General features: G+C 71.2%; 107 protein-coding genes, 1 tRNA gene, 1 pseudogene and 1 riboswitch (1 of these 110 cut by a window edge). Of the genes and pseudogenes, 69 read left to right on the top strand and 40 right to left on the bottom strand.

The window, feature by feature from the left end:
* From rimO to N865_RS01385, 6 genes and pseudogenes are all read left to right on the top strand, one after another.
* A protein-coding gene (rimO, locus tag N865_RS01410; protein ID WP_034800669.1) for a 30S ribosomal protein S12 methylthiotransferase RimO crosses the window boundary here: on the top strand, positions 1-977 show its 3' portion. The gene continues 496 nt to the left of window position 1, outside the view; 977 of the gene's 1473 nt are visible here — the last part of the coding sequence; the start codon falls outside the window, past its left edge; it ends in the stop codon at positions 975-977.
* Positions 974-1609 (top strand): annotated as a pseudogene (gene pgsA, locus N865_RS01405) (CDP-diacylglycerol--glycerol-3-phosphate 3-phosphatidyltransferase); the annotation flags it as partial. The gene rimO and the pseudogene pgsA, both read left to right, overlap by 4 nt.
* A gap of 166 nt (positions 1610-1775) precedes the next feature.
* On the top strand, positions 1776-2336 hold the full coding sequence (locus N865_RS01400; RefSeq protein ID WP_051509808.1) for a CinA family protein: 561 nt from the start codon (positions 1776-1778) through the stop codon (positions 2334-2336).
* An 11-nt stretch (positions 2337-2347) separates the two neighbouring features.
* Positions 2348-2647, top strand: coding sequence for a helix-turn-helix domain-containing protein (locus N865_RS01395; RefSeq protein ID WP_034800667.1), 300 nt, complete (start codon positions 2348-2350; stop codon positions 2645-2647).
* 16 nt (positions 2648-2663) lie between these two features.
* Complete coding sequence (locus N865_RS01390; RefSeq protein ID WP_051509806.1) at positions 2664-3554, top strand: serine hydrolase; 891 nt, start codon at positions 2664-2666, stop codon at positions 3552-3554.
* 59 nt (positions 3555-3613) lie between these two features.
* Positions 3614-4726, top strand: a complete 1113-nt coding sequence (locus N865_RS01385) for an enolase C-terminal domain-like protein (protein ID WP_034800665.1) — start codon at positions 3614-3616, stop codon at positions 4724-4726.
* 96 nt (positions 4727-4822) lie between these two features.
* Here the strand turns inward: N865_RS01385 and N865_RS01380 are convergent, their stop codons facing one another.
* Entirely contained in the window at positions 4823-6508 is a 1686-nt protein-coding gene (locus N865_RS01380; protein WP_034800663.1) for a DUF3352 domain-containing protein, read from the bottom strand.
* A gap of 169 nt (positions 6509-6677) precedes the next feature.
* On the opposite strand from N865_RS01380, the gene N865_RS01375 reads away from it, so the two are divergent.
* The 4 genes from N865_RS01375 to N865_RS01360 all read left to right on the top strand — a co-directional run bounded on the left by N865_RS01375 (position 6678) and on the right by N865_RS01360 (position 9424).
* Positions 6678-6917: a DUF3046 domain-containing protein gene (locus N865_RS01375; protein WP_084327855.1), complete on the top strand. Its 240-nt coding sequence runs from the start codon at positions 6678-6680 to the stop codon at positions 6915-6917.
* On the top strand, positions 6914-7447 hold the full coding sequence (locus N865_RS01370; protein ID WP_034800660.1) for an O-acetyl-ADP-ribose deacetylase: 534 nt from the start codon (positions 6914-6916) through the stop codon (positions 7445-7447). Before N865_RS01375 ends, N865_RS01370 begins: the two co-directional genes overlap by 4 nt.
* A gap of 244 nt (positions 7448-7691) precedes the next feature.
* Complete coding sequence (recA, locus tag N865_RS01365) at positions 7692-8735, top strand: recombinase RecA (protein WP_034800779.1); 1044 nt, start codon at positions 7692-7694, stop codon at positions 8733-8735.
* A gap of 2 nt (positions 8736-8737) precedes the next feature.
* Positions 8738-9424 (top strand): regulatory protein RecX, encoded by a 687-nt coding sequence (locus N865_RS01360; RefSeq protein WP_245603623.1) that lies wholly within the window; start codon positions 8738-8740, stop codon positions 9422-9424.
* 160 nt (positions 9425-9584) lie between these two features.
* Here N865_RS01360 and N865_RS01355 read toward each other — a convergent pair whose 3' ends face one another.
* On the bottom strand, positions 9585-10193 hold the full coding sequence (locus N865_RS01355; protein ID WP_034800658.1) for a YceI family protein: 609 nt from the start codon (positions 10191-10193) through the stop codon (positions 9585-9587).
* Positions 10194-10427: 234 nt separating this feature from the next.
* On the opposite strand from N865_RS01355, the gene miaB reads away from it, so the two are divergent.
* The 6 genes from miaB to dapF all read left to right on the top strand — a co-directional run bounded on the left by miaB (position 10428) and on the right by dapF (position 16749).
* The gene (gene miaB, locus N865_RS01350) at positions 10428-11939 is read left to right on the top strand and encodes a tRNA (N6-isopentenyl adenosine(37)-C2)-methylthiotransferase MiaB (protein WP_034800656.1); all 1512 of its coding nucleotides are present in this window, start codon (positions 10428-10430) and stop codon (positions 11937-11939) included.
* 60 nt (positions 11940-11999) lie between these two features.
* A complete protein-coding gene (def, locus tag N865_RS01345) occupies positions 12000-12605 on the top strand; it encodes a peptide deformylase (protein ID WP_034800654.1) in 606 nt (201 codons plus the stop codon).
* Positions 12602-13531 (top strand): tRNA (adenosine(37)-N6)-dimethylallyltransferase MiaA, encoded by a 930-nt coding sequence (gene miaA, locus N865_RS01340; RefSeq protein WP_034800652.1) that lies wholly within the window; start codon positions 12602-12604, stop codon positions 13529-13531. Before def ends, miaA begins: the two co-directional genes overlap by 4 nt.
* A gap of 242 nt (positions 13532-13773) precedes the next feature.
* Positions 13774-14109 carry an ArsR/SmtB family transcription factor gene (locus N865_RS01335; RefSeq protein WP_034800650.1) on the top strand — a complete coding sequence of 112 codons (336 nt, stop codon included), beginning with the start codon at positions 13774-13776 and terminating at the stop codon, positions 14107-14109.
* Between the two features lie 56 nt (positions 14110-14165).
* Positions 14166-15827, top strand: a complete 1662-nt coding sequence (locus N865_RS01330) for a SulP family inorganic anion transporter (RefSeq protein WP_245603622.1) — start codon at positions 14166-14168, stop codon at positions 15825-15827.
* 61 nt (positions 15828-15888) lie between these two features.
* Positions 15889-16749, top strand: coding sequence for a diaminopimelate epimerase (gene dapF, locus N865_RS01325; RefSeq protein ID WP_034800648.1), 861 nt, complete (start codon positions 15889-15891; stop codon positions 16747-16749).
* Positions 16750-16825: 76 nt separating this feature from the next.
* Here dapF and N865_RS01320 read toward each other — a convergent pair whose 3' ends face one another.
* A complete protein-coding gene (locus tag N865_RS01320) occupies positions 16826-17809 on the bottom strand; it encodes a YihY/virulence factor BrkB family protein (protein WP_034800647.1) in 984 nt (327 codons plus the stop codon).
* A 60-nt stretch (positions 17810-17869) separates the two neighbouring features.
* Positions 17870-18484: a class I SAM-dependent methyltransferase gene (locus N865_RS01315; RefSeq protein WP_034800646.1), complete on the bottom strand. Its 615-nt coding sequence runs from the start codon at positions 18482-18484 to the stop codon at positions 17870-17872.
* A 106-nt stretch (positions 18485-18590) separates the two neighbouring features.
* Here N865_RS01315 and hflX point away from each other — a divergent pair, with 106 nt between their 5' ends.
* Together hflX and N865_RS21450 are read left to right on the top strand one after the other, a co-directional pair.
* Positions 18591-20060, top strand: a complete 1470-nt coding sequence (gene hflX / locus N865_RS01310; protein ID WP_034800645.1) for a GTPase HflX — start codon at positions 18591-18593, stop codon at positions 20058-20060.
* Between the two features lie 85 nt (positions 20061-20145).
* Positions 20146-21237 (top strand): GNAT family N-acetyltransferase, encoded by a 1092-nt coding sequence (locus tag N865_RS21450; RefSeq protein ID WP_051509804.1) that lies wholly within the window; start codon positions 20146-20148, stop codon positions 21235-21237.
* Between the two features lie 45 nt (positions 21238-21282).
* Here the strand turns inward: N865_RS21450 and N865_RS01300 are convergent, their stop codons facing one another.
* On the bottom strand, positions 21283-22986 hold the full coding sequence (locus N865_RS01300) for a formate--tetrahydrofolate ligase (protein WP_034800644.1): 1704 nt from the start codon (positions 22984-22986) through the stop codon (positions 21283-21285).
* 157 nt (positions 22987-23143) lie between these two features.
* Here N865_RS01300 and N865_RS01295 point away from each other — a divergent pair, with 157 nt between their 5' ends.
* Positions 23144-25384 (top strand): ATP-dependent DNA helicase, encoded by a 2241-nt coding sequence (locus N865_RS01295; RefSeq protein WP_034800643.1) that lies wholly within the window; start codon positions 23144-23146, stop codon positions 25382-25384.
* 136 nt (positions 25385-25520) lie between these two features.
* Entirely contained in the window at positions 25521-25838 is a 318-nt protein-coding gene (locus N865_RS01290; RefSeq protein WP_034800641.1) for a DUF2853 family protein, read from the top strand.
* Positions 25839-25981: 143 nt separating this feature from the next.
* Here the strand turns inward: N865_RS01290 and N865_RS01285 are convergent, their stop codons facing one another.
* Positions 25982-26974, bottom strand: a complete 993-nt coding sequence (locus N865_RS01285; RefSeq protein ID WP_034800639.1) for a prohibitin family protein — start codon at positions 26972-26974, stop codon at positions 25982-25984.
* A gap of 67 nt (positions 26975-27041) precedes the next feature.
* On the opposite strand from N865_RS01285, the gene holA reads away from it, so the two are divergent.
* The gene (holA, locus tag N865_RS01280; protein ID WP_034800770.1) at positions 27042-28001 is read left to right on the top strand and encodes a DNA polymerase III subunit delta; all 960 of its coding nucleotides are present in this window, start codon (positions 27042-27044) and stop codon (positions 27999-28001) included.
* A 278-nt stretch (positions 28002-28279) separates the two neighbouring features.
* On the top strand, positions 28280-28540 hold the full coding sequence (gene rpsT / locus N865_RS01275; protein ID WP_034800637.1) for a 30S ribosomal protein S20: 261 nt from the start codon (positions 28280-28282) through the stop codon (positions 28538-28540).
* A gap of 94 nt (positions 28541-28634) precedes the next feature.
* On the opposite strand, the gene N865_RS01270 is transcribed toward rpsT, so the two are convergent.
* The gene (locus tag N865_RS01270; RefSeq protein ID WP_034800767.1) at positions 28635-29171 is read right to left on the bottom strand and encodes a type II toxin-antitoxin system PemK/MazF family toxin; all 537 of its coding nucleotides are present in this window, start codon (positions 29169-29171) and stop codon (positions 28635-28637) included.
* A gap of 91 nt (positions 29172-29262) precedes the next feature.
* Here N865_RS01270 and N865_RS01265 point away from each other — a divergent pair, with 91 nt between their 5' ends.
* A complete protein-coding gene (locus tag N865_RS01265) occupies positions 29263-30468 on the top strand; it encodes an MFS transporter (RefSeq protein ID WP_034800635.1) in 1206 nt (401 codons plus the stop codon).
* Between the two features lie 41 nt (positions 30469-30509).
* Here N865_RS01265 and N865_RS01260 read toward each other — a convergent pair whose 3' ends face one another.
* Positions 30510-31634, bottom strand: a complete 1125-nt coding sequence (locus N865_RS01260; RefSeq protein WP_245603621.1) for a M48 family metallopeptidase — start codon at positions 31632-31634, stop codon at positions 30510-30512.
* A 138-nt stretch (positions 31635-31772) separates the two neighbouring features.
* On the opposite strand from N865_RS01260, the gene lepA reads away from it, so the two are divergent.
* Positions 31773-33617 carry a translation elongation factor 4 gene (gene lepA / locus N865_RS01255; protein ID WP_034800633.1) on the top strand — a complete coding sequence of 615 codons (1845 nt, stop codon included), beginning with the start codon at positions 31773-31775 and terminating at the stop codon, positions 33615-33617.
* Between the two features lie 37 nt (positions 33618-33654).
* Here the strand turns inward: lepA and N865_RS01250 are convergent, their stop codons facing one another.
* On the bottom strand, positions 33655-34467 hold the full coding sequence (locus N865_RS01250; protein ID WP_034800631.1) for a tyrosine-protein phosphatase: 813 nt from the start codon (positions 34465-34467) through the stop codon (positions 33655-33657).
* 111 nt (positions 34468-34578) lie between these two features.
* Here N865_RS01250 and N865_RS01245 point away from each other — a divergent pair, with 111 nt between their 5' ends.
* On the top strand, positions 34579-35829 hold the full coding sequence (locus N865_RS01245) for an MFS transporter (protein WP_084327840.1): 1251 nt from the start codon (positions 34579-34581) through the stop codon (positions 35827-35829).
* Positions 35830-35883: 54 nt separating this feature from the next.
* Here the strand turns inward: N865_RS01245 and N865_RS01240 are convergent, their stop codons facing one another.
* Complete coding sequence (locus tag N865_RS01240) at positions 35884-36618, bottom strand: peptidylprolyl isomerase (RefSeq protein ID WP_084327839.1); 735 nt, start codon at positions 36616-36618, stop codon at positions 35884-35886.
* A gap of 61 nt (positions 36619-36679) precedes the next feature.
* Here N865_RS01240 and hemW point away from each other — a divergent pair, with 61 nt between their 5' ends.
* Both hemW and N865_RS01230 read left to right on the top strand, forming a co-directional pair.
* A complete protein-coding gene (gene hemW / locus N865_RS01235; RefSeq protein WP_034800627.1) occupies positions 36680-37915 on the top strand; it encodes a radical SAM family heme chaperone HemW in 1236 nt (411 codons plus the stop codon).
* A gap of 29 nt (positions 37916-37944) precedes the next feature.
* Positions 37945-39426 carry an aldehyde dehydrogenase family protein gene (locus N865_RS01230; protein ID WP_084327838.1) on the top strand — a complete coding sequence of 494 codons (1482 nt, stop codon included), beginning with the start codon at positions 37945-37947 and terminating at the stop codon, positions 39424-39426.
* A 90-nt stretch (positions 39427-39516) separates the two neighbouring features.
* Here N865_RS01230 and N865_RS01225 read toward each other — a convergent pair whose 3' ends face one another.
* Positions 39517-40407: a DUF3097 domain-containing protein gene (locus N865_RS01225; RefSeq protein WP_034800625.1), complete on the bottom strand. Its 891-nt coding sequence runs from the start codon at positions 40405-40407 to the stop codon at positions 39517-39519.
* A gap of 73 nt (positions 40408-40480) precedes the next feature.
* Positions 40481-42133: a N,N-dimethylformamidase beta subunit family domain-containing protein gene (locus N865_RS01220; RefSeq protein ID WP_051509798.1), complete on the bottom strand. Its 1653-nt coding sequence runs from the start codon at positions 42131-42133 to the stop codon at positions 40481-40483.
* A 147-nt stretch (positions 42134-42280) separates the two neighbouring features.
* Here N865_RS01220 and hrcA point away from each other — a divergent pair, with 147 nt between their 5' ends.
* The 14 genes from hrcA to N865_RS01155 all read left to right on the top strand — a co-directional run bounded on the left by hrcA (position 42281) and on the right by N865_RS01155 (position 56839).
* Complete coding sequence (hrcA, locus tag N865_RS01215) at positions 42281-43324, top strand: heat-inducible transcriptional repressor HrcA (RefSeq protein ID WP_034800623.1); 1044 nt, start codon at positions 42281-42283, stop codon at positions 43322-43324.
* A 139-nt stretch (positions 43325-43463) separates the two neighbouring features.
* Entirely contained in the window at positions 43464-44594 is a 1131-nt protein-coding gene (dnaJ, locus tag N865_RS01210) for a molecular chaperone DnaJ (protein WP_034800621.1), read from the top strand.
* A gap of 20 nt (positions 44595-44614) precedes the next feature.
* Positions 44615-45358: a 16S rRNA (uracil(1498)-N(3))-methyltransferase gene (locus N865_RS01205; RefSeq protein WP_034800619.1), complete on the top strand. Its 744-nt coding sequence runs from the start codon at positions 44615-44617 to the stop codon at positions 45356-45358.
* A 71-nt stretch (positions 45359-45429) separates the two neighbouring features.
* Entirely contained in the window at positions 45430-45780 is a 351-nt protein-coding gene (locus N865_RS01200) for a histidine triad nucleotide-binding protein (protein ID WP_034800617.1), read from the top strand.
* Entirely contained in the window at positions 45777-47318 is a 1542-nt protein-coding gene (locus tag N865_RS01195) for a S10 family peptidase (RefSeq protein WP_034800615.1), read from the top strand. The genes N865_RS01200 and N865_RS01195 overlap by 4 nt, the downstream gene beginning before the upstream one ends.
* Before the next feature lie 13 nt (positions 47319-47331).
* Entirely contained in the window at positions 47332-48396 is a 1065-nt protein-coding gene (locus N865_RS01190) for a PhoH family protein (RefSeq protein WP_034800757.1), read from the top strand.
* Positions 48393-48860: an rRNA maturation RNase YbeY gene (gene ybeY / locus N865_RS01185; protein ID WP_034800613.1), complete on the top strand. Its 468-nt coding sequence runs from the start codon at positions 48393-48395 to the stop codon at positions 48858-48860. Before N865_RS01190 ends, ybeY begins: the two co-directional genes overlap by 4 nt.
* 6 nt (positions 48861-48866) lie before the next feature.
* The gene (locus N865_RS01180) at positions 48867-50171 is read left to right on the top strand and encodes a hemolysin family protein (RefSeq protein ID WP_034800611.1); all 1305 of its coding nucleotides are present in this window, start codon (positions 48867-48869) and stop codon (positions 50169-50171) included.
* On the top strand, positions 50161-51108 hold the full coding sequence (gene era / locus N865_RS01175; RefSeq protein ID WP_034800609.1) for a GTPase Era: 948 nt from the start codon (positions 50161-50163) through the stop codon (positions 51106-51108). Before N865_RS01180 ends, era begins: the two co-directional genes overlap by 11 nt.
* Complete coding sequence (locus N865_RS01170; RefSeq protein ID WP_322786048.1) at positions 51066-51461, top strand: VOC family protein; 396 nt, start codon at positions 51066-51068, stop codon at positions 51459-51461. The genes era and N865_RS01170 overlap by 43 nt, the downstream gene beginning before the upstream one ends.
* Positions 51462-51501: 40 nt before the next feature.
* On the top strand, positions 51502-51645 hold the full coding sequence (locus tag N865_RS22560; protein ID WP_157557502.1) for a hypothetical protein: 144 nt from the start codon (positions 51502-51504) through the stop codon (positions 51643-51645).
* The gene (locus N865_RS01165; RefSeq protein WP_034800607.1) at positions 51642-53045 is read left to right on the top strand and encodes a hypothetical protein; all 1404 of its coding nucleotides are present in this window, start codon (positions 51642-51644) and stop codon (positions 53043-53045) included. The genes N865_RS22560 and N865_RS01165 overlap by 4 nt, the downstream gene beginning before the upstream one ends.
* A 445-nt stretch (positions 53046-53490) precedes the next feature.
* Positions 53491-55224: a 2-isopropylmalate synthase gene (gene leuA / locus N865_RS01160; protein ID WP_034800604.1), complete on the top strand. Its 1734-nt coding sequence runs from the start codon at positions 53491-53493 to the stop codon at positions 55222-55224.
* A gap of 16 nt (positions 55225-55240) precedes the next feature.
* Positions 55241-56839 (top strand): glycosyltransferase family protein, encoded by a 1599-nt coding sequence (locus N865_RS01155; RefSeq protein ID WP_051509794.1) that lies wholly within the window; start codon positions 55241-55243, stop codon positions 56837-56839.
* On the opposite strand, the gene N865_RS01150 is transcribed toward N865_RS01155, so the two are convergent.
* A complete protein-coding gene (locus tag N865_RS01150; RefSeq protein ID WP_034800603.1) occupies positions 56836-57663 on the bottom strand; it encodes a maleylpyruvate isomerase family mycothiol-dependent enzyme in 828 nt (275 codons plus the stop codon). The genes N865_RS01155 and N865_RS01150 overlap by 4 nt on opposite strands.
* 15 nt (positions 57664-57678) lie before the next feature.
* Positions 57679-58341: an alpha-ketoglutarate-dependent dioxygenase AlkB gene (locus N865_RS01145; RefSeq protein ID WP_034800601.1), complete on the bottom strand. Its 663-nt coding sequence runs from the start codon at positions 58339-58341 to the stop codon at positions 57679-57681.
* A gap of 135 nt (positions 58342-58476) precedes the next feature.
* Here N865_RS01145 and recO point away from each other — a divergent pair, with 135 nt between their 5' ends.
* Both recO and N865_RS01135 read left to right on the top strand, forming a co-directional pair.
* Positions 58477-59205, top strand: a complete 729-nt coding sequence (gene recO, locus N865_RS01140; protein WP_034800599.1) for a DNA repair protein RecO — start codon at positions 58477-58479, stop codon at positions 59203-59205.
* A 51-nt stretch (positions 59206-59256) separates the two neighbouring features.
* Positions 59257-60039, top strand: coding sequence for an isoprenyl transferase (locus tag N865_RS01135; RefSeq protein ID WP_034800597.1), 783 nt, complete (start codon positions 59257-59259; stop codon positions 60037-60039).
* A 132-nt stretch (positions 60040-60171) separates the two neighbouring features.
* Here the strand turns inward: N865_RS01135 and N865_RS01130 are convergent, their stop codons facing one another.
* The 5 genes from N865_RS01130 to N865_RS01110 form a co-directional block, all read right to left on the bottom strand.
* On the bottom strand, positions 60172-60576 hold the full coding sequence (locus tag N865_RS01130) for a Fur family transcriptional regulator (protein ID WP_034800595.1): 405 nt from the start codon (positions 60574-60576) through the stop codon (positions 60172-60174).
* Positions 60573-61718 (bottom strand): metal ABC transporter permease, encoded by a 1146-nt coding sequence (locus tag N865_RS01125; RefSeq protein WP_084327852.1) that lies wholly within the window; start codon positions 61716-61718, stop codon positions 60573-60575. Before N865_RS01125 ends, N865_RS01130 begins: the two co-directional genes overlap by 4 nt.
* Entirely contained in the window at positions 61718-62554 is an 837-nt protein-coding gene (locus N865_RS01120; protein WP_051509792.1) for a metal ABC transporter ATP-binding protein, read from the bottom strand. The genes N865_RS01125 and N865_RS01120 overlap by 1 nt, the downstream gene beginning before the upstream one ends.
* The gene (locus tag N865_RS01115; RefSeq protein WP_051509789.1) at positions 62551-63534 is read right to left on the bottom strand and encodes a metal ABC transporter substrate-binding protein; all 984 of its coding nucleotides are present in this window, start codon (positions 63532-63534) and stop codon (positions 62551-62553) included. Before N865_RS01115 ends, N865_RS01120 begins: the two co-directional genes overlap by 4 nt.
* A gap of 68 nt (positions 63535-63602) precedes the next feature.
* Positions 63603-63893, bottom strand: a complete 291-nt coding sequence (locus tag N865_RS01110; protein WP_034800593.1) for a DUF6703 family protein — start codon at positions 63891-63893, stop codon at positions 63603-63605.
* Positions 63894-63970: 77 nt separating this feature from the next.
* On the opposite strand from N865_RS01110, the gene N865_RS01105 reads away from it, so the two are divergent.
* The 3 genes from N865_RS01105 to N865_RS01095 all read left to right on the top strand — a co-directional run bounded on the left by N865_RS01105 (position 63971) and on the right by N865_RS01095 (position 69285).
* Positions 63971-65365, top strand: a complete 1395-nt coding sequence (locus N865_RS01105; protein WP_034800592.1) for a glycine--tRNA ligase — start codon at positions 63971-63973, stop codon at positions 65363-65365.
* A gap of 212 nt (positions 65366-65577) precedes the next feature.
* Positions 65578-68157 (top strand): WD40/YVTN/BNR-like repeat-containing protein, encoded by a 2580-nt coding sequence (locus tag N865_RS01100; RefSeq protein WP_157557501.1) that lies wholly within the window; start codon positions 65578-65580, stop codon positions 68155-68157.
* Positions 68158-68331: 174 nt separating this feature from the next.
* Positions 68332-69285, top strand: coding sequence for a type IV toxin-antitoxin system AbiEi family antitoxin domain-containing protein (locus N865_RS01095; RefSeq protein ID WP_034800590.1), 954 nt, complete (start codon positions 68332-68334; stop codon positions 69283-69285).
* A 36-nt stretch (positions 69286-69321) separates the two neighbouring features.
* On the opposite strand, the gene N865_RS01090 is transcribed toward N865_RS01095, so the two are convergent.
* Entirely contained in the window at positions 69322-70182 is an 861-nt protein-coding gene (locus N865_RS01090) for a sulfurtransferase (RefSeq protein WP_034800588.1), read from the bottom strand.
* A gap of 17 nt (positions 70183-70199) precedes the next feature.
* On the opposite strand from N865_RS01090, the gene N865_RS01085 reads away from it, so the two are divergent.
* From N865_RS01085 to N865_RS01070, 4 genes are all read left to right on the top strand, one after another.
* Positions 70200-70916: an alpha/beta fold hydrolase gene (locus N865_RS01085; RefSeq protein ID WP_034800587.1), complete on the top strand. Its 717-nt coding sequence runs from the start codon at positions 70200-70202 to the stop codon at positions 70914-70916.
* Positions 70917-71013: 97 nt separating this feature from the next.
* A complete protein-coding gene (gene dusB, locus N865_RS01080; RefSeq protein WP_034800741.1) occupies positions 71014-72192 on the top strand; it encodes a tRNA dihydrouridine synthase DusB in 1179 nt (392 codons plus the stop codon).
* Between the two features lie 54 nt (positions 72193-72246).
* Positions 72247-72885: a YdeI/OmpD-associated family protein gene (locus N865_RS01075; protein WP_034800586.1), complete on the top strand. Its 639-nt coding sequence runs from the start codon at positions 72247-72249 to the stop codon at positions 72883-72885.
* Positions 72886-73060: 175 nt separating this feature from the next.
* Entirely contained in the window at positions 73061-73699 is a 639-nt protein-coding gene (locus tag N865_RS01070) for a YdeI/OmpD-associated family protein (RefSeq protein WP_034800584.1), read from the top strand.
* Between the two features lie 30 nt (positions 73700-73729).
* Here the strand turns inward: N865_RS01070 and N865_RS23685 are convergent, their stop codons facing one another.
* A complete protein-coding gene (locus N865_RS23685; protein ID WP_281173459.1) occupies positions 73730-73861 on the bottom strand; it encodes a hypothetical protein in 132 nt (43 codons plus the stop codon).
* Between the two features lie 101 nt (positions 73862-73962).
* Positions 73963-74673 carry a hypothetical protein gene (locus N865_RS01065; protein WP_034800582.1) on the bottom strand — a complete coding sequence of 237 codons (711 nt, stop codon included), beginning with the start codon at positions 74671-74673 and terminating at the stop codon, positions 73963-73965.
* 152 nt (positions 74674-74825) lie between these two features.
* Here N865_RS01065 and N865_RS01060 point away from each other — a divergent pair, with 152 nt between their 5' ends.
* The 4 genes from N865_RS01060 to N865_RS01045 all read left to right on the top strand — a co-directional run bounded on the left by N865_RS01060 (position 74826) and on the right by N865_RS01045 (position 78704).
* The gene (locus tag N865_RS01060) at positions 74826-76058 is read left to right on the top strand and encodes a deoxyguanosinetriphosphate triphosphohydrolase (RefSeq protein ID WP_034800580.1); all 1233 of its coding nucleotides are present in this window, start codon (positions 74826-74828) and stop codon (positions 76056-76058) included.
* Between the two features lie 51 nt (positions 76059-76109).
* On the top strand, positions 76110-78041 hold the full coding sequence (gene dnaG / locus N865_RS01055; RefSeq protein ID WP_034800578.1) for a DNA primase: 1932 nt from the start codon (positions 76110-76112) through the stop codon (positions 78039-78041).
* Positions 78041-78559 carry a hypothetical protein gene (locus N865_RS01050; RefSeq protein WP_034800576.1) on the top strand — a complete coding sequence of 173 codons (519 nt, stop codon included), beginning with the start codon at positions 78041-78043 and terminating at the stop codon, positions 78557-78559. The genes dnaG and N865_RS01050 overlap by 1 nt, the downstream gene beginning before the upstream one ends.
* A gap of 72 nt (positions 78560-78631) precedes the next feature.
* A tRNA-Asn gene (locus N865_RS01045) sits at positions 78632-78704 on the top strand.
* Between the two features lie 73 nt (positions 78705-78777).
* Here N865_RS01045 and N865_RS01040 read toward each other — a convergent pair.
* From N865_RS01040 to N865_RS01015, 6 genes are all read right to left on the bottom strand, one after another.
* Entirely contained in the window at positions 78778-79695 is a 918-nt protein-coding gene (locus tag N865_RS01040; protein WP_034800574.1) for an amino acid ABC transporter permease, read from the bottom strand.
* Entirely contained in the window at positions 79692-80369 is a 678-nt protein-coding gene (locus N865_RS01035; RefSeq protein WP_034800573.1) for an amino acid ABC transporter permease, read from the bottom strand. The genes N865_RS01040 and N865_RS01035 overlap by 4 nt, the downstream gene beginning before the upstream one ends.
* 80 nt (positions 80370-80449) lie before the next feature.
* Positions 80450-81280 (bottom strand): glutamate ABC transporter substrate-binding protein, encoded by an 831-nt coding sequence (locus N865_RS01030; protein WP_034800571.1) that lies wholly within the window; start codon positions 81278-81280, stop codon positions 80450-80452.
* A 58-nt stretch (positions 81281-81338) separates the two neighbouring features.
* On the bottom strand, positions 81339-82067 hold the full coding sequence (locus N865_RS01025; RefSeq protein ID WP_034800739.1) for an amino acid ABC transporter ATP-binding protein: 729 nt from the start codon (positions 82065-82067) through the stop codon (positions 81339-81341).
* A gap of 174 nt (positions 82068-82241) precedes the next feature.
* On the bottom strand, positions 82242-83543 hold the full coding sequence (locus tag N865_RS21445) for a M23 family metallopeptidase (protein ID WP_051509785.1): 1302 nt from the start codon (positions 83541-83543) through the stop codon (positions 82242-82244).
* 310 nt (positions 83544-83853) lie between these two features.
* Positions 83854-85044: a RimK family alpha-L-glutamate ligase gene (locus N865_RS01015; RefSeq protein WP_034800569.1), complete on the bottom strand. Its 1191-nt coding sequence runs from the start codon at positions 85042-85044 to the stop codon at positions 83854-83856.
* A 25-nt stretch (positions 85045-85069) separates the two neighbouring features.
* On the opposite strand from N865_RS01015, the gene N865_RS01010 reads away from it, so the two are divergent.
* The 3 genes from N865_RS01010 to N865_RS01000 all read left to right on the top strand — a co-directional run bounded on the left by N865_RS01010 (position 85070) and on the right by N865_RS01000 (position 87621).
* Positions 85070-85546, top strand: a complete 477-nt coding sequence (locus tag N865_RS01010; protein WP_034800567.1) for an ATP-dependent zinc protease family protein — start codon at positions 85070-85072, stop codon at positions 85544-85546.
* Positions 85546-86550, top strand: a complete 1005-nt coding sequence (locus N865_RS01005) for a succinylglutamate desuccinylase/aspartoacylase family protein (protein WP_051509782.1) — start codon at positions 85546-85548, stop codon at positions 86548-86550. Before N865_RS01010 ends, N865_RS01005 begins: the two co-directional genes overlap by 1 nt.
* An 85-nt stretch (positions 86551-86635) precedes the next feature.
* Positions 86636-86809: riboswitch (cyclic di-AMP (ydaO/yuaA leader) on the top strand.
* A gap of 2 nt (positions 86810-86811) precedes the next feature.
* Positions 86812-87621, top strand: a complete 810-nt coding sequence (locus N865_RS01000) for a CHAP domain-containing protein (protein ID WP_034800732.1) — start codon at positions 86812-86814, stop codon at positions 87619-87621.
* Positions 87622-87693: 72 nt separating this feature from the next.
* Here N865_RS01000 and N865_RS00995 read toward each other — a convergent pair whose 3' ends face one another.
* Positions 87694-87963, bottom strand: coding sequence for an SHOCT domain-containing protein (locus N865_RS00995; RefSeq protein ID WP_245603620.1), 270 nt, complete (start codon positions 87961-87963; stop codon positions 87694-87696).
* Between the two features lie 131 nt (positions 87964-88094).
* Entirely contained in the window at positions 88095-88733 is a 639-nt protein-coding gene (locus tag N865_RS00990; RefSeq protein WP_084327837.1) for an ATP/GTP-binding protein, read from the bottom strand.
* 234 nt (positions 88734-88967) lie between these two features.
* Between N865_RS00990 and N865_RS00985 the strand changes: the two genes are divergently transcribed.
* Complete coding sequence (locus tag N865_RS00985) at positions 88968-89432, top strand: SRPBCC family protein (RefSeq protein ID WP_034800565.1); 465 nt, start codon at positions 88968-88970, stop codon at positions 89430-89432.
* On the top strand, positions 89429-89767 hold the full coding sequence (locus tag N865_RS00980) for an ArsR/SmtB family transcription factor (RefSeq protein WP_034800563.1): 339 nt from the start codon (positions 89429-89431) through the stop codon (positions 89765-89767). The genes N865_RS00985 and N865_RS00980 overlap by 4 nt, the downstream gene beginning before the upstream one ends.
* 36 nt (positions 89768-89803) lie before the next feature.
* Here N865_RS00980 and N865_RS00975 read toward each other — a convergent pair whose 3' ends face one another.
* From N865_RS00975 to N865_RS00965, 3 genes are all read right to left on the bottom strand, one after another.
* Positions 89804-91132: an adenylate/guanylate cyclase domain-containing protein gene (locus N865_RS00975; protein WP_157557500.1), complete on the bottom strand. Its 1329-nt coding sequence runs from the start codon at positions 91130-91132 to the stop codon at positions 89804-89806.
* A 75-nt stretch (positions 91133-91207) separates the two neighbouring features.
* Entirely contained in the window at positions 91208-92950 is a 1743-nt protein-coding gene (locus N865_RS00970) for an FAD-dependent oxidoreductase (RefSeq protein ID WP_034800559.1), read from the bottom strand.
* Positions 92951-93077: 127 nt separating this feature from the next.
* Positions 93078-93545, bottom strand: a complete 468-nt coding sequence (locus N865_RS00965) for a MarR family winged helix-turn-helix transcriptional regulator (protein WP_034800557.1) — start codon at positions 93543-93545, stop codon at positions 93078-93080.
* Positions 93546-93716: 171 nt separating this feature from the next.
* On the opposite strand from N865_RS00965, the gene N865_RS00960 reads away from it, so the two are divergent.
* Together N865_RS00960 and N865_RS00955 are read left to right on the top strand one after the other, a co-directional pair.
* On the top strand, positions 93717-94478 hold the full coding sequence (locus tag N865_RS00960; RefSeq protein WP_034800556.1) for a pirin family protein: 762 nt from the start codon (positions 93717-93719) through the stop codon (positions 94476-94478).
* A 57-nt stretch (positions 94479-94535) separates the two neighbouring features.
* Complete coding sequence (locus tag N865_RS00955) at positions 94536-94859, top strand: GNAT family N-acetyltransferase (RefSeq protein ID WP_245603619.1); 324 nt, start codon at positions 94536-94538, stop codon at positions 94857-94859.
* 45 nt (positions 94860-94904) lie between these two features.
* Here N865_RS00955 and N865_RS23680 read toward each other — a convergent pair whose 3' ends face one another.
* The gene (locus N865_RS23680; RefSeq protein WP_034800552.1) at positions 94905-96326 is read right to left on the bottom strand and encodes a glycosyltransferase; all 1422 of its coding nucleotides are present in this window, start codon (positions 96324-96326) and stop codon (positions 94905-94907) included.
* A 158-nt stretch (positions 96327-96484) separates the two neighbouring features.
* Positions 96485-96817: a histone-like nucleoid-structuring protein Lsr2 gene (locus N865_RS00945; protein WP_034800550.1), complete on the bottom strand. Its 333-nt coding sequence runs from the start codon at positions 96815-96817 to the stop codon at positions 96485-96487.
* Positions 96818-96966: 149 nt separating this feature from the next.
* On the opposite strand from N865_RS00945, the gene N865_RS00940 reads away from it, so the two are divergent.
* The 4 genes from N865_RS00940 to N865_RS00925 all read left to right on the top strand — a co-directional run bounded on the left by N865_RS00940 (position 96967) and on the right by N865_RS00925 (position 101505).
* Positions 96967-99360 carry a heavy metal translocating P-type ATPase gene (locus N865_RS00940; RefSeq protein WP_034800726.1) on the top strand — a complete coding sequence of 798 codons (2394 nt, stop codon included), beginning with the start codon at positions 96967-96969 and terminating at the stop codon, positions 99358-99360.
* A gap of 79 nt (positions 99361-99439) precedes the next feature.
* Positions 99440-100372, top strand: coding sequence for an SPFH domain-containing protein (locus tag N865_RS00935; RefSeq protein ID WP_034800548.1), 933 nt, complete (start codon positions 99440-99442; stop codon positions 100370-100372).
* Positions 100369-100569, top strand: coding sequence for a hypothetical protein (locus tag N865_RS00930; protein WP_034800546.1), 201 nt, complete (start codon positions 100369-100371; stop codon positions 100567-100569). Before N865_RS00935 ends, N865_RS00930 begins: the two co-directional genes overlap by 4 nt.
* 219 nt (positions 100570-100788) lie before the next feature.
* The gene (locus N865_RS00925) at positions 100789-101505 is read left to right on the top strand and encodes a hypothetical protein (protein WP_034800544.1); all 717 of its coding nucleotides are present in this window, start codon (positions 100789-100791) and stop codon (positions 101503-101505) included.
* Positions 101506-101522: 17 nt separating this feature from the next.
* Here N865_RS00925 and N865_RS00920 read toward each other — a convergent pair whose 3' ends face one another.
* From N865_RS00920 to N865_RS00910, 3 genes are all read right to left on the bottom strand, one after another.
* Positions 101523-102101 carry a hypothetical protein gene (locus N865_RS00920; RefSeq protein ID WP_034800541.1) on the bottom strand — a complete coding sequence of 193 codons (579 nt, stop codon included), beginning with the start codon at positions 102099-102101 and terminating at the stop codon, positions 101523-101525.
* On the bottom strand, positions 102095-104089 hold the full coding sequence (locus N865_RS00915) for a GMC family oxidoreductase N-terminal domain-containing protein (protein ID WP_051509776.1): 1995 nt from the start codon (positions 104087-104089) through the stop codon (positions 102095-102097). Before N865_RS00915 ends, N865_RS00920 begins: the two co-directional genes overlap by 7 nt.
* Positions 104090-104315: 226 nt before the next feature.
* Complete coding sequence (locus N865_RS00910; RefSeq protein WP_084327833.1) at positions 104316-105542, bottom strand: peptidoglycan-binding domain-containing protein; 1227 nt, start codon at positions 105540-105542, stop codon at positions 104316-104318.
* A 407-nt stretch (positions 105543-105949) separates the two neighbouring features.
* On the opposite strand from N865_RS00910, the gene N865_RS00905 reads away from it, so the two are divergent.
* The gene (locus N865_RS00905; RefSeq protein WP_034800539.1) at positions 105950-106258 is read left to right on the top strand and encodes a YciI family protein; all 309 of its coding nucleotides are present in this window, start codon (positions 105950-105952) and stop codon (positions 106256-106258) included.
* A 67-nt stretch (positions 106259-106325) separates the two neighbouring features.
* Positions 106326-107447, top strand: a complete 1122-nt coding sequence (locus N865_RS00900) for a DmpA family aminopeptidase (RefSeq protein WP_034800537.1) — start codon at positions 106326-106328, stop codon at positions 107445-107447.
* Between the two features lie 199 nt (positions 107448-107646).
* On the opposite strand, the gene N865_RS00895 is transcribed toward N865_RS00900, so the two are convergent.
* Positions 107647-110130, bottom strand: a complete 2484-nt coding sequence (locus N865_RS00895) for a VWA domain-containing protein (RefSeq protein ID WP_169735676.1) — start codon at positions 110128-110130, stop codon at positions 107647-107649.
* A 730-nt stretch (positions 110131-110860) separates the two neighbouring features.
* Complete coding sequence (locus N865_RS00890; protein WP_051509773.1) at positions 110861-111505, bottom strand: TetR/AcrR family transcriptional regulator; 645 nt, start codon at positions 111503-111505, stop codon at positions 110861-110863.
* Between the two features lie 87 nt (positions 111506-111592).
* Here N865_RS00890 and N865_RS00885 point away from each other — a divergent pair, with 87 nt between their 5' ends.
* The gene (locus N865_RS00885; protein ID WP_034800535.1) at positions 111593-112096 is read left to right on the top strand and encodes an SRPBCC family protein; all 504 of its coding nucleotides are present in this window, start codon (positions 111593-111595) and stop codon (positions 112094-112096) included.
* A gap of 54 nt (positions 112097-112150) precedes the next feature.
* Positions 112151-112576 (top strand): ester cyclase, encoded by a 426-nt coding sequence (locus tag N865_RS00880; protein WP_034800534.1) that lies wholly within the window; start codon positions 112151-112153, stop codon positions 112574-112576.
* Positions 112577-113188: the final 612 nt, after the last annotated feature.

Raw genomic sequence — 113188 nt, 5'->3', positions numbered from 1 at the left:
TCGCCGAGGCCGTCGATGACGGTGTGCCCGTCCCGGCGAGCGGCCCGCGTGTCATCCGCGCCAGGCTCGACGGCCGCCCGTGGGCCCCGCTCAAGATCGCATCGGGCTGCGACCGACGCTGCGCGTTCTGCGCCATCCCGATGTTCCGTGGCGCCTTCGTCTCCCGCCGCCCGGCCGACGTCATCGCCGAGGGCCGCTGGCTCGCGGAGCGCGGCGTCAAGGAGCTCTTCCTCGTCTCCGAGAACTCCACGTCCTACGGCAAGGACCTCGGCGACCTCGGCCTCCTCGAGAAACTGCTCCCCGAGCTGACCGCGATCGAGGGCGTCGAGCGCGTGCGCGTCTCCTATCTCCAGCCGGCCGAGATCCGGCCCGGGCTGCTCGCGGCGATGGCCCAGACGCCCGGCGTCGTGCCCTACTACGACATCTCCTTCCAGCACGCCTCCGAGCCGCTGCTCCGCTCGATGCGGCGCTTCGGCTCGCGCGAGGCCTTCCTCGACCTGCTCGCGCGGATCCGGGCCACGTCGCCCGAGGCCGGGGTCCGCTGCAACGTCATCGTCGGCTTCCCCGGCGAGACCGAGGCCGACCTCGACGAGCTCGAGGCCTTCCTGACCGAGGCCCGCCTCGACGTCGTCGGCGTCTTCGGGTACTCCGACGAGGACGGCACCGAGGCCGAGACGTATGCCGGCCACCTCGCCCCCGAGGTCGTGGCCGACCGCGTCGACCGCTTCACGCGGCTCGTCGAGGAGCTCACCGCGCAGCGCGCCGAGGAGCGTGTCGGCGAGCTCGTGGCGGTCCTCGTCGAGGAGATCGATGACGAGGGCACCTGCACCGGCCGCGCCGCGTTCCAGGGGCCCGACGTCGACGGCGTGACCCATCTCCATCTCGGTGACGGCGCCCCGGCGCCCGAGGTGGGTGACATCGTCACGGCGGTCGTCGTCGCCACAGAGGGCATCGACCTCATCGCGGAGCCGCGATGAGTCCCCATGCCGGAGAGGGGCCCGCGCCCCGCCCCACCGACTGGAACCTGCCCAATGCGCTGACGGTCCTGCGAATCCTGCTCGTCCCGGTCTACGGGGTGCTGCTCCTCCACGACGACGGGTCCCAGCCGTGGTGGCGCTTCTGGGCGTGGGTCGTCTTCGCCGTCGCCGCGGTCACCGACGGGGTCGACGGCAAGCTGGCTCGCAGCCGGGGCGAGATCACCAACTTCGGCAAGATCGCCGACCCGATCGCCGACAAGGCGTTGACCGGGATGGCCTTCATCGGCCTGTCGATGCTCGGCGTCATCTGGTGGTGGGTGACCGTCGTCATCCTCGTGCGCGAGTTCGGCGTCACACTCCTACGGTTCCTCGTCATCCGGCACGGCGTCATGCCCGCCGGGCGTGGCGGCAAGCTGAAGACGATGCTCCAGACCTTCTCGCTCGGGGCGCTGACGTTCCCGCTCTGGGTCCTGCCCCTGGCCGAGCTCTGGCGATGGGCGGCCTATGCCGTGCTCGGCGCAGCCCTCGTCGTCACCGTCGTGAGCGGCGTCGACTACGTCTTCAAGGCGGTGCGCCTGCGGGAGACGAGCGAGCGGACCCGGCGGCGGCGCGCGGCTCGGGCGACCGGACGGGCCGTCCCCGGCGCCACCGACACGACCGTGCGGGTCACGGAGGCCGACGCGACCGCCACGACCGCCACGACCGCCACAACCGCGGACAGCACTCCGGACGCGGGTCAGGGAGCGACCCCCGCAGCCGCTCCCGACGTCGTTCCGAAGGTCACCCCGAAGGACTGACATGAGTGCCTCGTCCCGCATCGTCGCCCACCTCACCGAGACGGGCCAGACGCTCGGGTGCGCCGAGTCGCTCACTGCTGGTCTCGTCGCGGCCGCGGTCGCGGACACCCCGGGTGCCTCGCTCGTGCTCCGCGGCGGGATCGTCGCGTATGCCGCCGACGTCAAGGTCGCGCTGCTCGGTGTTCCCCAGGAGCTCGTCCGGCGCGTCGGGACGGTCGACCCCGAGGTGGCCCGGGCCATGGCCGAGGGCGTCCGCCGGCGGCTCGACGCGACGTGGGGTCTGTCGACGACGGGTGTGGCAGGCCCGGGCCCGGCCGAGGGCAAACCGGCCGGGACGGTCCACGTCGCCGTCGCCGGCCCGTCGGGAACAGTGACGCGGTCCCTGCGGTTGAACGGGTCGCGGGCCCAGGTGCGCGCCGCCACGGTCGAGGCCCTGCTCGAGCTCGCGGCCCTGACGATGGGCGCACCGGACCAAACCGCTGCGACGCCGACGGACCCTCGGGGTACGGTAGGCACATCGGCACCGGCGCCGCCGGAGTCCCCGACGCGAACGACGACCTGAAGGAGGACGGCATGACCCTGTTGCGACGTGAGCTCGGTGACGTCCTCCGCGAGCGCCGGAGGGCCCAGGGGCTCACCCTGCGCGAGGTCTCCGCCACGGCGTCCGTCTCCCTCGGCTACCTGAGCGAGGTGGAGCGCGGCGAGAAGGAGGCCTCGTCCGAGCTGCTCGCCTCGATCTGCGGGGCGCTCGACCTCCCGCTCTCCAAGGTCCTCATCGACGTCTCCAGCCGGATGGCCGAGTCCGAGGGTCTCGCCACGACGGTGTCGCTGCCGGTCCCCGCGGCGGACGTGGTGTCCGCCTCTGCTGCGTGACCCGTACTCTTCTGCCGTGATCTCCCCGTCCTTCGACGATCTCGACGCGCGCCTCGACGCGGTCACCCGCAACGGCGGAACGGTGTCGGTGTGGCTGGGCGACCTCGACGGTCGCGCCCGCTGGACCCGCGACGCCGGCGTTCCCCACTACGCGGCCTCCACGATGAAGCTGCCTCTCGTCGTCGCCTTCGAGCGGCGGGTCGTCCGCGGCGAGCTCGACCCGGACACGCCGGTCGAGGTCCGGAACCTCTTCCACTCGGCCGCCGACAGCTCGCCCTTCACGATGGACGAGGCTGACGACCAGGACCCCGAGACGTGGGCCGCGGTCGGAGGGACCCGGACGTTGAGGCAGCTCGCCGAGCACGCGCTCACCCACTCGGGCAACCTCGCGACCAACCTGCTCCTCGACGCCGTGGGCCGCGACGAGGTCGCCGTCGTGCTCGCGGCCGCCGACTGCTCGCCGGCCACCGTCGTCGCCCGCGGGATCGAGGACGTCGCCGCCCGCGAGGCCGGGCTGACCAACACCGTGACCGCGGCCGACCTCGGAGTCCTCCTGTCCGCGGTCGCGCGTCGTGACGAACGGCTCGGGGGCGAGGCGGTCTGCGGACCCGTCGAGGAGATCCTGAGCCGCCAGGTCTGGCGCGACCAGATCCCCGCGGGCCTTCCCGAGGGGACCTGGACGGCCAACAAGACGGGCTGGGTCACCGGGGTCTCCCACGACGCCTGTCTCGTCCGGCCGGCCGACCGCGACCCGTTCGTCCTCGTCGTCTGCACCACCATCGACCTCGGCGAGGAGGACGCGGCTCGGCTCGTCGCCTCCGTCGCCCGCGACGTGTGGGCCACGGTCGCTCTCTCCGGCGAGCCGGCCGGGCCTGCCGTAGCGTCGCCCGCCGAGCGGTCGGCCTGACCTCGCCGGCAGGCCACCGAAAAGACCCACCCCACTCCCGAGAGACGAGGCACGCCACCGTGACCCGCATCGAGAGTGTCACCACGACGACGTCGTCGGTGCCGCTCCACACCCCGTTCGTCACCGCCCTGCGGCGGACCGAGACGGTCGACACCGTCGTCGTCGAGGTCACCGACAGCGACGGCCGCACCGGCTGGGGCGAGGCGCCACAGGTCTGGCAGGTGACGGGGGAGTCGCTCGCGAGCGCGACCGCCTGCATCGAGTCGATGCTCGCGCCCGTCCTCGTCGGGCACCCGCTCGACGACCGTGACGACCTCGCGGCCGCGGCGGCGCAGGTCCAGCGGGCCGTGGCCCGCAACTTCGGCGCGAAGGCCGGCATCGACGCCGCCCTGCACGACCTCGTCGCCCGTGCGGAAGGAACCTCGGTGGCGGCGCTCCTCGCAACCGCGCCCAGCGGCATACCGCATGCTCTCGAGACCGACGTCACGCTCTCTGCGGGTGCGGCCGATGCGCTTGCCGAGGCGGCGCGCGCTCGCGTCGAGGGCGGCTTCACGACCCTCAAGATGAAGGTCGGGACCGACGCGGCCACCGATGTCGCGCGCGTGGCTGCCGTGCGCGCTGCCGTCGGCGACACCGTGGCGATTCGGCTCGACGCCAACCAGGGGTGGTCCCGGGAGGACGCGGTCACCGTGATCCGCGCGATCGAGGACGCCGACCTGGGCGTCGAGTTCGTCGAGCAGCCCGTCGTCGCCGACGACGTCGAAGGACTGGCCTGGGTCCGCGAGCGCGTCGGGGTGCGGATCATGGCCGACGAGTCATGCTTCGGACGGCACGACCTCGAGCGGATCATCCGCCTGGGCGCTGCCGACCTCGTCAACGTCAAGCTTGCCAAGTGCGGTTCCCTAACGGTCGGGAGGGACCTGCTCCGCCGCGCCCACGAGGCTGGTCTCGGCACGATCGTCGGCTCGATGATGGAGAGCCACATCGGCGTCGGCGCCGCCGCGGCGCTCGTCGCCGCCGAGCCGACGTCCGAGGTCAGCGACCTCGACGCGGCCTGGTGGTCGACCGCATCGCCGGTCCGTGGCGGGATCAGCTACGACCGCAACACGATCCGTATGCCGTCGGGCCCGGGCAGCGGCATCGACGGCTGGGCGGCCTCGCCCGCCTCCTGAGCCCGGTAGCCCGTCGAGTCGCCCTGATGCGCAGACAGGAGAAGGGCCCCGCCGGAGCGGGGCCCTTCTCCGGTTCGAGCGTGGTGGGTCGTCCGGTCAGTTGGCGACGACGCGGAGCGAGAACGTCGCCTCGGTGCTGCTCGTCGCGCTGACGGTGAAGCCGACGGCCTTCATCGCCTCGACCGCGGCACGGGCGTCGCCGTCGATCCCGTCGAGGTAGCTCTTCTCGATCCGGTCGAGGTTGACGAAGAGCGCCAAGTTGTCCTTGCTCACGTCGCCGACTGCCGAGGTGAACGCGTCGCTCGCCCCGAGCTTTCCACCCTTCTCGAGCGCGGCAGCCCACTCCGGGGTGGTCGCGACGAAGAGGTGGTCACCCGTGACCTTGTGCGTCAGCACCCCGGTCCCGCCGGTGGCATCCTCGACCGTGCTGATGACGTCGTCGGCCCGGGTGGCGTCGCTCGAGACGACCTTGGCGCCCATGGTGATCTGCTCGCCGCCCAGGTCCTGAGCGGGCATGGCGAGGGTGAGGGAGTGCCCGAGCAGGGCCTTGAGGTCGTCGGGCAGCTTGAGGCCGAAGGCGTCCTCGATGTCGGCGACCGGGTCTGCGCCGCCGTCGGCGCCGGCCAGCTGCGCGATCTGCTTCTTCAGGGCCGGCCAGTTCTTCTCGATGGCTGCGTCGGCGTCCGAGATGTGCAGGGCGGCAGCCGTGTCATCGGGAAGGCTGGCCATCTCGGTCCCCTTCGACGTGGGCGCCTTGACGTCCTTGGCCCCGCGGACGATGCCGGAGAGCTCGATCGACGCGGGCTCGAAGCGGAGGGCAGCAGCGAACCGGCCCGCGGAGCCCGCGGTCTCGTCGGCCTTGAGGCCGCCCAGAGCCCCGAGGCCGCCCAGGCTCGTGACGTCGGGACCCAGGTTGGAGATCTCCTTGACGGCTACGGCGGAGTCGGCCCACATCGAGGCGATGCCCTGCTCGCCGAGCGCCGCCATGTCGCCCTGGAAGGTGGTGTTGCCGGCCAGGGTGCCCTTCTCGATCGCGGCCATGGTCGCGTCGCCGGTCCCCCCGGGCATGACGAGGGCGTAGCCGTCCTTCGTCCGGACGTCGGTGGGGGCGCTCGTGTCGCAGGCGAACAGCTTGGTGAGAGTCTCCTTGGCCGCCGCCTCGTCCGAGACCTGGACGGCGACGGCGAGGTTGGGTCGATCGGCGGTGCCGCCGGGACGCACGGCGAGCCCGGCGCGCTCGCCGAGCCAGGGCGCGATGTCCTTGTCGTAGTTGAACTTCGCCAGGCAGCCGTCGCTGGAGCTCTTGGTCGCGAGATCCCACAGCTGCTTGCGGCCGTCGCCCGCTCCGAATGCCTTGATGTCGGGCAGCTTGCTCAGGAAGCGCACCGCGGCCACCTTCTGGCCCGCGGACGGGTCGACGTCGAGGCGCAGGTAGGCGAACGCGTCGCCCGGCAGCACCTCAGCCGGCTGCGCGCCGCCGCCGCTCAGCTGCTGCGCCGCGTAGACCCCCGCGCCCCCGAGGACGAGCAGGCCGGCCAGGCCGCCCGCAACGATCGCGGTCCGCTTGCCGCCCCGGCCCGAGGCCGGAGGGGTGGTGGAGGGGTCGTCGGACAGGGCGACGCCGGCCGCGGCGTCCGTCGAGTCCTCGGGACCGGAGCTCGCAGCGGGTCCGGCCGATCCGGCTGATCCGGCGGCGTCGGGGGAGGGCTGCTGGTAGGAGGACGTCGCGTCGTCGCCGGCGCCCGGCTGCTGAGCTGCGGTGCCGTCGGTCTGTTGAGTCATGAGGTTTTCCCCTGAAGACGTGGTCGAGCTCGCGGCTGTCGCGAGCCCGAGCGAGGCTACCGGCCACCTCCGACGTCGAAGGCGTCGAGCGGTAACACTTCGACGACGATTCGCTGCCCTCCCGGGATGAGGCCGTGGCCGCGGACGGTGGCAGACTGCCGGTGTGCGCATGAGCCACTTCTGGACCCTGCTGGAGGACGAGTTCGGCCCGACGTATGCCGGGTCGCTCGCTCGCGACCACGTGCTCGGTGCCCTCGGCAACCGGACGGTTCTCCAGGCCCTCACTGACGGTGAGCCGCCACGTGCCGTATGGGACGCCCTGTGCGAGGACATGGGTGTGCCCGAGGAGCGCCGGCTCGGACGCTCGACGCGCGTCGCCCGTGGTGCCCCCGGCGGGCAGGGCCGATGACGGCCGCGAGCTGGGAGCGGATCACGCTCCGGCTGGGCGACATCACGACGGATGCCGAGGCCGACGCGATCGTCAACGCCGCCAACTCCTCGCTTCTCGGGGGTGGCGGCGTCGACGGTGCCATCCACCGGGCGGCTGGACCCGAGCTCCTCGACGAGTGCCGCCTCCTCGGCGGGTGCGACACGGGTGACGCCAAGCTGACGGGCGGCGGGCGCCTGCCCGCGCGGCACGTCATCCACACCGTCGGCCCCGTCTGGCGTGGGGGCCACTCCGGCGAGGCCGACCTGCTCGCCTCGTGCTACCGACGCAGCATCGAGCTCGCTGCGGTCGCCGAGTGCTCGGTCGTGGCCTTTCCCGCGATCTCGTGCGGGATCTACGGCTACCCGGTCGACGAGGCCGCCGGAGTGGCCGTGCGGGCGCTGGCCTCCGCCCTGGACCGGCACCCGACGGTGCTCGACGTGCGTTTCTGGCTCTTCTCGGAGGGCACGCACCGAGCCTTCGCGGCCGCCCTCGAGAACCTTGGTGCCTGACGATCCGGCACGTGCGAGGGCTGGTGCCGCGCGCGGCGTGTCGGTGCACGCGTCGAACATCTGTTCGGTAGGGTTGCCCACAGGTGGGGCGCCGCGAAGACATCGTCCACAGGCCGTCTCGTGGGTCAATCCCGATGTCGGTGCCGCCATCTAGCGTCTGACCCGACAGCACAGCTCAGGACGAGCCGTGCCTGGAGGGTCGCAGGTAGACGACCGCAGCGCAGACGGCAGATAGGTGACCGACATGGCATCGGTGCAGGACAAGGACAAGGCCCTCAGCTCGGTGATGGGCCAGATCGAGAAGAGCTTCGGCAAGGGCGCGGTCATGCGCCTCGGTGACGACATCCGTCCGCCGATCGAAGTGATCCCGACGGGGTCGATCGCGCTCGACGTCGCCCTCGGCATCGGCGGTCTGCCGCGCGGTCGCATCATCGAGGTCTACGGCCCCGAGTCCTCCGGTAAGACGACGGTCGCGCTCCACGCGGTCGCCAACGCGCAGAAGGCCGGCGGTATCGCGGCGTTCATCGACGCCGAGCACGCCCTCGACCCCGACTACGCCAAGAAGCTCGGGGTCGACACCGACGCGCTGCTCGTGTCGCAGCCCGACACGGGCGAGCAGGCCCTCGAGATCGCCGACATGCTGATCCGCTCGGGCGCACTCGACATCATCGTCATCGACTCGGTCGCCGCCCTCGTGCCGCGCGCCGAGATCGAGGGCGAGATGGGCGACAGCCATGTCGGCCTGCAGGCCCGCCTCATGTCCCAGGCGCTGCGCAAGCTGACCGGTGCGCTCAACAACACCGGCACGACGGCGATCTTCATCAACCAGCTCCGCGAGAAGATCGGGGTGATGTTCGGCTCGCCCGAAACGACCACCGGCGGCAAGGCGCTCAAGTTCTACGCATCGGTCCGGCTCGACGTGCGTCGCATCGAGACCCTCAAGGACGGCACCGAGCCGGTCGGCAACCGGACCAGGGTCAAGGTCGTCAAGAACAAGGTGTCTCCGCCGTTCAAGCAGGCCGAGTTCGACATCCTCTACGGCCACGGCATCTCCCGCGAGGGTGGGCTGCTCGACATGGGCGTCGAGCACGGCTTCGTCCGCAAGGCCGGCGCCTGGTACACCTACGAGGGCGACCAGCTCGGTCAGGGCAAGGAGAACGCCCGCAACTTCCTCAAGGACAACCCCGACCTGGCCGACGAGATCGAGAAGAAGGTCAAGGAGAAGCTCGGCGTCGGTCCCCGGGTCGACCAGCCTGCCGACGTCGCGGACGTGCCCGTCGAGTTCTGATCGTGGTGTCGGCCTTCGACGGCCTCGACCGTGAGCCTGCGGAGCCGGGGGTCGAGGACCCAGACCTGCACGAGCGGCTGGCCCGCGCCGCGGCAGCCCTGGCGAGAGCCGAGGGAGTGGTGGGGGCGCGAGCAGGCTGGCCGTCCAGTGGATCAGCCCCGGTCTGGGCCCCTCCACCTGCCGACCCCGCAGCCACCCCGACGGAGGCCGACCCAGACTCGGTGGCGCGCGCCATCGTGCTGCGGCAGCTGAGCCTGGCTCCCCGGAGCCGGGCCCAGTTGGAGAAGAAGCTGCGCGAGCGTGGGTGCGACGACGACGTTGCCAGTCGAGTGCTCGACCGTCTCACGGAGGTGGGCCTCATCGACGACGAGGCCTATGCCGAGATGCTCGTCCGCTCGAAGCAGTCAGGCAGGGGTCTCGCGCGCCGAGCCCTCGCCCACGAGCTGCGCAAGCAGGGGATCGACCAAGAGATCGCCGACGAGGCGCTCGGCCAGGTCCGGTCCGACGACGAGCGGGCGCGGGCGGAGCAGCTCGTCGCCAAGAAGATGCGGACGCTGCACGGCCTCGCGCCCGAGGTCCAGGCGCGGCGACTCGGCGGGATGCTGGCCCGGAAGGGATACTCCGGCGAGATCGCCTGGCCCGTCATCCGCGACGCCATCGACGGCGCCATCGAGCACCAGCGCGACTGACCGTGCCGTGCGACCCCGTCCACGGCGCGACCCGGCGGTGCCCCCGCGAGCAAGCCCGGCGGCATACGGCCCTTCGTGACGTCGGGGTCGTCCCGCTCCGGATGCCGCGAGGGGGTGAGGACCATGGCGGTCCTCACCCCCTCGGGTGCTCAGCTCAGGCTCAGGCCTGGGACGGGGCCTGAGCGATCGCGGAGACATCGAACTCGAGCTTGACCTTCTCGCTCACGAGGACGCCACCGGTCTCGAGGGCGGCGTTGAACTTGAGGTTCCACTCGGTGCGGTCGATCGTGGTTCCACCCTCGAAGCCGACGCGGGTGTTGCCGAACGGGTCCTTGGCCGAGCCGGTCTCCTCGAAGGGGATCGTGACGGACTTGGTCACACCGTTGATGGTGAGGTCGCCGGTGATGTTCCACTCGGTGCCATCGCGCTCGACGTCGGTCGAGACGAACGAGATCTCGGGGTAGTTCTCGACGTCGAAGAAGTCGGGGGTCTTGAGGTGGCCGTCGCGCTGCTCGTTGCCGGTCGTGACGCTGGCGGCCTGGATGAGGACCTTGACGGAGGAGTTGGCCGGGTTGGCGGTGTCGACGTGGGCCGTGCCCTCGTAGGTGCCGAAGTGGCCGCGGACCTTCGTGACCATGGCGTGCCGGGCGGTGAAGCCGATCGTCGTGTGCGCCGGGTCGAGCACGTAGTCACCGGAGATGTCGTCGATGGCGACGGAGGCGCTCTCGAGCGTGGTGTCGTCGGGCGTGGTGCGGTTGAACAGTCCCATGAGTGCGATTCCTTCGGTTGTATTTGAACTTTCAACGATCATGAGGGTAGGTCGTTGAATTGTCAAGCAGTTTGGACAACGTCGCTGGCGTCCCACGTATTCCACCGCGTCTCGGCGCACGTGACCACCCGAGGCCCAGTGGGTGACCACCCTCGTGCACGGGCCACGGCGCGATGACGGCGCGTTCCCGGCTGGCGCGGGCGCGCACGGGGAGGCCGTACCCTAGACGGTGCGATGAAGACCTATGACGTGCGCACCCACGGGTGCCAGATGAATGTCCACGACAGCGAGCGCCTCGCCGGCCTGCTCGAGACCGCCGGCTACGTCGACCTCGCCAGCCTGCCCGCGGGGGAGCGCCCCGAGGTCGCGGACGTCGTCGTCTTCAACACGTGCGCCGTGCGCGAGAACGCCGACAACAAGCTCTACGGCAACCTCGGCCAGCTGCGTCCCGCCAAGCAGAAGAACCCCGACATGCAGATCGCCGTCGGCGGCTGCATGGCCCAGAAGGACCGCGGCCTCATCGTCGAGAAGGCGCCCTGGGTCGACGTGGTCTTCGGCACCCACAACATCGGCTCGCTCCCGGCCCTGCTCGACCGCGCCGCCCACAACCGGCGGGCCGAGGTCGAGATCCTCGAGAGCCTCGAGGTCTTCCCGTCGACGCTGCCGACGCGCCGCGACTCCGCCTACAGCGGCTGGGTGTCGATCTCCGTCGGCTGCAACAACACGTGCACCTTCTGCATCGTGCCGAGCCTGCGCGGCAAGGAGCAGGACCGCCGCCCCGGCGAGATCCTCGCCGAGATCGAGGCCCTCGTGGCGCAGGGCGTCGTCGAGATCACGCTGCTCGGCCAGAACGTCAACACCTACGGCGTCGAGTTCGGCGACCGGCTCGCCTTCGGAAAGCTGCTCCGGGCGTGCGGCGAGGTCGAGGGGCTCGAGCGGGTCCGGTTCACCAGCCCGCACCCGGCCGCCTTCACCGAGGACGTCATCCTCGCCATGGCCGAGACCCCCAACGTCATGCCCAGCCTCCACATGCCGCTCCAGTCGGGCTCGGACAAGGTCCTCAAGGACATGCGCCGCTCCTACCGCAGCACCAAGTTCCTCGGGATCATCGACCGGGTTCGCGACCACATCCCCGATGCGGCGATCACGACCGACATCATCGTCGGCTTCCCGGGCGAGACCGAGGAGGACTTCCAGGGCACGCTCGACGTCGTCCGCGAGGCGCGCTTCTCGAGCGCCTTCACCTTCCAGTACTCCATCCGTCCCGGCACGCCCGCCGCGACGATGTCCGATCAGGTGCCCAAGGAGGTCGTCCAGGAGCGCTTCGACCGGCTCATCGCACTCCAGGAGGAGGTCAGCTGGGCCGAGAACCGCCTGATCGAGGGCCGCGAGGTCGAGGTGCTCGTCGCCCCTTCAGAGGGACGCAAGGACTCCGCGACGAAGCGGATGTCGGGCCGTGCCCGCGACAACCGGCTCGTCCACTTCGCCGTGCCGGAGGGCGCCGAGGTGCCGCGGCCCGGTGACGCCGTCACCGTCGGCGTGACGTACGGCGCGCCGCACCACCTCGTCGCGGACTCCGGGATCGAGGGCGGGACGTATGCCGTCCGGCGCACGCGCGGTGGCGACGCCTGGTCGGCGCTCCAGGACGTTCCCCACGGTTCGGGGAAGCCCGCGGTCAGCCTCGGGATGCCCTCGATCGGGCGCCCGGCGACAAAGCCGGTCACGCCGGCCTGTTCGGTGCTCTGAGCCCTCCTGGCCGGCTGGGGCGATTCGGGAGTGAGCACGGCTCCGTGCTTGACTTGGCCCATGTCCGTGCGTCCCATCGTCATCACCGGTGAACCTGTACTCCACCGGTCAGCAGCCCTCGTGACGGAGTTCGACGACGACCTCCGCACCCTCGTCGCCGACATGGTCGAGACCAACGACGCCGCCAACGGCGTAGGACTCGCCGCACCGCAGATCGGGGTTGGCCTGCGCGTCTTCATCTGGAAGATGGCCAACGACGACGGCGTGCCGGAGTCGGGCCACATCATCAACCCGATCGTGACGACCTCGCGCATCCCGCAGGAGCGCCCCAACCCCGACGAGGACACCGAGGGCTGCCTGTCGGTCCCGGGCGAGGCGTTCCCGCTCAAGCGGGCGGACCGGGCGCACGTCGTCGGCTTCGACCTCGACGGCAACCGGCTCGAGTTCGACGCGACGGGCTGGTTCGCCCGCTGCATGCAGCACGAGTACGACCACCTCAACGGCACGCTGTACGTCGACCGCCTCGACGAGCGCCAGTCGAAGAAGGCGCGCAAGGCCGTCAAGCGCAACGGCTGGGGCACCCCCGGTCACACGTGGCACCCCGGCGTCGACCCCGACCCGTTCGGCCACGGTGAGGACGACCACGCGGACGAGCTCGTCGGGTGACCCTGCCGGACGACCTCGGGACGGTCGTCGCCGTCGTGGGTCCGACGGCATCCGGCAAGTCCGACCTCGCGCTCGACCTCGCGGAACGTCTGGCGGGTGAGGTGGTCAACGCCGACGCGATGCAGCTGTACCGCGGCATGGACGTCGGCACGGCCAAGCTGCCGCCGAAGGAGCGGCGCGGGATCCCGCACCACCAGCTCGACGTCCTCGCCGTGACGCAGGAGGCCACGGTCGCGGCATACCAGGCTGCCTCGCGCGCCGACATTGCCGCCATCAGGGGCCGCGGTCGCACGCCGCTGCTCGTGGGCGGTTCGGGACTCTACGTCCGCGCGGCACTCGACCGCCTCGACATCCCGCCCACCGACCCGGCGGTCCGTGCAGAACTCGAGGCCGAGTCCGAGCGGGCCGGCGCGGCAGCCATGTACGAACGGCTCAGAGAGGTCGACCCGGCAGCAGCCGCGCAGATCCAGCCGGCCAACGTGCGCCGGGTCGTCCGAGCGCTGGAGGTCATCAGGCTCACCGGCCGACCGTTCAGCGCATCCATGCCGATCCGTGAGTTCGTCTCTCCCACAGTGATGCTCGGTCTGCGTGTTGCCCGCGAAGTCCTCGACGAGAGGATCGACCGCCGCACCGCGCGGATGTTCCACGACGGCCTCGTCGACGAGGTCAAGGCCCTGCTCGCGCACGGCCTGCGTGACGGTGTGACGGCCAGCCGGGCGATCGGCTACAGCCAGGCCATCGCGGTCCTCGACGGCGCGACGTCCATCGAGGAGGCGATCGAGGACACGGCGCAGGCCACGCGGCGCTATGCCCGGCGCCAGGAGTCGTGGTTCCGGCCCGACCCCCGGATCACCTGGCTGGACGCGACGGACGGCAACCGCGACCGGCTGGTGGAGCGCGCCCTCGAGGCGATCGCGGCCGCATAAGCCGCTGCGCGCGATCGGTCGCAACAACTCCACCCGGGCGGAGGTTGGTGGGCGTTTCGAGGCGGATTACCGCAGCAACTCCGCCGGGGCGGAGGTCCTGTGCGGTGCCGGTGCCGATCGGCCGCAGCAACTCCGCCGGGGCGGAGGTTGGGTGGGAGAGCCGGAGCGGAGGGGTCTTCCCGATCAACAACATGACTTGATAATGTTCGCAACTGAACAAGACGTTGTGGAAAGGTCAGCCCATGAGTGTGCCGCTCTACCAAGCCAAGGCGGAGTTCTTCAAGACGCTGGGTCATCCGGCGAGGATCCGGATCCTGGAGCTGCTCTCGGAGCGCGACCATGCCGTCCACGAGCTCCTCGAGCGCATCGACATCGAGCCGAGCAACCTCTCCCAGCAGCTCGCGGTCCTGCGACGCACGTCGCTCGTCACGTCGACCCGGCAGGGCGGAGAGGTCGTCTACTCGGTCAGCGTCCCGGAGGTGCGCGACCTGCTCATGGCGGCACGGAGCATCCTCTCCGGACTCATCACCGTCCGGGGCGAGCTCGCGCCGGAGCTGACCGCGACGACCACATCGTGACGGGGGCGCTGGGTCGGTCGCGTCCGAGCACATGGGCCCTGGAGCAATGGGCCCGGGTGAGGGCCCTCGCTCCGCGGCGGTCGGACTGGGCGTCGGTGCACCTCGGCCGGGACCTGCCGGCCGGCCTCATGGTGGGCCTCGTCGCACTACCGCTCGCCCTCGGCTTCGGGGTGAGCTCGGGCATGGGTGCCACGGCCGGGCTCATCACGGCGGTCGTCGCCGGCGCGGTCGCCGCGGTCTTCGGCGGCAGCCGCGTGCAGGTCAGCGGACCGACCGGAGCCATGACCGTCGTCCTGGTCCCGATCATCGCGGCACACGGTGCCAGCGGGGTTCTCGTCGTCGGGCTGCTCGCGGGACTCATCCTCGTCGGCCTCGGGTTCATGGGAGCGGGCCGGTTCATCCGCTACGTGCCCGTCCCCGTCGTCGAGGGGTTCACGCTGGGCATCGCCGCCATCATCCTGCTGCAACAGGTCCCGGCCACCCTCGGCGTGCACGTCGAGGCCGAGAAGGTGCTGGCCCAGGCGGTCGGCGCGGCCGCCGAGTGGGCTTCGCATCCGCAGTGGCCGCCGGTCGCCGTTGCCGTCGCGGTCACCGCGGGGGTCCTCGTCCTCGCACGGGTCCGTCCCGGGGTGCCGTGGGCGCTCGTGGTGGTCGCGCTGGCCACGGTCGCCGACTCGGTGCTCCACCTCGGCCTGCGGACGATCGGGACGATCCCCGCCGGGCTGCCGGCCCCGTCGCTGCCCGCGGTCCCGTACTCCGACCTCGGCTCCCTGCTGCTCCCGGCCGTCGCCGTCGCCGCACTCGCCGCCCTGGAGAGCCTGCTGTCTGCAACCGTCGCCGACGCCCTGAGTGTCGGACAGCGCCACGACCCCGACCGCGAGCTCGTCGGGCAGGGGCTCGCCAACCTCGCGGCCCCGCTCTTCGGAGGCATCCCGGCGACGGCGGCCATCGCCCGGACGGCCGTGAACGTGCGCTCGGGCGCGACCTCGAGGCTCGCCGCCCTCGTCCACGCCGGCCTGCTCCTCGTCGTCGTCCTGATCGCCTCGCGGTGGGTCGGGCTGATCCCCACCGCCGCGCTGGCCGGCGTTCTCGTCGCCACAGCGGTGCAGATGGTCAGGGTCTCGAGCCTGGGAGCGCTGCTGCGCTCGTCGCGCGGCGACGCGATCGTGCTCGTCGGCACGGCGGCGGCCACGGTCCTGCTCGACCTCGTGATGGCCGTGCTCCTCGGCCTGGTCATGGCCGGCTTCTTCGTCCTCCAGCAGGCCGCGCGCTCGGTCCGGCTCGAGGAGGTCCCGCTCGACGACACCGACCACTCCGACGAGGAGAAGGCCCTGCTCGACGAGCACATCGTCGCCTACCGGATCGACGGCCCGATCTTCTTCGGCGCCGCCCACGACTTCCTGCTCGAGCTCACCGAGGTGAGCGAGGTCCGGGTCGTCGTGCTGCGCATGTCGCGGGTCACCGTCATCGACGCCACGGGCGCGACCGTCCTCGCCGACACGATCGCCCGGCTCGAGGGCCGGGGGATCACCGTGCTGCTGTCGGGCGTCAGGCCGCAGCACGAGCGGATCCTGCGCGAGCTCGGGGCCTATGACGGCCTGGCCCACGAGAGGCACCTGTTCGCGACGACCCCCGACGCGATCGAGCACGCCCGGCTCCACGCGTCCAGGGTGGTGCACCAGCCCGACGACGCTCCTGCGGGCGGACGCCGGGCATGACGGCGAGGTGACGCGCGGACCGCGGGGACCAGGCGCAACGGGCCCAGCGGCATACAGGACAATGACGCGCATGACGCGTTTCACGAAGGGCCACGGCACCGAGAACGACTTCGTGCTCGTCCCCGACCTCGAGGGCACCCTCGAGCTGACCCCCGCCCAGGTGCAGCGCCTTGCCGACCGGCACGCCGGCCTCGGGGGCGACGGGGTGATCCGCGTCGTCCGAACCGAGCACGCGGTCGACGACAGCGTGCGGGCGCTCGCCCCGGCTGCCGAGTGGTTCATGGACTACCGCAACGCCGACGGCTCCCTCGCCGAGATGTGCGGAAACGGCACGCGCGTCTTCGCCGCCTACCTGCGTCGCGAGGGGCTCGTTACGGGTGACAGCTTCACCATCGCCACCCGGGCGGGCGTCAAGACGATCCGCGTCACCCCCCAGGGGTATGCCGTCAACCTCGGACCGTGGCGCCTGACCGACGAGGAGGGGGCCCGGCGCGACGGGTTCGACATCATGGTCCGGCCGCACCACGGCAAGCCGGTGCCCGCGCTCTCGCTCGACCTCGGCAACCCGCACGCCGTCGTCATGCTTCCCGAGGGCATCGCCCTCGAGAACCTCGACCTCACCGAGGCGCCGGAGATCCATCCCGCGCCGACCGGCGGTGCGAACGTCGAGTTCGTCCGGCCGGTCGGACCCGGCCACATCTCCATGCGGGTCCACGAGCGCGGCGTCGGCGAGACCCGGTCCTGCGGCACGGGGGCGGCCGCGGCCGCCCTGGCGACCCGCTTCTGGTCCGGCGTCGAGGACGACCGGCCCTGGACCGTCGACGTCCCCGGCGGCAGGCTCACGGTGACGCCGCTGCCCGGGCAGTGCGTCGAGCTGGCCGGCCCTGCCGAGCTCGTCGCCGACGGCGACGTCACCCTCTGACGTCACACGCTCTGACGTCACCCTCCGGCGTCCTCCGGGCCCGACGGGAGCCACGAGAGCGGGAGCGCGCCGGGCGTCAGGCTCCGGCGTGGGTCTCGTCCGGTCCGGTGTCCGCCTTGACCGCGCCGCGGCGTCCGAGGGCCGCCTCCGGCCCTCGGGTCGTGTCACGGATCGTCTGCTGCTCGGCCTCGGCGTTGATCTCGGCGCCGAGGAGCGTGACGAAGGCCGTGATCCAGAGCCACAGCATGAGCACGACCACCCCGGCCAGCGCCCCGTAGGTCTTGTTGTAGCTGCCGAAGGTGTTGGCGTAGAACGCGAACCCGAGCGATGCGACGACCCAGATGACGGTCGCGACCACGGCACCCACCGAGACCCAGCTGAACCGCGCCGCGTGGCGGTCCGGAGCCCACCGGTAGAGCAGGGCGAGAGCCACGGCCACGGCGACGACGAGGAGCAGCCAGCGCACGCCCTGGAGGGCCGTGCGCACGGGACCGGAGGCGCCGACGGCGTCGAACACCGCCGGCGCGACCGCGATGAGGGAGAGCGTGACGGCGAGGAACAGGATCGCGCCGAGCGTGAGGGCCAGGGCGAGCGCCTTGCGGCGGACGAAGCCGCGGGTCTCGTCCTCGTCGTAGGACACGTTGACCGCCGTGATGAGGTTGCCGACCCCGCCGGAGGCACTCCACAGTGCAAGGACGAGGGCCACCACGAGCCCGAGGCCGAGGGAATGGGTCGGACGGGACGTGATCGAGTGCATCTGCCCGATCACGAGTGAGGCGGCGTCGCGCGGCAGGACACCCGCGAGCTGCCGTGACTGGTCCGCCACGGTTTGAGGGCTCGCCACGAGGCCGTACAGCATGGCTGCGGCGATCATGGCCGGGAAGAGCGAGAGGAAGGCGAAGAAGGCCACTCCCGCGGCGAGCAGGGGCACCTGGTCGCGTTTCGCCTCCGCCCATGCGCGTCTGGACACCTGCAGCCAGCCCCGCCGCGGGATCTGCGTGGGCTCGGTCGCCCGGGCGCCCGGGTGGTCGTGCGTGAGGGTGTCGCCGTGTGCCGCCATGGGGACGTCCTACCCGCTCCGACGGCGACCGAACCGGGGCGACGCACCACCAGGGGGCCGCTACGTCGTGCGGCGCACCTCGAGGATCCGGAAGGCCTTGGCCGAGGAGAGCCGCGTGCAGGCCATGCCCCAGTCCTGGGTGTTGATCCACTTCTGGAGCGAGTCGGAGCCGAGGTGCTTCTGCACGACGAGGTGCGCGACGCCTGCGTCCGTGAGGCGGGGGAGCCAGCGCTCGAGGAGGGCGTGGAGGGCCGCCTTGCCGACGTGGATCGGCGGGTTGGACCAGATCGTGTCGAAGCGCACGTCTGCCGGCACGTCGTCCGGCTCGCTGAAGGTGACGTTGGAGACTCCGGCCTCGGCCGCGTTGGCGCGGGACAGGTCGAGCGACCGCCGGTTGACGTCGACGCCCCACACGTGGGCGCCGGGGGAGCGCAGCGCCATCGTGAGCGAGATCGGCCCCCACCCGCAGCCGATGTCGAGGAGGTTGCCCGTCGGGCTCGGGTCGGGCGCCCCGGCGAGGAGCACTGCGGTGCCGGGGTCGAGGCGGTCGGGGGAGTAGACCCCGCGGGCCGTCCAGAGCCGCAGGTCGCGGCCGTCGAGCCGGACCTCGATGCGTCTGCGCTCCTCCGGGGTCGCCGGCTCGGCGCTGAAGTAGTGGTCGGTCTGCTCAGTCATCAGGGATCACGGTAGTCGCCGCCGGCGGTGCGCCTCGGCAATGCGGGAGGCCTCGGGCACAAACGAGTGGCCTCGGGTGTTGAGGTGGTGGGACCCTAGGGAGAACATGACACGCAAGAACACCACGAACACCGATCTCTTCGCGACGCGGGCCGAGGCGCTCGCCGACGACATCCACGAGGCCGACGAGAGCGCCCTGCTCTACGACGGCGACCAGCTCGACCGTGAGGAACGTGCGGCGCTCCGTCGCGTCGGTGGGCTCTCCACCGAGCTCGAGGACATCACCGAGGTCGAGTACCGCCAGCTCCGACTCGAGCGCGTGGTCCTTGCAGCGGTCTGGACCGAGGGCAGCGCAGAGGACGCCGAGAACTCCATCCGTGAGCTGGCAGCCCTCGCCGAGACGGCCGGCTCGACCGTCCTCGAGGGCGTCATCCAGCGCCGCCAGCGCCCCGACCCGGCGACCTACCTCGGCAAGGGCAAGGCGCTCGAGCTGCGCGACATCGTCGTCGCCGAGGGCGCCGACACCGTCATCTGCGACGGCGAGCTGGCTCCCAGCCAGCGCCGCGCCCTCGAGGACGTCGTCAAGGTCAAGGTCATCGACCGGACGGCGCTTATCCTCGACATCTTCGCCCAGCACGCGAAGAGCCGAGAGGGCAAGGCCCAGGTCGAGCTGGCCCAGCTGCAGTACCTCCTCCCGCGCCTGCGTGGGTGGGGTGAGTCGATGTCCCGTCAGGCCGGTGGCCGGGTGGCCGGAGGTGAGGGCATCGGATCCCGTGGTCCCGGTGAGACGAAGATCGAGCTCGACCGCCGCCGGATCAACACCAAGATCGCCAAGCTCCGCCGCGACATCAAGGACATGAAGACGAGCCGCGACACCAAGCGTCACGGGCGGCGGGCCGGCGGCATCCCCAGCGTCGCCATCGCGGGCTACACCAACGCCGGCAAGAGCTCGCTGCTCAACCGGCTGACCGGGGCGGGTGTCCTCGTACAGAACCAGCTCTTCGCGACCCTCGACCCGACCGTGCGCCGCGCCGAGACCGAGGACGGCCGGGTCTACACGCTCGCCGACACCGTCGGTTTCGTCCGATCCCTCCCGCACCAGCTCGTCGAGGCCTTCCGCTCGACGCTCGAGGAGGTCGGCGATGCCGACCTGCTGCTCCACGTCGTCGACGGCTCGCACCCCGACCCGGAGGGCCAGATCTCGGCCGTCCGCGAGGTGCTCGCTGAGGTCGGTGGTGACCGGATCAAGGAGGTCATCGTCGTCAACAAGGCCGACATCGCCGACCCGGACGTCCTCGACCGGCTGCGCCGCCACGAGAAGCACTGCATCACCGTGTCGGCCCGCACCGGCGCGGGGATCGACGAGCTCCTCGCTCTGGTCGCGCGCGAGCTGCCCAAGCCCGACATCGAGGTCGAGGTCCTCGTGCCGTACCACCGCGGCGACCTCATCTCCCGGATCCACGAGGACGGCGAGATCCTCGAGAGCGAGCACGTCGCCGAGGGAACCCGGGTCCGCGCGAAGGTCACGCCGGCCATCGAGGCCGACCTCACGGCATACGCCGTCGTCGCGAGCTGACCGCTCCCCGCGACGGCACGACGCCCCCGGAACGCCACGGCGCCCCGGGGGCGTCGCCGTCGGCGGCGTCCGACACGATGGGGCCATGCCACTCGACGCCTCCGCACACCCGATCGAGGACACCTGGCTCACGACGCCGCGCCTGATCCTCCGGCGCCCCCGATCGACCGACCTCGACGACTACGTCCGGCTGCACACCGACCCGCGGACCTATGCCTACGCGCCCTCGTCCATGCCGACACCGGCGCAGTGCGTGGAGCGTCTCGAGGCCGACCTCCACTCGTGGGCCGACGAGGGGGTCGGGTATGCCGCCGTGCTCGACCGCGTGACGGGCGCGCTCGTCGGGTGGGCGGGTCTACGCGAGGGTGAGGTGGAGGGCGAACGCTTCTTCAACCTGTACTACAGGTTGAGTCATGACCGGCTCGGCCAGGGCCTGGGGAAGGAGATCGCTCGGGCCGTCGTCGCCTGGGGGGTCGAGCACCGGCCCGACCTCCCACTGACCGCGCTCGTCGACCAGGTCAACCGGTCGTCGCTGGCGACGGCCGAGGCGGCCGGTCTCGTCCGGACGGGTCTGCGCCGTCACGTCGACCGCGCGCCCGAGGACCCGCCGATGGTCCGCTTCGAGACGCCGGTCACCGAGGTGGTGCGCGCCCCCGAGGCGCTCGCGCCCGAGCTCCTCGACCTCTGGGTCCGCGTCAACGACGCGGGCGGTGCGGTCGGGTTTCTCGCGGGCACCCCTCGCCACGAGGTGGCGTCCGTCCTCGACACGCACCTGGCGGCTGTCGCCGCGGGGATGTCCCTGCTCGCCGTGCTCCGTGACCCCGACGAGACGCTGCGCGGGTTCGGGTTCTGGGAGCACACGTCGACGTTGCCCTACGCCCACGTCGCCGTGCTCAAGCGGCTCATGGTCGACCCCGAGGCGCAGGGGCGCAATCTCGGCCGGCTGCTCCTCGCCGGGATGGTCGGGGTCGCCCGGCGCGAGCTGCCGGCCGTCGAGATCCTCCGGCTCAGCTACCGCAGCGGCCTCGGCCTCGGCGACTTCTACGCCTCCATGGGCTGGACCGAGGTGGGCCGGGTGCCCGCGGGCCTGTGGCTCGGTGGGCACGACTACCGCGACGACGTCGAGATGGCCCGTCGGGTCGACGGTGGTCCCCTCGTCGGCGACGGCCGGACCTGACGCGTCACGCGGGGCGACGGGGGCAACCGCCCGGTCGGCAAGGCCTCAGGACAGGCCCGTGACCGACCCGTCGGCGTCGACGTCGATGCGCTCGGCGTTGGGCGAGCTCGAGAGGCCGGGCATCGTGCGCATGTCGCCGCAGATCGCGTAGACGTAGCCCGCCCCGACCGCCGCGCGGACCTCGCGGACGGGCATGCGCCAGCCGCGTGGAGCGCCCTTGAGCGTGGGGTCCGACGAGATGGACAGGTGCGTCTTGGCGATGACGACGGGCAGCCCTCCGAAGCCGAGTCGCTCGTAGTCGCGCAGGCCCCGGGCGGCCGCGGGCGACAGCTCGATGCCGTCGGCGCCGTAGATCTGCGTCGCGATGGCCTCGATCTTCTGCTCGAGCGGCAGGTCCAGGGGGTAGAGGAACTCGAACCGCGTGGGTTCGTGCGCGGCCTCCATGACGATCTCGGCGAGCTCGCGCGCGCCGGCGCCGCCGTCGGCGACATGGGTCGTGACGGCGGCGCGCACGCCGAGCCGGCTGCAGAACCGGCGGATGACCTCGTGCTCGGACGCGTGGTCGTCGGGGAAGGCGTTGATGGCGACGACCGGGGTGACGCCGAAGCGCCGCACGATCTCGATGTGCTTGCGCAGGTTGGGCAGGCCCGCCTCGACGTCGGACGGGTTCTCGGCGAGCAGGCCGTCCGGGAGGGGCTTGCCCGGGCGGATCGACCAGTGCCCCGAGTGGGACTTGAGGGCGCGCACGGTCGCGACGACCACGGCGGCGTCGGGCCGCAGACCGCTGACCCGGCACTTGACGTCGAAGAACCGCTCCGCGCCCATGTCCGCGCCGAAACCGGCCTCCGTGACGACGTAGTCGCTGCCCCGCATCCCGATGAGGTCGGCGGTGACCGACGACGTGCCGGTGGCGATGTTGCCGAAGGGGCCGCAGTGGACGATCGCCGGGCCCCCCTCGAGGGTCTGCAGGAGGTTGGGCTTGAGAGCGTCGCTGAGCAGGGCCGCCATGGCTCCCGCGGCGTGCAGGTCGTCGGCCGTCACGCCCTTGCCCGCGGTCGTGTAGCCGACGACGATGCGGCCGAGCCGCTCGCGGAGGTCCTGGAGCGAGGTCGCGAGCGTCAGCAGCACCATGACCTCGCTCGCCGCCGTGATGTCGAAGCCCGTCTCCCGGACGACGCCGTCCTCGCGCGCGCCCAATCCGACGACGACGTTGCGCAGGGCGCGGTCGTTGACGTCGAGGACCCGCCGCCACGTGATGTTGCGGAGGTCGAGGCCGAGCTCGTTGCCGTGGTGGAGGTGGTTGTCGATCATCGCGGCGAGGAGGTTGTGGGCGGCCGTGACCGCGTGGAAGTCGCCGGTGAGGTGAAGGTTGAGCCGCTCCATCGGCAGGACCTGGCTGTAGCCGCCTCCGGCCGCCCCGCCCTTGATCCCGAACGTCGGGCCCATCGACGGCTGGCGCAGGGCGACCACGGCCCGCCGGCCGAGCCGCCCGAGGCCCTGGACGAGACCGACCGCCGTCGTCGTCTTGCCCTCCCCGAGCGGGGTGGGCGTGATGGCCGTGACGACGACGTACTTCGCCGTATGCCGCTGCGTCGGCTCGCCGAGGACGGCGAGGTCGATCTTCGCGACGTCCCGGCCGTACGGCTCGAGGTGTGCCGGGGTCACGTCGAGCTCGGCGGCGACGTCCTCGAGGGGGCGCAGGGTCGCCGCGCTCGCGATCTCGAGGTCGGACGGCAGGGGAGAGGTCATGGCTCGATCCAACTCCCGGCACGGGGCCCCGGCAACAGAATCGCCGGAGTGAAGCCCATCTCACGAACAGATCTCGAGTGTCGGGGGGGCCGCGACGCCCGGGACACGGGTGGGGACGAGTTCCCGGGGAGCGAGCCCGGCGGCATACGCTGAGCCAATGTCCTCACGCCGACCGCTCGACGACCTCCTGCACGCCGCGGTCTCGGGGGTGGGCGGCGCCGAGCGGCCCGGCCAGGTCGAGATGGCGAGGGCGGTCGCACACGCCATCGACTCCGGCGAGCACCTGCTCGTCCAGGCGGGGACCGGCACCGGGAAGTCGCTCGCCTACCTCGTCCCCGCGGTGGCCCACGCCGACGAGACGGGCCGGCCGGCCGTCGTCGCCACGGCGACGCTCGCCCTGCAGGCTCAGATCGTCGACCGCGACATGCCCCGCGTCGCCGACGCGCTCGAGCCCCTCCTCGGACGACGCCCGACCTACGCCCTCGTCAAGGGCCGGCGCAACTACGTCTGCCTCAACAAGCTCGAGGGGGGTTTTCCCGACGAGGAGGAGGGGCTCTTCGGCATCGGCCAGGTCGACGCGACTGCCGGCCGTCTCGGGGCCGAGGTCGTCCGCCTGCGCGAGTGGGCCTCCGAGACCGAGTCCGGTGACCGCGACGAGCTCGTCCCCGGCGTCTCCGAACGGGCCTGGCGACAGGTGTCGGTCTCGGCCCACGAGTGCCTCGGGGGCAAGTGCCCGTTCGTCGCCGACTGCTTCGTCGAGCGGGCGCGTGAAGCCGCCCGCGAGGTCGACGTGATCGTGACCAACCACTCGTTCATGGCCATCGACTCCTTCGAGGGACGCCAGATGCTCCCTGAGCACGACGTCCTCGTCGTCGACGAGGCCCACGAGCTCGTCGACCGCGTCACGGCGACGATCACCGACGAGCTGACCGGGGCGATGGTCGCGACGGCCGCCAAGCGGGCCGGGCGGCTCTCCGACAACAGCGCCACCCTCGACGAGGCCGCCGAGATCCTCTCGGCCGCTCTCGAGCCGCTCGACGACGGGCGGATGCTCGGCCTGCCCGACTCCGTCCAGCTCGCCCTCGCACGGGTCCGCGACACTGCGCGCGCCGTCCAGAGCGACCTCAAGCCGGCTCCCGGGGAGGAGGCCGACGGGGCTCGCCAGGTCGCGCGGGCCGCCGTCGACGAGATCCACGAGAATGCTGAACGGATCCTCGAGGAGCGTGAGCTCGACGTCGTCTGGCTGAGCCACGACCCGCGTCGGGGGCCCGTCCTGCGGGTCGCCCCGATGAGCGTCGCGACGCTGGTGCGCGACAAGGTCTTCGCCGAGCGCACCGTCGTCCTCACGTCGGCGACCCTCGAGCTGGGCGGCACCTTCGACGCGGTCGCCGGGACGATCGGCCTGCGCGGCGAGGGCGCGCCCGGGTGGACCGGCCTCGACGTCGGCAGCCCCTTCGACTACCCGAGGCAGGCGATCGCCTATGTCGCCGCGCACCTGCCGCCTCCGGGTCGCGACGGTGCGAGCGACGAGAGCCTCGACGAGATCGAGGCCCTCGTCCGCGCGGCCGGGGGGCGCACCCTCGGGCTCTTCTCCTCGATGCGGGCGGCCCAGACCGCCGCCGAGATCATGCGGGCTCGGTTCGGGGACGACATCCCCGTCCTGTGCCAGGGCGAGGACCAGATCTCGACACTCGTGCGCCAGTTCGCCCGCGACCCGCGCACGTGCCTCTTCGGCACGCTCACCCTCTGGCAGGGGGTCGACGTCCCCGGGTCGTCGTGCCAGCTGATCATCATCGACCGGATCCCCTTCCCGCGGCCCGACGACCCCCTGGCGTCCGCTCGCTCGCAGGCGATCGCCCGCATGGGCGGCAACGGCTTCATGGCCGTCTCCGCGACCCATGCGGCGCTGCGTCTCGCCCAGGGCGCCGGGCGGCTCGTCCGGCGTGCCGACGACCGCGGCGTCGTCGCCTTCCTCGACTCCCGGATGATGACGGCCCGGTATGCCGGGTTCCTCCAGCGCTCGCTGCCTCCCTTCTGGCCCACGACCGACCGCGCGATGGTCCTCGGGGCCCTCGCGCGGCTCGACGAGACCGCGCCGCCGCCGCTGCCCGTCGAGGAGCCCGCCCTGCGCTCGCTCACCGGGGCCCGGGCCGACGCCGACGGGACGGAGCACCCGCGCCCGGTCGCGAGCCCGCCACCGGTGGCCGCTTCGAGCCGGAGCGCGGTCACGGGGGGCCACGCGTGGACCGACGAGGAGGACGACGAGCTGCGCGACGCTGCGGAGGCGGGCATGCAGGTCGACGAGCTCGTCGACCACTTCGACCTGCCCGAGGAGGTCATCTCGGCCCGGCTCGACCAGCTCGGCCTGCGCCTCGCGGCGACCGACCTCTTCGGCTGAGGGCACCACCACGCGCCGAGAGACGGCAGAACATCCAGCCAAACCACAGGCCGTAGACCCGACATGGTGCGCGCTGGGTCCCTAGGCTCGTCTCATCGTCCCCAACGGCGGGGACGCGACACCATGGAGGTCACACATGGCTGACTGGGCTGCAGACGTGAAGAAGTACGCTCCCGACGCCGACGACACCGTCATCGCCGGGATCGTCAAGCACTGCGGCATCGCCCTCCAGAGCGCCGACTCGTCGCTCGTCTCATTCTCCGACCCGGCCGAGCTGGCCCGGGTCCGCGAGTCGTTCCTCAAGAAGAAGCTCGGCCTGACCGAGGACGACGCGAGCCTCGACGCGGCGATCTCGTCGGTCGGAGCCAAGCTCGCCGGGACCTCCCGGCGCAACCGCGTGACCGTCTACTACCTGCTCGCCGACCACTTCGGCAAGCTGTCCCTCTTCGGCTGAGCGGTCCGCAGGGCCAGACCCGGCTTGACGCCGGAGGGGACGGCTCTCGCCGTCCCCTCCGTCGTCGTCGTCCATGCGTGTCGTGGGTCGTTCGGGCCGAGACCGCGGCCACCGGATCACGGGGTTGGGTCACGGCGCGAAGGTCACGGCGTGGAGGTCTTGGCGCCGCGCAGCGCCGGGAGCTGGATGAGGTTGGAGGTGCCCTGAGGGATGACGATGAGGGCGTCCCCGTGGTCCTTCAGCATGTCGATGTACTTGCTCATGAGCACCTGCTCGTTGAGCCGGTTCTGGCAGCGGTCGGAGGGAACGGGCACGACCTTGACGGCCGTGACCTCCTTGCCGTTGATGACCTCCTTGACCTGGGTCGAGGTGGCGCCGCAGCGGATGATCTGGTCGGCGTCGGACGTCGCCTGGGCCTCGGTCTTGGTGATCTCGGCCTTGGCGAGCGCCGTCTGAAGGTCGGCCTTGGCGGCCTCGGCGTTGGCGAGCGAGCTCTGGACCTTGTCGTAGTTGGCCTGGACGCTCTGGTCGAGGCTGATGGCCCGCGGGTCGACCTGCTCCACCGTCACGCCGACCTCGCCGAGGCGCTTCTCCAGACCCTCGGTGATGCGCAGGGCGAGCTGCGACCGGGACTGGCGCACGGTCGCAGCCGTGAACGTCGTCGGGGCGTCACGGGTCACCGAGGAGACGCCGGGCAGGACGGCCCGCGCGATGAAGGCGTCCTGGTCGGGGTACTGGCGGATGATCTCCGGGAGCTTGCCCGGGTTGATGGAGTAGCGGATCGTCACGTCGTAGGCGACGGTCGCGTTGTCGCTCGTCACCGTCGGGACCCGTCCGCCCTCGTCGTCGGCGAGGGAGATGGTCTGGTTGCGGATGTCGAAGGTGATGAGGTCCTGCCACGGCGCCTTGGCATGGATGCCCGTCGCGCTGATGACCTCGTCGCCGACGGTGCCGAACGTCTTCGTCACGGCCGCCTCACCTGCGTCGAGCCGATAGAAGGAGGCAGCGCCCACCACGACGAAGGCGAGGACGAGGGGGATGGGGGCGAGGCGGGAGAGCCGCCGCGGGTGGTCCCCGAGCCGGAGCAGGATGATGCCGGCGACGAGGAGCAGCAGGGCGAGCACGAGCGAGAACATGGACCATCGCTTTCGGACGGGTCGGGGTGGCGCCGCGGTGTCGGGCGCGCGTGGCAAGGTTGACGTCATGGCGCCCGCACCCGTTCCCTCGCTCGTCCTCGTCAGCGGACCCGAGGAGATCCTCGTCGACCGGGCGATCACGAGCACCCTTGCGGAGGCGCGGGCCGCAGGCGCCGAGGTGATCCGCCTCGACGCGGCGACCTACGAGGCGGGGGCCCTGCTCATGCACGCGAGCCCGTCGCTGTTCGGCGGGTCCAAGTGCCTGGTCGTGCGCGACCTGCACGAGGCGTCCGACGAGCTGCAGCTCGACCTGCTCGCCCTGCTCGCGGATCCGGCGCCCGACGTCAGCCTCGTCGTGACGCACGGTGGCGGGATGAAGGGCAAGAAGGTCCTCGACACGATGAAGCGGCTCGGCGCGCACACGGTCGAGTGTCCGGCGATCAAGACCGACCGCGACAAGAGCGACTTCGTCATGAAGGAGTTCTCGAGCGCCCGGCGCAAGATCACCGGCGAGGGCGTGCGGGCGCTCGTCGAGGCCGTGGGCAAGGACGTCCGCGAGCTCGCGTCCGCGTCCTCCCAGCTCATCGCCGACACCGAGGGCGTCGTCGACGACGCCGTGGTCGACGTCTACCACGGCGGCAAGGTCGAGGCGACGGGTTTCCGGGTCGCCGACGCGACGGTCGCCGGGCAGCAGGGCGAGGCGCTGCGGCTCCTCCGCCACGCCATCGCCACGGGCGTCGACCCGGTCCCGATCGTCGCGGTCCTCGCCGCGCAGCTGCGCCAGCTGATCAAGGTCGGCTCGGCCGGACGCGGCAGCTCCGCCCAGCTGGCCAGGTCCCTCGGCATGGCCCCCTGGCAGGTCGACAAGGCACGCCGCTCGATCGGTCACTGGAGCGCCGAGGGCCTCGCCGTCGCCGTCCAGGCCGTTGCCGCGGCCGACTTCGAAGTCAAGGGGGGCGGGCGCGACCCCGTGTATGCCGTCGAGCGGGCGATCCTCACCATCACCCGCGCGCGGGGCGCCCGGTGACACCGGCGCGGGGCGCGTCGCGGAGCGGGCGCTGACCGGAGCGCGGTCGCGAACCCGGCAGGACGGCATACGGGCGCGGGGGAGCGCCGGCCGGGCATCCGGGCCGGTTTGGTCCGGTGACCGCGCCGCTGGTAACTTTGACCCTTGCGTGCGCGCTCAGGTCGTGCGCGCATGCATGCACCACCCAGAGCCGCTCACGCAGGGTGCCCCACGCCCGGTCCCGAGCAGCTTTGCCGCCCTCTAACGGCAGATATCCCGACCAAGAAAGAAACCCCAACGTGGCAAACATCAAGTCGCAGCTCAAGCGCATCAAGACGAACGCCAAGCGCACCGAGCGCAACAAGGCCGTCAAGAGCGAGCTCCGCACCTGGATCCGGAAGTTCCGCGAGGCTGCTGCCTCGGGCGACAAGGAGGCGACCTCCGACGCCCTCAAGATCGCTTCGAAGAAGCTCGACAAGGCCGTTTCGAAGGGTGTCATCCACCAGAACCAGGCCGCCAACAAGAAGTCGGCCATGGCCAAGAAGGCTGCGTCCCTCTGACGCACCCCACCGGCTGCCGGAACGCCGACGGGCCCGTCACCTCACGGTGACGGGCCCGTCGGCGTTCCGGGATCCGTCGCGCCCCGCGGACCGGTCAGCGGCGACGGTGCGCCCGCGCGGCCGCGATGACCTCGTCGTAGCGGGCCCTGGGCAGGACGGCGCCCTCGCGCCGGATCGAGTCGGGAGCCACCCGGACGAGCCGGTTGACCCGCACCTCGCTCGGGCGACCCTGACGGTCCCACGGGCCGGCCCCGATGTCGACCCACTCGCGGCCTGAGGCGCGTTCCTGGCGCTCGTCACGGTCGTGGTCCTTGCTCGTCAGGGGGAGCACGACGAGCCATCCGCCCTCGCGGCCGATGACGAGGACCGGCCGGTCCTTGCCCTGGGTGTGGTCCTCCTCGTACGGGACCCACGTCCAGACGATCTCTCCAGGGTCTGCCTCGCCGTCGCGGCGGGGCGCATAGGTCGTGTCGGGCAACGACGTCGCGTCCCCGGGATACGGCGCGACCCCGGTCGGGGCGCCCCTGCCGGGAGGTGGGGCAGTGCGGGTGCTCCGAGAGGTCGTGACGGTGCCGGAGGGGCGGAGCAGGCGGCGCAGGCCGCCGAGCAGGCGCTCGAACGAGGTCGACATGGCGTCACGGTAGCGAGGCGCCGATAGAATCGGGGTCTCATCCGGGTCGACGGCGATCCGCCGCCACGCCCACGACCCGGAGTCGAGCCCCTTGATCCCCTCGAAGCACCGCGCCACCTACGCCATCCTCGCCCTCGCCATCGGGGGCTTCGCCATCGGCACGACCGAGTTCGTCACCATGGGGCTACTCCCGCAGATCGCCGCCGGGACCGGCGTCAGCATCGCCACAGCGGGTCACTACGTCTCGGCCTACGCCCTCGGCGTCGTCGTCGGTGCGCCCCTCATCGCCGTGGTCGCCGCGAGGGTGCCGCGCAAGGGCCTGCTCATGGGACTCATGGCCTTCTTCGCCGTCGCCCACCTCGCCATCCTGGCCGCCAACAGCTATGCCACCGTGATGGGCGCCCGCTTCCTCGCGGGGATCCCGCACGGTGCCTTCTTCGGGATCGGCTCGGTCGTCGCGGCCTCGCTCGTCCCGCACGAGCGGCGCACCGCCGCGGTGGCCATGATCCTCGGCGGCCTCGCCGTGTCCAACGTCGTCGGCGTTCCCGTCGCCACCGTCCTCGGCCAGCGCGTCTCGTGGCACGCGCCCTACGTCGCCGTGGGGCTCATCGCCGCACTCACGGTCCTCGCAATCGCCACGTGGATGCCGCACCAACCCGCCAACGGCGAGGAGTCCATGCGGACCGAGCTGCGGGCCCTGCGTCGCCCGCAGGTCTGGCTCGCCCTGCTCATCGGCACGGTCGGCTTCGGCGGCATGTTCGCGATGTACTCCTACATCACCCCGACGATGACCGACCTCGCCGGCCTCGACGAGAGGTACATCCCCTGGGTCCTCGCGGCCTACGGGATCGGCATGGTCGCCGGCATGGTCCTCTCGGGCCGAGTCGCCCGCTACGGCATCCTGCGCGGGATCATCGCCTCCCTCGGGCTCATCGCGGCACTCCTCGCCGTCTTCGGGCCGGCCGCGCACGTCCTCTGGCTCGCCGTCGTGATGGTCTTCCTCCTCGGGCTGGTGCCCTCGATCCTCGTGCCGCTCCTCCAGACCCGGCTCATGGACGTCGCCCACGAAGGGCAGTCCCTCGCCGCCGCGCTCAACCACTCGACGCTCAACACGGCCAACGCCCTGGGCGCGTGGCTCGGCTCGGTGGTCCTCACGCTCGGGTGGGGCTACGGCGCGCCGAGCCTCGTCGGTGCCGTCCTCGCCGTCCTCGGGGTGGGGGTCGCCGTCCTGTCGGCCGTCCTCGAGCGGCGCACGCGCACTGCGGTGCGCGGTGAGCAGGAGCTCGTCGCCGCCTGAGACTCTGCTCCCGTCACGACCTACGGTCCACCAGTGAGTCGTCAGGTGCCGTCCACGGCGGACTCGCCGGGCGGCGCGTAGCGTCCGGGGCCCGGCGCGTCCCAGTCTCGACCGGTCGCGGCCGGGGTCTCGTGCGCGCCCGCTGCGATCCCGTCCACGGCGGTCGCGTAGACGGGCGACCGCTCCGGCGCGGGGGCGTCGGGGGTCCGTCCGGGTGGGACCGCGGCGATCGACCGGGCCGTCGGGGCGAACCCGACCATGGCCGGGATCCGGTACGAGCCGGGCTCCACGGGCTCGCGCCAGAGCCACTGCTCCCGCGGCCGCCAGAGCAGGCGTCCCGGGCGGCGCCGGTCGCGCAGTGCGTGCATGCGCCAGAGCAGGGCGGGGTGTGAGGAGGTCGCGTTGGACACCCACACGAAGAAGCCCGGCTCGGTGACGGCCCGGTCGGCCATCGCGTCGGCGTCGACGGACCGGCCGAGGTACTTGCCGGCGGCGAGCGTCGTCATCGCCGAGCGTGCGCCCTCGGGGGCGAGCGCGTGGCCGTAGTTGTCGGCGGTGTACTCCTGCGCGCGGCTGAGGGTCGACCCGACGACCGGGATCCACTGCGCGGCGACCGTGCCGAGGACGCGCCAGTAGCTCGTGTGGCCGGCGGCGATGTGCCCGACCTCGTGGGCGATGACGAAGCGGAGGGCCTCGGGCTCCCGCGCGGACCCGCCGACCTCGAACAGGTCGCTGTTGATCATGACGAACCGGCGGAACCCATGACCCGAGGCCGACGCGTTGATGACCCCGTTGCCGATGACGACGTAGGCGTCGGGGACGAAGGACAGGCCCGACCTGCCGGCGGCATCGACGAGCATCTCGAACGCCTCCGGGAACTGCTCCGGCGTCACCTTGATGCCGCGGAGTCGCTCCTGGGCCCAGAGCTGGCCGCGGGCGAACCAGATGAGGACGGGCGCGCCGATGAGGGCCACGGCGTAGACGTTGGGGTCGCGGTCCTCGGTCAGCGCCGCGGAGACCTCGGAGATCGCCATGACGAGGAGCACGACCGAGGCGAGGATCGCGACGACGAGGCTGAGGATCTCGCGCGGGTGGCGGACCACGCGCCGCATGGGCAGGTGGGATCCTGCCGGCACGGGAAGGATCTGCATCGGTTGCGCGCGCATGGGGAACATTGTGGGGCAGGAGCCCGCCTGGGGCGCGGAGGGCGGTGAGCGGCATACGGAAAAAGCGTGGGAGACTGTCCTGATCGTTCGTCCTGTCACCACCCCCACACCTGCGAGGTTCGTCCCACCGTGTCGCCAATGGCCCGCACCGCGCTTGCTCCCCACGCGACGCCGCCCGAGCTGATCCGCAACTTCTGCATCATCGCGCACATCGACCACGGCAAGTCGACCCTCGCCGACCGCATGCTCCAGCTGACGGGCGTCGTCGACGCGCGCGCCATGCGCGCGCAGTACCTCGACCGGATGGACATCGAGCGCGAGCGCGGCATCACGATCAAGAGCCAGGCCGTGCGCATGCCGTGGGAGGTCGACGGCACGACCTACGCCCTCAACATGATCGACACGCCCGGCCACGTCGACTTCACGTACGAGGTCTCGCGCTCCCTCGCCGCGTGTGAGGGCGCGGTCCTGCTCGTCGACGCCGCGCAGGGCATCGAGGCGCAGACCCTCGCCAACCTCTACCTGGCGATGGAGAACGACCTCACGATCATCCCCGTCCTCAACAAGATCGACCTGCCGGCCGCACAGCCCGAGAAGTATGCCGAGGAGCTGGCCAAGCTCATCGGCGTCGAGCCGGAGGACTGCCTCAGGGTCTCCGGCAAGACGGGCGCGGGTGTCGAGCCGCTCCTCGACACGATCGTGGCCAAGCTCCCCGCGCCGGTCGGCAACCCCGACGCCCCGGCCCGCGCGATGATCTTCGACTCCGTCTACGACACCTACCGCGGCGTCGTCACCTACGTCCGCGTCGTCGACGGCAACCTCAACCCGCGCGAGCGGATCGTCATGATGTCGACGAAGGCGACGCACGAGCTCCTCGAGATCGGCGTCATCAGCCCCGAGCCCGTCCCGAGCAAGGGCCTCGGCGTCGGCGAGGTGGGCTACCTCATCACCGGCGTCAAGGACGTGCGCCAGTCCCGCGTCGGCGACACGGTCACCAACGCCAGCAAGCCGGCGACGAAGGACCTCGGCGGCTACCGCGACCCCAAGCCGATGGTGTTCTCGGGCCTCTACCCGATCGACGGGTCCGACTACCCCGACCTGCGCGAGGCGCTCGACAAGCTCAAGCTCAACGACGCCGCGCTCGTCTACGAGCCGGAGACGTCCGCCGCGCTCGGCTTCGGCTTCCGCTGCGGGTTCCTCGGCCTGCTCCACCTCGAGATCGTCCGGGAGCGGCTCGAGCGGGAGTTCGGGCTCGACCTCATCTCGACGCAGCCCAACGTCGTCTACGACGTGACGATGGACGACGGCAAGCAGGTCCACGTCACCAACCCGAGCGAGTACCCCGACGGCAAGATCCGCGAGGTGAGCGAGCCCGTCGTCCGCGCGACGATCCTCGCCCCGACCGAGTTCGTCGGAGCGATCATGGAGCTCTGCCAGCAGAAGCGCGGCAACCTGCGCGGCATGGACTACCTCTCCGAGGACCGCGTCGAGATGCGCTACACCCTGCCGCTCGCCGAGATCGTCTTCGACTTCTTCGACCAGCTGAAGTCGCGGACCCGGGGCTACGCCTCGCTCGACTACGAGCCCGACGGGGAGCAGGTCGCCGACCTCGTCAAGGTCGAGATCCTCCTCCAGGGCGAGACGGTCGACGCGTTCTCGGCCATCGTCCACAAGGACAAGGCCTACGCCTACGGCGTCATGATGGCGAGCAAGCTCAAGGACCTCATCCCGCGCCAGCAGTTCGAGGTCCCGATCCAGGCGGCCATCGGCTCGCGGATCATCGCCCGCGAGAACATCCGCGCGATCCGCAAGGACGTGCTTGCCAAGTGCTACGGCGGCGACATCAGCCGTAAGCGCAAGCTCCTCGAGAAGCAGAAGGAGGGCAAGAAGCGGATGAAGATGGTCGGCCGCGTCGAGGTCCCCCAGGAGGCGTTCATCGCCGCGCTCTCGAGCGACAGCGCGGGCGACAAGGCGAAGAAGTAGCCGGACCCGCAGCCCTTCCCGACCGAGGCGTGCGGCGCTAGTCGGCGAGGAGCTTGCGGCGCAGCCGCTCGGTGTCCGCGGGCGTCCACCCGTGGCCGCCGAGCCAGCCGTGCACGCCGCCGTAGTGGCGCTCCAACGCAGCGAGGAGCAGACGCATCGTGTCGGGCTGGGGCGACTGCTGGGCGACGGTCTTGCCGGCGAGGTTCTCGGCGTATGCCGGCCGGGCTCGGAGCCGCTCCATGATCGCGGCGACGCGTTCGGCCGAGGCGGCGAAGTCGGCCATGACGACCTCGTCGGGCGTCCCGACGACCTTGAGCGCCAGACCGACGATCGTGCCGGTGCGGTCCTTGCCCGCAGCGCAGTGGACGACGACCGCGCCCTCGCTGTGCGCGACGGCGCGCAGGGCCGCGACGACCGAGTCGGGGCGCGTGGCGAGGTAGGACAGGTAGTGCTCCGACCAGTACTCGTCGTGGCCCGGCCGGTGCTCGGCCGCCTCGGCGGCGGCGCGGCGCTCGTCGGTCTCCCACGGCAGGGCGCGCTCGGCGGCCGGGATCCCGGACTCCTCGGTGTCCTCGCGGTAGAGCGTCAGGTGGTGGTGTCGCACGGAGGCGATCCCACGAAGCGGTCCGGCGCCTTCCTTGGCCACCTCGACGTGGGTGCGCAGGTCGACGACGTCGGTGACGGCATACGTCTCGAGGAGGGTGCGTACGGACTCGGGGGTGAGGTCCTGCAGGTTGTCGGACCGGAGCAGGCGCCGGGGCCGCACGACCTCGCCGCTCTCGGTGGTGATGCCGCCGAGGTCCCGCATGTTGACGACGCCCGCGAGCTCGATCCAGTTCGGTTGGTGCACCCCTCGACCTTACGTGAGCTCACCGAAACCCGGTTGCACGATCATGGGAACCGTCGTATATCTTGACGTCGAGATAATCGGGCCGGAACGGCACGGACGACAGGGGACAGGATGAGCACACAGGTGGCCGAACCGCTGACGAGGCGGGGGATTCCGATCGACCGAGACCTGCGGATCCTCGCCCTCGGCTCCTTCGCCAACCGCTTCGGTGCCGGGGCCGTGATGACGACGAGCGCCCTCTACTTCACCCGCCAGGTCGGCTTCACGGCGACCCAGGTAGCGCTCGCGATGTCGGTGTCCGCCGTCGTCGGCATCGTCGTCCAGATGCCGGCCGGCCAGCTCGGCGACATCAGGGGCCCGCGCGAGGTCCTGATGATGTTCATGACCGGCGCGGCCCTCTTCAGCGCGCCCCCCGTCTTCGCCCGCACTCCCTGGATGCTCGCCCTGCTCCTCGGCCTGCTCGCCGCCTTCGAGCGCTCGGCCGGAGCGGTCAACCAGGGCGTCATCGCCCAGCTCGCGACCGGAGGCCGGGGCGTCCTCTTCAAGGCGTACCTCCGGGCCGTGACCAACACCGCCCTCGGCCTCGGCTCCGTCTTCGGCGGCGCCGCCCTGATCATCGACGAGACGTGGGCCTACGTCGCCGTCTTCTTCCTCAACGCCGTCTTCACGGGCTTCGCCGCGTGGAACACGACCCGGCTCCCGCACCTGCCGGCCCACCCGCGGGAGGAGGGCGAGCCGCGCCTCGCGGTCCTTCGCGACGTCCCCTACGTCGTCATCGCGGCGATCACCGGGCTCTTCTCGCTGCACTTCTTCGTCATGGAGCTCGGTCTCGCCCTCTACATCTCGAAGCACACCGAGGCTCCGACCGTCATGGTCGCGGTCCTGCTCATCATCAACACGGCCATGGTCGCGCTCTTCCAGGTGCGCCTGTCGCGGCGGGCCGACTCCGTCGAAGCGGGGGCGAGGGCGCTCGTCCGCGGCGCCTGCTGGATCGCGGGCGGGTTCGCGGTCGTCGGCCTGGCCGACCGCGGCGGCGCGTGGTTCGCCGTCGCTGCTCTCGTGGCCGGCTCGCTCGTCCACGTCGTCGGCGAGATGATCGGCTCGGGCGGGCAGTGGGGTCTCCAGATGGGTCTCGCCCCCCACGAGCGGCAGGGTCAGTACCAGGGCTTCGCCGGCCTCGGCTTCAGCATCATGGCCGTCATCGGCCCGCCGATCGTCACGTTCTTCTGTGTCGACCAGGGTGAGCGCGGCTGGTACATGCTCGCCGGGATCATGGTCGGCATCGCGCTCGTGTCCGTGCCGGCCGCCCGGTGGGCGCTCGCGTCCCGGGCCCGCTACGGCGTAACGACCCACTCGGGCTGATGCGCAGTCCGGGGAGGGCCCACGGGCGGTCTCGGCGACGTGCGGCCCTCGCGATCAGCGCCGGGCGACGTCGATCGAGCGGATGCTGATCGACCGGAACGGTCTGCCGTCCGGCCTCGTGTCCTCGCCCCCGCGGGCGGCGATCGCGTCGACGACCTCCATCCCGGTCAGGACCCGCCCGAAGACGGGGTAGACCGGGTCGCCCGGTCGCACGGTGAAGTCGCGGTAGACGATGGCGAACTCGCCCGAGGTCGTGTCGAGCCCGCCACCCCGGCCCATGATGACGGTCCCGCGGGCGTACCGGCCGCCGGGCGGCACGTTCTCCGCGGCCAGGCCGTAGCCCGGGTCTCCGGCCCTGCGGTCCGTGGGGTCGCCGCACTGGAGGAACGCAGTCGGCGAGAGGTAGCTCGTCAGGCGGTTGCACGCGCTGTCGGTCCAGTAGCCGCCCCGTGCGAGCTGGACGAACGACGCGACGGTGCGCGGGGCGTCCGTGCCGTCGAGCTCGAGCCCGACGTCACCACACGTCGTGTGCAGGGTGGCGCCCCACGTCCCCACGGCGGCCGCGGCCGCGGACGGCCCGGGAGCCGAGAAGCGCGGGATGCTCGTCCTCGGCGGGGGCGGGGATGCGCAGCCCGTCGTCGGCGCGGCGACGGGCTGCGGGCCGCGCGCGGTGAAGGTCACCGCGAGCCAGACCAGCGCCGCGACGGCGATCGCGACGAGGAGGACGACCGCGGCGCGCACCGACCGGGCCGCGCCCGGCGCCTCGTCCCCCGGAGCAGGAACGCTCATGCGCCGAGCGTAGGCCGCGTCCGTGTCCGTGGCTGCCCCTCCAGCCTGAGACAATCGAGGTATGCCGCCCTCCGCCCTCCCCGACGGCGACCCCGCCCCCGAGTCGGGCGAGCTGCCATCGGGAGCCCTCGCCACCGTGCCGACGACCGACCTGGCTGTCTACGTCCACGTCCCGTTCTGCACGGTCCGGTGCGGCTACTGCGACTTCAACACCTACACGCTGACCGAGCTCGGCGGGCCGGGCGCCGCGATCGGCGTCGACTCGTACGCCGAGGCCGCCCTCCGCGAGCTGGACCTCGCCCGCACCGTCCTCGGCGACGAGGCCCCGTCCGTGGCAACGGTATTCGTCGGCGGTGGGACTCCGACGATGCTGAGGTCAGCCGACCTCGTCACGGTCCTGGGCGGCATACGGGATCGGTTCGGCCTCGCGCCCGGCGCGGAGGTGACGACCGAGGCCAACCCCGACTCCGTGACGCCGCAGTCGCTCGCCGAGCTCGCCCAGGGCGGCTACACCCGCGTCTCGATCGGGATGCAGTCGGCCGTTCCGCACGTGCTGCGCACCCTCGAGCGGACCCACGACCCGGCCAACGTCGCCAAGGCTGTCGCCGCGACCCGCGACGCCGGAATGCAGGTCAGCATCGACCTCATCTACGGCACGCCGGGGGAGTCGCTCGACGACTGGAGGCGCAGCCTCGAGGCGGCCATCGCCCTCGAGCCCGACCACGTCTCCGCCTACGCGCTCGTCGTCGAGGAGGGGACCAAGCTCGCCGCCCAGGTCCGCCGCGGCGTCGTGCCCGCCCCGGAGGACGACGACGAGGCCGACAAGTACGAGCTCGCCGACGCGATGCTCTCCGAGGCCGGCTTCGGCTGGTACGAGGTGAGCAACTGGGCCCGCTCTCCGCGCAACCGCTGCCGGCACAACGTCGCCTACTGGGCCGGGACGAACTGGTGGGGCATCGGCCCCGGCGCCCACAGCCACGTCGGCGGCGTCCGGTGGTGGAACGTCAAGCACCCGAGCGCGTATGCCGCTCGGCTCGCCTCCGGGGCCTCGCCGGCCCACGCTCGCGAGACGTTGACCGACGAGCAGCGCTACGACGAGCGCGTCCTGCTCGGCTCCCGGCTCGTCGACGGGCTTCCGCTCGGCGATCTGCGAGGATCGGCGCGCGCGGCCGTGGCCGGCCTCATCGCCGAGGGGCTCGTCGAGGGGGCCGCAGCGGTGGGCGGCGGCCGGCTCGTCCTGACCAGACGGGGCCGCCTGCTCGCCGACACCGTCGTGCACCGCCTGCTCGCCGCCTGAACCACCACGACCGCCCGCTGAGGAGCACCATGACCGCCGTGACGAACGGGTCGCAGACCGACCCAACCCAGCACTCCACCACGCCTCCCACCACGCCTCCCACTACGCCTCCCGCCGCCAAGGCGGCCCCGGCTGCGGTGGTGGCCACGGCCCGCGACGCCTTCCGGAGCGGCGTGACCAAGCCCTACGCCTGGCGCGAGACGCAGCTCCGCTCGCTCCGGCGCATGCTCATCGACCACGAGCTCGAGCTCGCGGCCGCCCTCCGGGCCGACCTCGCCAAGAGCACCGACGAGGCGTGGCTCACCGAGATCGGCTTCGTCGTCAACGAGATCGACCACACCCTGCGCCACCTCCGGACGTGGCTGCGGCCCCGTCGGGTCAGCGTGCCGCTGTGGATGGCTCCCGCCCGCGCCAAGCTCGTGCGCGAGCCGCTCGGCGTCGTCCTCGTCATCGCCCCGTGGAACTACCCGCTCCAGCTGCTCCTCGCCCCTCTCGTCGGCGCCATCGCGGCCGGCAACGCCGTCGTCCTCAAGCCGAGCGAGCTGGCCCCGGCGACCTCGGCGGAGCTCGCCCGGCTCATCCCCGAGCATCTCGACCGGGCGGCCGTCCACGTCGTCGAGGGCGCCGTGGAGGAGACGACCGCCCTGCTCGCGGAGCCCTTCGACCACATTTTCTACACGGGCAACGGCGCGGTCGGGCGAGTGGTGCTCGAGGCCGCCGCCAAGCACCTGACCCCCGTCACGCTCGAGCTCGGCGGCAAGTCGCCCACGTTCGTCGACGAGGGGGCGCACCTCGAGGTCGCGGCCCGACGCATCGTCTGGGGGAAGTTCACCAACGCCGGCCAGACCTGCGTCGCGCCCGACTACGTCCTCGGCACCCGGCCGGTCCTCGACGCCCTCAAGCCCCATCTCGTCGCGGCCATCGAGGAGTTCTACGGCGCCGACCCGTCCGTGTCCGAGTCGTACGGCCGGATCGTCAACGAGCGGCACTTCCACCGCGTCAAGGGGCACATCGAGCCCCATCTGGTCCACTCCGGCGGCCGTCACGACGTCGAGACCCGTTACATCGAGCCGACGATCCTCGACGGGGTGACGCTCGACAGCCCCGTCATGCAGGAGGAGATCTTCGGTCCCGTCCTGCCGCTCGTCGAGGTGAGCGGGGTCGACGAGGCCATCGAGATCATCAACGACCGCGACAAGCCGCTCGCCCTCTACGTCTTCACCGAGCGCGCCCAGACGATGAACCGCTTCGTGCGCGACACCTCGTCGGGGGCGCTCAACGTCAACGTGCCCGTCGTCCACCTCGGCGTGCCCGACCTGCCGTTCGGCGGCGTCGGCGCGAGCGGCATGGGCAGCTACCACGGGAAGCGGTCGATCGAGACCTTCACCCACGCCAAGCCGGTGCTGCGTCAGGCGACCCGGCCGGACACGACAGCCTTCGTCTACCCGCCGTTCACGACCTTCCAGCGCCGGGTCCTCCGGAACGTCGTGACGCGGGCCCGGCACCGCTGAACCGGGGGGAGCACCGGCCCCGGCCCGGCGGCATACGGCCTCGTCCCCTCGGCACCGCGTGCGGAGGGGACGACCGTCGCCGCGGAGGCGTCAGGCGGCCGGCTCGGTGACGAAGTCGATGAGCTCCTCGACGCTCGCGAGGAGGGAGGGCTCGAGGTCGGCGTACGTGCGGACGGTCCCGAGGATCCGCTTCCAGGCGTTGGCGATGTCGGCCTGCGTGTCGTGGGCCCAGCCCAGCTCGGCGCAGATCCCGTGCTTCCACGACGTCCCACGCGGGATGACCGGCCAGCGCTCCCACCCGAGGCGAGCCGGTCGCACCGACTGCCACACGTCGACGAACGGGTGGCCGAGGATCCGCACGTGCGGCGCCAACGCGGGGAGCGAGCGCGCCTGCTCGACGATCCGCGCCTCCTTCGTGCCGGGGACGAGGTGGTCGACGAGGACGCCGAGCCGCCGCCCCGGCCCCGGTCGGAACGCGGCGATGATCGCCGCGAGGTCGTCGACGCCGTCCATCATCTCGACGACGACGCCCTCGACCCGCAGGTCGTCGCCCCACACCTTCTCGACGAGCTCAGCGTCGTGGCGGCCCTCGACGTAGATCCGCGACCCGCTCGCGACCCGCGCCGCCGCCCCGTGGACGGCGACCGAGCCGCTCGCCGTTCGCGCGGTGGCGGCGCGGACGGCGGTGAGCGCTGCGGTCGCTGCAGCCTTCGGCGGCGTCAGCGTGACGGGCCGGCCGTCGATGAGGAAGCCCGGCCCGAGCGGGAAGGCCTTCGTGCGACCTCGGGCGTCCTCGAGGTGGACGACATGCATGCCGCCCGCCTTCTCGACGCGCACGACCGCCCCGACCCAGCCGGTCTCCACGTCCTCGACGACGAGGTCGGGCTCGGCCGCGACCTCGACGGAGCGGCCGCGTGGGGGCACCTTCCAGTCGCCGGAGAGCACATCTGGGCCGTAGCGGTCGACAGGGGGCGGGGACATGGGAGGCACGGTCAAAGAGGGTATGCCGCGGCGCGCGCCCAGAGCCCGCGCCACGCGGGGCGCGGGACCCGAGTCAGTCGGAAGGTGTCGCCACGGGCCCACCGGTACCGGTGCGGGTGGACCGGGACTCATGGAGGGCCGCGAGGTTGGGTACGGCGACGATCGTGCGAGCCATGGGCCCCGCGGCCATGGCCTCGAACAGGTTGGTCGTCACCTGGCGGGTGAAGTCGACCGTCTGCTGCGAGATGCCCAGTCGCTTCACCGGGCCGCGGAGGGCGATCGCCCACGCCATCGTGCCCGTCGAGAAGGTGCCCGCCCCGCTCGCTGAGGTGAAGTAGACCGAGTCGGAGAACGTCCGGCCCGACTTTCCACACCGCGCAGGGGAGTGAGCCACGACCTGCAGGGTGCGCGGCGTTCCGGCGATGGGGTAGGCCCGGTCGATCTCCGAGCCGATCAGCCCCGGGATGCGCGTGCCGGCCTGGACCCCCGTGTGCGCGAACAGCGCGAAGGTGGGGTCGGTCACGACGTAGTCACCGACGGCGGGGAAGCACTCGTACAACATCCCGGTGAAGGAGTTCTCGGGGTCGGCCGCGGGCTCGCTGCGGAACTTCACGGTCGCCTGCTGTGGGTCCCGGGCCGCGAGCGGATCCAGCCCGGCATCCTTGTAGCCGACGACGACGCGGTCGGGGCCCAGCGGGCTGTCCTCGAAGCGGATCCGCCAGTAGGCCGCGTTGGCCCCGAGGAAGGCGACATTGGTCCCCGAGGCGCGAGCGGCCTCGACGTCGTGTCGCATCGCAACGGTCCAGTACTCGTCGTGGCCGAGGCTGACGACCCCCCGGGCGCCGTCGAGGATGCCGGGACGCTCGAGGTCGGCCGAGGCGAGGTAGGCCAGGTCGAGCCCGAGGGACTCGGCCAGCCAGACCGGCCCGAGCTCGTACTGGCCGAGCTTGCGGATCCCGTCGCCGTCGAGCGGGCGGTCCATGCTCGAGACGTAGGAGCGCTCACCGAAGTCGTCGCCGGCTCCCCCTCCGTAGAGCGACCGGCCGCCCCAGGGGTTGTAGACCGTCTGCGTCGTGGTGGCGCTCACGAACGCGAGCCGGCCACGGGTCGTGGCGGAGTGCAGGACCAGCGTCACGTAGTGCTGCAGGCCGTCGGCGCGACCGCCGATGCCGGTCAGCTTGAGCAGGTAGAGACCCTCCGGCCAGCCGGTGGTGGAGAAGGACGTCGTCGGTGTCCAGGGCGCGTGGACCATCCGGGTCTGTGGGTCGGTGACGGCGGGCGGCTGCACGGTCGTCGCGACGGGGTCGGACGACCAGACGAGCCGCCCGTGGCTGCCCCCGTAGCTCCCGACGCGGTAGGCCCGCACCTGGACTTGTGGGGAGACCGAGCTGACGTAGAGCCGCACCGTCGCCCCCGGGCGCGCCGTCGCAGCGTCCGAGAAGCCGGTCAGCTGGTCGCTCGTCGCAACCTTGCTCAGGGGGATCTGCCAGTCCCGGGTGCCGGGTCGAGCGTTCTCCGCGCGGACCCACTCGGCCGGGACTGTGCCGTCCGTCGCGGACGCGGTGGGGCCGGCGTGCCCCGCGGTGGCGGTCGGCGCGTCCGCGTGGACCTGGCGCGTTCCGGCCCCCGCCACGTGGGCCACCACGAGCACAGCGGCACCGACGATGCCCGCCAGCGCGAGGAAGACGGCGGTCATGCGGGTCGTCGGGTCCTGGTGCGCTGGCATGGCCGGCAGGCTAGCCGTCGAAGTGCAAAGCCTCCTGTGCGATGTCGAGGGCGCCTGCCGTTGCACCGAGTCGGAGAATGTTGGAGGGACGACGTAGACTTGGCACTCGCAACGGGAGAGTGCCAAGGGAGCCGACAGGAGGGCAGGATGAGCGAGGACCGCAGGCTGATGGTGCTGCGCGCCATCGTCCAGGACTACGTCCAGACCTCGGAGCCGGTCGGGAGCAAGGCCCTCGTCGAACGCCACCACCTCGGGGTCAGCGCGGCCACGGTCCGAAACGACATGGCCTTGCTCGAGGAGGAGGGGCTGATCCACGCGCCGCACACCTCCGCCGGCCGCGTCCCCACCGACGCCGGCTACCGCGTCTTCGTCGACCGGCTGAGCGCCGTCAAGCCGCTCAGCCAGGGCGAGCGACGGGCGATCGCCCAGTTCCTCGAGGGAGCGGTCGACCTCGACGACGTCGTCGACCGGACCGTCCGGCTCCTCGCGAGCCTGACCCGGCAGGTCGCCGTCGTCCAGTACCCCTCGCTGACCCGCTCGACCGTGCGGCACATCGAGCTCGTCCCGATCGGCACGTCCCACCTGATGATCGTGCTCATCGTCAACACCGGACGCGTCGAGCAGCGCGTCGTCGACACCGGCCACGACCTCACGGTCGCCGAGGGCGAGGCGCTCGTCTCCCGGATGCGGACGGCGATCAACGAGGTGGCCGCCGGCGTGCCGTTCACCGCGGCGGCGACCCGGCTGCGACGGATCGTCGGGGAGGCCGACCAGGCCGACCGTCGGGCGTTCGAGTCGGTCGTGTCGGCCCTCGCCGACGCGCTCGTCGAGGAGCGGGAGGAGCGCGTCGTCCTCGCCGGCCAGGCCAACCTCGCCCGCTCCGGCGCCGACTTCCCTCGCTCGATCGGGCCGATCCTCGAGGCCCTCGAGGAGCATGTGGTCCTGCTGCGCCTGCTCGGACAGCTCGGCGACGACCCCGACCTCGTGTCGGTCCGGATCGGCTCCGAGAACCCCGTCACCGGGCTCCAGTCGACCTCGCTCGTGTCGATGGGCTATGGCTCCGGCTCCGAGCGGGTCGCGAGCCTCGGCGTGCTCGGGCCGACGCGGATGGACTACCCGACGGCGATGGCCTCGGTTCGCGCCGTGGCCCGCTACGTCTCCGAGATCCTCGACGACGACCGCTCGACGTGACAGACCGTCGGGCGGCCGCGCGAGGCCGCGGACCTGACCGACCCCGACCCGACCTGCCCGACCTGACCCCGAACTGACCCGACCGAGACCGCACCGTGCCGAATCGCAACGAACCGCACCACACCGACAGGACACCCGCTTGAACGACTACTACGCCGTCCTCGGAGTCTCCCGCGACGCAAGTCAGGAGGAGATCAAGAAGGCCTACCGTCGCCTCGCCCGCAAGCTGCATCCCGACGTCAACCCCGGCCACGACGCGGAGGAGGAGTTCAAGCGCGTCTCCCAGGCCTACGACGTCCTCTCCGACCCCGAGAAGCGTCGCTCGTTCGACCTCGGGGCCGACCCGTTCGCCTCGGGTGGCGGCGCGGGATTCGGCGCGGGCGCCGGCTTCTCCTTCAGCGACGTCATGGACGCCTTCTTCGGTGCGGGCTCCACGGCCGGCAGCCGCGGACCGCGCTCGCGTGTCCAGCGTGGGCAGGACGCCCTCGTCCGCCTCGACATCGACCTGTCCAAGGCCGTCTTCGGCTCCGAGGAGGAGCTGACGATCGACACCGCCATCGGCTGCAACCGCTGCGGCGGCGACGGCGCCGAGCCCGGCACGGGCCGCCAGACCTGCCCGATCTGCAAGGGCGCCGGCGAGGTCCAGCAGATCCAGCGCAGCTTCCTCGGCCAGGTCATGACCTCCCGGCCGTGCGTCCACTGCCAGGGCTTCGGCTCGACCCTCACCGACCCGTGCCACGACTGCTCCGGCGACGGCCGCGTGCGCACGCGCCGCACCCTCACCCTCAAGATCCCCGCCGGAGTCGACACCGGCACGCGGATCCAGCTGACCGGCGAGGGCGAGGTCGGCCCGGGCAACGGTCCCGCCGGAGACATCTACGTCGAGATCCGCGTCGCCAACCACGACACGTACACCCGGCGTGGCGACGACCTCCACTGCTCGGTCGAGATCCCCATGGCGGCGGCTGCGCTCGGCACGTCGTTCAAGCTCTCGACGTTCGACGGCAAGCAGGACCTCGAGATCAAGCCCGGGACGCAGAGCGGTGACGTCATGACGCTCCGCGGTCTCGGCGTGACGCACCTGCGCCACGAGGGTCGCGGCGACCTCCACGTGCACGCCACCGTCCTGACGCCGACGAAGCTGACGGAGGAGCAGGCCGAGCTGCTCCGCCAGCTCGCCGCGCTCCGCGGCGAGGAGCGTCCCGAGGGCCGCCTCACGCCCAACAAGGGCCTCTTCGGCAAGATCCGCGACGCGTTCAAGGAGAAGTGAGCGGCCGTGGAGAGCCTCCGGTGACCTACCAGCTCTTCCTCGGCCACCCGGCGGCGGTCGCCGCTGCAGCGGTCGGCGGCACGCTCGCCCTCGAGGGTGACGAGGGCCGCCACGCCTCGGCGGTCATGCGGGTCCGCCCGGGGGAGCGCTACTACGTCGCCGACGGGGCAGGCCGGCGCCTGCTCGTCGAGGCCGAGACCGTCGACCGCGGCTCGGTCCTCGGCCGGGTCGTCGAGGTGCGCGACGAGCCGGAGCCGGAACCCCGGTTCGTCCTCGTTCAGGCGCTCGCGAAGGGCGACCGCGACGAGCAGGCGGTCGAGGCCGCGACGGAGCTCGGGGTCGACGAGGTCGTCCCCTGGCAGGCGGAGCGCTCCGTCGTCCAGTGGCGGGGGGAGCGCGCCGCCCGGTCCCTCGCGAAGTGGGCGGCCGTCGTGGCCCGAGCGACGAAGCAGTCCCGACGGGCCCGTATGCCGCTCACGTCCGATCCCGTCACCCTCACCTCGCTCGTCGGCCGGGTCGGTGAGGCGGCCGCGACCCTCGTGCTCCACGAGGACGCGACGGAGCCGCTCGCCGGCGTCGACCTGCCGGAGACCGGTGACGTGCTCCTCGTCGTCGGCCCCGAGGGCGGGATCACCGAGCGCGAGATCGAGGCCCTCGTCGGCGCGGGGGCGCGGCCCGTCCGCCTCGGGCACACGATCCTGCGGGCCTCCTCGGCCGGGCCGGCGGCGCTCGCCGTGCTGAGCGCCCGGGCCCGCTGGCGCTGAGCGGGTCCCGCGGCTGCCGGTCGCGGGGCGGCACGCGTGCGCTCGGTGGGGCGGGTGCCTAGGGTGTGCGCATGAGCCCGGATGCCTGCCTCTTCTGCCGGATCGTCGACGGTGACATCCCGTCCGACCGCGTCGCCGAGAGCGAGCGGTCGATCGCCTTCCGCGACATCAACCCCGCCGCGCCCGTCCACGTGCTCGTCGTGCCCAAGCGCCACGAGCCCAACCTCGAGGCGCTCGCGGCCAGCTCGACCGAGGACCTCGCCGACGTCTTCTCGCTCGTCTCGCGGGTCGCCGAGCTGGAAGGGGTCACCGACGCCCACCGGCTGCTCGTCAACACCGGCGCCGAGGCCGGCCAGACGATCTTCCACGCGCACATCCACCTGCTCGCAGGAGCGCGCTTCACCGAGGGGCGGCTCGTATGAGCGACGAGACCGTCGGCACGCCGGCCGCGCCCGGAACCCCAGCCGGTGGTGCCACGGGCCCAGGCGCCGAGGAGCCCTCGGCTGCCGAGCCGACCGCGCGGCCGGAACCCGTCGACGACCTCGTCACCACCCAGCACACGCTCAAGGCCGGTCGGCGTCGGCTGCGCTACACCGCCACGACCGGTCGCGTCGTGCTCCGCGAGGAGGAGCACCAGGACGGCACGTTCGGCGGGCACAAGCCGAAGGCCGAGATCTCGATGACGAGCTACGTCCTCGACGGCGGTGACGTCCGGACGCGGCCCGTCACCTTCGCCTTCAACGGCGGCCCCGGCAGCTCGAGCGTGTGGCTCCACCTCGGCCTCCTCGGCCCGCGCCGCGTCGTCATGGGCGACGCCGGCCAGCTCGTCCCGCCTCCCTACGACATCGTCGACAACGCCGAGTCCCTCCTCACCGTGAGCGACCTCGTCTTCATCGACCCGGTCTCGACCGGCTGGTCGCGGGCCGTCGAGGGCGGCAAGCCGGGGGAGTACCACGGCTTCCAACGTGACATCGAGTCCGTCGGCGAGCTGATCCGGCTCTGGACGTCGCGCAACCGGCGCTGGATGTCGCCCAAGTTCGTCGCCGGCGAGTCCTACGGCACCCTCCGCGGCGCCGCGCTGGCGGCACACCTCCAGGACCGGTACGGCATGTACCTCAACGGGCTCATCCTCATCTCGAGCGTCCTCGACCTCAGCTCGGTCGACTTCGACAAGCAGCGCAACGACCGCGCCCACGCGCTCTACCTGCCGACCTACGCCGCGGTCGCCCACTACCACGGCAAGCACGGCCGCCGCTCGCTGCGCTCCGTCATCGACGAGGCGGAGGCGTATGCCGCCCGCGACCACCCGTGGGTCCTGTCGCGTGGCGCTCGCCTGACCCGGTCCGAGCGTGCGGAGGCCGTGTCGACGCTCGCCCGCCTCTCGGGGCTCTCCGAGGACTACGTCGACCGGGCCGACCTGCGCATCGAGCACTGGCGCTACTTCACCGAGCTGCTGCGTGACCAGCGGCTCAGCGTCGGGCGCCTCGACGCCCGCTTCACCGGGCCGGCCGGGAGCGCCATCGCCGAGGGCATGGACGCCGACCCATCGCACGACGCGATCGCCGGCCCCTACGCCGCGGTCTGGAACCACTACGTCCGCGACGAGCTCGGTTACGACAGCGACCTGCACTACGAGCAGATCTCGCGGCTCGTCCACCCGTGGTCCTACAAGGACTTCGAGGGGCGCCCCGTCGACGTCAGCCCCCAGCTCGAGCGGGCGATGCGCCAGAACCCCCACCTCAAGGTCCACGTCGCCTACGGCTACTACGACGGCGCGACGCCGCACTTCGCCGCCGAGGACGTCTTCGCGCACCTGCAGCTGCCGCCTGACCGGGTCGCCGACATCGAGCACGCCTACTACGAGGCGGGGCACATGATGTACGTCCACGAGCCGTCGCGGCTGAAGCAGAGCCGCGACCTCGCGGAATTCGTGGCGAGGTCGTCGGCGCGGCCCACGTAGACTCGTGCTCACGATGAATGATGCCGATTCCCGCACCTCCGCGCCCGACCTGCCCGATGACGCCGCCGCGCCCGACGTTCCCGTCCTGACTCGCCAGGTGCCGCCGCCGATCGAGATGGTGACCCTGCTCGGCCCCCGCGACGAGCTGCTGCGCACGATGGAGCGTCAGTTCCCGCTCGTCGACAGCCACGTCCGGGGCAACGAGATGACGTTCGCGGGCCCGTCCGGCGAGCTCGAGATCATCGACGCCCTCCTCGACGAGCTCCTCGAGATCGTCTCGACGGGTCAGGCCCTCAACCGCGACGCCGTCGAGCGCTCGATCTCGATGCTGCGCAGCCAGACGCACGAGCGCCCGGCCGACGTGCTGACGATGAACATCGTCAGCAACCGGGGCCGCACGATCCGTCCGAAGACGCTCAACCAGAAGCGGTACGTCGACGCGATCGACCAGCACACGATCGTCTTCGGCATCGGTCCGGCCGGCACCGGAAAGACCTATCTCGCGATGGCCAAGGCCGTCGCCGCCCTCCAGGCGAAGCAGGTCAACCGCATCATCCTGACGCGTCCGGCCGTCGAGGCGGGCGAGCGCCTCGGCTTCCTGCCGGGCACCCTCAACGAGAAGATCGACCCGTACCTGCGCCCGCTCTACGACGCGCTCCATGACATGGTCTCCCCCGAGACGATCCCGCGGCTCATGGCGTCGGGCACGATCGAGGTCGCGCCCTTGGCGTACATGCGCGGCCGGACGCTCAACGACGCCTTCATCATCCTCGACGAGGCCCAGAACACCTCGAGCGAGCAGATGAAGATGTTCCTCACCCGCCTCGGCTTCGGTTCCAAGATGGTCGTCACCGGCGACATCACGCAGGTCGACCTGCCCGGCGGGACGCGATCGGGTCTGCGCGTCGTGCGTGACATCCTCGAGGGGGTCGAGGACGTCCACTTCGCGGAGCTCACCTCCAACGACGTCGTGCGCCACCGTCTCGTCAGCGCGATCGTCGACGCCTACGAGCGCGACGACGTCCGGGCTCGGCGCCGGGCGGCCAAGTCCGCGAAGGCCGCGGGGGAGCGCGCGTGAGCATCGACATCCTCAACGAGACCGATCACGACGTCGACGAGCTCGAGCTGCTCGCCTGCGCGAAGTACGTCATGGAGCAGATGCGGGTCCACCCCCAGGCCGACCTCTGCATCAAGCTCGTCGACGAGGACGCCATGGAGGTCCTCCACGTCCAGTGGATGGACCTCCCGGGTCCGACCGACGTCATGAGCTTCCCGATGGACGAGCTGCGTCCCGGGCGTGAGGGCCAGGAGCCCGAGGAGGGCACCCTCGGCGACATCGTCCTCTGCCCGTCCGTCGCGACGAAGCAGGCGCTCGAGGCGGGTCACTCGCCGATCGACGAGATGCTCCTGCTCACGACGCACGGCATCCTCCACCTGCTCGGCTACGACCACGCCGAGCCGGACGAGGAGCGCGAGATGTTCGAGCTGCAGCGCCAGCTGCTCCTCACCTTCCTCGCGACCCGAAACCGCCCGACCGCCTGAGTCGACATGCTCCCGCAACTGGTCCTGCCGGCGCTGATCAGCATCGTCGTCGCCTTCCTGCTCTCGGCCGCGGAGGCGGCGATCTTCCGGATGTCCCGTGTCCGGGCGCAGGAGCTCTTCGACGAAGGCCGGTCCGGCGCGAAGTCGCTGCTCACCGTCGTCGGCGACTCCCCGGCATACCTCGCGGTGATCGCCTTCCTCCGTGTCGTCGCCGAGGCGACGGCCGCGGTCCTCGTCACGCTGGCGGTCGCCGGGGCCGTGGACTCGAGGACGAAGGCCCTCTTCATCAGCATCGCCGTCATGGCCCTCGTCTCGTTCGTCGTCGTCGGGGTCTCCCCGCGCACGCTGGGGCGCCAGAACTTCGAGACCGTCGCCCTCTGGAGCGCGCCTTTCGCCGTCGGCCTGCGCAAGATCCTCGGACCGGTCGCCCGGCTGCTCGTCGTCCTCGGCAACGCCGTGACGCCCGGAAAGGGCTACAGCGACGGGCCGTTCCAGTCCGAGTCCGAGCTGCGTGACCTCGTCGACATGGCCGGCGACTCCGAGGTCATCGAGGAGGACGAGCGGGAGATGATCCACTCCGTCTTCGAGCTCGGGGACACCGTCGCGCGCGCCGTCATGGTGCCCCGGACGGACATGGTCGTCCTCGACCACGGCAAGTCGCTCCGCAGCGCGATGTCCCTCTTCCTGCGCTCGGGCTTCTCCCGCATCCCCGTCGTCGGCGACGACAGCGACGACGTCCTCGGCCTGCTGTACTTCAAGGACGTGGCGCGCCGGCTCAACGCGGCGCCCGAGGACGCCCGCCACCCGGCGACCGAGGTCATGCGTCCCATGCACTTCGTCCCTGAGAGCAAGCCGGTCGACGACCTGCTCCGCGAGATGCAGCGCGACCAGAACCACTTCGCCATCGTCGTCGACGAGTACGGCGGCACCGCCGGTCTCATCACCATCGAGGACATCATCGAGGAGATCGTCGGCGAGATCTCCGACGAGCACGACCGCGAGGCCCCCGGTGTCGAGGAGCTCGAGGACGGCACCCTCCGGGTCCCTGCCGCCATGGACATCGACGACCTGGCCGAGCTCTTCGACGTCAGCATCGACGAGGACGACGTCGACACCGTCGGCGGGCTGCTCACCAAGGCGATCGGACGCGTGCCGATCGTCGGGTCCACCGGGACCGTCGCCGGTCTCTCCCTGACGGCCGAGCGCATGGCCGGCCGTCGCCACCGCGTCGCGTCGGTCATCGTCCGCCGGGTCACCCCGGAGGACACTGACGAGAAGCACCCCGAGACGGAGGAAGCCCATGGGCACTGAGCGCACAACCGGAGCGGGAGCCGACAATGCGGCATACCGAGCGGGGTTCGCGTGTCTCATTGGTCGGCCCAACGCCGGCAAGTCGACCCTGACCAACGCGCTCGTCGGCCAGAAGGTCGCGATCACGAGCTCCAAGCCGCAGACGACGCGTCACACGATCCGCGGCATCGCGACGACGAGCACGGCCCAGCTGATCCTCGTCGACACCCCCGGGCTCCACAAGCCGCGGACCCTGCTCGGCGAGCGGCTCAACGACCTCGTGCGGGCGACCCTCCTCGAGGTCGACGTCATCGGCTTCTGCCTCCCGGCCGATCAGCGAATCGGGCCGGGCGACACCTTCATCGCCAACGAGCTCAAGGAGCTGCGCACGGTGCGCCGCCGCCCCGTCGTCGCTCTGGCCACCAAGTCCGACACCGTCGATCGCGAGCGCCTCGCCGAGCACCTCATCGCCATCGACCGGCTCGGCGAGTGGGACGCCATCGTCCCCTGCTCGGCCGTCTCGGGCCAGCAGGTCGACGAGGTGCGCGACGTCCTCGCCTCCTTCCTGCCCGTCTCGCCGCAGCTCTACCCCGACGGCGTCCTCACCGACGAGCCGGAGATGGTGATGATCGCCGAGCTCGTCCGCGAGGCCGCGCTGGAGGGCGTCCGCGACGAGCTGCCGCACTCGCTCGCCGTCGTCGTCGAGGAGATGGTGCCGCGCGAGGGCCGGCCCGACGACAACCCGCTGCTCGACGTCCGCGTCAACGTGTTCGTCGAGCGACCCTCCCAGAAGGCCATCGTCATCGGTCGAGGTGGTTCCCGGCTGCGCGAGGTCGGCACCAACGCACGCAAGGGGATCGAGGCGCTCCTCGGCCAGAAGGTCTACCTCGACCTCCATGTCAAGGTCGCCAAGGACTGGCAGCGCGACCCCAAGCAGCTGCAGCGCCTCGGCTTCTGACGTTAGACCGCGTCGGTCAGATCTTCGTCCCCGTCGGGGACATGGCCGCGGCCGTGCGGTGGTATGCCGCCGTGCTCGGTCTCGAGCCTGGCGTGACCTCCCACGGTGGCACCATCGACGACATCCCGACCGACGGGGAGACGTGGCTCGCACTCGACGCGAACCGCCCCGACTTCCTCGCCTCCGGGCCGTCGCGTTTCTTTCTCTGGACCGACGAAATGGCGGCGACGGTCGAGCACCTGCGGCGCCTCGACGTCACGATCACCTCGGATGTCGCGGACATCGGCAGCGTCTTCTTCGTGCACTTCGAGGACCCGGACGGCAACGCGCTCATGGTCTGCCAACGCACCTGAGGTCGGTGCCTGGCCCTACACTCCGGGCAAGGAGGCAGACATGTCCGAGCAGCCAGCGCACGACCACGAGCTCGAGGTCCTCGAGGAGGACCAGACGGTGCCCCCGCGTCCGGAGGAGCAGATCGCAGACGCCGGCGAGGACGCCTCCGGCGCCGACACCCCGGGCTCCGCGGCGGCACGGTGAGCGAGGACGACCCGTGGGGTCTCGCGGACGCACCCGCGGTCGCCGTCGCCGATCTCGAGCCGCTCCCCGCGGTCCTGGCCGAGATCGCCGCGGCGCTCGATTTGGGCGAGCGGATCCCTGTCGACGAAGGAGCTCACGTCGACCGGCCCAGCGCTCGTGACCTCCCCGAGGTCGATGCCCTCGTCCGGCAGGGTTGGGAGCCGCTGCCGGTCATGAGCTTCGGCTCCGACCTGGGGCTCCTGCCGGTGGTCTGGCCCGTCGAGCACCGGTGCTGGCTGCACGACCGGGTTCCCGCCTTCGGCGTGTGCTCCTACGGACCGGGCGAGACGTACATCGAGCCTGACATGCGCAACCCGCAGCGCCAGCACTGGGAGCTGGCCCGTACTGCCCGCTCCCTGGGTCTCGCGCCCCCGCCCGGCGGACGCCTGTGGCTGCTGCGGTCGCCCTGGGAGGGCATCAGCACCAGCAGCCTCCTTCTCGCGATCCGACAGCGACGCGACGCCGACGGACTCGGGTGGGACGCGGTGGCGATGCTGCGGGCCGCCGAGCAGGTGCTCGAGCAGGGCGAGGCGACGCTGTGGGAGACGTGGTCGGGCAGGCAGGCCGACGCTGCCCGTGCCTGGCGGCTCCACGGTTCCACCGGCGCTGACGTCGACAGGTGGATCCGGCTGGGACTCGGCCCCGAGGACCTCACGGTGCTGACGAGCTCGCCGGCCGACGGTGGGGCGGGACTGGCGCCCGACGAGGTGCGCGATTGGTGCGCCGCCGTCACGACGGGTGGCGAGCCCCGTGACGAGGACGTCGCGCGGATCATCGCGTGGCGCCGCATCGGACTGCCGTCCGACGCACCCGTCCGCCGCCTGACCGGCGTGATGTTCGAGCGCGAGCCGGCGCACGTCCGAGCCTGGCTCGAGGCCGGCCTCACGGTCGGCGACATCGTCGCCTGGGAGGCCGACGACCTCTCCCGGGCCCTGAGGTGGCGCGAGGCCGGTATCGACGCGCAGGCGGCGCGAGCGCTGACGCTTGCCGACCCGACGCTGACCCCGGAGGAGGCGCAGGCCTTCGATGCCGTCGGCATCGAGCGCCCGGCCCGGCTCCGCTGGGTCGAGGCCGGGTTCTCGGCCGCGGAGGCTCGGGCGTGGACCGACGTCGACGTCGTGGCGGCCGAAGCCCGGGTCTGGAGGTCGCTCGGCAAGGGACCCGACGACGCTCGCGCGGAGCGTGCATCGGGAGGTGGCGCCCTTCCCCTCGGCGTCGAGCTCGGGTGGGCATCGACGGGGGCGGGCCGTGACGACGTCAACTACGGGGTCACGGATCCCCCGGGCACCCGCGGGCAGACCGCTGCGATCTCGATGGAAGCCGTGGGCGGCACACCGCCGTTCGACCCGGACCTGCCCTGACGTCGGTCGACGCGAGGGGCGGGCCCGGCCAGGTGGTCCTGCGGGACCGACCGGCACGCAGTGGAGGGAGGCCGCGGTGCAGTACTCGTACACCGACGTGACGGACCGGGCTGACCTCGTCGACGCCCACCGTGGGAGGCGGCCATTCTCCTCGCGGTGCTCGGGTGGGCGCAGGGCTGGCTCGTGAGCCGGTCGTCCTCCGTGCGCTGGAGCGGTGCACGTTTCCCTTGCGGGGTGCGGCTCTCGTGAGGGACGCAGGTCTCAGGATGCGGGCAGCGGTCCCGAGGGGTGGACGAGAGCCAGCCCGGCGGCATACCGTGCAGGCATGCGCACGGCGAGCCTCCTTCTTCGCTGCCGCGACGAGGCCTGATCCCGGCCCCCCTCGTCGCGGAGTTTCTCGTGTCCGGCCGGACACCGCAGAGACACCAGACGAGAGAGTGAAGCGATGATCCACCCCCAGCAGCCGTCCGGCATGGCCTTCCGGAAGTACGTCCCCTTCCACGAGCAGATCCCCTTCGACCTGCCCGACCGCACGTGGCCGACGAAGCGGATCGAGAAGGCGCCCCGCTGGTGCGCCGTCGACCTGCGCGACGGAAACCAGGCCCTCATCGACCCGATGAACTCCGAGCGCAAGCTGCGCATGTTCCAGCTGCTCGTGAAGATGGGCTACAAGGAGATCGAGGTCGGCTTCCCGTCGGCGAGCCAGACCGACTTCGACTTCTGCCGCGAGCTGATCGAGGGCGGCCACATCCCCGACGACGTGACGATCCAGGTGCTGACGCAGTGCCGCGACCACCTCATCGAGCGGACCTTCGACGCGATCCGGGGCGCGAGCCAGGCCATCGTCCACTTCTACAACTCGACGTCGATCCTCCAGCGTCGGGTCGTCTTCGGGCTCGACCAGGACGGCATCATCGACATCGCCGTCCAGGGCGCCCGCCTCATCAAGAAGCTCGAGGAGACGATCCCCGACACCCAGATCTACTACGAGTACTCCCCGGAGTCCTACACCGGCACCGAGCCCGACTTCGCCGTGCGCATCTGCAACGCCGTCATCGACGTCATGGACCCGACGCCCGACCACAAGATGATCATCAACCTGCCCGCGACCGTCGAGATGATCACCCCGAACGTCTACGCCGACTCGATCGAGTGGATGATCCGCCACCTCGACCGCCGCGAGTCGCTCGTCGTCTCGCTCCACCCGCACAACGACCGCGGCACCGGTGTCGCCGCCGCCGAGCTCGGCTACCTCGCGGGCGCCGACCGGATCGAGGGCTGCCTCTTCGGCAACGGCGAGCGGACGGGCAACGTCGACCTCGTCACCCTCGGGATGAACCTCTTCAGCCAGGGCATCGACCCCCAGATCGACTTCGGCGACATCGACGAGATCCGCCGGACCGTCGAGTACTGCAACCAGCTGCCCGTCGGCGAGCGCCACCCCTACGGCGGCGACCTCGTCTTCACCGCCTTCTCCGGGTCGCACCAGGACGCGATCAAGAAGGGCTTCGAGGCGATGCAGGTCGAGGCGAAGGAGAAGGGCACCTCCGTCGACGACCTCGTCTGGGGTGTCCCGTACCTCCCCGTCGACCCCCACGACCTGGGCCGGTCCTACGAGGCCGTCGTGCGGGTCAACAGCCAGTCCGGCAAGGGTGGGGTCGCCTACATCATGAAGTCCGAGCACCAGATGGACCTCCCGCGACGTCTGCAGATCGAGTTCTCCGGGGTCGTGCAGCGCGGCGTCGACCAGGACGGCGGCGAGGTCGCTCCGGCCGAGCTGTGGGCGAGGTTCCAGGATGAGTACCTCCCCAACCCGGCCGCGCCCTGGGGTCGGTTCGAGCTCGTCAACGTCGTCACCGACTCGACCGTCGACGGGGGCAGCACGATCGAGGCGACCCTGCTCGACCGAGGCGAGGTCGTCACGGTCCACGGGTCGGGCAACGGGCCGATCGCCGCCTTCATCGACGCGCTCGCGAGCGTCCCGGACACCCCGGACACCCGCGTCCTCGACTACGCCGAGCACGCCCTCTCGGCCGGTGGCGACGCCCGGGCGGCTGCCTACGTCGAGTGCGCCGTCGGTGAGCGTGTCCTCTGGGGCGTCGGGGTCGACCCGTCGATCGTCAACGCGTCGCTCAAGGCCGTGGTGTCCGCCGTGAATCGGGCGCAAAGGGACGCGTGAGGTAGCCTTCCGGCCCATGGAGTCCCCGGTCAGCAGATCCGTGCTCAGGCTGGCCGGGGCCGGTCTCGTCGCCGTCGCGCTCGTCGCGCTCGTCGCGCCGAGGCCCGCCAACATCCACTACCGGTGGCCGGTCGTGCTGCCCACGGTCGCCGTCCTTCTCGGCCTTGCAGCGCTCGTCCGCGTCCCTGCAGCCCTGAAGAACCGCTGGCTTCCTGTGGTCGTCGCAGTGGTGGGCGGGGCCGTCGCCACCGCCCTCGGGCAGGTGCTCCGCTACGACTACGGCTGGGACGCGCGGGTCGTCATGAACATCGCCCGGGCGCTCCACGCGGGGCGTCCCCTCACCCCCGACGTCTACGACTACCTCTCGCTCTATCCCAACAACATCCCGCTCCTCGCCATCGACCGTCTCGGCGCTGACGTCGGCGGGTGGCTCGGGGTGGCCCCCGACGCCGTCCTCATCACGCTGACCGGCGTCTGCGTCGCCGTGACGCTGTATGCCGCTCACCTCGTCGTCGTGCCCGTGGCGGGGCGCGGGCCCGCGCTGCTCACCCAGCTGGCCGTACTCGCGCTCGTGGGTGCGAGCCCGTGGCTCAGCGTGCCCTACACGGACCTCTACGCGATGCCGTTCGTCATCGGCGGGATCGCACTCGTCCTGGCGGCGCTTCGTCGCCCTGGCGTCGCGTCGAAGGCCGCCCTCGGGGCCGCGGGAGTCGTCTGCGTCGGCATCGCGTTTGCGATCAAGACGACACCAGCAGTGGTGGCGGCCGCGTTGGCGCTGGTCGCCCTCCTCGGGCTGGTCTCGACCGGAGATGCCGGTGCAGGGAGGCGCGTGAGGCGGGTCGTGCCCGTTATCGCCGCGGTCATCGCCGGAGCGGCCCTCTTCGCGGCAGTGGGTCTCGCCGTGCCTGCCGCGGCGAGCGTGGTCTCCGGCATCGACTCCGGGCGGATCCGTCCCGACGCCTCACCTCCCGTGACCTGGTGGGTGGCCAGCGGCCTGAGTGAGCAGACGGTCCCCGGTGGGGTGACGAGCTACGGCACGTATCGCCGCGACATGGTCGAGGCCATCGAGGGGCGCACTCCGTCCGAGATGACGGACTACGCCCGGCGCTACATCGCCGATCGGTTGGCCGAGCGCGGACCTGCGGGGACGATCGCCTTCTACGCGAACAAGGCGGCGTGGAACTGGGGGGACGGGATGTTCTGGGCGTGGGGCGAGGGCCCCGACTCGCTCCCGGGCGCCGTACGGGTCACCGGACCTGTCGCCGGCGCGGTCGAGTCGGTCAACGGTTTCGACGGCGAGCACTACCAGCTCCGCGCCGATCTCACCCAGGGGCTCTGGCTGACGGTCCTGCTCGTCGCCGGTCTCGGTCTGCTCCGGGCCCGCCCGAGGGTCGAGATCCTGACCCTCGCCCTCACGGTGCTCGGCATCGCCGCTTTCACGCTCGTTTTCCAGGGCCGGTCGCGCTACCTCTTCACCTTCGTGCCGGTCGTCGTGGCGCTGGCCGCGTGTGTCCACTCCGCCCTGCCGTGGCGACGCCGGCCGGGCGGACGGCGCCGCTCGCCGTCGACCGCGTCGGCACCTTCCGCCCCGCTCACCGAGGGCGTGCCCTCCTAGTCGATCGAGCCGGCCAGGACGGCGTCGACCCGCGCGAGGGCCTCGGCGTCGCCGTCACGTGTGATCTCGCCGGTGACAGGCCGGTTCCACAGCCAGGCGTCGAGATCGGCGGCGTGGCCCGAGATCTGCGCGGTCGCGTCGTCGGCTACTCCGTCGGAGACCCGGAAGCGCAGCAGGTCGAGCTCTCCGTGGTCGGGGTGGGTCCCGGTCACCCGGACGGGGACGACCGTCCAGGCGTGCATGGCGTCGACCGTCGCGATGGTCACGGGCCCGGAGACCGGGTGGTCGGTGAGGCCGGGCTCGTCCTCGAAGCCCCGCATGATCCGAAGCACCTCGTCGACGCCATCCGCGGCCAGCCGACAGTCGACGGGCGCCCGATCGACCCCTGCCGTGAGCTCGGCATCGAGGCGGTGCACCAGGGCCTCGTGGGCCTGCCGGCGCGCGATGTAGGCGGCGCTGTGGTCCTCGGCCCACATCCACAGCTCCGTGTCGGGGGACAGGGCGGAGAGCGAACGGTGCAGGCGCTCGCTCGCCCGGTCGAACGCGGCCAGCAGGGCGGCCCGGTCGCCAGGACGCTCCTTCCTGGACGCCTCGAGCGCGTCGACCTGCTCGGGCTCGGTGAGGCGACGCTCGGCGATCTCGCCCCAGAACCACTGGACACCGGCGAGATGCCAGAGCAGGTCGTCGGCATCCCAGTCGGGGCAGGTCGGGACGCGCAGCCCGGCCGGCGCCTCGGCGAGGACCTCACGGAACCGTGCGGACTCCTGCCTGAGATGGTCGAGGAAGGGAAGCGCGCCGGTGGACGGGGCCGAGCTCAGCGGCATACGTGGATCTCCTGGTCATCGAACGCCCGCGACGCGGAACTGGACGGAAATGCGGGGGCCGACGGGCTCGGACGTCTTGGGGACCGCGTGGTCCCAGGTCCGCTGGCAGGAGCCCCCCATGACCACGAGGTCACCATGGCCGAGAGGGTAACGCAAGCTCTTCTTGGACATCTCGGGCAACCACCCGGGCATCGCGCCACCGTCTCGGGGACGCAGCGCGAGGGTCCGGGCGGAGCCGAGGGAGAGGATGGCGATGATCGTGTCGTGCTCGTTGGAGCGGCCGATGCGGTCGCCGTGCCAGGCCACGCTGTCGCGCCCGTCGCGGTAGAGGCACAGCCCGGCCGTGACGAACGGCTCACCGAGCTCGTCGTGGTAGTGGGCACTGAGGGCCTCGCGCGCCCGGTCGAGGAGCGGGTGGGGGAGACGCTCGCCCGCGCCGTAGAACTTCGTGAGGCGGGGAACCGACACCACGGACTCATACATCTGGCGTCGCTCCGCGTGCCACGGCACATCGTGCAGGAGCGCGGTGAAGAGCGCGTCTCCCGCCGCCAGCCACCCGGGCCGCACGTCGACCCAGGCGCCACGACCGAGGTGCGTGCGTCGAAGTCCGGTGCCGACGTCGCGCAGCGTCATCTCGTCGGTCAGGTCGAGCAGGGAGCCCTGGAGTACGAGGTCCATGGGCACACGTTACCCCAAGATTGGAACGCATGTTCGAATCACGTGCGCGCGCTTGACCGCGTCCGAACGGCGCACCCCGGCGTGTCAGCACCGGGCCCCGGCTCCGGCGGTTGCGGCGCAGGGGAGAATGGGGGAATGCCGCTCTACCGTGACGAGGCGATCGTCCTGCGCACCCACAAGCTGGGTGAGGCCGACCGCATCATCACGATGCTGACCCGAACCCGCGGCCGGGTGCGGGCTGTCGCCAAGGGCGTGCGGCGCACGAAGTCCCGCTTCGGCTCGCGACTCGAGCCGGGGATGGTCGTCGACGTCCAGTGCTACGAGGGGCGCAACCTCGACACCGTGACCCAGGTCGAGACGCTCGCGCCCTACGGCGATGCCATCTCCCGCGACTATGCCGCCTACACGTCGGCGACCGCGATGCTCGAGACGGCCCTGCAGCTGACGGAGGAGCACGAGCCGCAGACCCAGCAGTACCACCTGCTCGCGGGCGCGCTTCGCTCGCTCGCCGAGCAGGCTCACGACCCCGGGCTCGTCCTCGACGCCTACCTGCTCCGGTCCCTCGCCGTCGCCGGCTGGGCCCCCAGCTTCCGCGACTGCGCCCGCTGCGGCGCCGACGGCCCGCACCGAGCCTTCAACGTCCAGTCCGGTGGCGCGGTCTGCTCGACCTGCCGCCCGCCCGGCTCGAGCGCTCCCGCCCCCGAGACCTTCGAGCTGCTGGCCGCCCTGCTCACCGGCGACTGGGACGTCGCCGACGCGAGCGACGTCCGCCACCGGCGGCAGGGCAGCGGGCTCGTCGCCGCCTTCCTCCAGTGGCACATCGAGCGTGGGGTGCGATCGCTGCGCCTCGTCGAGCGACCCTGAGCCACCAGCCGACCCACTCGCCATGCCCTGCCAAACCCACACCGGAGAGTCATGACCAAGCCCTTCCCGCACCCGAGCGGAGCGACCCCGCCCGTCATCCCGGCGGAGATCCTGCCGAAGCACGTGGCCATCGTCATGGACGGCAACGGCCGATGGGCCAACCAGCGCGGCCTCCCGCGCACGAAGGGGCACGAAGCGGGTGAGGCCTCGCTCCTCGACGTCGTCGCCGGAGCCATCGAGGTCGGCGTGACGCACCTGTCCGCGTACGCCTTCTCCACCGAGAACTGGCGCCGCTCGCCCGAGGAGGTCCGCTTCCTCATGGGCTTCAACCGCGACGTCATCCGCCGCCGGCGTGACCAGCTCCACGAGTGGGGCGTCCGGATGCGTTGGGTCGGCCGTGCCCCGCGCCTCTGGCGCTCGGTCATCAAGGAGCTCGAGGTCGCCCAGGAGCTGACGAAGGACAACACCGGGCTCACCCTCTACTTCTGCGTCAACTACGGAGGGCGGGCCGAGATCGCCGACGCCGTCCAGCGCATCGCGGTCGACGTCAAGGACGGGCGGCTGCGCCCCGCGTCGATCGACGAGAAGACGATCAAGCGCTACCTCGACGAGCCGACGATGCCGGATGTCGACCTCTTCGTGCGCTCGTCGGGGGAGCAGCGGACGAGCAACTTCCTGCTGTGGCAGAGCGCCTACGCCGAGATGGTCTTCCAGAACCGTCTGTGGCCCGACTACGACCGCCGTGACCTCTGGGCGGCCATCGAGGAGTATGCCGCTCGCGACCGTCGCTACGGAGGTGCCGTCGACGCCATGGCCGGGTCACCGACCACCTGAGGGTCCCACCCAGCGCGGCTGACCCCATCGGCGCCTCGCCCGATGCTCCGCTCCCGTCCCTCCCTTTGAACCGAACGAGTCGTTCGGGGCATGGGGGAGAGGGGGTCGGCGGTCAGGTCGAGGTGGCAGCGGTCAGGTCGAGGTGGTCGCGCAGGCGGCGCAGGTGCCGAAGATCTCGAGGGTGTGCGTCACGTCGGAGAACCCGTGCTCGCCGGCGACCCGGTCGGCCCACGACTCGACCGCCGGGCCCTCGACCTCGACCGTGCGGCCGCAGGACCGGCACACGAGGTGATGGTGGTGGTGCGTCGAGCAGGCGCGGTAGACCGCCTCGCCGTCGTCGGTCCGCAGCACGTCGACCGTGCCGGCCTCGACCATGGACTGGAGGGCCCGGTAGACCGTCGCGAGCCCGATGGGGTCGCCCGACTCCCGAAGGCGGGCGTGCAGGGTCTGCGCCGACGTGAAGTCGGAGGAGCGCTCGAGCAGCGCGGCGACGGCCGCCTGCTGCCGCGTCGGACGCCGGGTGGACGAGCCGCTCATCGCCGTGTCCCCGTCGTCGTGTCGGGCGCCTCGGACGCCGTCACCTCGGGCGCCGAACCGTCGCCCGTACCGGTGGTGCCGTCACGGGGAGGGGAGACGCTCGGGACGAGTCCCCCGTGGTCGTGCTCGCCGTGCCCTTCGTGCTCGCCGTGCCCGGCGTACTCGGCGTACTCGCGGTGCTCGCCGTGCTCGTCATAGTGACCCTGGTGGGCCGCGTGGAGGTGCCCGTCGTGGACGTAGTCGACGTGGTCGCCGTGCGGGACCGCCTGGTGACCGCACTCGACGCCGTGCTCGTGGTCGTGGCGCTCCGCGATGTCGTGTCGACGGCGCGCCAGACGGGCGGCCGTTCCCGTGAGGACGGCCGTGACGACGAAGAGGGCGACCGCCAGCAGGACGATCGTGCCGCCCGACGGTGTGTTGAGCGGGTAGGAGAGTGCGACCCCGCCGACGGCGGAGACGAGCCCGAAGGCGATAGCCCATCGCACGCCGCCCGAGAAGCTCCGTGCGACGAGCTGCGCGGCGGCGTTGGGCACGATCATCAGGGCGCTGATGAGGAGCAGTCCGACGACGCGCATCGCGATGACGACCGTGGTCGCGGTCAGCACGGCGAGGAGGATGTTGAGGGCGAGCACCGGCATGCCGACGGCCTGGGCGTACTCCTCGTCGTTGGCGACGGCGAAGAGCCGCGGCCGCAGGGCCCACGTCGTCGCCGTGACGATGAGCGCAAGCCCGAGGAAGACCCAGAGGTCGGACTGGCGGGTCGTCAGGATCGAGCCGAAGAGGTACTTCATGAGGTTGGCCGGGGTGCCTTCGGGAGCCCGGCTGATGATGACGACACCGGCGGCGATGCCGCCGTAGAAGATGACGGCAAGCGCCACGTCACCGTTGGTGCGCCCCCGGGCCCGGAGCAGCTCGATGACGACGGCGGCGAGCACGGCGGCGACAAGAGCGGCGAGGACGGGAGCCTGCCCGGTGACGAGCCCGATGGCGACCCCTGCGAGGGCGACGTGCCCCATGCCGTCCCCGATGAGCGAGAGGCGGCGCTGGACGAGGAAGATCCCGACCATCGGGGCGACGGTGCCGACGAGGAGCGCCGCGATGAGGGCCCGCTGCATGAAGTCGAGCGTGAGGATGTCGGTGATCATCGCGTGCCTCCCGAGGAGTCGAGCGGTCCGTGCGGCAGGGCACTGCCGGGCTGCTCGAGCTCGAGGTCGTGGTGGTGGCTGTCGTGCTCGTGGTGGACGGCGGCTCGCTGGATGGCGTAGCGCTCGGGGGAGCCGTCGAAGCGGACCCGGCCTGCGTCGACGACGATGATGCGGGTGAGCAGGTGCTCGAGGGCGCCGAGCTCATGGGTGACGATGACCATCGTCACGCCCCGCTCGACGAGCCGTTCGAGCACCTCTGCGAGGACGTGCTGGTTGGCGGCGTCGACGCCCGCGGTCGGCTCGTCCATGATGAGCACGTCGGGCTGGCCGGCGAGGGCCCGGGCGATGAGGACCCGCCGCTGCTGGCCGCCGGACAGCGTGCTCACCTCGGTCGCGGCGCGGTCGGCGAGCCCGACCACCTCGAGCGAGCGGGCGACGATCTGCCGGTCAGTGGCCCGCATGCGGCCGAGCCACCCGAGCCGGGGGAGCCGTCCGGTGGCGACGATCTCCTCGGCTGTCGCACGGACCGACGCCGACAGGGTATGCCGCTGGGGCACGTAGCCGATGCGCGCTCGGTCCGCGAAGTCGTCACTCGGGACCCCGAAGAGGGTGATCGTCCCGGACACGAGCTCGTTGAGGCCGAGGATGCCCTTCATCAGGGTCGACTTCCCGGACCCGTTCGGCCCGACCACGGCCACGATCTCGCCTCGTCGGACCGTCAGCGAGGCGCCGGTGAGGATCGGCCGCTCGCCGTAGCCGAAGCTCGCGTCACGCAGCTCGAGGACCGGCTCGGCGGGTGAACCCGGAACCTGTGCAGCGGTCGCGGTGCTCATCGGCAGCCCTGGCCCTTCTCGAGAGCCTTGAGGTTGCTGCGCATGATCTCAAAGTAGTCCGAGCCGGCCGAGGACTTCGTGACTCCCTCGATCGGGTCGAGGGTCGCTAGGGTCGCGCCGGTCGAGCGGGCGACGGTCTCGGCGAACTGCGGCTCGACGAGGGTCTCCTGGTAGATCGTCGTCACGCCGTCGCGGCGGACGAGGTCGCCGATCTGCTTGAGTGCGGCCGCGCTCGGCTCCGCATCGGGGGAGATGCCGCTGATGCTGTGCTGCGTCAGGCCATAGCGTGCCGCGAGGTAGCCGAAGGCGGCGTGGCTCGTGACGAGCTGTCGGTCGGTGCACTGCTGCAGACCCGTCCGGAACTCCGTGTCGAGCTCGGTGAGTCGTGCCACGAAGGCGTCGGTGTTCGCGGCGTACGCGGCCGCGTGCGCGGGGTCGTCGGCGGCCAGGCGGGCCCCGATCGCCTTGGCCACGGCTGCGTATCGCACCGGGTCGAGCCAGAAGTGCGGGTCGGCCGTGCCGTGGTCGGCGTGGTCGGCCGCGGACTCGTCGTCGTGCCCGTCCTCGCTCGGCTCCAGGGTCAGGTCTGCAGGGCCGGAGATGTCGAGCACCCGGGCCTCGTCGATCTGCTGGATCGCCTCGTCGACGGCCGGCTGGAACCCGTTCGCGTAGACCACGAGACCGGCGCGGGTCATCCGGGCGAGGTCCTGCGCGCCGATCTCGAGGTCGTGCGGCTCTGCGCCGGGCTTCGTCAGGACCGTGACGTCACGACCCGGACCGGCGATCTGCTCGGTGGCGAACTCGATCGGGTAGAACGACGTGACGATCGGCGAGTGGGCGGGGTCGCCGCCCGAGGGTCCCGCTCCGCAGGCTCCGAGGGCCAACACGGTCCCGACGGCCAGCGCGGCCGGCACGACGAGCGCGGAGCGAAGGACGACGCGGGGTGCGAGGGGTCGTCGGCGAGGACGGGAGGGCGGCATACCGATAATCATTCTCAAAGTGAGAACGATTGTCAAAATCGCCGCGCGCGGCGAGACGCGCGCCCGGCCTAGCGCCGCGGGAAGAGCTCGACGATGGCGACCGCGAGCGCGAGGACGAGCACCGCGATGCGCATGAGCCGCTCGGGGAGGGTGAGCCGCTCCCAGGTGAGGAAGAGGAGCCAGCCCACGAAGAGCGTCACCAGGAGGAAGGCGACCCCGCTCCACGGCGACGGGGCGAGGATGCCGACCGCCAGGACGACGACGAGCGCGCCGAGAGCGACAGGACGGGGGAGCGCGTTGAGCCGCTCCACCCACGGGGCGGACGCGTGCTCGACGCGGGAACGGAAACTGAGAGCCACGGCCCCCAGCGTACGGGCAGCGCCGAGCAGGGGCGGTCGGCTCGGCCCCCAGGCCGGGGACCACTAGCCTGTACCGCATGGCCAAGCAGTCCTCCGTCGTCGATACCGTCGTCAGCCTCTGCAAGCGCAGGGGCTTCGTCTTCCCGAGTGGGGAGATCTACGGCGGGACCCGGTCGGCGTGGGACTACGGGCCCCTCGGCGTCGAGCTCAAGGAGAACATCCGCCGGCAGTGGTGGAAGTCGATGGTGACGGGCCGCGACGACGTGGTGGGCCTCGACTCCTCGATCATCCTGCCCCGCGAGACGTGGGTCGCCTCCGGCCACGTCGGCACCTTCACCGACCCGCTCGTCGAGTGCCTCAGCTGCCACAAGCGCCGCCGCCAGGACCACCTGCAGGAGGCCCTCGCCGAGAAGAAGGGCATCGAGGACCCCGACTCGATCCCGATGTCGGAGATCACCTGCCCCGACTGCGGCACCAAGGGGCGGTGGACCGAGCCGCGCGACTTCCAGATGATGCTCAAGACCTACCTCGGCGTCATCGAGGACGAGTCCGGTCTGCACTACCTGCGCCCCGAGACGGCGCAGGGCATCTTCGTCAACTTCGCCAACGTCATGGGCGCCTCGCGCAAGAAGCCGCCGTTCGGCATCGCCCAGACGGGCAAGTCCTTCCGCAACGAGATCACGCCGGGCAACTTCATCTTCCGCACGCGCGAGTTCGAGCAGATGGAGATGGAGTTCTTCGTCAAGCCGGGCGAGGACGAGCAGTGGCACCAGTACTGGATCGACGAGCGCACCCGCTGGTACACCGACCTCGGCATCAACCCCGACAACCTGCGCCACTACGAGCACCCGCTCGACAAGCTCTCCCACTACGCCAAGCGCACCGTCGACATCGAGTACCGCTTCCGGTTCGCGGGCTCCGAGTGGGGTGAGCTCGAGGGGATCGCCAACCGCACCGACTTCGACCTGTCCTCCCACTCGAAGCACTCGGGGCACGAGCTCGTCTACTTCGACCAGACGACCGGCGAGCGCTACACCCCCTACGTCATCGAGCCCGCGGCCGGCCTGTCCCGTTCGCTCATGACCTTCCTCGTCGATGCCTACGCCGAGGACGAGGCGCCCAACACCAAGGGCGGCGTCGACAAGCGTGTCGTCCTGCGCCTCGACTCCCGGCTCGCGCCGGTCAAGGCCGCCGTCCTGCCCCTCTCGCGCAACGCCGACCTGTCGCCCAAGGCGCGTGACCTCGCCGCGCGCCTGCGCCGCAGCTGGAACATCGACTTCGACGACGCGGGCGCCATCGGGAAGCGCTACCGCCGCCAGGACGAGATCGGCACGCCCTTCTGCATCACCGTCGACTTCGACACCCTCGACGACCACGCGGTGACGGTCCGCGAGCGCGACACGATGGCCCAGGAGCGCATCGGCCTCGACCAGGTCGAGGGCTGGCTCGCCCAGCGGCTCGTCGGCTGCTGACGCGTCCTCCACCTCCTCGAGACGTATGCCGCCCACCTCGCCGAGGTGGGCGGCATACGTCTTTCTGGGGTCGGGAGGGCCGACCCCCTCGAAACTCTCAGGAAACTCCCAGCCGGTCGAGGTCCCGCGGTGGTATCGGCTCCTCTTAGCGTGGCTCGCACCGGCGGGGGTGTTCTCGGGGAGCCGCCCGTCATCGGACACAAGGAGCACACATGTCGATGTCGATGGTCCACCGACGGGGGCGGTTGGTCGGGGCGGCCGCGGTGGTCGCCCTCGCTGCTGCGTGGGGCGGATACGCCGCGGTCGAGCACGAGGACGAGCCTCCGGTCAGTGAGCGGCTGGTCGAGAAGCTCAAGCCGGTCGAGGGCAACCCGGGCGACGAGTCGCACGAGGCCGCCACGGCGAGCGAGCAGTATGCCGCGGCCCGCACGGCCCCAGGCATCGTGGGGCCGGGCGCCTACACGGCCGCCTGGGCCTCGCTGCAGGCGCTGCCCACGACCACAGGCACGTGGACCGAGGAGACGACCAAGCCGTACAACTCGGACGACCCCAACTACCGGGAGTACTACCACTCGAACTCGAGCGGTGGCGCCGGGCTCGTCACCGGCAGGGTCACGGGCCTCGCGACCCTGCCCGGTCGCGGGACGGGTGGCAAGGACGTCGTCTTCGCCGGCGGCGCCGACGGTGGTGTCTTCCGCTCCCTTGACGGCGGCTCGACCTGGACGCCGATCACCTCGTCGCTGCCGACGCTCTCCACCGGTGACCTCGAGATCGCCCCGGACGGCGCCCTGTGGTACGCGACGGGTGAGGCGAACACGGGAGCGACGTCCTACGTCGGCACCGGCGTCTACCGACTCGCCGACCCGATGACCTCGACCAGCTGGGTGCGCGTGGGTGGGACCGAGCTCGAGGGCACGTCGATCAACAAGGTGCGCTTCGACAGCCAGGGCCGTGTCTACGCCGCGACCTTCCGCGGCATCTGGCGGCACACCGCGACCGCCACGTCGGGTGGCTGGGAGATGGTCTACGCCCCGAACCCCGACTACCTGCCGGGAGGCTCCAAGGCGGGCTCGGCCGACGCGGCCTACAAGAACGTCGTCAACGACGTCCTGCCCAAGGGCTCGTCCGTCATGGCGAGCGTCGCCTGGCGTGGGGGTGATACGTACAACGGGTTCTACCTGTCCGCGCAGAACGGCGACGCCGGAACCTGGGCCAAGGTGAACCCGGCCGGGGCATTGCGCGACGTCGGCATCGGCAACGCCGAGCTGGCGATCTCCGCCGACGGCTCCCACCTCTACACCATCGTCGAGTCGACGACCCGCTACGCCAACACGGCCAACACGGTGCTCGACGGCGTCTACGACTCCCCGTCGGGGTCGATCACCGGGCCGTGGAACAAGATCGCCGACTCGCAGAAGCTGGCCGCATCCGGCTCGGCGCTCAAGCTCTACCAGGGGTACCGGCCCGGTGTGCAGGCCTGGTACAACAACTTCGTCACCGTGGACCCGGCCGACAGCAAGCACGTCTTCGTCGGTCTCGAGGAGGTCTTCGAGACCCGCGACGCGGGCGTCCACTGGACCACGGTCGCGCCCTACTGGAACTTCTCGTTCCCGTGCTGGAGCTGGGACGACGCGCTCAACACGTGCACCAAGCCGGCGCCGCACTCCGACCAGCACGCCGTCTCGGTGGCGGGCAACACCGTCTACATCGGCAACGACGGCGGCATCTACGCGCGCTCCATGGACGCCGGGTACGACGAGTACGGCCACGGCAAGGGCTGGAAGGAGCTCAACCCCGGCCTGGATGCCCTCCAGTACTACTCGGTCGGGGTCGGCACCGACGCGAGCGGCAACCGCGTCATCAGCGGTGGCCTCCAGGACAACGGCCAGTCGCTCTTTGTCAGCGGCCAGTCCACGATGGTCTCGCCGTTCGGCGGTGACGGCGGCATCACGCTCGTCGACCCGCGTGCGGGCAAGGGCTGCAACATCGTCGCGGAGTACGTCAACCTGGCCATGGCCGTGACGAACAACTGCGGACGGTCCAAGGGCGACCCGAACGAGACGCCTCGCGCCATCCGTGACATCGCACCGTCTGACCCGAGCCCGCGGTTCATCGCGCCGTTCGACGACGACGCGACGAACGCCGACCACTGGATCGCCGGCGGCCGCTACGTCTGGACGCAGACCCAGGGCTACGCCATCCAGGACGCCTCGGCGTGGAGCAACGTCTTCGACAACGGCTCCGGCCACTCGACGACGGCGCTGGCGATGCAGAACGGCGTCGGGTGGACGGCATGGTGCGGCCCGTGCAACAACCAGGGCTTCGCCCGTGGCGTCTCGACGAACTTCGGCGGCACGTGGCACCAGCTCGCGCTGCCCGCGGACCTGCCGAACCGCTACGTCTCTGGGGTGACGATCGACCCGAGCGACGCCACCGGTGGCACGGCATACCTCGCGCTCAACGGCTTCTCCCGTAAGTTCACCGAGGGCCCGGGCGCGGGCTACGGCCACCTCTGGAAGACGACGAACGGCGGCGCGAGCTGGACGCAGGTCGGCGCCACGACGCTGCCCGACGTCCCTGCCGACAGCCTCGTCATCACCAAGACCGGCGGCCTCGTCCTCGGTACGGACCTCGGCGTCCTCTACTCGGGCGACGGCGGGGCCACGTGGAAGCGGCTCGGCGCGAACTTCCCGGCGACGACTGTCATGCAGGTCCTCCTCGGCGCCGACGGGAAGGTGTATGCGGCGACGCACGGCCGTGGCATCTGGTCGATCCCCGTCCCGACCACCTGACCTGACGGTCACGCACGAGACGTATGCCGCTCACCTCACCGAGGTGGGCGGCATACGTCCGCCTGCGGCTGGGTAGTGGAGGGTTGCGGCCCCCATGGGGGCTCGGATCCTCCACGCTCCAGGCCTGTGGATGACCGACAACGGCTCGAGCCGAGGTCGGCCAGCATTCGGGAGATGGATCCGCGACTACAGGCACTCATCTCCGGTCAGCAGGGCCTCGTGACCCGGCAGCAGGCGCTCGCTGCAGGTCTGTCGGCCAAGGCCGTTCGCTGGAGGGTCGAATCCGGCCGGTGGGTGCGGCTCCACCCCGGTGTCTACCTGACGACGCCCGGTCGCAATGACTGGCACACGATCGCCGCGGCCCTGCTTCTGCATCTGGGTGTCCCCTCGGCCCTGAGCTCCAGGAGCGCCGCCTATCTCTGGGGGCTCGTCCCCAGCCCGGGGCCCCTCCTCCACTGCGTAGTGCCCACGTCACGGCGGCCGGACCCGGTCGAGGGAGTCGTCATCACCAGGGCACGCCACGCCCTCGAGCGGACGCACGAGACCGCGTGGCCGCATCGCATCACCGTCGAGCACACGGTCTTCGACCTCGCGGTAGGACATCCCGTCGACACGGCCGTCGGACTCATCGCCCTTGCCTGCCAGAAGCGGCTGTCCACGCCGCGAAACCTCCGGGTCGCCCTGGACAGCCGTCCGACCCAGCCCAGCCGCCGGGTGCTCTACGAGGTCATTGGCGATGTCGCCGGAGGGGTCGAGAGCAGCGCCGAGCGCCGGTACGTCCGCGACGTCGAGCAGGCCCACGGGCTGCCGGCCGGGCGACGGCAGGAGCCCGGTCCGCGCGAGACGCGACGCGACAACGCCTACGACGAGGTCAAGGTCGTCGTCGAGATCGACGGGCGCGCTGGCCATGCAGGCTGGCGCGCGCAGCAGCGGGACGGCCACCGGGACCGGCGCTCCGCAGCGGAGTCATGGTTGACCGTCCGCGGGTACTGGTCGGATGTGCACGACACGCCCTGCTCGTTCGCACGCGAGCTCGAGGCCATCTTCCGCAGTCGAGGGTGGCGAGGCCGGGGCAGGCGCTGCCGCCGCCCCGGATGCGACGTCGGCGGCACCGGCGTGGAGGGTTGAGGCCCCCAGGGGGGCTACGAACCTCCACGTCGGGGACTAGCCCGGCGTGGGCCCGAGTGCGATGGGCCGCGACGGGTCGCGGATCCACTCGCTCCACGACCCGGGATAGAGGGTGGCGTCGACGCCCACCTCCGCGAGGGCGAGCACGAGATGAGCTGCCGTCACCCCCGACCCGCAGTAGACGGCGACCGGCTCGTCCTCGTGCCCGGCGCTGACCGTGGCCCAGTGCTCGGCGAGGTCGCGCCGGAACGTGCCGTCGGCGGCGAGCCAGTCGGTGGTCGGGCTGTTGATGCCGCCCGGGATGTGTCCGGCCACCGGGTCGATCGGCTCGGTCTCGCCGGCGTAGCGCTGCGGTGCCCGGGCGTCGAGCAGCACCCCGTGATCCGCCCAGCGCGCCGCCCCCGCCGCGTCCGTCGTCGCCGCAAAACCGGCCGTGACGACGACGTCGCCGTGGCGCTCCCCGGGGACCTCCGTGCTGACGGGCAGGCCGGCCGCCAGCCACGCGGCATACCCGCCGTTGAGGACGCGGACGTCGGTGAGCCCGACCCAGCGCAGGACCCACCAGGCGCGGGCCGCGGCATACGACTCCCTCCCGTCGTAGACGACGATCCGGCTGTCCGACCTGACGCCGCACCGACGCAGGGCACGCTCGACGACGGCCGGCTCGGGCAGGGGGTGTCGACCGCCCTCCCCGGGCGGCGCGGCGAGCTCGGTGTCGAGGTCGACGAAGCAGGCGCCGGGCACGTGCCCTGCGACGTAGTCGGCCCAGCCGACCGGGGCATCGTCGGCGGACGGTGCCCGCCCGGCCGTGAGAGCCCAGCGGACGTCGATGACGACGACGTCCTCGATCTCGTGGGCGAGCCCGGCAGCGCTGATGAGGTGGGTCACGGGGCCCATCGTGGCATCCTCGACGGGTGGCTGCGCATCTGGTCCTCATCCATGGGTCTCGGCTGTCGAGCGCCCAGTGGGCGCCGCAGCTCCCGCTCCTGCCCGAGCGGTTCAGCGTCGGGCTCGTCGACCTGCCGGGCCATGGCTCCCGGGCCTCCGAGGAGTTCACGCTCGACCGCTGCGTCGAGGTCATCGACGAGGCCGTCCGGGCGGCCCCGGCGGGCAGGCACGTCGTTCTCGTCGGGCACTCCCTCGGCGGCTACGCCGCGATGGCGTATGCCGCCCAGCGCGGTTCCGCGCTCAGCGGGCTCGTCCTCGCCGACTGCAGTGCGACCCCGACCGGCCCGGGCGCGGCGATCTACCGGGGCGTCGCGGCGCTGACCGACCGCATCGGCGAGGCGCGGATGACGCGGTTCAACGACCGCGTCCTGCGGCGCCTCTACGCCCCGGAGCGGATCGATGCGGTGATCGCCGGTGGCTACTCGTTCGCACCGACTGCGGCGGCGTGGAACGAGGTCATGACGTGGTGTCGCCCCGCGATGCTGTGCGCCCTCGCCTGTCCGGTCCTTCTGCTCAACGGCCGGTGGGACCAGTTCCGCCTCGGGACGAATGCCTTCACGCGGTCGTGCCCGCAGGCGCGCGTCGAGATCATCCGCGGCGCGACCCACTTCGCCAACCTCGACCAGCCGGAGGCCTTCGCGGCCGCCCTGGTCCGCTTCGCCGATTCGGTGGACCGGCCCTGATTTGGGAGAATCGATCGTTGTGAGCGACGAGACGACCCAGACACCGGCCCGGGCGGGGGACCAGCAGCGGCCCACGCCCCCTGCCGGGTCCGGTCCCGTGCTGCCGCCGCTCCGCATCGGCCGCCACGTCATCGAGTCGCCCGTGGTGCTCGCCCCGATGGCCGGCATCACGAACCGCGCGTTCCGGCGCCTCTGCCGCGAGTACGGCAACGAGGGCACGGCGCTCGGCGGCGCCTCCGGTGCGACGAGCCTCTACGTGAGCGAGATGATCACCTCGCGCGCCCTCGTCGAGCGCACCCCGGAGTCGATGCGCCTCATCGAGCACGACCCCGACGAGAACCCTCGCTCGATCCAGCTCTACAGCGTCGACCCCGCGACCGCCCGGGCCGCTGCGCGGATGCTCGTCGAGGAGGACCGCGCCGACCACATCGACCTCAACTTCGGCTGCCCGGTGCCCAAGGTCACGCGCAAGGGCGGGGGTTCGGCCCTGCCGTGGAAGAAGGACCTCTTCCGGGCCATCGTCGGCGCCGTCGTCGAGGAGGGCGGACGACGTGACATCCCCGTCACGGTCAAGATGCGCAAGGGGATCGACGACGAGCACCTGACCTTCCTCGACGCCGCCCTCGCCGCCGAGGAGGAGGGCGTCGCCGCCGTCGCGCTGCACGGCCGGACCGCCGCCCAGGCGTACTCCGGCACCGCCGACTGGGAGGCGATCCGCCTGCTCAAGCAGACCGTCACCTCGATCCCGGTCCTCGGCAACGGCGACATCTGGTCGGCCGAGGATGCCCTCCGCATGGTCGAGGAGACCGGGTGCGACGGCGTCGTCGTCGGCCGAGGATGCCTCGGCCGGCCGTGGCTCTTCACCGACCTCGCGGCAGCCTTCGCCGGCAGCTCTGCCCGGGTCACCCCGACGCTCGGGGAGGTCACGGACACGCTCCGCACGCACACGGCATACCTCTGCGACTTCTACGGCGACGAGGAGCGGGGCTGCCGCGACATCCGCAAGCACATCGCGTGGTACCTCAAGGGCTTCCCGGCCGGGTCGACCGTGCGCAACTCGCTCGCGCTCGTCGACTCGATGGCCTCGCTCGACGCACTCATCTCGACGCTCGATCCGGACGCACCGTGGCCGGGCGAGGCGGCCGAAGGGCAGCGCGGCCGTGCCGGTTCGGGTCGGGTCGTGGCCCTGCCCGACCGGTGGCTCGAGTCGCGCGAGCTGACCGAGGAGCACCGGCGCACGATCGCGGAAGCCGAGCTGTCGGTCAGCGGCGGCTGACGACGCGCCGCCCGTCGCCGAGGCCCTCACTCCGCTCGGTGGCACAATCCGAGCATGCGGGAGGGCGGCTCGGCCGAGCGACCGGCGACGTTCTTCGAGGACGCGGCCGAGTTCCGGGCCTGGCTCGAGGCCAACCACGCGACCGCGCCGGAGCTGTGGGTGGGTCTCCATCGGAGCCACGTCGTTCCTCGTGGACCCGTGGTGAGGGAGCTCGTGACCGAGGCGCTGTGCTTCGGCTGGATCGACTCGCTCCAGCAGGGCATCGATGCGGACTCCGCGAGGCTGCGCTTCACACCGCGCCGCCCGGGCAGCGTCTGGAGCAGGGTCAACATCGACACGGTCGAGCGGCTCACGGCCGAGGGCCGGATGCACCCGGCTGGCCTCGCCGCCTACGAGCGGCGCCGGCAGGACGACCTCGGCCTCTACTCGTACGAACGGGACGAGGAGGCGTGGCCGGCCGACTTCGAGGAGGTCCTGAGGGCCGACCCGATGGCATCGGCGTTCTGGGACGGTGCTGCCGCGTCCTACCGCAAGACGTGCGTGTACTGGGTGCTGTCCGCCAAGAGGCCCGAGACGCGCGAACGGCGGATGCGGCAGCTCGTCGACGCCTGCCGCGAGCTCCGACTGGTCGGGCCGTTGGCCGGCGGCGGCGAACCGGCCTGGCTGCGTCGGCTCCGGTCCCGGCTGTCGTGAGCCCGCAGCGACGCCCGGCTCAGGAGCGGCGGTTGCGCGAGGCGATCAGGTAGGTGATGCCCGCCGTGACGGCGACGATGGCGATCCAACCGATCACATAGTTCATGGCAGCTCGATCCGGTCTGGTCGGGACGACGACCTCGTGAGGCTAGCGCCCCGATGGCAGGATCGGCACATGCACGCAGGTGGATCGGCCGATCGGCCGGCGACGTTCTTCGAGGACGGAGCGGACTTCCGGCAATGGCTCGAGGCCAACCACGCGACGGCGAGCGAGCTGTGGATGGGCCTCTACAAGAAGCATGTCGAGACGCGCGGCCTCACCTGGGAGGAGGCCGTCCGGGAAGCCCTGTGCTTCGGCTGGATCGACTCGCAGATGCAGCGGATCGACGACCTCGCCGTGCGCCAACGCTGGACGCCCCGCAAGCCCGGCAGCACGTGGAGCCGGGTCAACATCGCAGCGGTCGAGGAGCTGACCCGGCAGGGGCGGATGCACCCGGCGGGTCTCGCGGCCTTCGAGCGCCGGCGCGAGGACCGCTCGGCGATCTACACGTACGAGGTCGGCGAGGTCACCTGGCCGGCGCACTACGAAGCCATGCTGCGCGCCAACCCGACGGCCTCGGCGTTCTGGGACGGCGCCACGGCGTCGTACCGCAAGATCTGCTCCACCTGGGTCGTGTCGGCCAAGCAGGAGGCCACCCGCGACAAGCGGATGGCCGAGCTCGTCGACGACTGCGCCCACCTGCGGCTCATCCGGAGCCAGCGCTACGGGACCGAGCCGGCCTGGGTCGGCCGGTTGCGCTCGGAGCTCGGCTGACGGGCGCGGGACCCGGCAGCCGAGCCTCGGTCAGCGTTTGCCGCGCGGCGGGATGATCTCCGTGTGGGTCTTCGCGTCGTTGCGCGCGTGCTTGTCCGCACGCTTCTCCTTGAGGGACTTGCCCTTCTGGCTCATGTGCGAGCGGGGTGACTTGTCGGCCATGGCATGCTCCTGCCCTCGGAGGCCGAAGTGGCCTCACGGCCCCAGTATGCGCCCGTATGCCGCAGGGCCGGGCTCCGCTCCCGGCGCGGGCTCGGGCGGGTTCAGCGGATCCAGACGGTGAGGGGTCCGAGCGCGGTGCACCCGGCGGCCAGGGCGCGCTCGAGACTGTCGCCGGCGTCCCAGCCGACGAGGGGCAGGCCGCCGGTCAGCGAGTGGGCACGGGCCGCGACCTCCCGCCAGGTCCGGGTCTCGTCGCCGTTGATGTCGAACAGGTTGCTCACGCCGGCGACCGCTCCGGTGACGCTGAGGATCGCCCCGGCGACGACCGGTCCGTCGGGTCCGTCGCCGGGCTCGCGTGCGGCGAGGAAGTGAATGCCTGCCTCGGTGAGCAGCGAGGAACGGAAGATCGCGGCGTCGTCCTCCCCGCGCGACCAGGCGCGCTGCCACTGGCCCAGCTCGGCGGGGCTGGAGACGCTCGACCAGAGGCGGCCCTCGCTCCGGGTCGCGGCGTCGGTGTCGCCGTCGAGCCAGACCCACTGGCCGACGACGAGCCGGGCGAAGTCCTCCATCGTCAGGTCGAGCGTCGAGAAGCTGTCCTTGACCGAGCAGCCGTCGTTCGCGTCGACGCGGGCCAGCACGTCGTACTCGGAGACCGTGGGCGCGAGGGTGACGGCGTCGGGGTAGTAGGGCGGGGTCCGGGTCGCGCTCGACCAGAGGGAGTCGTCGAGCGTGGTGCGCAGGCCGTGCGTCCGGCACACGGCGTCGCACCAGAGCGCGTTGTTCCGGGCGGCGAGCATGACGCGGTCGTCCATGCCCCGATCATCTCGTGCGGGCCCCGGATCTTCTCCGCCGGGGCGGGGTTGCTGCGGTGCCGGGGCGGGCTGGGGCCGGATCTTCTCCGCCGGGGCGGGGTTGGTGCGGGGTGCTCGCGAGTCCGGGACAGGATCACGCCTAGAGTCGGGTCGTGGCCTACACGGAGCTCGACCGGGAGCGATGGGTGGCGGAGGACCCGGCGCACAAGCGGGCCGACCGCGACGACTTCGCGCGTGACCGGGCCCGGGTCGTCCACTCTGCAGGGCTGCGCCGGCTCGCCGCCAAGACCCAGGTGCTCGCGCCGGGACACGACGACTTCGTCCGAAACCGGCTCACGCACTCGCTCGAGGTGGCGCAGATCGGCCGCGAGTTCGGTGCCGCCCTCGGGTGCAGCGCCGACGTCGTCGACACGGCCTGCCTCTCGCACGACCTCGGCCACCCGCCCTTCGGCCACAACGGCGAGACGGCCCTCGACGAGATCGCATCGCGGATCGGCGGGTTCGAGGGCAACGCCCAGACCCTGCGCCTGCTCACCCGCCTCGAGGCCAAGCGCGCCCACCCCGACGGCACCTCTGCCGGCCTCAACCTGACCCGGGCGAGCCTCGACGCGACGACGAAATACCCGTGGGCCCGCGGCGAGGGGCCTTACGAGACAAACAAGTTCGGCGTCTACTCGTCGGACCTGTCCGTCTTCCACTGGCTCCGCGACGGCGCAGCGCCCGGGGTCCGCTGCCTCGAGGCCGAAGTCATGGACTGGTCCGATGACGTCGCCTACTCCGTCCACGACGTCGAGGACGCCATCGCCTCGGGCTGGCTCGACCCGCGCGTCCTGCACTCCGCCACCGACATGTCGGCCGTCCTCGACGTCGCCGGCCGCACGTACGCGCCCGACCTCGCACGCGATGCCCTCGGCGCCGCGCTGGAACGGCTGCTCGCCTCGGGAGTGCTCCCGGCGGCATACGACGGCTCCCGTGGGGCGCTCGCGGCGCTCAAGGACATGACGAGCCGGCTCATCGGGCGCTTCGTCCTCGTCGTCGAGCTGGCGACGCGGGAGCGGCACGGACCCGGCGACCTGACCCGGTTCGGGGCCGACCTCGTCATCCCCGACGAGGCGCGCGCCGAGTGCTCGGTCCTCAAGGCCGTCGCGAACCACTTCGTCATGACGACCGACGAGCGGCTCGGCATCCTCTCCGGGCAGCGTGACGTCGTGCGTGCCCTCGTCGAGGCGTATGCCGCTCAGCCCGAGTCACGCCTCGACGCGGACCTTCGCCTCGACTTCCTTGCGGCCGGGACCGACGACGAGCGCCTCCGTGTCATCGTCGACCAGGTCGCCTCCCTGACGGACGTGCGGGCGCTCGCGCTCCACAGGCAGTGGGGTGGGTGACCGTGGGACGGCGAACGACGACCTAGACTCTGGCTCGGCGACGGGAGGCACATGGCGGGGCTGATCAGGAGCGAGGACATCGCGGCGGTCAAGGACAGGTCCTCGATCGAGGACGTCGTCCGCGAGCACGTCACGCTGCGCCCGGCCGGCCCGGGCTCGTTCAAGGGCCTCTGCCCCTTCCACGACGAGAAGACGCCCTCCTTCACGATCCGGCCCGCGGTCGGGGCGTGGCACTGCTTCGGCTGCGGCGAGGGCGGAGACGTCATCTCCTTCGTCCAGAAGGTCGACCACCTCACGTTCTCCGAGGCGGTCGAACGGCTCGCCCAGAAGCTCGGCATGGAGCTGCGCTACGAGGACGGAGGGTCGCGGCCTCGTGACGAGGGGCTCGGGCGGCGGACCCGCCTGATCGAGGCCCACCGGGTGGCCCAGGAGTTCTACACCGAGGCTCTCTTCCTGCCCGCGGCGCGTGCCGGACGCGACTTCATGCGCGCCCGGGGCTTCGACTCGGGTGCGGCCCGGCACTTCGGCGTCGGGTTCGCCCCGCGCGGCGGTGAGGACCTCGTCGCCCACCTCCGCTCCAAGGGGTTCACGGAGGACGAGATCGTCACGGGCGGGCTCGCGGGCCGGGGCTCCCGCGGGCTCTACGACCGGTTCCGGGGGCGGCTCGTCTGGCCGATCCGCGACATCACCGGTGACACGATCGGCTTCGGCGCCCGCAGGCTCTTCGACGACGACCGGATCGAGGCGAAGTACCTCAACACGTCGGAGACGCCGATCTACAAGAAGTCGACGGTTCTCTACGGCCTCGACCTCGCCAAGAAGCGGATCTCGGGCGACCGGCAGGCCGTCGTCGTCGAGGGCTACACCGACGTCATGGCGTGCCATCTCGCCGGGATCGAGACCGCCGTCGCCACGTGCGGCACCGCTTTCGGCGCCGACCACATCAAGCTCCTGCGCCGGCTCATGCGCGACGAGGCCGGTCTGGCCCCGGCGAAGGTGATCTTCACCTTCGACGGCGACGCGGCCGGCCAGAAGGCCGCGATGCGGGCCTTCGCCGACGACCAGAAGTGGGCCTCCCAGTCGTTCGTCGCCGTCGAGCCCTCGGGCAAGGACCCGTGCGAGCTGCGCCAGGCGGCGGGCGACCCGGCCGTCCAGGCGCTCATAGAGGACGCCGTGCCGATGTTCGAGTTCGCGGTGCGCACCACGATCCGCCGCTTCGACCTCGCCACCGTCGAGGGTCGGGTCCAGGCGATGCGCGCCGTCGCGCCGATCATCGGGTCGATCAGGGACCAGTCGCTCCGGCCCGCCTACATCCGTGAGGTGTCCGGCATGATCGGCGTCGAGGTCGATGCCCTCGCCACCGAGGTGAGCCGCGCTGGACGGCTCAAGGTCGACGACGACCGGACGGGCGAACGTCGCCCCGCTGCAGTCGGCCACGACGTCAACGACGAGCCGGGGCCGGGGGAGGCGGGCGACCTCTTCCCGGCCCCCGACCGGCGCGATCCGGTCGTCCTCGCGGAGCGTCAGCTGCTCCAGGTCCTCCTCCAGTTCCCGACGGTGCTGAGGCCCGAGGCGATCGACGTGCTGAGCCCCGAGTCGTTCTCTGCGCCGGCGCACCGAGCCGTCTTCGACGGCATCCGCATCGCCCTCCAGGCCGCTGACAGGGGCAACGTGACCAGCTGGACCTCGGCCGTGACCCAGGCCGCGGCGAGCCCGGTCGCGGGCCTCGTCAGCGAGCTCGCCGTCGACACGCTCCCGACGCGGATGGACCCGCTGACGGGCCTGCCGACCTCCCGCTACGTCGAGGAGCTCTTCGACCGGGTCCGGACGATCGCCCTGACGCGTCGCATCGCCGACGCGATGAGCGAGATGCGCCGGCTCGACCACGCGGAGACACCCGCGCCCGAGCGGGCGCGGCAGCTCGCGACCGAGCTGCAGGAGCTGCAGCGCGAGCTCGCCACGATCAAGGCAGGGATGAGCTGATGAGACTCTTCGACCGCAGGCGCCGACCCGACCTCGACGTGGGCGTCCGGCAGGCGGTGCCGCTCGGAGACAACGAGCGGATCCTCGCGTGGGCGAAGGATGACGACACCGGTGGCCATGTCGTCGCCTGCACGCACCACCTCGCCTTCGTCGGCGCTGACGGCCTGCTCGAGTGGAGCCGGCCCTGGCATGAGGCGGAGTCCGGGACGTGGCAGGGCGACTCCTCGCTCCTCACCGTCGTCTGGGTCGACCACCGAGACCCGGTCCGGTGGCGGATCAGCCAGCCCTCACTCATCCAGCAGACGCTCCGGGAGCGGCTCCAGGCGAGCGTGGTCATCGCCGACGAGTTCCGGACGTCCGCGCGGCGGACGGTGCGCGTCGTGATCCGCCAGGACCTCGCGACGGGGGCGCTCATCGAGCAGGTGGTGCCGGGCAAGGGAGCCGACCTGGGCGACCCCGAGGTCGCCTCGGAGGCCGCCTCGCGGCTCGCTCGACTGCGCTCCGAGGTGGGTCTCTGAGGGCTCAACCAGGGCAGCTGAACCCGATTTAGTGCCAGCCGAAACCTTTGCTATCGTTTCCCGCGCAGCCAGTCCCCTGTAGCTCAACTGGCAGAGCAGCCGGCTGTTAACCGGCAGGTTGTTGGTTCGAGTCCAACCGGGGGAGCGCCTGACGAGGAAGGCCCCGACACGAGAGTGTCGGGGCCTTCCTCATGTCCCGGACGAGGATGGCGTGGGTCTCAGCGGCTCGTCGCGTCGCCCGGGAAGGCGTTGGCCCCCGCGAGCTCGTCCGTGACGACGTCGGCACCGGGCCCGAGGGCGGTGGCCGTCGGGCGGGTCGGACGGCCGCGGCGGTTGAGCTGCCGCTCGATCCTCCCGGCGAGACGGGTGAGGCCGTAGTTGAGCGCGATGAAGAGCACGGCGGCAAGCAGGTAGGCGGGGATGACGTTGCCGTAGGCGGTGCCGACGTCCTTGGCCTGCTGGAGGAGCTCGGGGTAGGTGATGGCGGTGCCGAGGGCGCTGTCCTTGAGGATGACGACCAGCTGGCCGACGAGGGCGGGCAGCATCGCCGTGAGGGCCTGGGGCAGCTCGATCGAGCGGAGGGTCTGGCCGGGCGTCAGGCCGATCGACAGGCCTGCCTCCGACTGGCCCTTCGGGAGGCTGTAGACACCGGAACGGACGAGCTCCGCGATGACCGAGCCGTTGTAGAGGGTGAGGCCGGTGACGACGGCCGCGAGCGAGTTGAGGTCTGCCCCGAAGACGTCGTAGACGGCATACACGTTGAAGGTGAAGTACATCATCAGCAGGACGGGCACGGCGCGGAAGAACTCGACGACGATGCCGCACACCCAGCGGATGGCCCGGTTGTGGCTGAGGCGTCCCATGCCGAAGACGAGGCCGAAGACCATCGCGAGCACGATCGAGATCGCGGCGGCCTTCAGGGTGTTGATGAGACCCGGGATGAGGTACTGGGTCCACACGTCCGCGGTGAACAGCGACGTCCACATCTCGGGGGCCAGCTGACCCTGGGCCCTGAGCTTCCAGACGACGAGGGCGAGCGTGCCGATCGCGAGGAGAATGCCGAGGCCCGTGAAGATCGCGTGCCGCCGGCGGGCCTTCGGACCCGGGGCGTCGAAGAGGATGCTCTGGGCGCTCATCGCTTCACCGCCAGGCGTCGCGAGAGGGAGGTGAAGAAGACGCCGACAGGCAGGGTGAGGATCACGAAGCCGAGCGCGAAGACGAAGAAGACGGGCAGTCCTCCGGTCTCGTTCTCGATGATCTCCTTCATGAGGCCCGAGGCCTCGGAGACGCCGATGATCGACGCGACCGTCGTGTTCTTCGTCAGGGCGATGAGGACCGAGCCGAGCGGCGCGATCGCTCCCCGGAAGGCCTGGGGGAGGATGACCTCCCTGAGGCTCTGGCCGAAGGTCAGGCCGATCGACCGAGCGGCCTCGGCCTGACCGGTCGGGACCGTGTTGACGCCGCTGCGCAGCGCCTCGCACACGAAGGCGGCGTGGTAGACGGCGAGGCCGACGATGGCCCAGCGGATGTTGTTGTCGACGATCGAGGTCGGCGACTTGGGGTCGGCGAGGTTGATCTCGAGGATGTAGAGCAGCCCGAGCGAGCAGAGCACGAGGATGAGCGTCAGCGGTGTGTTGCGGACCGTGTTGACGTAGAAGGAGCCCAGCCTGCGGAGCACACCGACGGGGGAGACGCGCATGACGGCGAGGATCGTGCCGATGACGAGGGCGCCGATCGCCGAGAAGAACGTCAGGTAGATGGTCATCCCGAACGCGCCGAGGATCGGGTACTTCTCGATGATGTCGAGCACGGCGCTCCTTCCGCTGTCAGGTCAGGCCGGTGCCGGTCGTGCGGCCACCGGCTGGTGACCGCACGACCGCGCCGGGTCGGTCAGGAGCAGGCCGCCGGGGTGGGCGGGTTGCCCGTGCCCGGCTTGTAGCCCGCCGGGCCGAGGTTGGCGTCGAGGGCCTTCTGCCACGAGCCGTCGCTGATCATCTTCTTGATGGCATCGGTGATCTTCTGGCACATGGCCGTGTCACCCTTCTTGATGCCGATGCCGTAGTTCTCGGTCGAGAAGGGCTTGCCGACGAGCTTGAACTTGCCCTTGAACTCGGGCTGGGCCGCGTAGCCGGCGAGGATCGTGTCGTCGGTCGTCAGCGCGTCGACGCCGCCCGTGGCCAGGGCCGGGAGGCACTCGGAGTAGGTGGCGAACTCCTGGAGCTGGACGTTGGGGTACTTGTCCTTGACCTTCTGCGCCGAGGTCGAGCCCTTGACCGAGCACAGCTTCTTGCCCGTAAGGGTCTCCGGGCCGGTGATCGACGTGTCGTCGGCCCGGACGAGGAGGTCCTGCCCGGCGATGAAGTACGGCCCGGCGAAGGACACCTTCTCCTTGCGCTTGTCGGTGATCGAGTACGTCGCGACGACGAAGTCGACCTGGCCGGTCGAGATGAGCGTCTCGCGCTGGGCGCTCGGGGCCTGGACCCACGTGATGTCGCCCTCGCTCGTGCCGAGCTGCTTCGCGACGTACTTGGCGACGTCGACGTCGAAGCCGGTGTACTCGCTGCCCTTCTTGAGCCCGAGGCCGGGCTGGTCGAACTTGATGCCGATCTTGAGCTTCGTCCCGCCGCTGCTGCCGCTGCCCGAGTCGCTGCTCGAGCCGCACGCGGCGAGGGACAGCGCGAGGGCGACCGCCGCCGCCGCTGCACCGAATCGTGCCTTCATGGGTTTCCTCCCTGTCGTGAATGCCGGGCGGCGCCTGGGTGCGCCCGCCCTCCCTGCGTCAGTGAGTGAGGATCTTGCCGAGGAAGTCCTTGGCTCGGTCACTCCTGGGGTTGGTGAAGAACTCGTCCGGCGTGGCCACCTCGACGACCTGGCCGTCGGCCATGAAGACGACGCGGTCGGCGGCCTTGCGGGCGAAGCCCATCTCGTGGGTCACCACGATCATCGTCATCCCCTCCTTGGCGAGGCCGACCATGACGTCGAGGACCTCGTTGACCATCTCCGGGTCGAGGGCGGAGGTGGGCTCGTCGAAGAGCATGACCTTGGGCCCCATGGCGAGGGACCGGGCGATCGCGACGCGCTGCTGCTGACCGCCGGAGAGCTGTGCCGGGAACTTCTCGGCCTGCTCCGCGACCCCGACGCGCTCGAGGAGCCGGTCGGCCAGGGCGTTCGCCTCGTCCTTCGACTTCTTGCGCACCTTGATCGGGCCGAGCGTGACGTTGTCGCGGATCGTCTTGTGCGCGAAGAGGTTGAACGACTGGAAGACCATCCCGACATCGGCCCGCAGCTGGGCGAGGGGCTTGCCCTCCTCGGGTAGCGGGTTGCCGTCGACGGCGATCGTGCCGGACTCCACGGTCTCGAGCCGGTTGATGGCCCGGCAGAGGGTCGACTTCCCCGAACCGGACGGTCCCAGGATGACGACGACCTCGCCCTTGCCGACCGTGAGATTGATGTCCCTCAGGACGTGCAGGTCGCCGAAGTGCTTGTTGACGCCTTCGATGACCACCATGGGCTCGCGCGGTCGGGAGGAGTCTTCAGACGGGTCGACCTGGTCCGGCTTCAGTTCGTCCATTGCCGCAACCTATCGGCTGGACCGCCCGTCGGGGAGGTCCAGGCCCCGAGAGTCGCTGAATCGTGAGGTCACGGACACCCCCCCGCGACGCGGGCCGGTGCCTCCGGTGCCTCAGGGAGCCGTGGTCGTGCTGGTGGTCGGCTCGGCAGCCGCCGTGCTCCCGCTCGTCGTGGTGGTCGTCGTGTCGCTCGGCGTGGCCACGGACGTGGTGCTCGTGGAGGGCTCGGCTGCGGCCGTCGAACCCGCGGTCGTCGTCGCCGGCGCGGAGGTGGCCTGCGTCGTGGTGGCCGTCGTGGTGGCCGTCGTCGCGGGCGTCGTCGACGTGGTCGTCGAGCCGGTGGAGGTCGGCGGCGGGGCGGTCGTCGTGCTCGTGGGCGGCGGAGTCGTGGTCGTCGTCGCCGGAGGCGTCGAGGTCATCGAGGTCGTCGGCTGGCTCGTGGTGGAGGTCGGGCTCGAGGTCGGAGTCGTGCTCGTGGGAGCCGGCGTCGGGGTGCCCGGGATCGAGGTGCCCGCCGTCGGGCCGGTCGGGTCGTAGTTGGGCACGGGGACGTCGCCGTCCTCGACGGTGTGGACCACCGTTCCGCCGCGGTCGACCACGTACGCGGGCGCAGCGGCAAACGGGATGGAGTCGGCGCGCGAGGCCGGGAAGCCGAGATAGGGGGCCGGGTCGGTGTAGCGGTCGTTGACGATGACGTCGAAGTGCAGGTGGCACCCCGTCGACCAGCCGGTCGTGCCGACGAGCCCGATGACCTGGCCCTGCTTGACGACGTCGCCCTCCTTGACGAGGAACTTCGACTGGTGGCCGTAGGCGGTCTTGAGGCCGGGCGTGTGCTGGATGATCGTGCGCAGCCCCCAGGAGGCGGACTGCCTGGCGTAGATGACCGTGCCGTCGGCCGCCGCGCGGATGGGGGTCCCGCAGGCTGCCATGAGGTCGATGCCGGTGTGGAACATCGGGCGTCCGAGAACCGGATGGATGCGTGGGCCGAAGGGCGAGACCTCGCCGCCGGGAACCGGGTGGATGAACGCGAACCCGGCATAGAGCGGACCCAGGGCGGCTGGGACCGTGGTCGGTGTGACCGAGCCGAAGGGCGCGGGCGTGAACGAGACGTCAGGGAAGAGGAAGAACCCTCCGCCGACCGCCGCGCCCATGGCCGCTCCCTCGGTCGCGGCTGCGGGCCCGTCGGCCACCGTGGACTGACCCGGCACTGCGCTCGCGGGGCCCCCGAAGGCGGCCGGGATCGCCACTGAGTCGGCCTCGAGCACGACCTGACGGGCCTCGGGACCGTGCGGGCTGGCGACGAGCGAGGGCAGGAAGGCGAACACGACCACGCCGGCAGCGAACGGCACGAGTCGGCCGGTCATCCTGACATGGACGATGACCGGGCCGTCGTCGTGCGGCTTCGGGTCCTGCACCTGCTGGCCACCCCCCTCAGGCTGGTCGATGCTGTGTGGATCAGTGTGCCCTATCCCCCGAACCGCCCGAGCCGCGGCGCCCGATCCGTGCGCCCGACGTCGATCGGTTCATTCCACCTTAGGGCGGCCCTGTCCCTGATGGGGGAAATCTCGGCAAGTCACCGGCAAGTCACAGGACCGGCGACGACCGCATCCGTGACCAGGGTGCGTGATCGGCGAACGCGAGGCCGACGTATGCCGCGTGGCCCGGCCCCACGCGGAGGCCACCCGGGGCGCGGGGCCCGGTCAGCGGCATACGCCAGCCGTGCGATCAACCGGTGTGGATCGGCTCCTTGGGGAGCTTCTTGACCTTGGCGCGGCGCCGGCGTCGCTCGGGGACCATCGAGCGCATCTCCTCGAGCTTGCCGAAGCAGAGCAGCCGGTCCTCGGCCTCGAGCTGGAGACCCCGACGGGGATTGGGGATGACCGTCGTGCCGCGGTGCAGCGTGAGGACGGTGATGTCGCGCTCGGAGAGCCCGGAGTCGCCGATGTTCTTGCCGACGAGGTCTGCCGCGGCGTGGACGACGAGCTCGGCGACTCCGTAGCCCGTCGAGACGGTGAGCCGCTGGCGGACGTCGATCTCCGGGAAGGCGACCTGGCCGGCGATGTAGTCGATGATCGCGCCGGCGACGTCGAGCTTGGTGGCGTTCTCGATCCCCTCGAGCCCGGGGGAGGAGTTGACCTCCATGACGAGCGGCCCCTCGTTGCCCTCGAGCATGTCGACTCCGGCGACCCGCAGGCCCATGATCTGCGCCGACCGGACGGCGGCCTCCTCGAAGGCCGGGCTCAGGTCGACCGGCTCCACCGACCCGCCGCGGTGGACGTTGGAGCGGAACTCGTCGCCCTTGGCCGTGCGTCGCATCGCCGCGACGACCCGGTCGCCGACGACGAGGGCGCGGATGTCGCGGCCCTTGCTCTCGGTGACGAAGCTCTGGATGAGGACGTTCTGCCGGGTGCTGTGCAGGGTCTCGATGATCGCCTCGGCCACCTTGAGCTCGGGCGCGAGGATGACCCCGATGCCCTGCGTGCCCTCGAGGAGCTTGATGACGACCGGCGCGCCACCGACCCGCTCGATCGCCGGGATCACGTCGGCGCGGTTGCGCACGAACGTCGTCGCCGGCATACCGATGTTGTGGCGGGAGAGGATCTGGGTGGCCCGGAGCTTGTCGCGGGCGTTGGAGATCCCGTTGGCCGTGTTGGGCGTGTAGATGTCCATCTGCTCGAACTGGCGCACGACAGCCGTGCCGAAGTAGGTGATCGAGTTGCCGATGCGCGGCAGGATCGCGTCGTAGTCGGACAGCGGCCGGCCGCGGAACTGCAGGTCCGGGTCGGGCCCCGAGAGGTCGATCGCGAAGCGCAGTGTGTCGAGGACCTTGACGGTGTGGCCACGGTCGAGAGCGGCAGTGCGGAGGCGTTGGGTGGAGTAGGCACGGGGCGCGCGCGAGAGTATCGCCAGTTTCATCGAAGGGGCCTGCAAAGATAGTCGGGTGTCCGGGCTGCCCCATTCAAGCACCATCGCAGGATGGCGTGAGTGGATCACCCTGCCCGGCATCGGAGTTCCCTTCGTCAAGGCGAAGCTCGACACCGGTGCACGGTCATCATCCCTTCACGCCTTCGACATCGAGGAGTACGACCTGGACGGCAGGCCGTGGGTCCGCTTCTCCATCCACCCATGGCAGCGCTCCTCGGAGGACTCCACCGTCGTGACCTGCCCCGTCCACGACCTGCGGCCGGTCCGGAGCTCGTCCGGCCACGTCGCCGAGCGCGTCGTCGTCCTCATGGACCTCGTCCTCGTCGGCCGCGAGATCACGGCCGAGGTGTCGCTGAGCAACCGCGACGAGATGGGCTTCCGGATGCTGGTCGGACGGGAGGCCCTGCGCCAGGGACTCGTCGTGGACTCGAGCCGGTCCTACCTCGGTGGCCGGCCCCCGCGGGTCGTGCGCCGCAAGAATCGCGGACGCTGATGCCCCGGGCATCCTTCGGGATCGGGACGGTCCGCATCCGCGCCGGCTCGATGCGCGAGGTGGGCCTGCCCATCACGCGCCTCGTGACCGGCGCCGACGTGAGCCTCCCGGTGCGCGTCGTCCATGGGCGCCAGGACGGCCCCACGGTGTGGATCAACGCCGCCATCCACGGCGACGAGGTCGTCGGGGTGGAGGTCGTCCGCCGGGTCCTGGCCCGGCTCTCGCCGAAGACCTTCAACGGCACCCTCATCGCCGTGCCCATCGTCAACGTCCTCGGCTTCATGGCGGGGGAGCGCTACCTCCCCGACCGGCGCGACCTCAACCGGTCGTTCCCCGGCTCGGCGCGAGGGTCGTTGGCCGGTCGCATCGCCCACCTCATGATGACCGAGGTGGTCGCCAAGTGCGAGGTCGGCATCGACATGCACACCGGCGCCGACCGGCGGACCAACCTGCCGCAGATCCGCGCCGACCTCGACGACCCCAGGACCCGCAAGCTGGCCGAGGCGTTCGGTGCGCCGGTCATGTACCACGCCAAGCTGCGCGACGGCTCGCTGCGGTCGGCCGCCCGCGACCGGGGCGCCACGGTGCTGCTCTACGAGGGTGGCGAGGCCTGGCGGTTCGACGAGTGGGCGATCGAGGCCGGGGTGCTCGGCGTCCGCAGGGTCCTCGCCGCGCTCGGCATGATCGACGCGCCCGAGGGCGAGCCGCCCCAGGAGAGCCTCGTCTGCCGCCAGAGCGGCTGGGTCCGAGCACCGGGGACCGGCATCCTCCAGCTCGACGCAGCCCTCGGCCAGCGCGTGGAGACCGGCGACCGGCTCGGCGGGCTCTCCGACTCGTTCGGCAAGCGCGTCCGTCTCATCCGGGCCGACCGGCCCGGGATCGTCATCGGCCGGACCCAGGCGCCGCTCGTCAACCGCGGCGACGCCTTGGTCCACATCGGCGAGGTCCCGGGGGACACGCCCGGGATGACGGCCGGGGAGGGCGATTTCGTCATCAATGCGTGACATCTGGCCGGTTCCGCAATAGGGTCGCGGTCAGTCGCCTCCGGCTGAGGTGATGCTCCGGTTCGACCCGCCGAGTCCTGCCACCGAACCGCGAGCCCCAGGAACTCAATGGCAGGAGCGGGGGACCCACCGTTCGACGGACGTCGCGAGACGTCCTGGGGTGAAGTCCTCAAGGGGCCGACCGGCCCTGCGGAGACCGGGCGAGCAGCACCTCGCGCCCGAACCCGACAGCTCACCTCGCAGGCGTTCGAGAGGCTGCCCATGACTGTTGTGTCCGCTGGTCGTCACCGCACCCCAGGCCGCTACAACCCGCTCGTCGAGCTGCGGCTGATCGCGAAGGAGTCCGCTCAGCCCGCCGTCAAGGGCGCCGCGATCGTCGCCGCCTCAGGAGGGCTCATCGCCTCCTTCTCGCCCTCGGCCGGGGCCGGCGAGCCCGTGGCCGGCGCGGGCCTCGGCGACACGACGGGAAGCATCCCCGCGGTCGTGGGTCCCGCCGCCGGCCTGCCCGTCTCCGACGACGCGCTCTCGGCGATCGGCCTCGCATCCGGGGCGACGCGCGCCGGCGGCTCGAGCGCCCCGACGGTGATCGAGGACGTCGTTCTCAAGCAGCGCAAGGAGGCGGCGCTGGCGGCCTCCCGCTCGCTCACCCGCCGGACGCTGCTCAACTCCACCGCGGCCGTCAAGTCGACGTCGAACACAACGCGCGCCACGGTCGGCAAGCGTTCGTCCTACAACTGGGCCACCTACGGCCAGTGCACGTGGGGCGCGCTCGAGCAGTGGCACAGGTCCGAGGGCTACTACCTGGGTGGCTTCACCGGGAACGCCTTGACCTGGGCGTGGGGCGCGGCGAATGCCGGCTACACCGTCAGCGGGACGCCGAGGGTGCGGTCGATCGTCGTGATGCAGCCCGGCGTCTACGGCTCCTCGAGCGCCGGCCATGTCGCCTGGGTGACGGCCGTCAACGGCAACCAGGTGACCATCCTCGAGATGAACGCGCTGGCCGGTCCGGGCCGTTACGACACGCGCACCCTGACCGACATCAGCGGGATGAAGTACATCTACGCGCCCTGATCTCCCCGCCACGTCGCGACCGCCTCCCAGCGGCGCCTCCGTCGCGTTGCGTGCGTCTCACGGCGTGCCTCGTCAGCGCTTCGCCGTGAGGACGCGTCGGATGCGCTCGTACTCCTCGGTGTCGATCTCCCCACGGGCGAGCCGCTCGTCGAGCAGCCGCAGCGGGTCGTCCCGCGGCTCGGGCGACGACGACTCGCGCGTCACGGGGCGTGCCCGCACCAGCTCACGAACGACCCAGATGACCAGGGCCCAGAAGCCGATGGTCCCGAGGGCCAGGATGACCCACATGGCAGGACCCATGCCCCAGCCCATGCCGTAGTTCCACATGTCCGTCTCTCCCATCGAGGCACAGCAGCCTCATACCTCAATGGTGTGCCCGCCACCTGTGTGACGGCGCGTGTTCCCGGCAGGTGTGGCGCGTGTTCCCGGCAGGTGTGACGTGGGTCCTGCCGCGCACACGGACGCCGGCCCGGCTACAGCCGCTCGTGGTGCGGGTTGGGCGGGAGGTTGCGCGAGCAGCAGTCCGGCAGCTCGTCGTGCAGGATCGTGAGGACCGTGGCCGCTTTGTCGATGAACCGGCCCGAGGACTCGACGACGTAGCGGCGCGGGTGGCGTGCCCAGACCTCCAGGATCCGCGCATCGATCTCCGCCGCCGCGCTCGCAGACTCGGTCCGGAGCGGGTTCGTCCGGTTGTACCCCTGGCTCGACGAGGGCGTCCGGAGGTGGATGACGGCGTCGTACCGGTCGAGCTCCGCTGCGGGGTCGGCGCCCGTCGAGGACCAGAAGTCCTCGGATGGGCCCGGCCAGTACGCGAGGCCGTCGAGGGTTCCGCGGTCGCAGAGCACGATGGCCGGGCCGTGGACGTCGCCGATGACCTCGAGCTCGCGCTGCACGTGGAAGATCGCCCGCTGGGATGCGCGCCGGCACTCGGGGTCGTCCTCGCGCGGGAACCCGCCGCCGAAGACGATGCCGGCGGACTCTGGCAGGACCTTGACGTGCTCGCAGAGGGAGCGCCGGACCATCTCGAGGACGGCGGTCTTGCCTGCACCTGGTCCACCCGTGAGGACGATCCGTCGGCGCTCGTGCGCCGCCGAGCACCCGCACCGCGTCATCGATCCGCCTCCCGTCGAAACAGCTCCCCTCAGTCTGGCTCAGCGGGCGACCGACGGAACAGAGGTATGCCGCTGGGCCGGCGCGTCGTCGGTCCGTCACCGCGGACGCGGGCAGGGGACCAGCAGCACGTGCGCCTTCTCGGCACGCCGCGGTTGCCCGGCCGCCGTGGAGGGAACTACGGTGTTGTGCAACCACTTGTTGCATGACGATCCGACCTTGGAGGCAGGAAGAGCATGGAGTTCGGGAGCATCGAGCGCGAGATCCACATCGAGGCCTCGCCGGACGTCGTCTTCGAGGTGATCAGCAGCCCGGTCCACCTCCGGGAGTGGTGGGCCGACGAGGCGCATCTCGACCCGGTTCCCGGAGCGATCGGCGAGCTGTCGTGGGGCGATCGGACGACGCCCGAGGCGATGGTGGTGCCCATCACCGTGGTCGAGGCCCGACCGCCTCGGCGCTTCTCGTTCCGATGGGTCTACCCGGACGGAGAGGCTGCCGCACAGGCCAACTCGCTCCTCGTGACCTTCGAGCTCACCCCGTCCGGCTCGGGCACGATGCTGCGGATGACCGAGACCGGGTTCCGCGAGCGCGGCTGGGAGGTCGCGGTCCTCGAGGAGCACTACCGGGACCACTCGGTGGGCTGGGACACGTACCTCCCGCGCCTTCGCGCCTATGCCACGAGGCTGGTGTCCACGCCATGACCGTCGCGGTCGACGACGATCTCTGGTCGGCGGTCGGTGACCCGACCCGTCGGCGCATGCTCGACCTGCTCCTGACCGAGGGCGAGGGCACGGCGACGAGCCTCAGCGAGCGGCTGCCCGTGACGCGTCAGGCCGTCGCCAAGCACCTCGCGGTCCTCGACCGCGTGGGCCTGGTCCGCGTCACCCCGGTCGGGAGGGAGGTCCGCTACCGCGTCGACGACGCCCAGCTCGCTCGGGCCGTGGCCCAGCTCTCCGAGGTCGGCTCGGCGTGGGACGCCAGGCTGCGCCGGATCAAGCGGATGGCCGAGGCGATCCAGCGCAGCCAGGAGCGTTGAGCACCGCTGCACCCGACCGCCCGAGCCGGTTCGGAGTCAGTGGGTCGGCAGGGAGGTGAGCGAGAAGGCCTCGACGGGCTCGGCCCTGCCCTTGAGGTCGAGGGCGCCGAGGGGCACCACCCGGGCACCGGGCAGGAGGTCCAGCGTGGCCGCGCTGACCGCCACGCCGCCGACGGGAGCCCGCCCCTCGAGACGGGACGCGACGTTGACGACGTCGCCGATGACCGTGTGGGTGCGGCCACCCGCACCGCCGAGGAGGCTCAGGGCGACGGGCCCAGAGTTGACCCCGACCCGGAACCTCGGCCAGCCCGGGTGTGCGGCCGCGACGTGTCCGGTCTCCTCCTGGAGCTCGAGGGCGGCACGTGCGGCGCGCAGAGCGTGGTCCGGTTGGTCCCCACGGCGGTTGAACGTCACCATGAGGGCATCGCCGATGATCCGGTCGACCTCACCGCCGTGTCGCTTGACGACGGCCGGTACCGCCACGTCGAAGTAGTCGTTGAGCATGGAGGTGACCTGCTCGGCCTCGTGGTCCTCGGAGAAGGTCGTGAAACCCTGGAGATCGGCGAAGAGGATGCTCATCTCCCTCGTGCCGGAGACCGTCTCGTCCAGGTAGAGGCCCGAGAAGCGCTCCTCGTGCCACTGCAGCTGGGCCCCCCAGGCGACGAGGACGAAGGCGGCGAGCATGAGCAGGTGCCACTCCCACCAGCTGTAGTGCCAGTTCGCCGACAGGCTGATGGCGACCATCGCCTCGCCGAGCAGCACGAACGCGGCCGCCATCGCGAGGGGCATGAGGCCGCGGCGGCGCCGCCACAGCACGACGTACGCCGCCGCCGACCAGGCGTAGAGCAGCGTCGCCGCCACGGCGAGGAGGACCATGAAGCCCGAGGTGCGCTCGGGTCCGGCGCCCGCATCGAGGGGCGGCAGGCGCAGGAGCGAGAAGACCGCCCAGCCGAGCAGGACGACGACGAGCGCGACCCGAAGGCGCCGGGCCACTCGCATCGCCCGGACCGACCGTGGACCGTCGATGGGCCCGGTCGAGCCCGCGGCGAACAGGGATCCGATGGCGATCCCGACCGGGGTGGCGAGGTTGAACCCGGGGTTGGTGCCGTCGAGGAGGACCTTCGGCGTCGCGAGCGCGTGCAGTGCCAGGAAGCCCGCCGCGGAGAGGAAGGCCAGGGACACGAGCATGACGCGCGCGTCGCCGCGCCGGGACGCGGCCTCGCCGGTGCCGTATGCCGTGACGGCGCTGAGGAGCGCAGCGACGAGGACGAGCCAGAAGTGCGCAGGATGGTGCTGCCACATCGCATCCCAGGTCGGGTTGGCGAGCAGGAGCGCCAGCCCGAGGAGAGGGATTGCGAGGGCCACCCCGGCCCCTGCGAGGGTGGCGGCCGCTCGACGGTCGGGCGCGGAGGCGGTCGGCTGGCCGGCGACCACGGATTCTCAGCGCCCCTCGGCAGGTGCAGGGGAGGTGGGCTCGGACCCCGCCGCCCGCGTCGGCTGGAGCGAGAGGAACTCATGGACCTCCGACACGACGACCGAGCCCTCGCCGACGGCCGAGGCGACGCGCTTGACCGAGCCGCTCCGGACGTCACCCACGGCAAAAACACCGGGCAGCGAGGTCTCGTGAGGCGCAGGTGGACGGTCCTGCTCCCAGTCGGCGGCTGCGGTGACCTCCGCGCCGGTGACGAGGAAGCCCCGCTGGTCGCGCAGCACCTCGCCGGGCAGCCACTGGGTGTGCGGTTCGGCACCGATCATGACGAACAGCGCGTCCGCCGCCAGGGAGTGCTCCGTCCCCATGTCCCTGTCGGCCAGCGTGATCTCGCGCAGCCAGCCCTCGCCCGTCCCCCCGACCACCTCGGCGTTGGGCACGACCGTGATCTCGTCACTCGACTCGATCTCGTCGATGAGGTAACGCGACATGGTGCTGGAGAGGTCGGGGGTGCGGATGACGATGGTCACGTGAGCGGCATACCTCTTGAGGTGGAGGGCGGCCTGCCCGGCGGAGTTGCCGCCGCCCACGATCACCGCCCGGGCGCCCTTGAGGCCGTGGGCCTCCGAGACGCTCGCGCCGTAGTACACGCCCGAACCGCTGAGCGCCTCCAGGTCCGGGATGCCGAGGCGGCGGTAGGCGACGCCCATGGCGAGCACGACGGCCCGGGCGTGGACCTCGCCCGCGCCCTCGACCGCGACCGCGAAGCCGTCCTGCACGGGACTGATGCTCGCGACGCGGCGGGTCAGCAGGAAGGACGCCCCGAACACCCAGGCCTGCTGGAAGCCGCGCTGGGCCAGCTCGGCTCCGCTCAGCCCGCGGGAGAAGCCGAGATAGTTGCGGATGAGCGAGCTCGTCGCGGCCTGCCCGCCGAGTGCGCGCTCCTCCACACAGAGCACCGACAGCCCCTCGGACGACGCGTAGACGGCTGCTGCGAGGCCGGCGGGTCCCGCGCCGACGACCACGAGATCGACCTCGGCGGGAATGTCCGAGAGGTCCGTGCGGATGCCCCAGGCGCCGCAGATCTCCGCATCCGTCGGGTCCACCAGCAGCGTCCCGCCGAGGGCCGGCATCCACACGACCATCGGTCCGGTCGCGCTATCGGGCGACGGGGCGTCGATGCGGGTGAGGACGTCGGTCGCCTCGACCGTTCCGCGGTCGAGGTAGGCGTGCGGGATCCCGTTGCGCGTCAACAGGCTTCGCACATCGTGGCCCCGCGGGTCTCGCGCCGCGCCGACGACGACCACCTCCCGGTTCACGCCCGGCACGGTTCGCGACCACGCCTGCACGAACTCGCCGACGGTCCGGATGAACAGCTCGTCGGGGGAGGTCCACGGCTTGAGGACGTAGTAGCTGATCTCCCCGTGCGCGATGGCGCGGAGGATCTCCTCCGCGGTGCGCCGGTCGGCCCAGGCGCCCCACGGGACGAGCAGGGCCCGGCCCGCGTCCGGGTGGAGCGTCCGAACGCGGCCGAGCAGCGCGGCGCCCGGGAGGTCGGGGAGCCAGGGATCGGCGAGGACCAGGGCCACCGGGTCGCCACGCTCGGCCGCGCGCTCGAGCTGGGTGAGGGCCGCGGTCGCGTCGAGTTCGCCCCGGACGCGGTAGTCGCTGCCGAACCGACGGCCGAGCTCCGCCTCGATCCGGGACAGGCTCTCGAAGTCCGGGTCGACGGCGAGCAGGAGTGGTCGTGCCATCTCAGGCACACCTCCCGTCCTCTACGGGGGTCGGGACCCCAGCCGGTCCCTCACTGCGAACAAGGTACGCCCCCGTCCGCCTCCGGCCGGTCCCTTCCCGGGATTCCGGCCACGGACGCCGGCCCGCTCAGGCGTGACCGGCGGCCAGCCGGTCGGCCACCTTCGCGGTGATCGCGGCGAGGCTCGTCAGCTCCTCGTCGGTCAGCGTCGAGAAGACGAGGCTCTTCACCGTCGCGGCGTGCGCGGGCGCGGCCCGCTCGATCGCGGCGCGGCCCTCCGGTGTGATGACGACGAAAGCGCCCCGGCCGTCCTCGGCGCACTCCTCGCGGCCGACGAGCCCCCGGCGCTCCATGCGCTTGATGTGATGGGAGACGCGGCTGCGCTCCCACTCGAGCGCGTCGGCGAGGTCGGTGACCCGGACCCGGCCTGCCGGGGTGTCGGTCAGCTGGACGAGCACCTCGAAGTCGGGGAGCGACAGCCCGGAGTCGGCCTGCAGGCCGCGGTGGAGCTCGGCCTGGAGCCGGGCGTTCACCTGGAGCCACTGCCGCCACACACTCTGCTGCTCGGTGCTCAGCCACGGGTCCTTGACGTCCACGCGGCCCACTCTACGGGGGAATAGTTGACATGTCATGTAAGTTGCCACCATCATGTCGGTGACACGTCACCTAAAAAGACCGTCTCCGCCATCAGAACACCTGACCACTCCGACGACGTCCTACGGCCTCCGACGACTTCCGACGACCGCCGCACCATGGAAGGACCCCAGATGAGCGCGACCCTGCTGACCCCACAGGTGGACGTCCGCCGCGCCGCGGACCGCTACCAGACCCGGATCGCCTGGCTCGACAGCAAGCACTCCTTCAGCTTCGGCCAGCACTACGACCCGGCCAACACCCACCACGGGCTGCTCCTCGTCAACAACGACGACGTCGTCAAGCCCGGCACCGGTTTCGACACGCACCCGCACCGTGACATGGAGATCGTCACGTGGGTGCTCCAGGGCTCGCTCGTCCACCAGGACTCCACGGGCCACAACGGGGTCATCTACCCCGGCCTCGCCCAGCGGATGAGTGCCGGGACGGGGATCCTCCACTCGGAGAAGAACGACTCGTGGCGCCTCGATGGGCAGGTCCACCAGGACCCGGTGCACTTCGTCCAGATGTGGGTCGTGCCCGACGAGCCGGGTATCACCCCCGGCTACGAGCAGCTCGAGATCGACGACGAGCTGCTCCAGGGCGGCCTCGTCCCCGTCGCGTCGGGCCTGGCACGCCACGAGGCGGCGATCCGGATCAAGAACCGCCACGCGGCCCTGTATGCCGCTCGGCTGGCTCCCGGCCAGAGCGTGCGCCTGCCTGAGGCGCCCTTCATGCACCTGTTCGTCCCGCGTGGATCGGTCGCTCTCGAGGGCGCCGGACCGCTCGAGACCGGTGACTCGGTGCGCTTCACGGCCACCGGCGGTCAGCAGGTCACCGCCACCGAGCCGGCCGAGATCCTCGTGTGGGAGATGCATGCGACCCTCGACGCATGAGCCGGAGGCTGCGGTCCGTCGGTTGACCCCGTCGGGCCCTCCTCCAAGGATGACCCAGTGACCGAAAGGACCCTGATGGACCTGCAGGTGATCGACGCCCCGGAGCGGGGCCGCTATGAGATCGTCCGTGACGGCGAGGTGCTCGGCTTCGCGGCATACCAGAAGACCGACACGCTCATCGTCTTCACGCACACCGAGGTGGACGCCTCGCTCGAGGGGCAGGGCGTCGGTGGACGGCTGGTCCGCGGCGCCCTGGACCACGTCCGGGGCCTCGGCCTGGCGGTGCTCCCGGTCTGTCCGTTCGTCCATGCGTGGATCGCGAGGCATCCCGACTACCACGACCTCGACTACCGGAACGCGGCGAGCAAGGTCACCGACTGACGGCCACCGCGTCCGGCGGAGCCGGCCGACCGTGCCTCGCGCGCGTCAGGTCACGAGGTCGCCGAACAGGTCGACGTACTGGATGAGGTGGCGGTCGCCGAGGAAGTCCTTCCGGACCCGTTCGTGGGCTCTCGCTCCGAGGCGCTCGCGCAGGTCCGGGTCACCGAGTACGCGCAGGATCCGGTCGCCCAGCCCCTCGAGATCCGTCGGGTCCGGCAGCAGCAGCCCCTCCTCGCCGTCGGTGATCTGGTCCTGGATCCCGCCGACGGCGCTCGCGACCACGGGGCGGCCCTTCCACATCGCCTCGGTGACGGTGAGCCCGAAGCCCTCGACGAGGCTCTTCTGGACCACGACCGTGGCGTGCCGCTGCACGGCGTTGACGATGACCGCGTCTTCGTCGACGTCGTCCATGGGGATGCAGGCGAGATGGCACCTCCGGCGCACCGGCTCGGGCAGACCTGCCCAGACCGCGCTGCACGCGGCAAGGACACCGGCGTCCTCCGGGTCGTCGCTCACAGCGGAGACCGCGGGCCCGACCAGCATCAGGTGTGCCTCCGGCTCTGCCGGCGCGACGTGCTGGGCGAAGGCGCCCAGCACGCCCGGCATGTCCTTGAGCCCGTCCCACCGGCTCACCTGGACGACGAGCGGCGCCCCCCTCGGGGGCGGCCCCCCGCCCGACAGCAGGTCGGGATGCCGCCGGACGAACCCCGGCGAGCCGTCGCGCCGAGTGAACTCCACCGCCTCGATCCGGTCGCCGTCCTCGATCAGGCCGGCCCGGCGCAGCACCCGGCTGACATGGTCGTCGTCGAGGACCATGTTCTTGGTCGAGAACGGGTCGATCGACGGGGCGATGAGCCGCACCCGCTCCGGCGGCAGCCACGTGGGGACGTACCGCTGTCGCGAGAACACGAAGGCGTGCGCACGTTCGACGTAGCCGCCGAGGAAGTCCCAGCCGCGCTCGGTCTCGGAGTTGCCGTCGTCGCGACCGATATGGCTGCGCCAGATGACGTGCGCCCCGGCTGTGCGCACGCCGTCGACGAGTCCCGCCGTCTGCGGGTCGTGCAGGAGCACGAGGTCGCCCGGGCGGACGAGCCGCTGGAGCTCGTCGAGGTTCTTTGCCAGCACTTCCTCGTAGTGCGCATGCTCGGCGGCACCGAGATCGCCGCCGTCGCCGGGAGAGCCGTGCAGCAGGTTGTGCAGCCGCTTGGTGATCGCGAAGAAGTCGGGATCGCCGTCGATGACCGCCCAGCGAGTGTCCACCCCGGCGCCTCGGCCGTAGGCGAGCAGGGCCTGCAGCATCTCCGCGACACCGCCGCCGTGAGCGGTCGTGTTGACGTTCCACACGACGCGACCGGCGAGCAGCTGACGGGCGCGCTCGGCCGTCGCCATGAACCGCTCTGCCGCCTCGGGGGCCAGCAGCTGCGCGAGTTTCTCGAGTGGAGCGGCCTGGATCTCAACCAGCTGCATCTCACCATCGTCGCACCGGGATGGGCGCTGCCAGGGGTACATGGGCAAAGGCGCAGAGCCGGAAGGCGACCGAGGGGCTGCAGCGGGCGCCTGAAGGGCCCGTCGTTCTGGTCCGGGCGGCCTCCGTTCTCATCGCCCCGTGAGTCCTGCTGAACGCGTCAGTGCGCGGCGTCGTAGGCGGTGACGACCGACTGCGGGATCCTGCCGCGGGCCGGGACGGTGAGTCCCTGGGCGGCGGCCCAGGCCCGGATGAGTGCGGTGCGCGACTGGCCCACTGCCGGAACGGCCACCCACGACTGGGCGGGAGGGCGTGAGCTCCCCGCCGTCCTCGCTCTGGAGATGTACGGGGCGAGCGCTCTCCGCAGCGTGGCGGCGTTCTTCTCGCTGAGGTCGATCTCGTAGGCGACCCCGTCGATGCTGAACGCGACCGTCTCGACGGCCTCTGTCCCGTCGATGTCGTCGGTCAGGGTCACGATGGTCTGCTTTGCCATGAAGGGTGCCTCTCGGGGGTGGTGTCCCGAGGATAGAGGTCTCGCGGGCCGCCATGGGTGCGCTGTACCGAGGGGGTGCCGTGGACAGGCTCGGCCACAGGTGAGAGGATCGATACATACCCCGCTGGGGTATGAACGGGAGCGGAGTCATGGCTGAGACGACAGTGCTGCACGTGGGTGGCCTCCAGTGGGCGACCTCGACCCCCATCATCGAGAAGACCCTGCTGCGACGGCCCGGGGTCGTGGCCGTGACCGCCAACGCCCTGTCACAGACCGCCACCGTCGAGTTCGACCCGGACCGGACCAACGTGGAGCAGCTCGGTGCCTGGGTCCGTGAGTGCGGCTTCCACTGCGCGGGCGAGTCCGCCCCCACCCACATCTGTGAACCAGCCGATGAGGCACCGGTGCCGCGGGAGGCGGCTCAGCGGCATACGGGCCATGAAACCCACCCAGCACTGGCTCCCGCTCACACTGCGCAGGAGGCCATGGGGCACGGCGGGCACGCGGGGATGTCGATGGACGACATGGTCCGAGACATGCGCAACCGGTTCGTCGTGGCAGCGGTCCTCGCGGTCGCGATCACCCTGTGGTCGCCGATGGGCCGGGACATGCTCGGGTTCACGCTGCCGGCGCCGTTCGGGCTGCGCGACGACGTGTGGACCCTGATCCTCAGCCTGCCGGTCGTGTTCTACTCCGCATGGATCTTCTTCGACGGCGCGTTCCGGGCCCTGCGCAACAGGACGCTGGACATGATGGTCCTCGTCGCCGTGGCCATCGGGGCCGGCTGGCTCTACAGCGTCTACATCACGCTGACCGGCGGGGGAGAGGTCTTCTACGAGGCCGCCGCCGTTCTCGCCGCCTTCGTCCTGCTCGGGCACTGGTTCGAGATGCGCGCTCGTGGGGGCGCCAACGACGCGATCCGCACCCTCATCGACCTCGCCCCGCCCATGGCGACGGTGCTGCGCGACGGGGAGCCGGTCGAGGTCCCGACGGCCGATGTCGTCGTGGGGGACCTGCTGCTGATCCGCCCCGGCGCCGAGATCCCGACCGACGGCGACGTCGAGGAGGGCCGGTCCGAGGTCGACGAGTCGATGGTGACCGGCGAGAGCCTGCCGGTGTCGAAGTCCGTCGGCTCACCGGTGATCGGCGCGTCCATCAACACGACGGGCACCCTGCGCGTCCGGGCGACGAAGATCGGGGCCGACACCGCTCTGGCGCAGATCGTCGCCCTGGTCCAGGAGGCGCAGAACTCGAAGGCTCCCGGGCAGCGGCTCGCCGACCGGGCGGCATTCTGGCTCGTTCTGGTCGCGCTCATCGGCGGCCTCGCGACGTTCCTCGCCTGGCTCGGCGTCGGCGCGGGCGTCCAGACCGCGCTGCTCTACGCGATCACGGTGGTGGTCATCACCTGCCCCGACGCGCTCGGGCTCGCGACCCCGACGGCGATCATGGTCGGCACCGGCCTCGCGGCCAAGCGTGGCGTGCTCTTCAAGAACGCCACCGCCCTGGAGACCTCGGCCCGCATCGACACGGTTGTCATGGACAAGACCGGCACCCTGACCAAGGGTGCTCCAGAGGTCACCCGCGTCATCGCCTCAGGGCTCACGGAGGCCGAGGTGCTGACGCTGGTTGCCGCGGTCGAGAAGGAGTCCGAGCACCCCCTCGCTGCCGCCGTCGTGTCGTATGCCGCCGAGCGGGGTCGTGATCGAAGCGTGGCCTCGGGCTTTCGCAACGTCCCCGGGCACGGCGCCGTGGCGGGCGTCGACGGGCACCGCGTCGTGGTGGGCAACCGCAGGCTGATGGCCGACGAGGCAGTCGAGCTGGGCGACGTGCTGACTGAACGGGACCGGTTGGCCTCCGTGGGCCAGACCGCCGTGCTCGTAGGGGTCGACGGACGCGGCGTGGCCGTGATCGGCCTGGCCGACGCGGCCCGAGAGACGTCCGCCCGGGCCGTGAGCTCGTTGCACGCGCTCGGGGCGCAGGTCGTGATGCTGTCCGGCGACAACCGGGCCACGGCCGAGCGGATCGCCGGCGAGCTCGGCATCGACACGGTCATCGCCGAGGTCCTCCCCGGCGAGAAGGCCGGCAAGATCGCCGAGCTGCAGCAGGACGGCCGCAAGGTCGCCATGGTCGGCGACGGCGTCAACGACGCCCCCGCCCTCGCGCAGGCCGACCTCGGGATCGCCATCGGGGCCGGCACCGACGTCGCCATCGAGACGGCTGACGTCGTGCTGATGCGCTCCGACCCGCTCGACATCCCGACGGCCCTGCGGGTCGGGCGCGGCACGCTGCGCAAGATGCGCCAGAACCTCGGGTGGGCGGTCGGCTACAACGTCATCGCCCTGCCCATCGCCGCCGGTGTCTTCTCCGCGTGGGGACTGACCCTGCGCCCCGAGATCGCGGCCCTGTCGATGTCCGGCTCGAGCCTCATCGTCGCCGTCAACGCGCTCATGCTCAAGAGACTGCGGCTGCCCGGCCCGACGCCCGGCCCCAGTGCCACGGTTGATGCGGCCGACCACCCTCACCCCGTGTCGCCGTCATCCTGAGGGCCCAGGACCGGGCTCTTGTCAGGCCTTGAGAAAAGCGATATCACTTTACTATCACTTTTTTTTCAGGAGGCACGGCATGTCCACTGTTCCCCCACCCTCCGACCGGGGTCCCCTCGGTTCGAGCGGTGCCCCGAGACCCGTTGGCCACCAAGGGGCCAGGGTCGAGATCTCGCAGCGACCCGCGTTCGCCGTCACGGGCTGGTTCGGCGTCATCGTCCTCGCGCTCTGTGCTCTGGGGATCTGGTGGGCGGCCACCAACAACCAGGCGCTGCTGTGGCTGCCGATCCTCGTCCTCGTTCTCGTGGCCTCCGCGCTCGACATCTTCCCGCCCGGCCAGATGCTCGTCGTGCAGTTCTTCGGCCGCTACGTCGGCACGGTGGCGCGCCCGGGGTTCTGGTTCGTGCTGCCGCTCACGGTCCGCCGTCGCGTCAGCGTCCGCGTGCGCAACTTCGAGACGAACCACCTCAAGGTCAACGACGCCGACGGCAACCCCGTCGAGATCGCCGCGATCGTCGTCTGGCAGGTCGCCGACACGGCGAAGTCGACGTATGCCGTCGACAGCTACCAGAACTTCGTGACCGTCCAGGCCGAGTCCGCACTGCGGCATGTCGCGACGAGCCACCCCTATGACGACTCGACCGGGTCCGGCACGTCCCTGCGCGGGTCGACGGACATCGTCGCCGGCCAGCTGGCCGAGGAGGTCGCCGAACGCGTCTCGATCGCGGGGGTCGAGATCATCGAGGTCCGGATCTCACACCTCGCGTACGCGCCGGAGATCGCGCAGGCGATGCTGAGGCGTCAGCAGGCGAACGCCGTCGTCGCGGCCCGCAGCCGGATCGTCGAGGGTGCCGTCGGCATGGTCGAGATGGCCCTCGCCCGGCTCGCCGAGCACGAGATCGTCGAGCTCGACGAGGAGCGCAAGGCCAGCATGGTGAGCAACCTGCTCGTCGTGCTGTGCGGCGACCAGCCGCCCTCGCCCGTCGTCAATGCCGGGTCGCTCTACACGTGAGCGCCCGGCGCCAGGTGCTCCTCCGGCTCGACCCCGCGGTGCACGACGCGATGATGCGGTGGGCGGGTGACGACCTGCGCAGTCTCAACGCCCAGGTCGAGGTCGTCCTGCGCCGTGCCCTGACCGAGGCCGGCCGGATGCCCAGACACGCGGGGCCACTCCCGCAGCGTGGTCGGCCCCGGAGCGCTCCCGAGTAGCCCAGGCTTCGATGTCTTCCACGGTCGCATGCGACCGTGGAAGACATCGAACCGGTGGGAGTGTGCAGGGCTGAGATCGGTCGATCAACGGGTGGTTCACTTGGACTGTGTTGTCCGATACGGGCCCAGATCCGGCGTTGGCCCTGTGAGTACTCGGCGTGACCGGTGCCCGGAGTAGAGCTTGCGCCTCCCTCGGGACCACCCTTCTCCCGGGCCGAGGTGGGCGCGCTGTGGTCGTTCATCCACGGGGAGATCATGGACGGGGGTATCCGCACGCAGCTGCGTGAGCACTGGGGTCTCTGTCCGCGCCATGCCTGGGGCCACGCCTTTGTCGACATCGAGCTCTGGGAGCAGGGGACGGCCACACGTGCGGGGCACTTGCCCTTCGACGCGGAAGTGTTGCACGAGGAGCTGCTCGGAGACGCCGTCGGGGCGTTCACCCGGCCCCTGAGTCGCCGCCGCCTGCTCAGGGCGTTGGCCAGGAAGGGACGCTGTCGCGTGTGCGTAGGCCTCTCGGGGAGCCACGTGGACCGCATCGGCTATGCGGGCCAGTCCTCGGGCACGCTGACCCGAATCGTCGATCAGCTCGGATTCACGCGCGAGCTGATCTGCGCCAGCCGCGGGACATGGAGGCTCGGAATGTGCCCCTCCTGTGCATGGCCGGGCTCGACGGATGCCTATGCCTTGGGGAGCAGGCCTCTGCTCTGTCGCCACCACACGAGCGAGCTGCTCGCCGCAGATGGGCTGTATACGTCGACGCAGGAACGGATTGCCAGTCAGCTCAAGGCGGTTCTGACCCGGTTGCGCCGTCACATCGAGACGGGCTCCTGGGCGGATCCAAACGCACAAGCGGATCCCGCTGCTGCGTGGGTCGAGGCGCTCGGGTGGACGGCGGGGTGGGATCCGGTTCTCGCGATAGCAGCGGATTGCGGATGAGCGCCACGCCGCCGAGGTCAGGTCGGTGGCTGCTCCTGAGGACCGACGGTCGGCCGCTCGCGCAGCCGCTCGAGGGCGAACCAGCCGACGGGGATCCGTGTTCGTCCAACGGCGAGGAAGGCATGTCCGAGAAGGAGGTCGTTCGACCCCGGACTCACCTGGACGACGTAGTCGCGAAGCCGTCCCGCGATGCCGCGTTCAGGTGAGGCGACGCCTCCGTAGTCGAGCAGGAGGGCGTTGAGGTAACGGTTGTCCCTGCCTGTCGCGTCGACGCGGGACACGGTGAACCGGGCCCACTCGCGACGACCATCGCGCTGCCTTCGCTCTGCCCATGGGGACGTGAGGTCGCTGCCGACGACGGACACGTTGTAGCCCAGGGCGCGGCCCTCGACCGTCTCGAAACCCTTGATGAAGCGCCGGATGCCGAGCAGGCGCGACGATGCAGGAAGGTTGGTGCCGCGCCACTCCCAACCGGACAGGGCGCCGAGATCGGGCTCGCCGCCCCGCCGCATCAGTGCGGTGAGTCTGCGGGTGGGTGACCGGACGAGTGAGAGGTAGCCCGGCGTTGCCGGGGTCTGGTCAGCGGTCTTCACCATGTCTCGATGATCCTCTCTGCGACGCGGGTGGCGAGCGCCATGATCGTGAGCATCGGGTTCACACCGACGGCGCCGGGGAAGAGGCTCGCGTCGGCCACCGAGAGCCCACGCGCGTCGTGCACGGCGCCGTACGGGTCGCACACCGCCCAAAGGGGATCGGTGCCGATTCTCGCGGTGCCCATGAGATGAACGGTGGACAGGTCCATGTCGGGCGCCCTGAACCGGAGAGCGGATGCCCGGCGCACGTCCTCGCGGCTCTGTAGCGGCTGCTGACCACGAATCGGAAGATGCACGGTGTGCGCTCCAGCCGCCAGCAGCGCCTCGCTCAGGCGGAGGAGTCCACTCGCCACCCGACCGGCGTCGGCGGGTGCGACGGGGTAGGTGACCGCGGCGCCGCTCCTCCCGAGTGCCCTGACCCGGCCGGTGCCCGTGTCCTCGACGAGCACTCCCGCAGTGACGATCTGGTTGTACCGGGTCATGGTCTCGCCCAGCGGCGCCCCGTCCAGAGGCAGCGATCGCGCGACGAGCGACGGCGGCAGGTTGACGGCTGCCAGGATGATGCCGTCGCGTTCGAACTCACGGACCTGCAGCGACTGGTGGGCGCCCTTCCAGCCCTCGACGACCTCGTCGAAGACGGCAGCGACACCGGCTCCCGGGTGGACCGACAGGTTGCGGCCCAGCTGCCCGGACGGGGGCTGCACCCCCGAGCGCAGCAGGAGGGCGGCAGTCTGGATCGCTCCGGCGCAGACCACGACGTGACGCGCCCGTGCCTCGAAGACCCGTGCGCGGCCTGCGTCCCCACTGACGTGCCCGCGGACTCCCACGGCTTGCTTGCCCGTCATCAGGACGCGGTCGACCCGACAGCCGGCCCACACTGTCGCCCCGAACGCGAGGGCGCGCGGCAGGTAGCTGACGAGAGTCGACTGCTTGGCACCCGTCGGGCAGCCCCAGGTGCAGACGTTGCACCCTCCGCAGTGGACGTGGTTGCGGCGGTCGTCCACGACCCGCCACCCCAACCGCTCGGCGCCGAGGCGCAGGAGGTCCTGGTCTCGTCCGATCGAGCCCGGGTCCGGCAGACCCACGGACAGGAAGCGTTCGACGCGTTCGTAGTGGGCGTCGAGGCCATGGCCGGCCAAGGTCCGGTCGCCGGATGTGGTCGCCCACCGTGACAGGGTCGATTCTGAGGCACGAAAGGCCATGCCCCCGTTGACGACCGTGCCGCCGCCGACGCACCGGCCCTCGGCGTAGCCGATCGGCGCACGGCCGAGTGTGGTCATCGCGCCACCCTCGCGGTAGAGCGTCTGCAGGGCCCTCAGGGTGGACGTCGTGAACGACTCGGTCGAGTGGTGCTCGCCCTCCTCGAGAACCACCACCGACAACCCCGCCTCGGCCAGCTCTGCCGCGACGACGCCACCTCCCGCTCCAGAGCCCACGACGACGACGTCGCACTCGACCAGGCTCGGCATCTCGGCCCCCGGGCGGATGACGCCATTTCGACTCTGGTGGGATCGAGGGTCTTCCGCAGTCGCGGCCGACTCCCGCGCTCGGACCCGGAGCCTCGATGCCGACGGCGACAACGGTGCCGGAGCGACCAGCAGCCGTCGATGGGTGGCGATGTCGGCGGACCACCTCTCACCGCGCTGGGCCGCCTTGGCAGCGACGAAGGGATCAGGCAGGTACCCGACCGCGGCGCGTACCTCGGGCACCTCGTAGTGCGCCAACACGATGATGTCCCGAATGAGCCTGAGAGCAGGGCGCATCGGGCCTCGACGCCAGCGGTCGAGGACCACACGCGCATCCGCGGGGTCGAGCGCGCTGAAGGGGATCCCCGAGCGCAGTCGGGTGGCGCGCTCCAGTCCTTGGGCAACGGTGAGCAGCGCCCGCCTCGCCGTGGGGCCGAGGGCACCCACATAGGCGTCCGCATTGTCGACCGTGGCCTCGATCAGCTCGGTGGTCAGCCCGTCAGGCGGACAGACGGCGCGAGCCACTGCAGCGAAGACAGGACGGTGCCGCCCCAGCGTCGCTGCCTCTTCGCCGCCCCGCGGCCGCGCCGTCATTGCGGTCTGGCTGCGTGGCCGAGACTCTGCACCAAACGAAACGAGAACCGCCCCACGGCGGCGAGGAGGGCGCTCACCCCCTCATGGTCCCCGATCGTGCAGCCCGATATGACGTATTCGGCGGTCGGATCCGATGGCCGAATACGTCGAACGAAGGTCAGGGCGAGCTGGACGACGTCGTTGTCACGGTGGTCGTCACCGTCTGCGTGACCGTGGAGGTCGAGGTCACGGTCGGCGCTTGCTTCGCCTCCGCGATGGCCTTCTCGAGTGCGGCGACGGTGGCTGCGTCGACGGTGCCCGTGGCCGGCACCTTCAGGTCGGTCTGGAGCTTCTTCAGTGCGTCGGTGAGCGCGGGCGTCCATTGTCCGTCGACCGGACCGTCCCAGTAGCCGGCGAGCTTCAGTGTCTGCTGAACCGCCGCGGTCGAGGCCACGGCGGCCTGTGCGGCGGCCCCACCCTTGGCTGTCAGGTCAGATCGCAGGGCCGCATCCGTCGCCTTGTCCAGCGTTCCGGTGACGGGCAGACCATGCGCCTTCTGGAGCGCCTCCACGGCGGCTACGGTCGTCGGGCCGTACACCCCGTCGACCTTGCCCGTGTAGTAGCCGGCGTCGGCCAGGCCCTGCTGCAGGGCGGCGGTGTAGTCGTGGACAGCCTTCGCGGCCTTGTCCTGCTGGGCGTCGGTGAGGCATCCCGCCTCCGAGTAGAGCTGCAGCCACGCCATCTCGAGGGCGACGGCTGCGGCGTTGAACTGCTGGGAAGCCTGGCGCAGTGGCGTGGCATCCGCGACTCCTGACTGGGCGGTCGCGAACTCGTTCTCGGCCTGCTGGACTCGGGTCACCGCCTCGCTGAGCTCGGCGGAGGGAGTGGTGGCGGAGCTCGACGGTGACCCGGACGCCGAGGGCGTGGTGGACGGTGGTGCCGTCCCACCTGTCGCCGAGGCCTGAGCCGCAACAAGCTCAGCCTGGGCGGCGACAAGCTCTTGCTCGGCCTTCGACACCTCGCGGTGCGCATCGGCCGCGGCCTGCCCGGACGAAGCCGCGGCCTGACCCGGCTCCTTGAGGTCCCGGCCAGCGGTCTTCACGTCGCCCACCGTCGGCGCCGTCGCGTTGAGGATGTCGCCATAGCGGTCCAGCGCTGTGATGTACGTGGCGCTGGACGAGCAGAACGTGGCGCTCGCCGCGGTGGCCGCAGCCTCGGCTTCGTCGAGCGCCTTCTGCTTCGCGGCGACCTTCGCCTCCGCCGCGGACACCGGAGTCTCTCCGCCGCTGCACCCTGCGAGCACCGAGGCCGCCGCGAGGACGGCCACACTGACGACCGACCAGCGGGTCCAGCGGGATCGGCGGCGCGTCCGCACCGATGACCGGTCGGATCGGCCCAAGACCATGGCGACTCTCCTCCCTGGCGGCTCGATCCGAGCGTGTCATATCGGAGACGCCGGCGCCGGTGAACCCGAACAACGCGTCGGACCGGATGCTGGCAGGGGACAGTTGATCGACCCGTTCCTGGACAGGGTCGAGGAGTGGTTTGATCGCAGCCGCGGGAAGGTCGGCGCGGACCTGAGCCACGACACGCTCGTCGCGCTGGGCTACACCCGCTCGGAGGGAATCGCACGGTCGCGACGGTCTCACGACCGGCCGAGCGGACGGCATGGCCTTCGCACGCCGCGTCTTCGGTGACTCCGCCCGACCGAAGGAATCACGGCATTCCATTGTGGGCCTACTCGCGCCGGAGGAGGATCGAGTGTGGTCCGGCATCGGCTGGTGCCTGGCTCACGGCGTCGAAGGAGCAGTTGTGTCGAAGTACATGGTTTTCTACAACACCACGAGCGCCATGCGCGCTCAGATGGCCGAGATCCCGCCCGAGCAGTCTGCGGCTGGAATGCAGGAATGGATGACGTGGGGCGAACGGGTCGGGGACCGACTCGTCGACATGGGTTCACCACTCGAGAACGACGGTGACGCTGACGTGCAGGTCTCCGGCTACTCCGTCATCGAGGCCGATTCGCAGGAGCAGCTCGACGGGTTCCTCGAGGGACACCCCCACACCGCGGCAGGCGGGACGATCTCGACGCAACGGTTCATGGAGATGCCCGGAATGTGAGGATGGCACCTCCATGGCCAAGGGGCCGTGGACGTGAAGAACGAGGTGGCAGTGAGGGGAGTCCACCGTGCGGGCTCGTGACCTGGGGATTCGCATCGGTGACCTGCCGACCGGCCCTGACAACGCGATCACCGACGTCGACGGCGTACGCGTCGGACACTGCACCATCGTCGAGGGCGACGGGCCGCTGCTGATCGGCCGCGGGCCGGTGCGGACCGGGGTGACCATGGTCGTACCCCACGACGGCAACGTGTGGAGCGAGCCGATCTTCGCCGGCTACCACCGCCTCAACGGCAATGGCGAGATGACGGGCATCGAGTGGGTCCGGGAGGCCGGGATGCTCCTGTCGCCCATCGGTATCACCAACACCCACAGCGTGGGGGTCGTCCGTGACACGCTCGTCGCCCTCGAGGTGGAGGAGTTGGGTGCCGACCGGGAGGCCTGGGCCCTGCCCGTCGTGGGCGAGACCTGGGACGGGATCCTCAATGACGTCAACGGTTTCCACGTCCGCCCGGATCACGCTCGCGCGGCATACGCTGCCGCGAGTGCCGGAACGGTTGCCGAGGGAGCCGTCGGCGGCGGCACCGGCATGATCTGCCACGGGTTCAAGGGCGGCATCGGCACGTCGTCGCGCGTCGTGCCGGCCGACGCCGGCGGCTTCACCGTGGGGGTGCTCGTCCAGGCGAACCACGGCCGGCGCGCGCGGCTCTCGGTCGACGGGGTGCCCGTTGGCCGGCTCGTCCCACCGGAGGTGGTCCCCACCCCCGACGTCCCGCCGCTGCTCCAGCAGGGCGGCGGCTCGATCATCGGGCTCGTGGCGACCGATGCCCCCCTGCTGCCCACGCAGTGCCGCCGCCTCGCCCAGCGCGCCTCCTTCGGGGTGGCGCGCACAGGCGGGGTGGGAGAGAACTCCAGCGGCGACCTGTTCCTTGCCTTCTCGACCGGGAACAGGGGTATGCCGCCCTGCCACTACGGCGATGCGCCGCCCCTGACCTCTCAGGTGCTCATGCTCTCGGACAGCTACGTCAACGCTCTCTTCGACGCCGTCATCGAGGCCACCGAGGAGGCGATCGTCAACGCCCTCGTCGCCGCCCAGACGATGACGGGGGTCAATCGCGTGACCGCCCACGCCCTGCCCCATCACCTCCTGCGGGAGGCTATGGCGGCGCCCGTCAAGCCCCGCTCGTGAGGACCCCTGCCCATGGGATGCGGGCGCGTCCGTCCCTTTCTCATGGCCACCAACACACCCTCGGAGGAAGTCTCGCTCATTGACCAGTGAGAGGCACTGAGCACTGGCTACCTCGACGGGTATGCCCGCGCCTCCACCCCATCGAGCAAGGTGCATCCCTTCACCGCGACCCGCTGGCAGCCTCCGGCTGCCAGCTCGGTCACGAGCAGCCGCAGCCCGGCGTGCCGGACTTTCCGGTCGGGTGGGCGGGGTGGTGGCTGTCCTCGAGGTCGACGCGCAGGTTGACGCTGGTGATGTGCACGGCGCTGATGTCCGCCTCGTCCATCCCGAGGCACCGGAGCAGGTCACCGGCCGGGCGACGACAGTCGGTCCGGTGGCACCGGTGTCGGCATCTTGGGGCGGGCTGCGGGCTGACCACCACGGCGTCGCGGTCCGGCTGGTGCACGAGTACTCCTGGGTCCGCAACGAGGTTGGGGTCCCACTCCACCGAGACCTCGTAGCCGCCGTCACCGCGGTCGCGCACGGGGCCGACGACGTGCACTGCGGGCATCGGCGAGACGGTGAACAGGTCTCCGCGCCCGGGGCCGACAGGGTTGCCGTAGACGTCGCGCGGGACGATGACCAGGACCCCGGTGCTGAGCGTGCCTGCCCCGGGAGCCACGTCCACGAGAGTGACCTCGCTGCGTCCCGGGTCGATGCCCGGCTCGACGTGCACGGACCAGTGGGCCTCGCGGGTGGCCGAGCACTGGGTGCCGTAGGTGGCGATCGCCCGGAACTGGTAGGTGCCCTCGACTCGCGTGAGGTCGGTGACCCGGTGGTTGTAGTTGCCGTCCGGTTCCATCGCGCCGTCGTCGTGAAGGCCGTCGTCGAACAGGTACACCTGCGTGGTCGTGTTTCCGACGGGTAGGTGACCGCCGGAGCCGGAGGCGATCGCTTGCAGGGTCGAGTGGAAGGCGTCCAGCGAGTCAGCGCCGGGTTGTGGCGGCCTGAGCCCGGCCTCGGCCGTGAGCTGGCCCAGCGCCAGCTCCGGGCGGGCGATGTGGACGGTGACGGTGGCGTCGCTGGGGAACGTGCCATCGGCATAGTGGAGCCCGGCCCGAAGGTCGACGGGGTCGCCGGTGTAGAGACGGCGCGCCGGGGGTTGGGCCACAAGTTTGGGGCCTCCGGCGCAGATGACCAGGTACTGGTATCGCACGTCGGTGGACGGTGGCGGGAACTCGCCGCCCCCACCGAGGCGCTCGACGGTGAACTGCCAGTGGCCGTCGCGCTCACCGGCGTGGGGCAGTGGTACCCGCCAGAACGCCCAGTTGCGGCCACGTACCGGGCGGATCCGGCGTTCGGAGACGACCTTGCCGGATGGCGTCGACAGTCGGGCGAGCAGCGGGGTCTCCTCGGAGTCCCAGGTGAGCACGAGCGTGATGCGCTCCTCCCCGCACACGTCGAAGCCGTGCGGATCGGAGCTCTGCTGACCGGCCTTCAGGACCGCCTCGGGATCGACCAGGGCACCGCTTTCGAAGATGTTGCCGAAGCTGAGCCCGAAGAACTTGCGAAGGGCCAGCCCGTCAGTCGCGCGGGTGAAGTGCCCGCCGTGAGCGTGCGCCACGCGGGTCAGCAGGGGGCCGTTGAGATCGGCGTCGGAGCCCAGCCCGATGACGTTGACGATGGTGTTGCCGAGCGAGCCTTCGACGTCCTCAAGCATCGGCAGTGTGTTCTGCAGCCCGTCGGTCAGGAGCAGGATTGCGCGCTGATGAGTCCCGGATTGGGCCAGTGCGAGCAGCGCGTTGCCCACCCCGGCCCCGATGCTGGTCGCTCCGCCGGGGGTGATCGCTCCGACGTGGCCGGTCGTGAACGGCGCCGGCCCTACCAGCACCCCTTTGGCCGCGGCGGCGGCCTGCGGGGGGTCGACGAGGTCGACTTGGCTGCTGAACGTGACCAGCCCGATCCGGTCGCCCTGGTTCTCCCGGACCAGCTGAACGAACAGGGCGGCGGCGTCCTGTGCCTCGGCCAGCTTGCTGCGCCCCACGGGTGGTGCCGCGGCGGCCATGCTGCCGGACCGGTCGAACACCACCATCGCGTCGATCGGCTGCGGCGGCGCGGGGGGACTGGTCAGCCCGGCCCTGACGGCGGAGGCCGGCGCATAGCCCACGCCGCAGCCGGCGCCGCTGCTCAGTGGTCCGCCGACCAGCATGCCGTTCGCATCGAACAGTGCGGACCCCGAACTGCCTCCCGCGTAGTCGAATCCGGTGATGGTCCCGCCGCCGAAGGTGCCCGCCTGGGTCTTCTTGGCGGCGCCGTTGGGATGGTGCATCGTGAAGATCGTCTCGCCGGTCATCGGTGCGGCCGGCCTGATCTGCAAGGGCGCGGGCAGCGCGCCAGGCGGGGCATCCAGCCGGACCACCACCCAGTCCACGCTGGACGGAGGCTGGAGCACGCCCGTTGCGGCGACGCCGAAGGCCACCTCCTCGATCACCTTGAAGAAGCGTGTGACATGCCCCGGCGGCCTCGTGCCGTCGCAGGCGGTGGCGAAGTCGAACGTGACCGAGGAACTGAGCAGATCCGCGTGGTTGGCGTCGGTCAGGCAGTGCCTGGCGGTCAGGAACAGGTCTGCACCGATCAGCGTGCCCGAACAGCTGCTGACATGGTCGTTGTCGACTTCGACGATGATGCCCGTGGCCGCCGCCACACGCCGGTGGATCGCATCCGTGATCGGGGGCAGGGTGCACGCGGCGTTGCGCCACGCGAAACCCGGGTTGCACTCGAGCCGGGTCTCGTAGATCGGCTCCTGGTAGGTGCTGTCGTGGAGGAACACGTCGGGGTTGGTCAGGCTGCCGATCGAGGTCCCGGGCGTCTGTCCGGGTGGGATGTCGGGCTCGCCGCTGCCGAACTTGCGCAGGACCGCGCTGCCGTTCCCGCCGACGATGCGGATCTTGATCGGCAGGGTGGCCGTGTCGACGGGGCGGGTCCAGAAGCTGGGACCCGAGTTGGAGGTGAACGTGTCGGTCCCGTACCCCAGATCGACGCGTAGCTCCGCGCCCGGGCTGAGGGCGACGTTGTCGAAGTTGAGCATCACGAAACGCACGGGGCCGTGCGGACCCGCCGTGGGGGTCAGGTCGATGCCATTGGTCTGATCAACAGTGCGGCCATCGGTGACGACGCGGCCAAGCCGATGAGTCATGAGTTGCCTCCATGCAGGGAGTGGTACAAGGCGGAGGCATCGACGACCACCGCTGATACACCGCTTCAGCTCTCTGTCCGCCGTGCGAACTGCTCGCGCCCTCCCGTCTGGTCAGGCGGATGCAGGATGGCGAGCCGGCTATCGCCCGTCGCATCAGACCGGACAGTCGCGCCGAGGTCGTTGGTCCCGCTGCTGAGGTCTTCCGCTGGCATCACGGATCGGTCTGTGCGCGTTCGGCTCAGGCCTTGTGGCGCGCGGAGCCGGGTCGGTAGAACGAGGCGTACATCTCGAGCGCCGTCCCGAGCAGCGGGCTGGGCTCACCGGCGTCGGGGTCGTTCGCCGCCTGCTGGCTGATGACCCCGGCCGCGACCGCAACCAGCAGCTGCACGCCGTCGGGGGTCGCGGCTTCGGCCGCCAGGTCGCCGACAGCGACTGCCTCCGCGACAGCGCCAGCCACCATCTCGAAGACCTCCAGGCTCGGCGCGTACGCCTCCGCTGACGGGACGAACCCCGGCACCGGTCGGGTGAACAGGAGCTGGGCGAGCACCGGGTTGCCCACCGAGAACCGCGCCGTGGCATCGACGACCGCCCGGACGGTCGCCCAGCCACCGGAGCCCTGCGCCAGGGCGGCCGCCACGGCGTCGCGATGGGCGCGCATCCCCTGAGCGAACAGCGCGTCGTAGAGGGCCAGCCGGGACGGGAAGTACCGGAACAGCGAGGGCTGACGCAGCCCGACCTGCCGAGCCACCTCGCTGAGGTTCAGCGCGGCAACACCGTGGCTGCCCATCTGGGCCAGCGCCACCTCGAGGATCTCCGCCTCGGTCGCTGCGCGCTGACGCGCCCGCGGCGTAGCCCGACTCACCTCGTCCTCAGCCTTGTTCACGATGCCATACTACATCTGCAATACCCTATTGCATTCCGGGGTTGCGCGGCCGCATACTCGAACGAGAGCCCACCCCAGGAGGACACCATGAAGCCACTGACGGCCGACCAGGTCACCCGCCTCGTCGACAGCGACCCGGACACCCTCTACCGCATCGTGTCGGACGTCACCCGGACGCCGGAGTGGAGCCCGGAGGTGGTCGCCGTCAGGTGGGAGGACGGGCCCGACGGGGACGAAGGACCGGTCGCGGGCGCCCGCTTCACCGCCACCAACCGCCGCCGGTGGCTGCGCTGGACCAACCATCCGGTCGTCGTCACCGCCGAGACGGGACGGGTCTTCGCGTTCTCACGCACCGAACGCGGTGGCGGAACGATGAGATGGACCTACCAGATAGACCGCGTCAACTCCGACCAGAGCCGCCTCACCCTCGGGTACGAGGTGACCGCCCCGGTGCCGACCAGCTTGCACGTCATCCTCAAGGTCCTCTTCCGGGTCGACGACCTCGAGGGAGACCTGCACCAGAACATGGCCCAGAGCCTGGAGCGCATCGCGGCCCTTGCCGCCGCCTCGGCGCCGCAGCGCCCGGTCTGAGGTTTGACTCCCCAAGCCCGCCTTCAACTGCCATCGACCGACAGGAGTACCACCATGCCCAACCACGCGGCCCAGAGCGTCGACCGCCGCTTCGTCGAGGAGGTCCTGAACGGCCACAACCTGGGCGTCCTGCCCGAGCTCGTGACCGACGACTTCACCGAGGAGAACCCGGTACCCGGCCAAGGACCCGGCCGCGAGGGCCTCCGTGACTTCCTCCAGCAGATGTTCACAGCCTTTCCCGACCTGCAGTGGACCGTCGAGCAGATGGTCGCCGACGACGACATGGTCATGGCCTGGAGCACGTGGCAGGGCACCCACCTCGGAGCGTTCCTCGGCATCCCCCCGACGGGAAACCGCGTGAGCGTCGAGGCGTGGACCCGCGACGTCTTCCGCGACGGCAAGATCAGCTCGAGCCGGATCCTGATGGACAACCTCGCCCTGCTCCAGCAGCTCGGAGTGACCCCCGCAGCAGGAGCCTGACACCAGGTCAGGTCGGCCCGCACCGCGCCGGCGCGCACAGGGCAAGCACGGCCCAGTACCGCTGCTCAGCCAGGCTCATCTCCCTCATCAGGGGAGCGTCAAGGACCAACCGAAGCAACTGTCAGACATCGCCAAATCACCATCAGGCGTCAACCGAAGCGCGAAGGGCAACCATCAGCCGAAGTCATAAAGACGCGAGGGTCCGGACCGCGATTGCATCGATGGGTCGCAAGGCCCGGGAGTAAGAGTCCCGTCGAGTGGTGGGCTTTGAGGTCATCTCGATGCCGACCGGTCAGCCCTCGGTGAGGGGCGACGGTGTCAATGTCTTCGGGTTTGCCGATCTTGGCCACGGATTCCTCGGAGAGGTAGCGCCGTTCGTCGGTGGCCCACTCGTCGTGGGTGTCGGCCAGGACCGCTCTAACGGGGCGGATCACGGCGGCCTCGTTCGGGAAGATGGACGCCGCGCCGTCACCAAAACCCAACCACTCCACGGGACGCTGTAATGGCGGCCGCGAGAAGAGCAGTCCGCCGGGCACCTGGAACTGAGTCTGGCCGGACACCGGTCCTGCCGACAATCATCTAACTGTCGGCAACGCTCGAAAATGAGGCCGA

The organism is Intrasporangium oryzae NRRL B-24470, assembly GCF_000576595.1.
GTDB classification, from domain to species: domain Bacteria; phylum Actinomycetota; class Actinomycetes; order Actinomycetales; family Dermatophilaceae; genus Intrasporangium_C; species Intrasporangium_C oryzae.
This window is presented reverse-complemented; position numbering and strand designations above follow the sequence as displayed.

What these genes read in the sequence shown, in the direction of transcription:
- N865_RS01400 (WP_051509808.1), top strand. Translation starts at nt 1,776, where the DNA reads ATGAGTGCCTCGTCCCGCATCGTCGCCCACCTCACCGAGACGGGCCAG.
- N865_RS01395 (WP_034800667.1), top strand. Translation starts at nt 2,348, where the DNA reads ATGACCCTGTTGCGACGTGAGCTCGGTGACGTCCTCCGCGAGCGCCGG.
- N865_RS01380 (WP_034800663.1), bottom strand. Translation starts at nt 6,508, where the DNA reads ATGACTCAACAGACCGACGGCACCGCAGCTCAGCAGCCGGGCGCCGGC.
- N865_RS01375 (WP_084327855.1), top strand. Translation starts at nt 6,678, where the DNA reads ATGAGCCACTTCTGGACCCTGCTGGAGGACGAGTTCGGCCCGACGTAT.
- N865_RS01370 (WP_034800660.1), top strand. Translation starts at nt 6,914, where the DNA reads ATGACGGCCGCGAGCTGGGAGCGGATCACGCTCCGGCTGGGCGACATC.
- recA (WP_034800779.1), top strand. Translation starts at nt 7,692, where the DNA reads ATGGCATCGGTGCAGGACAAGGACAAGGCCCTCAGCTCGGTGATGGGC.
- N865_RS01355 (WP_034800658.1), bottom strand. Translation starts at nt 10,193, where the DNA reads ATGGGACTGTTCAACCGCACCACGCCCGACGACACCACGCTCGAGAGC.
- miaB (WP_034800656.1), top strand. Translation starts at nt 10,428, where the DNA reads ATGAAGACCTATGACGTGCGCACCCACGGGTGCCAGATGAATGTCCAC.
- def (WP_034800654.1), top strand. Translation starts at nt 12,000, where the DNA reads ATGTCCGTGCGTCCCATCGTCATCACCGGTGAACCTGTACTCCACCGG.
- N865_RS01335 (WP_034800650.1), top strand. Translation starts at nt 13,774, where the DNA reads ATGAGTGTGCCGCTCTACCAAGCCAAGGCGGAGTTCTTCAAGACGCTG.
- dapF (WP_034800648.1), top strand. Translation starts at nt 15,889, where the DNA reads ATGACGCGCATGACGCGTTTCACGAAGGGCCACGGCACCGAGAACGAC.
- N865_RS01320 (WP_034800647.1), bottom strand. Translation starts at nt 17,809, where the DNA reads ATGGCGGCACACGGCGACACCCTCACGCACGACCACCCGGGCGCCCGG.
- N865_RS01315 (WP_034800646.1), bottom strand. Translation starts at nt 18,484, where the DNA reads ATGACTGAGCAGACCGACCACTACTTCAGCGCCGAGCCGGCGACCCCG.
- hflX (WP_034800645.1), top strand. Translation starts at nt 18,591, where the DNA reads ATGACACGCAAGAACACCACGAACACCGATCTCTTCGCGACGCGGGCC.
- N865_RS21450 (WP_051509804.1), top strand. Translation starts at nt 20,146, where the DNA reads ATGCCACTCGACGCCTCCGCACACCCGATCGAGGACACCTGGCTCACG.
- N865_RS01300 (WP_034800644.1), bottom strand. Translation starts at nt 22,986, where the DNA reads ATGACCTCTCCCCTGCCGTCCGACCTCGAGATCGCGAGCGCGGCGACC.
- N865_RS01295 (WP_034800643.1), top strand. Translation starts at nt 23,144, where the DNA reads ATGTCCTCACGCCGACCGCTCGACGACCTCCTGCACGCCGCGGTCTCG.
- N865_RS01290 (WP_034800641.1), top strand. Translation starts at nt 25,521, where the DNA reads ATGGCTGACTGGGCTGCAGACGTGAAGAAGTACGCTCCCGACGCCGAC.
- N865_RS01285 (WP_034800639.1), bottom strand. Translation starts at nt 26,974, where the DNA reads ATGTTCTCGCTCGTGCTCGCCCTGCTGCTCCTCGTCGCCGGCATCATC.
- holA (WP_034800770.1), top strand. Translation starts at nt 27,042, where the DNA reads ATGGCGCCCGCACCCGTTCCCTCGCTCGTCCTCGTCAGCGGACCCGAG.
- N865_RS01270 (WP_034800767.1), bottom strand. Translation starts at nt 29,171, where the DNA reads ATGTCGACCTCGTTCGAGCGCCTGCTCGGCGGCCTGCGCCGCCTGCTC.
- N865_RS01260 (WP_245603621.1), bottom strand. Translation starts at nt 31,634, where the DNA reads ATGCGCGCGCAACCGATGCAGATCCTTCCCGTGCCGGCAGGATCCCAC.
- lepA (WP_034800633.1), top strand. Translation starts at nt 31,773, where the DNA reads ATGGCCCGCACCGCGCTTGCTCCCCACGCGACGCCGCCCGAGCTGATC.
- N865_RS01245 (WP_084327840.1), top strand. Translation starts at nt 34,579, where the DNA reads ATGAGCACACAGGTGGCCGAACCGCTGACGAGGCGGGGGATTCCGATC.
- N865_RS01240 (WP_084327839.1), bottom strand. Translation starts at nt 36,618, where the DNA reads ATGAGCGTTCCTGCTCCGGGGGACGAGGCGCCGGGCGCGGCCCGGTCG.
- hemW (WP_034800627.1), top strand. Translation starts at nt 36,680, where the DNA reads ATGCCGCCCTCCGCCCTCCCCGACGGCGACCCCGCCCCCGAGTCGGGC.
- N865_RS01230 (WP_084327838.1), top strand. Translation starts at nt 37,945, where the DNA reads ATGACCGCCGTGACGAACGGGTCGCAGACCGACCCAACCCAGCACTCC.
- N865_RS01225 (WP_034800625.1), bottom strand. Translation starts at nt 40,407, where the DNA reads ATGTCCCCGCCCCCTGTCGACCGCTACGGCCCAGATGTGCTCTCCGGC.
- N865_RS01220 (WP_051509798.1), bottom strand. Translation starts at nt 42,133, where the DNA reads ATGCCAGCGCACCAGGACCCGACGACCCGCATGACCGCCGTCTTCCTC.
- hrcA (WP_034800623.1), top strand. Translation starts at nt 42,281, where the DNA reads ATGAGCGAGGACCGCAGGCTGATGGTGCTGCGCGCCATCGTCCAGGAC.
- N865_RS01200 (WP_034800617.1), top strand. Translation starts at nt 45,430, where the DNA reads ATGAGCCCGGATGCCTGCCTCTTCTGCCGGATCGTCGACGGTGACATC.
- N865_RS01195 (WP_034800615.1), top strand. Translation starts at nt 45,777, where the DNA reads ATGAGCGACGAGACCGTCGGCACGCCGGCCGCGCCCGGAACCCCAGCC.
- N865_RS01190 (WP_034800757.1), top strand. Translation starts at nt 47,332, where the DNA reads ATGAATGATGCCGATTCCCGCACCTCCGCGCCCGACCTGCCCGATGAC.
- N865_RS01180 (WP_034800611.1), top strand. Translation starts at nt 48,867, where the DNA reads ATGCTCCCGCAACTGGTCCTGCCGGCGCTGATCAGCATCGTCGTCGCC.
- era (WP_034800609.1), top strand. Translation starts at nt 50,161, where the DNA reads ATGGGCACTGAGCGCACAACCGGAGCGGGAGCCGACAATGCGGCATAC.
- N865_RS22560 (WP_157557502.1), top strand. Translation starts at nt 51,502, where the DNA reads ATGTCCGAGCAGCCAGCGCACGACCACGAGCTCGAGGTCCTCGAGGAG.
- leuA (WP_034800604.1), top strand. Translation starts at nt 53,491, where the DNA reads ATGATCCACCCCCAGCAGCCGTCCGGCATGGCCTTCCGGAAGTACGTC.
- N865_RS01155 (WP_051509794.1), top strand. Translation starts at nt 55,241, where the DNA reads ATGGAGTCCCCGGTCAGCAGATCCGTGCTCAGGCTGGCCGGGGCCGGT.
- N865_RS01150 (WP_034800603.1), bottom strand. Translation starts at nt 57,663, where the DNA reads ATGCCGCTGAGCTCGGCCCCGTCCACCGGCGCGCTTCCCTTCCTCGAC.
- N865_RS01145 (WP_034800601.1), bottom strand. Translation starts at nt 58,341, where the DNA reads ATGGACCTCGTACTCCAGGGCTCCCTGCTCGACCTGACCGACGAGATG.
- recO (WP_034800599.1), top strand. Translation starts at nt 58,477, where the DNA reads ATGCCGCTCTACCGTGACGAGGCGATCGTCCTGCGCACCCACAAGCTG.
- N865_RS01135 (WP_034800597.1), top strand. Translation starts at nt 59,257, where the DNA reads ATGACCAAGCCCTTCCCGCACCCGAGCGGAGCGACCCCGCCCGTCATC.
- N865_RS01130 (WP_034800595.1), bottom strand. Translation starts at nt 60,576, where the DNA reads ATGAGCGGCTCGTCCACCCGGCGTCCGACGCGGCAGCAGGCGGCCGTC.
- N865_RS01120 (WP_051509792.1), bottom strand. Translation starts at nt 62,554, where the DNA reads ATGAGCACCGCGACCGCTGCACAGGTTCCGGGTTCACCCGCCGAGCCG.
- N865_RS01115 (WP_051509789.1), bottom strand. Translation starts at nt 63,534, where the DNA reads ATGCCGCCCTCCCGTCCTCGCCGACGACCCCTCGCACCCCGCGTCGTC.
- N865_RS01105 (WP_034800592.1), top strand. Translation starts at nt 63,971, where the DNA reads ATGGCCAAGCAGTCCTCCGTCGTCGATACCGTCGTCAGCCTCTGCAAG.
- N865_RS01100 (WP_157557501.1), top strand. Translation starts at nt 65,578, where the DNA reads ATGTCGATGTCGATGGTCCACCGACGGGGGCGGTTGGTCGGGGCGGCC.
- N865_RS01095 (WP_034800590.1), top strand. Translation starts at nt 68,332, where the DNA reads ATGGATCCGCGACTACAGGCACTCATCTCCGGTCAGCAGGGCCTCGTG.
- N865_RS01090 (WP_034800588.1), bottom strand. Translation starts at nt 70,182, where the DNA reads ATGGGCCCCGTGACCCACCTCATCAGCGCTGCCGGGCTCGCCCACGAG.
- N865_RS01075 (WP_034800586.1), top strand. Translation starts at nt 72,247, where the DNA reads ATGCGGGAGGGCGGCTCGGCCGAGCGACCGGCGACGTTCTTCGAGGAC.
- N865_RS01070 (WP_034800584.1), top strand. Translation starts at nt 73,061, where the DNA reads ATGCACGCAGGTGGATCGGCCGATCGGCCGGCGACGTTCTTCGAGGAC.
- N865_RS23685 (WP_281173459.1), bottom strand. Translation starts at nt 73,861, where the DNA reads ATGGCCGACAAGTCACCCCGCTCGCACATGAGCCAGAAGGGCAAGTCC.
- N865_RS01065 (WP_034800582.1), bottom strand. Translation starts at nt 74,673, where the DNA reads ATGGACGACCGCGTCATGCTCGCCGCCCGGAACAACGCGCTCTGGTGC.
- dnaG (WP_034800578.1), top strand. Translation starts at nt 76,110, where the DNA reads ATGGCGGGGCTGATCAGGAGCGAGGACATCGCGGCGGTCAAGGACAGG.
- N865_RS01050 (WP_034800576.1), top strand. Translation starts at nt 78,041, where the DNA reads ATGAGACTCTTCGACCGCAGGCGCCGACCCGACCTCGACGTGGGCGTC.
- N865_RS01040 (WP_034800574.1), bottom strand. Translation starts at nt 79,695, where the DNA reads ATGAGCGCCCAGAGCATCCTCTTCGACGCCCCGGGTCCGAAGGCCCGC.
- N865_RS01030 (WP_034800571.1), bottom strand. Translation starts at nt 81,280, where the DNA reads ATGAAGGCACGATTCGGTGCAGCGGCGGCGGCGGTCGCCCTCGCGCTG.
- N865_RS01025 (WP_034800739.1), bottom strand. Translation starts at nt 82,067, where the DNA reads ATGGTGGTCATCGAAGGCGTCAACAAGCACTTCGGCGACCTGCACGTC.
- N865_RS01015 (WP_034800569.1), bottom strand. Translation starts at nt 85,044, where the DNA reads ATGAAACTGGCGATACTCTCGCGCGCGCCCCGTGCCTACTCCACCCAA.
- N865_RS01005 (WP_051509782.1), top strand. Translation starts at nt 85,546, where the DNA reads ATGCCCCGGGCATCCTTCGGGATCGGGACGGTCCGCATCCGCGCCGGC.
- N865_RS01000 (WP_034800732.1), top strand. Translation starts at nt 86,812, where the DNA reads ATGACTGTTGTGTCCGCTGGTCGTCACCGCACCCCAGGCCGCTACAAC.
- N865_RS00995 (WP_245603620.1), bottom strand. Translation starts at nt 87,963, where the DNA reads ATGGGAGAGACGGACATGTGGAACTACGGCATGGGCTGGGGCATGGGT.
- N865_RS00990 (WP_084327837.1), bottom strand. Translation starts at nt 88,733, where the DNA reads ATGACGCGGTGCGGGTGCTCGGCGGCGCACGAGCGCCGACGGATCGTC.
- N865_RS00985 (WP_034800565.1), top strand. Translation starts at nt 88,968, where the DNA reads ATGGAGTTCGGGAGCATCGAGCGCGAGATCCACATCGAGGCCTCGCCG.
- N865_RS00980 (WP_034800563.1), top strand. Translation starts at nt 89,429, where the DNA reads ATGACCGTCGCGGTCGACGACGATCTCTGGTCGGCGGTCGGTGACCCG.
- N865_RS00970 (WP_034800559.1), bottom strand. Translation starts at nt 92,950, where the DNA reads ATGGCACGACCACTCCTGCTCGCCGTCGACCCGGACTTCGAGAGCCTG.
- N865_RS00960 (WP_034800556.1), top strand. Translation starts at nt 93,717, where the DNA reads ATGAGCGCGACCCTGCTGACCCCACAGGTGGACGTCCGCCGCGCCGCG.
- N865_RS23680 (WP_034800552.1), bottom strand. Translation starts at nt 96,326, where the DNA reads ATGCAGCTGGTTGAGATCCAGGCCGCTCCACTCGAGAAACTCGCGCAG.
- N865_RS00945 (WP_034800550.1), bottom strand. Translation starts at nt 96,817, where the DNA reads ATGGCAAAGCAGACCATCGTGACCCTGACCGACGACATCGACGGGACA.
- N865_RS00940 (WP_034800726.1), top strand. Translation starts at nt 96,967, where the DNA reads ATGGCTGAGACGACAGTGCTGCACGTGGGTGGCCTCCAGTGGGCGACC.
- N865_RS00935 (WP_034800548.1), top strand. Translation starts at nt 99,440, where the DNA reads ATGTCCACTGTTCCCCCACCCTCCGACCGGGGTCCCCTCGGTTCGAGC.
- N865_RS00920 (WP_034800541.1), bottom strand. Translation starts at nt 102,101, where the DNA reads ATGGTGAAGACCGCTGACCAGACCCCGGCAACGCCGGGCTACCTCTCA.
- N865_RS00910 (WP_084327833.1), bottom strand. Translation starts at nt 105,542, where the DNA reads ATGGTCTTGGGCCGATCCGACCGGTCATCGGTGCGGACGCGCCGCCGA.
- N865_RS00885 (WP_034800535.1), top strand. Translation starts at nt 111,593, where the DNA reads ATGAAGCCACTGACGGCCGACCAGGTCACCCGCCTCGTCGACAGCGAC.
- N865_RS00880 (WP_034800534.1), top strand. Translation starts at nt 112,151, where the DNA reads ATGCCCAACCACGCGGCCCAGAGCGTCGACCGCCGCTTCGTCGAGGAG.